We start from the raw sequence: 115,343 nt of genomic DNA on the forward strand, positions 1-115,343 counted from the left end.
TCGTCGTCCAGGAACTCGTCCGGAGCACGGTCAGCGGCAGCGCGAGGGGCCGGGCGTTGTTGCTCGCGGGCCGGGGTGCCTTCGCGTGGCTTGTGTTCACGGGCCGGGCGCTCGCCACGGCCAGCAGCAGGTTTTTCCTTGCCGCCCTTGTCCTTGCCTTTGTCTTTACGACCGCCGCCGCCACCGCTGCCGTTCGGGCCGTCGCCGCGTGGGCCACGTGGGTTGCGCGGGTTACGCACATCCGGACGCTCGCGAACTTCCGGTTTCTCGGCTTCCACAGCGCTGGAGTCGAAGCCCATCAGGTCGCCGTCGGCGATTTTCTGCTTGGTCATGCGCTCGATGCTTTTCAGCAGTTTTTCTTCGTCTGGAGCGACCAGCGAGATCGCCTCGCCCGAACGACCGGCACGGCCGGTACGACCGATACGGTGCACGTAATCTTCGTCGACGTTTGGCAGCTCGAAGTTGACCACATGGGGCAACTGGTCGATGTCGAGGCCGCGCGCGGCGATGTCGGTGGCGACCAGGATGCGCACTTCACCGGCCTTGAAGTCGGCCAGGGCTTTGGTGCGGGCGTTCTGGCTCTTGTTGCCGTGGATCGCGACGGCGGTGAGACCGTGTTTGTCCAGGTACTCGGCCAGGCGGTTGGCGCCGTGCTTGGTGCGGGTGAATACCAGCACCTGTTCCCAGGCGCCGGCGGTGATCAGGTGCGCCAGCAACGAACGCTTGTGGCTGGCGGCCAGACGGAATACGCGTTGTTCGATCCGCTCGACCGTGGTGTTCGGTGGCGTGACTTCGATGCGTTCCGGGTTGTGCAGCAGCTTGCCGGCGAGGTCGGTGATGTCTTTGGAGAACGTCGCCGAGAACAACAGGTTCTGCCGTTTGGCCGGGAGGCGGGCGAGGACCTTTTTCACGTCATGGACAAAGCCCATGTCGAGCATGCGGTCGGCTTCATCCAGTACGAGGATTTCCACGTGGGACAAATCGACACTGCCTTGGCCGGCGAGGTCGAGCAGGCGACCGGGGCAGGCCACCAACACGTCGACACCACGGGACATGGCTTGAACCTGCGGGTTCATGCCGACGCCACCGAAAATGCAGGCGCTGACGAACTTCAGGTCACGGGCATAGACCTTGAAGCTCTCGTGCACCTGAGCCGCGAGTTCGCGGGTTGGGGTCAGGACCAGTACGCGTGGTTGGCGCGGGCCGTGACGCTGGGATTTGTCCGGGTGACCGTTGGGAAACAACCGCTCCAGAATCGGAAGGGCGAAGCCGCCGGTTTTACCAGTACCTGTCTGAGCCGCAACCATCAGGTCGCGACCTTGCAACACGGCGGGAATGGCCCGCTGTTGCACCGGAGTAGGCTCGGTATAGCCCGCTGCCTCGATGGCGCGGACTAAAGCCTCGGAGAGACCGAGGGAAGCAAAGGACATGAGTAATCCTGTTTTAGTTAGGGCTTGGCCCAATGGGAGTCTTGCCTGGCGCGAATGGCGTTTAAGAGGACGCAATCCCGTCCGGTCCTGCTGGGCCTCGAAGGCTCGTCTGGAGCGCTCGCGCGGGCCGGTAAAGCTGCGCTGTAGCGGGATCGAGATGCCTTGAACAAGTCCGAGCGTCCGGGCGTGAGCCTGGCGGGAAGGCCGGAGTATAACAGAGCAATCACTGTGCGCCGCTTTCCTGCTGCTCAACGGTTTTTCCGCCGGTTGCGGTGGCGTTGGCGGCCCGTGCTTCGGTGGCCAGGCCGGCACCATAGCGGGCGCTCAGTTCGGCGTAGGCGGGCTCACGCTTGAAGCGCTTGAGTTCGGCCCCGAACCGCTGCACCAGCAAATCCATCCCGGCATTGCGGCGTACCGCCAGATACTGGCTCTGCTGGCTGATGACGGTCGGGTTCTCGGTGATCTTGTCGCGGATGTCCAGTTGATCGAGCAAGTACTGGCCGACCCGGCGATCGGTGATCAGCAGGTCGATTCGCCCGCGCACCAGTTTGCCGAAGTTGGCTTCATGGGTGGGGGCCGGTTCCCGGGTGAACAGCGTCGATTCGCTGAAGTCCTTGCTGTACAGGTAGCCCGGCGAGGTGCCGATGGTCAGGCCTTTCAGGTCGTCCAGGGTGCGAAATGGAAATGGCCGTTCATTGGCGTAGAACATCACGAATTCGACTTGCGAGAGCGGTTCGCTGGGGTAGAGCAGGGTCGCTTCGCGTTCATCGCTGTGGAAAATATCCAGCACGCCGTCCGCCTGGCCTTGCTCGAGCATCGACAGGCAGCGCTTCCACGGCAGGAACTGCCATTCCACGTCGATCCCGAGACGTTTGAAGACAATGGCCGTGGTTTCGTAGTCAAGACCCAGCGACGTGCCGTTTTCTTCATACACGTAAGGCGCCCAGGGTTCGGTGACAATGCGCAACTTCTCGCCCCAAGCGGTGAAGCTCAGGCAAGTGAACAGAAGGACGGTCAGTAACTGAGTGATCAGGGGCATGGCTTGAGATTACGACGAGAAATCATAAAGAGCCAGAAACTGGATCCAGAGGCTCTGGATCGGACGTTAAAAGCAAAAGATCGCAGCCTTCGGCAGCCCCTGCAGAGGTACGTAATCCCCTGGAGGCGCTGCTGAAGGCTGCGATCTTTTGAGCTTGCGTTAACGGCTATTAGCGCGGCAACTTCAGGTTATTCCACACTGCCAGGCTCGGTTCAGCCTGGTTTAGCGTGTAGAAGTGCAGCCCTGGTGCGCCACCTTGCAACAGGCGTTCGCACATCTCGGTGATGACTTGCTCGCCAAAGCTTTGAATGCTCTGGGTGTCGTCGCCGTAGGCTTCCAGTTGCTTGCGGATCCAACGCGGGATTTCCGCACCGCAAGCGTCGGAGAAGCGCGCCAGCTTGCTGTAATTGGTGATCGGCATGATCCCCGGCACGATCGGGATGTTCACACCCTTGGCCCGTACACGCTCGACGAAGTAGAAATAGCTGTCGGCGTTGAAGAAGTACTGAGTGATCGCACTGTTGGCACCGGCGTTGGCCTTGCGTACGAAGTTGTTGAGATCGTCTTCGAAGTTGCGCGCCTGCGGATGCATTTCCGGGTAAGCGGCGACTTCGATGTGGAAATGATCGCCAGTCTCTTCACGAATGAATTCAACCAGGTCATTGGCGTGACGCATCTCGCCGCTGGCCATGCCCATGCCCGAGGGCAGGTCACCGCGAAGCGCAACGATTCGCTGGATGCCGGCGGCCTTGTACTGGGTCAGCAGGCCGCGCAGGTCGTCCTTGCTGTCGCCCACGCAAGACAGATGCGGTGCGGCAGGAACTTTGACTTCACTTTCCAGTTGCAACACGGTGTTGAGGGTGCGATCACGAGTCGAACCGCCAGCGCCGTAGGTGCAGGAGAAGAAGTCGGGATTGTAGGTCGCCAGCTGGCGGGCAGTGGCGATCAGTTTTTCATGCCCAGCATCGGTTTTCGTCGGGAAGAATTCGAAGCTGTAGCGACGGTCTTGGGACATGGTCATATCCTTGGAAGCGTATAAGCCTTGCAGGACGCTACGTTCTTTGTAGGAGCGAAGCTTGCTCGCGAATCAGGCGCCGCGGTGTTTCAGAAGCACCGTGGTGAAGCGTTCGCGAGCAAGCTTCGCTCCTACAGAGCGCGCGTGGTTTCTGCATAAGTCCGCTCCCTTTGAGGAAGCGGACAGCAGGACCGATCAGTAGCGGTAAGCGTGCGGCTTGAACGGGCCTTCGACGGTGACGCCGATGTAGTCAGCCTGTTGCTTGGTCAGTTGAGTGACCACGCCGCCGAAACCGCGGACCATTTCCAGGGCCACTTCTTCGTCGAGTTTCTTCGGCAGTACTTCAACGGTCAGGCGCTCGGCTTTCTGGGCTGGCGACAGGTCGGCGTACTTCTGGCCGAACAGGAAGATCTGCGCCAGAACCTGGTTGGCGAACGAGCCGTCCATGATGCGGCTTGGGTGGCCAGTGGCGTTGCCCAAGTTAACCAGACGGCCTTCGGCCAGCAGGATCAGGTAGTCGTCGTTCTGGGCGTCGAAAGCGCCTGGACCGGTACGGTGAACCTTGTGAACCTGCGGCTTCACTTCTTCCCATGCCCAGTTCTTGCGCATGAAAGCGGTGTCGATTTCGTTGTCGAAGTGACCGATGTTGCAGACAACAGCGCGTTTCTTCAGGGCTTTGAGCATGTTTGCGTCACAGACATTGACGTTACCGGTGGTGGTCACGATCAGGTCGATCTTGCCCAGCAGCGCTTTGTCGATGCTTGCTTCGGTACCGTTGTTGATACCGTCGATGAACGGCGAAACCAGTTCGAAACCGTCCATGCAGGCTTGCATGGCGCAGATCGGGTCGACTTCGGAGACTTTAACGATCATGCCTTCCTGACGCAGGGACTGGGCCGAGCCCTTGCCCACGTCACCGTAACCGATGACCAGCGCTTGCTTGCCGGACAGCAGGTGGTCGGTGCCGCGCTTGATCGCGTCGTTGAGGCTGTGACGGCAGCCGTACTTGTTGTCGTTCTTGCTCTTGGTCACCGAGTCGTTGACGTTGATGGCCGGGATTTTCAACTCGCCCTTGGCCAGCATGTCCAGCAGGCGGTGAACGCCGGTGGTGGTTTCTTCGGTGACGCCGTGAACGCGATCCAGTACTTGTGGGTACTTTTTGTGCAGCAGCTCGGTCAGGTCACCGCCGTCGTCGAGGATCATGTTGGCATCCCAAGGCTGGCCATCCTTGAGGATGGTTTGCTCCAGGCACCACTCGTACTCTTCTTCGGTCTCGCCTTTCCAGGCGAACACCGGGATACCGGCAGCGGCGATGGAGGCGGCGGCCTGATCCTGAGTCGAGAAAATGTTGCAGGACGACCAGCGTACTTCGGCACCCAGGGCAACCAGGGTTTCGATCAGCACGGCAGTCTGAATGGTCATGTGGATGCAGCCGAGAATCTTCGCGCCCTTGAGCGGTTGCTCGACGGAGTACTTGCGGCGCAGACCCATCAGGGCCGGCATTTCGGATTCGGCGATGATGGTTTCGCGACGGCCCCAGGCAGCCAGGGACATGTCGGCGACTTTGTAATCGTTAAAATCTGCAGGCGTGATAACAGCGCTCATGAAGAGCCTCCATTCGTAATGTATGCGAATGGGCGCCGTTGTGCGTTTAGTGTCTGGCCGTGGCCAGTCAACGCCCCATCCGAGCCTGACAGGTCGAACCTGCTGCAGCGCCCCTCGGACAGGTGGCGGGAAAACGGTATCAATCAAAGATGACCGTTTTGAAACGGGGGCGATTATAGCGGGCTATGCTGATCTTCCAAAGCGTTTCTGTTGGTCAATGTCCGAACGGTAATCGAGATCATAGTCGATGCTTAATAGAGCTCTAGTCCGGGCTCTGCCATGATGGCCGGCATTAATCGGCAAGACGGTCAGGAGTGAGTATGAATTTCCACACCCGAAAATGGGTAAAACCCGAAGACCTCAACCCCAATGGCACGCTGTTTGGTGGCAGCTTGCTGCGCTGGATCGACGAAGAGGCGGCGATCTACGCCATCGTCCAGCTGGGTAATCAGCGTGTGGTCACCAAGTACATTTCCGAAATCAACTTCGTCAGCGCCTCGCGCCAGGGCGACATCATCGAGCTGGGCATCACCGCCACCGAGTTCGGTCGCACTTCGATCACCCTGACCTGTGAAGTGCGCAACAAGATCACTCGCAAGAGCATTTTGACGGTAGAGAAGATGGTGTTCGTGAACCTTGGCGAAGACGGCCTGCCCATGCCGCACGGCCGGACCGAGATCAGGTACGTCAAAGACCAGTTCAAGGATGATGACATTGGCGAATAATTGCCGCTTCTGTGGCGAGGGAGCTTGTCGGATCGCCGCACCGTCCCGCTCGGCTGCGAAGCAGTCGTAATCCGGCAATGAAGTCTGTCTGAGGAACCCGGTGAAAGGTTTTAGGGCCGCTTCGCGCCCCAGCGGGAGCAAGCTCCCTCGCCACAGGGTTTGCTGTGTTCCCCCGGGTAGTGAACAGCTCCGATCCCCGCGTGTCGTACCTAGACACGCCACCGGTTCAGGAACGCTATGGACACGCCCAAAGACGGCAAGACCCCGGACCTCTCGGCACAGGAACAGCGCGAGGTCGACAAAAACCAGCCCCCGCGTGCGGCGGTGCTGCACGAAATCATTCGCACCCAAGGCGATCAGGAACTCGAGCGTAGCGTTGCGGCGCTGTGGTGGTCGGCCCTGGCTGCCGGCCTGACCATGGGTCTGTCGCTGATGGGCATGGGGCTGCTCAACTCGCGCCTGCCGGACGGCGAAGGCTTCAAGGTGATCGCCAGCTTCGGTTATTGCGCAGGTTTTCTCGCGGTGATCCTCGCCCGTCAGCAACTCTTCACCGAAAACACCCTGACTGCCGTGCTGCCGATCATGAGCAAGCCAACGCTGGGTAATTTCGGTCGATTGTTGCGGCTGTGGACGGTGGTGCTGGTGGGCAACCTCTGTGGCACCTTGTTGGTGGCGTATGTGATGCTGCACCTGCCGATTTTCGACAGCAAGACCGATCTGGCCTTCCTTGAGATCGGGCGCAAGGTCATGGAGAACGATGCCAGCAAGATGTTCGCCAAAGGCATCATCTCCGGCTGGATGATCGCCACCATGGTCTGGATGATCCCGTCCATGGAAAGCGCCAAGATGTGGATCATCATCCTCATCACCTATTTCATGGCGCTGGGCGATTTCACCCACATCGTGGTCGGATCGGTCGAGGTCTCGTACCTGGTGTTCGCCGGCGAGTTGCCGTGGAAGGATTTCTGGCTGGTGTTCGCCGCTCCCACGTTGGCGGGGAACATTATTGGCGGCAGTTTTATCTTCGCGCTGATCAGTCACGCGCAGATTCGCAGTGAAAGCGGGCCGCCGAAGACCTCTGCGGAGCGGGCTCAGGAATCCGAACCGCAGAAGATCAAAAAATGATCAATGTCAGCTAGAGGCATTAACCGCGGCAGCACTGCGGCGTTGCAGGTAGATGAAGAACAGCGCCGTCAGCACCGTGAACACGCTGACCAGTGCGCCGGTCCACGGCAAGTCCGCCAGGTCCGCGCCGCTGGCCACGACCAGCCCGCCAATCCACGCCCCGGCTGCGTTGCCGAGATTGAATGCGCTTTGATTCAACGTCGACCCGAGGTTTGGCGCCTCATGGGCTTGATCGATGATCAGCAATTGCAGGATCGGGCACAGCGCGAAGGCGAAGATCCCCCACAACACCAGTGTGATCGCCGCCGGGATCACCGAATGGCTGGTCTGGCTGAAGGCGGCCAGCACGACGGCCACAGCCAATGTCATCCCCACCAGCGAAGGCAGCAAACGACTGTCCGCCAATCGGCCGCCGAGCATGCTGCCCCCGGTCAAGCCGACCCCGAACAACAGCAACATGATGGTTACGCCATGCGGACTGACGCCGGTAATGTCTTGCAGGATCGGCGCAATGTAAGTGAACACGCTGAACAGGCTGGTGGACGCCAGCACGCTCATGCCCAGCGCCAGCAGCACATTGACCTTGCCCAGCACTTTGAACTCGCTGGCCAGGTTGGCCTTGTCCATGGGAATTTCCTTGGGCAGCCAGACCCACTGCGCAATCGCTGCAATTACGCCAATCACCGACACCGCCCAGAAGGTCGAACGCCAGCCGGCGTATTGCCCCAGCGCAGTGCCCAATGGCACGCCCAGCACGTTGGCCAGGGTCAGGCCGGTGAACATCATGGCAATCGCCTGGGCTCGTTTGTTCGGTGCCACCAGACTGGCAGCGACCACTGAGCCGATACCGAAAAACGCACCATGGCACAAAGCAGTAATCACCCGTGCAGCCATCAATGTGGCGTAGTTCGGCGCAAGGGCGCAGAGGGTGTTGCCGAGAATGAACATCATCGTCATGCCCAACAGCGTGGCTTTACGCGGCATGTTGGCGGTGCCGACCGCGAGGATCGGCGCACCGAACACCACGCCCAGGGCGTAACCGGTGATGAGCAGGCCGGCGTGAGGAATGCTCACGGCGAGGTCGCGAGCGACATCGGGCAGCAAACCCATGATGACGAACTCAGTGGTGCCGATGCCGAAAGCGGCAACGGCCAGTGCAAGCAAGGCGAGTGGCATGCGCAAGGTCTCTGTCGGTAGTCTTGACGCTTTGATCAGGCATACGCAGGCCGACAACCGTTCTCGATGAGAACGGGCAGAGGCAGGAATTATTGGAATTAGTCCGTGCGCAACTGAGTGCGGCGTGGTCGCTTGCAGTATAAACAGCTGCGGACATATGGCGAATCAAATCTCTGCCCTACGGGGGAGGGTGGGGGCAACATAAGGAGTGTGCCGTGCTTGCGACGATTCTGGTGTTGGTGGCGGCGCTGTTGCATGCGGCGTGGAATACCCTGATCAAATTCAGCGCGGAGCGGCTGTTGGTGGTGGCCTGCATGGACAGCGTGGCGTTGCTGTTTGTCGCGTTGATGCTGCCATTCGTGGCGCTGCCGCCACTGGAGATGTGGCCGTGGATTCTTGCGTCGGCGGCATTCGAGTTGCTCTATCGCTACCTGTTGATCCAGGCCTATCGGGTCGGCGATCTCGGGCTGGTCTATCCGTTGATGCGTGGCCTGTCACCCTTGGTGGTGCTGGCGCTGACGCTGATCTTCGCCGGCGAAGTGCTCACGGCTCAGCAGATCTTCGGGATTTTGCTCATTCCGTTCGGCATGTTGTGCCTGCTCTGGCAGGGCGGCGGCGGGGTGCGCCTGCCGTGGTCGATGCTGCCGGTGGTGGCGCTGATCGGGTTGTGCATCGGTTGCTACACCTTCATCGATGGCCAGGCCTTGCGGCGTTGGTCCCATCCGCTGGACTACCTTGTGTGGGTCACCTTGTTCAGTGCCTGGCCGTTTCCGCTGTTGGCGCTGGTGAGCAAACGCCCCGCGTTCATGCTGTTCTGGCGCGAGCAGTGGCGGTTGGGCTTGGCGGTCGGGTTTTGCGTACTGTTCAGTTACGCTCTGGTGCTGTGGGCCATGCAACTCGGCTCGATTGCCGAAGCGGCGGCGCTGCGCGAAATCAGTGTGATTCTGGTGGTGCTGTTCGGGATGCGCTATCTGAAAGAACCTTTCGGCAAGCCCCGGCTCTTAGCCTGTGGGTTGGTGCTGATCGGCATGTTGGTGATGAAGTTTTAGTCACCCCTGATGGAATTCGATTCTCTATAACTTGAAAAGGGACTGCGTTATGACGGTTGCTCTGTGGTGCATTTTGATTGCGATCGGCTTGCCTTATTTGTGCATAGGCATCGCCAAGGTCAGTGGCGGGTTCAGGCTTAGGCACAACCATGATCCTCGGGGCTTTCTCGATTCCCTGGAAGGCTTGGGCAAGCGGGCGCATGCGGCGCAACTGAACAGTTTTGAAGTGACCCCGGCGTTTGCGGCGGCGGTGATCGTGGCTCACTTGGCCGGCAATGCCGAACTGGTGACGATCAATGTGCTGTCGGTGCTGTTCATCACCAGTCGACTGCTCTTCATCATTTGCTACTTGGCGGACTGGGCATTGCTCCGGTCGCTGGTGTGGTTTGTGGGGATGGGGTTGATCGTCAGTTTCTTTGTGGTGTCTGTTTAAAGACAAGATCAAAAGATCGCAGCCTTAGGCAGCTCTACAGGGGGCGATGTTCATCCGCGACATTGGACGAACGCGGTCAATGTAGGCGCTGGCGAAGCCTGCGATCTTTTGCTTTTAAAGTGTGTCAGCCACCTGCGGCACTTGTGGCAACGCCGCCCCTTTAGGCCAAAGCATCCAGATCTGTCCTTGCTGTTTCATGTCGCCGGCCAGTTGCCCGGCTGCCTCGCCCGTGCCCCAGAACAGGTCTGCGCGGACCTCGCCGGCAATCGCGCCGCCGGTGTCTTGTGCAGCCACCGGACGTACCAATGCGCTGCCGTCCGGGCGTGTGGTCGATAACCACAACAGACTGCCGAGCGGAATCACCTTGCGGTCCACTGCCGCGCTATAACCTGCGGTCAGCGGTACATTCAGCGAACCACGCGGCCCTTCGTTGCTGTCCGGGTTGCGATTGAAGAACACGTAGCTGGGGTTGCTGCCGAGCAGTTCGGGAATGCGCGTCGGATTGGCCTTGGCCCAGTTATCGATGGCGCTCATGGTCACCTCTTCTTTCTTCAGCTCACCCTGATCCACCAGCCAGCGACCGATGGGGCGGTAAGGGTGGCCGTTCTGGTCGGCATAACCGATGCGCAATTGACGGCCATCATCGAGCTGAATGCGCCCCGAACCCTGGATTTGCAGAAACTGCAGGTTCATCGGGTCGGTCAGCCAGGCAATCACCGGCGCCTTCACGCCTTTGGTTTCAATGGTTGCCGCATCGTCATAGGGCTTGAGTACGCGACCTTCGAGCCGTCCACGCAAGCGTTTGCCCTTGAGCTCCGGGTAGATACTGTCCAGCGAGACGATGATCATGTCCTCGGGCACGCCGTACACCGGGATGTTCGCTCGCTCGGTCTGAGTCAGGCTGCCGGGGTACACCGGTTCGTAGTAACCGGTGATCAGGCCGTTGGGGTTGTCATTGGCGGCGCGCAAGCCGTAAACATCGAGGTTCTGCTTGAGGAAGCCGCGGATGTCGCTGGCGGTCGGCTGCACGTTGGCGGAAGCGGCACAGGTGCCACCCCAGACCGGGTCGGCCTTGAGTCGGGTGCAGGCGCTGCGCCACGAGCTGAAACCGGCGATGAGGTCGTTGTCGGACACCGCTGGAAGGGCTTCCCAGGTAGCGCTGGAGTAGGTCGCCAGTGCGTGGGTTTTCGGTTTGCTGCTGTCGCCACCGGTGCAGCCCGCAAGTACGGCCACCATCGGAAGGGTCCAGGCCAGGTTGTGACGCCACGCCTTGAAACGGCTGTTCATGGAGTAATTCCTTTGCCGGTTGCCTGAGTGCTCCATGCACTCAAACAACCCGTATTGATAATAGGGCTATTGGTCTTTACCGGTGACGCGAGGATACTGGTTGCCGATTCCAGTGACCTGTAGCCACCATGACTCTTAAAAGACTTTCTGTTGTATTGCTGGCCTGCCTGACCTTGTCCGCCTGCGGCGGTGTCGACCCGAATTCGCCATTGGGCCAACGCAAGGCGATCTTCAAGCAAATGCTCAAGACCGGTGAAGACCTGGGTGGCATGTTGCGTGGGCGTATTCCGTTCGATGGTCCGAAATTCGCCGACGGTGCCGTGAAGCTTGACGCGTTGTCCCATGAGCCGTGGAAACATTTCCCGCAGGTGCGCGAAGAAGATCACACCAGCGCCAAGGACGATGTCTGGCAGAAACAGGCGCGTTTCCAGGAAATGGCCCGCACCCTTGAAGGCGCCACCGGTGAGCTGGTGATTGCCAGCCAGATGCAACCCTACAAGGCCAGTAACCTGGGGCCGGCGGTGCAGAAAGTAGAAGACGCCTGTAGTGCCTGCCATAAAGAGTTTCGGGATCATTGAAGCGGCGTATTCCTGTGACGAGGGGGCAAGCCCCCTCGCCACAACAAGCCTTGTGCTCAAACTGGACTACTTATCCAGCTCGTCGAGCGCGTCCTGCAAATCCTTGCGCGATTGAGCCAGTTTGTCTTTGCGCTTGTTGATCTTCTCGGCGTCGCCTTTTTTCATCGCTTTGTCGAGGTCGGCCTGACGCCTGCTGACTTCATGCTTGGCGTCGAGCACCTTGTTTTCCCGTTCCTTCTTCAAGGACGCGTCGGTGCAATGGGCGGTGACTTCGCTCAGGGCGGTTTCCAGGCCAGCTTGTTGATCGGCGTTGCCGTGAGACTTGGCCAGTTCGATCTGGTTGATGATGCCTTGTTTTTTGGCGGCGCAGCCGGACAGGCCCGGGGCGTCTTCGGTAGCCATTAATGGAGCGGCCATCACGCTGCACAGGGTCAACAAGGCAAGCGGTGAAAGAAGTTTCATAAAAGCTCCAAGTGAAAAGTTCGATGTAGCGATGGGCTGTTTGAGCGCATCGGCACCTATGGGTTCCCAGGCTGGCGGGCGTCGCCGGCTGCTAAAAACCGTCAATCCCGGCAACGCGTAATGTCTCGCTCAAGGCCAGGACCTGCGGGTCGCGGAAAAATGCGCTCAATTGCGCCGCGCGTCCCGGGCCGATGCCGGTTTCAGCCTGCCATTGTTCGGTGTTTCGTTGCGCCAGCACCTGCCATGAGTCGGCTAGGCGTGCCTGGCCGGTCGGCGGCAAGCCCAGGGCTTTGAGCCAGCGAGCGAACGGTCGTTGTCGGGCGCTGTTGAAACTGTTCAAAAGACGAGCACTGCTGCGCTCGCCGAAGCCGTCAATGTTAGCAAGCTCTTGCTCATCGAGGGTTAACCAATCGAGCAGGCTGCCAAGGCGTTCAGCCTTGAGCAGTTTCTCCCAGGTGCCCGGCCCGACATGAGGCAAGGCCAGCCCCTGTTTGCCGCTGAGCCAGGCCAGGCGTGCGAGGAACTGGCTTTCGCATCCGGGTGTCGGCTGCCAGCAACTTAACGGATGAAAATCTGCTGCCAGCGGTACGTTTAATTCAGGGCGTTCGGTGCTGCGCAATACGACACCGTCGAGTCTGGGGATGGTCAGCCCCGCCAGGCTGATGGCGACCTGATCGCCGGGACGAATGTCCAGTGCCTTCCAGCGCTGAAGGGAGCTGACACTGACGCGCTTGATCTGCCGGTCATCGAGCATCACCGAGGCCAGATCCAGGACCGGTGTGATCCGGCCGGTCCGTCCAATCTTGAAGTGGACCTTGCGCACCTCGGCCAGCGCCTGGGCGAAGGGGTACTTCCAGGCGATGCTCCAGTAAGGCGTTTTCGCCTGCCAGCGCTCGGCCGCTGGGCGCTGGTTCTGTCGTAAAACGACGCCATCGCTGGCAAAGGGCAAGGGCGAGCGATACCAGTGATCGCGCCAGCGCTCGGCATCGGCAAGTGCCTCGATCGGCTGGCTGTAGGGCGCGGTGCTCGGGAACCCCAGCTCATCCAGAGCCGCCACCCGGGCGGGCAGGCTTTTCGGGCCTTGTGGCCAGTCCCAGACGAACAGGCCGATACCGGCGGCTTGCTCAGCGCTCAGGGCCTTGCGCGCCATCAATCCGGCCACCGTGGCGCGGGCATTGAGGCTGCCGGCCTCGGCTTGTATGTGGTCGGTGAGGCGCCAATAGAGTTCGCCTTGCAGCAGCAGGTCCAGCGGTTGCGCAAGTTTTTGAGGGATGGCGGCGATCTGGCGCGCTGAGGCAGTCCAGTCGTGGCCGGTTATCCCGTCACCACGACTGATCGCCTGGTGCAGCCAGCCGTTGCGATAGATCAACGTCACTGCCACGCCGTCGACTTTGGGCTGAATCCACACATCCCCGCGATCTTTTAGCCAGGCTTCGACGGCGCGCCCATCGCGCAGTTTTTCCAGGCCTGTGTGGGCGATGGGGTGGGCAACCGTGCCGCCGGCCGTACGCAGCGGTTCGGCTGAAGGGCCTGAGTCAAAACACTCGCGCCATTCCGTCAGTCGCGCGCGGGATTGATCGTAGAGTTCATCGGCGATCAGCGATCGGCCTTCACGGTGGTAGCTGTCGTCCCAACGATCGATTTGCTGCTGCAGGGTGGTGATTTCATCCTGCGCACGGGCAGGTGGCCAGTCGGGGCACTCGGAAGCATTGGCGGTCAGGCAGGTGAGGGTCAGCAGGAAACCGAAAAACAGGCACAGATTGGGCAGCATCGAGAGCGTCCTTGCTCGTTGGGATGCTTTCAAGGCTAGTCAGTTTTCGGGTGTAGGGTGCGGGGGTGTAATTCTGCGTGTTTCGAGGCCACATGAAAAAGCCCCGCACGGCGAACCGTGCGGGGCTTTGGGTTCAACCGGGGAGGTCTTACAGGCCGGCAGCAGTACGCAGAGCGTCGGCGCGGTCGGTTTTTTCCCAGGTGAACGTGGTGAACGTATCGTTGCCCACGGTTTTGGTTTCCGGGGTGCGACCGAAGTGGCCGTACGCAGCGGTGTCCTGGTACATCGGGTGCAGCAGGTCGAGCATGGTGGTGATCGCGTATGGACGCAGGTCGAACACTTCACGAACCAGTTTGACGATCTTGTCGTCGCTGATCTTGCCGGTGCCGAAGGTGTTCAACGAAATCGAAGTCGGTTGAGCGACGCCGATTGCGTAGGAAACCTGGATCTCGCAACGCTCGGCCAGGCCGGCAGCCACGATGTTCTTGGCCACGTAGCGACCGGCGTAGGCCGCCGAACGGTCAACCTTCGATGGATCTTTACCGGAGAACGCGCCGCCGCCGTGACGGGCCATGCCGCCGTAGCTGTCAACGATGATCTTGCGACCGGTCAGACCGCAGTCGCCCACCGGGCCACCGATGATGAACTGGCCAGTCGGGTTGATGTGGAACTGGGTGTCTTTGCTCAGCAGTTCGGCAGGCAGTACATGCTTGACGATCAGCTCCATCACGCCTTCGCGCAGGTCTTTGTAGGACACGTCAGGGTTGTGCTGGGTCGACAGTACAACGGCGTCGATACCGACAACCTTGCCGTTTTCGTAGCGGCAGGTGACTTGCGACTTGGCATCCGGGCGCAGCCAAGGCAGCAGGCCGGACTTGCGGGCTTCGGCCTGGCGCTGAACCAGTTGGTGCGAGAAGGTGATCGGTGCTGGCATCAGCACGTCGGTTTCGTTGCTGGCGTAGCCAAACATCAGGCCCTGGTCGCCGGCGCCCTGATCTTCAGGCTTGGCACGGTCAACACCCTGGTTGATGTCGGGGGACTGCTTGCCGATGATGTTCATCACGCCGCAGGTCGCGCCGTCGAAGCCGACATTGGAGCTGTTGTAGCCGATGTCGAGAATCACGTTACGGACGATGTCTTCCAGATCGACCCAGGCCGACGTGGTGACTTCACCTGCGATGATTGCCACGCCGGTTTTCACCAGAGTCTCGCACGCCACGCGGGCGAACTTGTCTTCAGCAATGATGGCGTCCAGCACCGCATCGGAAATCTGGTCGGCGATTTTGTCCGGATGCCCTTCAGACACGGACTCGGAGGTGAAGAGGGAGTATTCGCTCATCTCGATTGTTTCCTGAATTTACCGATGGTGAGTGTCGCCAGCCGGTCGCTGAAAATGGCGGACCTGAATCTGGAAACCATTACGTAAGCCTACATAGAGGCTTTCCCCGGGAACGAGTCCCGCAGCGGTGGCCCAACGGGCCAGATCGTCCTGTTCAAACCCCAACCAGAGATCACCGCAGGCCTCCCTGGCCCAACTCTGGTTGTGGCTACATAACTCTGTCACTAACAGGCTACCGCCTGGTTGCAGCAAGGCGGCCATGTGCTTGAGTGCTTCGGCCGGTGCAGCAAAATGGTGCAGCACCATGTTCAGTACAACGCAATCGGCCTGAAGGCTTACACCGTTCAATGCATCGGCCAATTGCAGGCTGACGTTAGCCAGCGTTTCACGTTCGCAGACCTGACGGGCCAGTTCGAGCATCGCCGGGCTATTGTCCAGCGCGGTGACTTGAGTGAAGCGCCGCGCCAGTTCCGGCAGAAAACCGCCATCGCCGGGGCCCACTTCGATGGCCGTGGCACCAGCGCCGAAGCCCAGTTTGTCGAGCAATGCCACCACGCTTTCGCGGTATTGCGGCAGGCCGGCGATCAAGTCTTGCTGGGCGCGAAACTTCTCCGCCACCCGTGAGAAAAAGTCCTGGCTGGCCGCAGCTCGTTGCCCATGGACCTGAGCGATCCGCGCCTGAACATCAGGCGGCAGGGTCAGGTTGTCCACTTCTTCCATCAGCGCGGCATGCAGCTTGCCGCCCAACAGGTCGGTATGGGGCAGGGCGCGGCGGTAGAAAATCGCATTGCCTTCACGGCGGGTCGCCACCAATCCGGCCTGGGCCAGTACCTTGAGGTGATGACTCATGCCGGACTGGCCGATGCCGAAAATCTGCGCCAGTTCCAAAACGCCGAACGAATCGTTGGCCAGCGCGCGCAATACATTCAGCCGCAAAGGATCGCCGCCGGCCTTGCACAGGGCCGCCAGCTCATCGCAATCGTCATGTTGAATGGAAGGCACGCGCAAATTCATAAGGCCAGCAGTCTAGTGACGGTCAGAAAACACCGCAAGGGCAATATCAAAAAGTTTTGATATTGCTCGATAGATGGCACTTCTTAACGTTAGCTTCAGTCAACAAACCGACAGCGGAAAGGATTCATCGGCCGAATACGTCGTTATCCATTGGAAAAACGCCTTCAGATCACGATCTGTCATTGCCCCGAGGCCGGTGGGTGAGGGAAAATGCTCGCCTTTTTTCCGTTTCGTTTTATTCACTCTCGATTCAATATCCGCAGGAGATCAGCGATGCCCAGCCGTCGTGAGCGTGCCAACGCCATTCGTGCCCTCAGCATGGATGCCGTGCAAAAAGCCAACAGCGGCCATCCCGGTGCCCCTATGGGCATGGCGGATATCGCCGAAGTACTTTGGCGTGACTACCTGAAGCACAACCCGAGCAATCCATCGTTCGCCGACCGTGACCGTTTCGTACTGTCCAACGGCCACGGCTCGATGTTGATCTACTCGCTGCTGCACCTGACTGGCTACGACCTGTCGATCGATGACCTGAAAAACTTCCGCCAGCTGCACAGCCGCACTCCGGGTCACCCGGAATACGGCTACACCCCAGGTGTTGAAACCACCACCGGTCCACTGGGCCAAGGCCTGGCCAACGCGGTCGGTTTCGCCCTGGCGGAAAAAGTCCTGGCGGCGCAGTTCAACCGTCCTGGCCATAACGTCGTCGATCACCACACCTATGTGTTCCTGGGTGATGGCTGCATGATGGAAGGCATTTCCCACGAAGTCAGCTCCCTGGCCGGTACGTTGGGCCTGGGCAAACTGATCGCCTTCTACGATGACAACGGCATCTCCATCGACGGCGAAGTCGAAGGCTGGTTCACCGACGACACGCCGAAGCGCTTCGAATCCTACAACTGGCAAGTGATCCGCAACGTCGATGGTCACGACCCGGAAGAAATCAAGATCGCCATCGAAACCGCGCGCAAAAGCGCACAACCGACGCTGATCTGCTGCAAGACCACCATCGGCTTCGGTTCGCCGAACAAGCAAGGCAAGGAAGATTGCCACGGCGCCCCGTTGGGTGACGCGGAAATCGCCCTGACCCGTGAAGCGCTGAAGTGGAACTACGGCCCGTTCGAAATCCCGGCCAACATCTACGCCGAGTGGGACGCCAAGGAAGCCGGCCGCGCTGCCGAAGCCGAGTGGGATCAGCGTTTCGCCGCTTACTCCGCCGAGTTCCCTGAGCTGGCCAACGAACTGGTTCGTCGTCTGAGCGGCGACCTGCCGACCGATTTCGCCGAGAAGGCCCAAGCCTACATCGCTGAAGTTGCGGCCAAGGGCGAATCTATCGCCAGCCGTAAAGCCAGCCAGAACGCCCTGAACGCGTTTGGCCCGCTGCTGCCGGAACTGCTCGGCGGTTCGGCTGACCTGGCCGGTTCCAACCTGACCCTGTGGAAAGGCTGCAAAGGCGTCACTGCCGAAGACGCCAGCGGCAACTACATGTACTACGGCGTTCGCGAGTTCGGCATGAGCGCGATCATGAACGGCGTGGCCCTGCACGGCGGCCTGGTGCCTTACGGCGCGACCTTCCTGATGTTCATGGAATACGCCCGCAACGCGGTACGCATGTCGGCGCTGATGAAGAAACGCATCGTCTATGTGTTCACCCACGACTCCATCGGTCTGGGCGAAGACGGCCCGACTCACCAGCCGATCGAGCAACTGGCCAGCCTGCGCTGCACGCCGAACCTCGACACCTGGCGTCCGGCTGACGCCGTTGAATCGGCGGTGGCCTGGAAGTTCGCCCTGGAGCGTGACGACGGCCCTTCGGCGCTGATCTTCTCCCGTCAGAACCTGCAGCACCAAACCCGCAATGCGATCCAGATCGAAGAGATCGCCCGTGGCGGTTACGTGTTGAAGGACTGCGCAGGCGAGCCTGAGCTGATCCTGATCGCTACCGGTTCGGAAGTCGGCCTGGCCGTTCAAGCCTTCGACAAACTGACCGAGCAAGGCCGCAAGGTGCGTGTGGTTTCGATGCCGTGCACCAGCGTCTTCGAAGCCCAGGACGCCGGCTACAAGCAATCGGTTCTGCCGTTGCAGGTCAGCGCGCGTATCGCCATCGAAGCTGCTCACGCAGACTACTGGTACAAGTACGTGGGCCTGGAAGGCCGCGTGATCGGCATGACCACCTACGGTGAGTCGGCGCCTGCGGCGGCCTTGTTCGAAGAGTTCGGCTTCACCCTGGAAAACATCCTGGGTCAGGCTGAAGAGTTGCTGGAAGACTGATCCAGAAAATGCGTCGTCTGATCTGACGCTATCGCGAGCAGGCTCGCTCCCACAGGGATCTACCCCGTCCATGTGGGAGCGAGCCTGCTCGCGATGACGATGGAACATTCAACACAACACTGACGCATTCACCCAGGGAATCGAGAACCTCATGCCTCAACCGCGTCCTTACAAAGTTGCACTCAACGGCTACGGCCGGATTGGTCGTTGCGTCTTGCGTGCGTTGTTTGAGCGAGGCTCGGCGGCTGGGTTTGAAATTGTCGCGATCAACGATCTGGCCGACATGGCCAGCGTCGAATACCTGACACGCTTCGACTCCACTCACGGGCGGTTTCCCGGTGAAGTAAGGGTTGAGGGCGATTGTCTACATATTAATGGCGACTGCGTGAAGGTCCTGCGCAGTGCCACCCCCGAAGGCATCGATTGGGCGTCGCTGGGCGTCGATCTGGTACTGGAATGCTCCGGCGCTTACCACACCCGTCAGGATGGCCAGCGTTTTCTCGACGCCGGTGCGCCAAGGGTGCTGTTTTCCCAGCCGATGGCCAGTGAGGCGGATGTCGACGCCACTGTCGTCTACGGCGTGAACCAGGATTGCCTGACCGGCGACGAACTGCTGGTGTCCAACGCGTCCTGCACCACCAACTGCGGCGTACCGCTGTTGCGCCTGCTGGATCAGGCCATTGGTCTGGAATACGTGTCGATCACCACCATCCACTCGGCGATGAACGATCAGCCGGTGATCGACGCCTATCACCACGAAGACCTGCGCCGCACCCGTTCGGCGTTCCAGTCGGTGATTCCGGTGTCCACTGGTCTGGCGCGAGGCATTGAACGCCTGCTGCCGGAACTTGCCGGGCGAATTCAGGCCAAAGCCGTGCGGGTGCCGACGGTTAACGTGTCTTGCCTCGACATTACGATGCAGACCGTAAGTGATACCGACGCCACCGAGGTCAACCGGATTCTGCGCGAGGCCGCCTCCCATGGCCCGCTCAAAGGCCTTCTGGCCTACACCGAGTTGCCTCACGCCAGTTGTGATTTCAATCATGACCCACATTCGGCCATCGTCGATGCCAGTCAGACCCGCGTTTCCGGCCCAAGGCTGGTGAACATCCTGGCCTGGTTCGACAACGAATGGGGTTTTGCCAACCGAATGCTGGACGTTGCAGAACACTATTTGCAAACAGCTGCACCACAACCACAACCTGCTCTCTAAAACAGCTATCCAGGAAATGCGACCCATGACCGTGTTGAAGATGACCGACCTCGATCTGCAAGGTAAGCGCGTACTGATCCGCGAAGACCTCAACGTCCCAGTCAAGGATGGTGTTGTCACCAGCGATGCGCGAATCCTGGCTTCGCTGCCGACCATCAAGCTGGCCCTGGAAAAAGGCGCGGCCGTGATGGTCTGCTCGCACCTTGGCCGTCCGACCGAAGGCGAATTCTCGGCCGAGAACAGCCTCAAGCCAGTGGCTGACTACCTGAGCAAGGCGCTGGGCCGCGAAGTGCCGCTGGTGTCCGATTACTTGGGCGGCGTCGACGTGAAAGCCGGCGACATCGTGTTGTTCGAAAACGTGCGCTTCAACAAGGGCGAGAAAAAGAACGCCGACGAACTGGCCAAGCAATACGCCGCCCTGTGCGACGTGTTCGTGATGGACGCCTTCGGCACCGCTCACCGCGCCGAGGGCTCGACCCACGGCGTGGCCAAATTCGCCAAAGTCGCCGCCGCTGGCCCATTGTTGGCCGCCGAACTGGACGCGCTGGGCAAGGCTCTGGGCTCCCCGGCTCAGCCAATGGCCGCCATTGTTGCCGGCTCCAAAGTGTCGACCAAACTCGACGTGCTCAACAGCCTGAGCCAGATCTGTAACCAGCTGATCGTCGGTGGCGGCATCGCCAACACCTTCCTCGCCGCTGCCGGTCACCCGGTTGGCAAATCGCTGTACGAGCCGGACCTGCTGGACACCGCCCGTGAAATCGCGGCGAAAGTCAGCGTGCCACTGCCAGTGGACGTGGTGGTCGCCAAGGAATTCGCTGAAAGCGCGACCGCGACTGTCAAACTGATCGCCGACGTGGCTGCAGACGACATGATCCTGGACATCGGCCCACAGACCGCGGCGAATTTCGCCGAGCTGCTGAAGTCGTCCAAGACCATCCTGTGGAACGGCCCGGTAGGCGTGTTCGAATTCGACCAGTTCGGCAACGGCACCAAAGTGCTGGCCCAAGCCATCGCTGAAAGCTCGGCATTCTCTATTGCCGGCGGTGGCGACACTTTGGCGGCTATCGATAAATATGGCGTTGCCGATCAAATCTCCTACATTTCTACCGGCGGTGGCGCGTTCCTCGAATTCGTCGAAGGCAAAGTGCTGCCGGCCGTTGAAGTCCTGGAAAGCCGGGCCAAGGCCTGAGGTCGCCGATTTGACCAGGCAAAGGAGTGTTCACATGGTCAGGACATTAATGCTGTTGATCGCCGCGGGCATGCTGGCGGCTTGCGGGAGTAACCCGAAAGCCACGCCGGAACCCGCGCCTTCCGCGACGGATAAAGGCTGCTATCAGGCCGACTGGCAAGCGGAAACCAACCCGGTGATCAACAAGCGTTCCGGGCCCGACGGCCTGGACAAATACGAGACACAGACCCCGGCCAAGGAACATGGCTGCCCTTGACGGGTCTGACTCTTTAACTCGAGGCTGGCGGCGTGTGCTGTCAGTCGAGGAGCACGGATGAAACGCTTTATTGCCGTTGCGGCACTGGCATTGTTGGCGGGTTGTTCAAATTTCGACCTGTTCAAGCCTGCCCAATCAACGGACAGCTGGATCACCTGGACGTGCGACAGCCAGGCCAAAGTGCTCTGGCGCTACACTGATGTGAGCCGCAAGGAAGTCGATGTTCGTTTGGGCGGCGCCGATCAGGTCTACCGCCTGAAGCTTGAACCGGGCGCTGAAGGTTCGCTGTACGGCAACGACATGCTGGCGTTTCACGTAAAAGGTGAGGAAGGCCTGGTGTACTGGGTCGCCACCAATGATTTGATTGGCCGCGGTTGTAAAGCACAGTAATTGACACACCACGGACCTAATGTGGGAGCGAGCCTGCTCGCGATAGCAGTCTGACAGTCGCTGCACTGTTGACTGCAAGACCGCTATCGCGAGCAGGCTCGCTCCCACAGAGTTCTGTGTAGTTCTTGAGATTTAGGCATCACCGAATCCGCAGCCCGGGCCAACCCCCGATCTGCAATAACTTGAATAGCCGCCGCCGCTACGGCAGGCTGGCACGATTAACGACCCTCAACCGGGAGAGACACACACAATGGCACTTATCAGCATGCGCCAGATGCTGGACCACGCAGCCGAGTTCGGCTACGGCGTTCCAGCCTTCAACGTCAACAACCTTGAGCAGATGCGCGCCATCATGGAAGCCGCTGACAAGACTGACTCCCCGGTGATCGTCCAGGCTTCGGCCGGTGCTCGCAAATACGCAGGCGCCCCGTTCCTGCGTCACCTGATCCTGGCGGCCATCGAAGAATTCCCGCACATTCCGGTGTGCATGCACCAAGACCACGGCACCAGCCCTGACGTCTGCCAGCGCTCCATTCAACTGGGCTTCAGCTCGGTGATGATGGACGGTTCCCTGGGCGAAGACGGTAAGACCCCGACCGACTACGACTACAACGTGCGCGTTACCCAACAAACCGTAGCCATGGCTCACGCCTGCGGCGTATCGGTAGAAGGCGAACTGGGCTGCCTGGGCTCGCTGGAAACCGGCATGGCCGGTGAAGAAGACGGCATCGGCGCCGAAGGCGTTCTGGATCACAGCCAAATGCTGACCGACCCGGAAGAAGCCGCGGACTTCGTCAAACGCACCCAAGTCGACGCCCTGGCCATCGCCATTGGCACCAGCCACGGCGCGTACAAGTTCACCAAGCCGCCTACCGGCGACGTGCTGGCCATCGACCGCATCAAAGAAATCCACAAACGCATCCCGAACACCCACCTGGTGATGCATGGTTCGTCTTCGGTTCCGCAAGAGTGGCTGGCGATCATCAACCAGTACGGCGGCGACATCAAAGAAACCTACGGTGTACCGGTTGAAGAAATCGTCGAAGGCATCAAGCACGGCGTGCGCAAGGTCAACATCGATACTGACCTGCGTCTGGCGTCCACCGGTGCGATGCGTCGGTTGATGGCGACCAACCCGAGCGAGTTTGATCCGCGTAAGTTCTTTGGCGCGACTGTGACGGCGATGCGTGATGTGTGTATCGCTCGTTATGAAGCGTTTGGTACTGCCGGTAATGCTTCGAAGATCAAGCCGATCTCGTTGGAAGCGATGTTCCAGCGTTACCTGAAAGGCGAGTTGAACGCTAAGGTGAACTAAGCCTTAGAATTTGACCCGTGTTGTGAAGAACCCGCCGAGAGGCGGGTTTTTTCTGGGCAGGGATTTTTGCGCACAATAACTACCCAAAAGTCAGAGAAAATGGCGCTGCCACTTGCTCAATGGCACTGACCACATGAGGCGCCTGTTCCCGATACTCAGGATAGCGTTCAAGTACTGCTTCAACCGAGGCAAGCAATTGCTGAATGCGCTCCTGAGGTCGCTCGATCTCACAGGTGCGCGCAAACTCAAGCAGTCCTTGCCGCGAGGCAAACATTGACTTGTTGCCCGCCAGATCCAAAGCCAAAACATCTTCCGGAATATAGGCCGTGGTGTTAACGATGTCGTAGGCCGGCGCCAGGCGTGCATCGCGTTGCGTAGGATCGGAATAGAGCAATCCGAAGTTTTTCAAATGAGCGTCGCCATTCCCGACAATACAGCTCAGGGCAACGCTATCGAAGAGTTGATCAAGGGAGGTGCGTAAATGCTTAGTCGGGCAGAACACACGAATAGCCTTGGCGATTGCCGCATAGCTTTTGCTGTACTTCTGGTTAGCCGATAGCCCCATCAACACCGCCATGTCTTCAAATCCAATTGGGTTGAGCTGGTCGTCGCGATCAAAGCGACGCATGACAAACAGCTTGGCATTATCGGAAAGGTAAAACGGCGGAACGGGAATACCGGCCTCCTTCGCAATGGACATGCAAAGGAACTCGTTGATTGCCAGACCGGGAAATTCGTCTCGGCCACTTTTGATAATCAGGTCCGAGGTTTTCGATGTCACCCGTGGCAATCCGGTTTCCAGGCGTTCCGGTACCAACACTTTGGGTTGAACGCCAGAAATGCCGGCACGCAGGATGTAGCGATCAAGAATGTCAGCGAAGATATCTTCCGTGCCGTCCCATGTCAGAATCTCTTCGAGTTTCTCCCCCGGAAATTGTTGCTCCTCCAGCAAGGCGTCAACCGTTTCAGACCGCAGTTGCACCCTGCCAATGGGCGAAGTGCTGCCGGAAAGCGCCAGCAAAAGCATCGGATCGACATTCACGGTCTTAGCCAATCGATTGCGCAGTTGCTCCAATACATAGCCTTCCGGCAGATTCATCTGAAAAACAGGATGGAGTTCGCGCCGACGAAACTCGTCATGCCTTACTGGCATCGACAAGCTGATAGCCATTTCTGGCGATGCATCTTCGTGATAACGGAATGTGAAGTCTTCGGCATCGCTGAAAAGCCTGCCGCTACGCCCCTCAGGCGTGCTGACTTTGAGAGAGGACATCTTCATTCGAATAAATCCCCAAGCTCTTCAAGGGTCGGCATAGCAGCTGGAACGACAGCAAGCTCACAATCCAGAGCGCCAAGGACGCGCGCATAGGCGATCATGCCGACAGACAGAGTACCTTTCTCTACTGCGATGACTTTGTATCGTGTCAGTCCCGCGAGGTCGGCAAGCTGTGCTTGCGTCAGACCGCGATTTATACGTTTTTCGCGTATTTGGTTGCCGAGACGGCTGATCAACAGAAAATAATCCATGTTCCGCTTCCGTAACACTCATAGCTGAATGTAGCGTATACGCAACATGTTATCAACGTCGTATCTAAGTCCACGGCCATCGGCGACACGGGATCGTAGAGCGTCAAAACCCACCAACGCATCCCGACACCGACGAAAGGAAACACCCATTAGCCGGTCTCGAGTCAGGTTAATGGGCGTCCTTTTGTTTGTTCTTTGGTATTTGAAAGGCGAGTTGAACGCTAAGGTGAACTGAGCCTGAGCGTTAAGCTGCGTTGATAAAAACCCGCCGAGAGGCGGGTTTTTTATTGGGGGCAAGTTTGCTTGCCTCGCACCAGTCGAGCCGCGATTACTCTTTCGGTTCGACGTGATCCAGCGCCTGATTCACCGCCAGTTCACCGAGCATGACCACTTGCGCAATGCCCAGTAGGGTCTTGCGATGTGAGGTTTCCAGCAGCGCGGCGAAATTGTTGAGCATGAGGGTGGCCGACCCGAGTGTTTCGCTGGCGTTGGCCAGCAGGGCTTCGGTGTTGTACTTCGGATTGGCCAAGTACATGGGCTCGGGTTCGTGGGTGGTGGCCATGATCTGGGCGGCCGGGTTGAGGTAATGGTCGAGGGCGCGCTCGGCGGCTTCGTAGAATTTTTTTGAATCGGGGGATTCGTAGGGGGATGCCGGGTCTGTGACCGGCGGATTTGGAGTTGGTTTGAACATTGGAATGGTATACCTCTCAGTAGAGCCGCAACCAATCTCGCTACTAAACGAAATGGGTGGCAGCTGTGCGCAAGTTAGTAGACCGGACACCAATCCAAAATCCGGCGCACCCTAGGGCGCCATGCGCACAGCCACCATCAAGCGCAGGCGTAAGCCTGACTGAATGGCACTTGTGCAGCCATTGAGGAAAGGTAGAGCGGGCTACTAAACCCGATCACTGCGAATCAGTGACACGAATCAAGTTACCGATGGCCTCCCAGACGCACAAGTCGGCGGATTCTGGCGTACCTGTAGGCGGTGACGCAAGCCGTTGTAGGCCTCATGAAGTAACGCTGAGTGTCTTTAAACGTTGGCGTTTAAGTGGGGGCTGTGGCGAGGGGGCTTGCCCCCGTTCGGCGGCGTGGCCGCCGTAAACTGGGTGGCGCGGTGCATCAGCAGGAATGGGGTGGCAGGGTTTGGGGCTGCTATCGCAGCCCAACGGGGGCAAGCCCCCTCACCACAATGGGTGGATTCCTACGAGGCTATGGAGGATCGTCGCCTTAGATATCGTGATCGATATCCAGCTTGCTGAACGTCACTTCCCCGCCTTCAGTGGTGTACCCGGTGTTGTCCTGCACATAAACCCCAGCCTTGAAGTACAACAGTTTGTCACGCCACATCGTGCTGATGTCGGTGTCCCACTGGTAGCCCGCCGCGCTGATGCCCAATGCACCACCCGGGCTGAGGTGGATGAGGTAGGAGAATTCCTGATTGAGTTTCACGCCGGTGGCGATGGTGATGACCCGGGCGGTGTCGTCGTCGGGGTGCATGCGGACTTTGGCGACGATGTTGCCGGTCGCGCTGTAGTCCTTGTATTGATACTCGACCTTCACCATGGGCTTCTGGCTGTTGAAGGCGTGGATCTGGCCAATGACGATCTTGCCCGAGCTGGGCACCTGGCTGACCGAGAGGGTGGCACGCAGGGAGTTGTCTGCGTCAGGGTAGTACCAGTTTTTCAGCGTGCCGTTGCTGTAGGTTTCGCGCAGTTCGGTGCGCGGGTAGATCGCGTTTTCGGTTTTGGAGCCGGTTACCGGGGACCAGAAAAACAAGGTGCCGGTGTCGGAGTGGAAGTATTGATCCTTGAAACCGTCTACCAGCTTGGCTGTTTCGACGGTGTACGGCGGACTGCCGACAGGAACGCTGAGGTTCCAGGTTGCGAGATCGATCATAATTCAAGCTTCCACATTTTTTACTGCACGTGCGTGCCAGAAGCTCTAGCTCGCGCCTTCTAGGCGGTCTTTATAAGCGCTGAAAGCCTGTTTGTTAATGCCCGTCCGGCAGTTGGTTGGCGTCAACATCCTGTCGAAATGCCATCCTTCCCGGTTTATAAGGCTTGTAGGACTTACCGTTAGTCGGCTATATGAAACTTTACCGAAGTGATAGCAAACCAGCGGCTTCTGCTTTCCTGGATCCGGGTCTAGAGTGAAGTCGCATATGTGACCGGTTTTAACAAAAGGCCGGCCTGACGTCCCGAACAAGAGATGCAGCATGGAATGCGCACAACCTACGCCAGCTGAAGGCAACTCAATCCTGTTAATTGTCGATGATTACCCTGAAAACCTGATCAGCATGCGTGCGTTGCTACAACGCCAGGACTGGCAGGTCATGACCGCGGCTTCCGGTTTTGAAGCCCTTGGCCTGTTACTCGAACACGATGTCGACCTGGTGCTGCTGGATGTGCAGATGCCGGGCATGGACGGTTTCGAAGTGGCGCGCTTGATGCGTGGCAGCCAGCGAACCCGTCTCACGCCAATCATTTTTCTTACCGCCAACGAACAATCCCAGGATGCCGTGATCAAGGGCTACGCCAGTGGCGCGGTGGACTACCTGTTCAAACCGTTCGACCCGCAAATTCTCAAACTCAAAGTCCAGGCCCTGCTCGAGCACCAGCGTAATCGCCGCGCGTTGCAGCGGTTGAGCCATGATCTGGAAGTGGCCCGAGCCTTCAATGCCTCGGTGCTGGACAATGCGGCCGAAGGCATTCTGGTGGTGAGTGAGGACGGGCTGATTCGCTTCGCCAACCCGGCGATGTCTCGCTTGCTCAATGCCACGGTGAACGACCTGCAAGGCAAAGAGTTTCTGGATTTCCTGCAAAAACCGCACATCCCGATCTGGGCCGATTCCGAGTTGTTTGCCGGTTACAAACGCGGTGAAACCCTGCGCCTGCACGATGCGCTGCTGCGCACCGCGCCCGGTCAGCAAGTGCCGGTGGCGTTGTCTTGCGCGCCGTTACCCGCCGAACAACATGCGATGGTGGTGACGGTGCTGGATATGTCGGTGGTGCACCATCTGCATCAGCAGCTTGAGTTTCAGGCAGTGACCGATCCTCTGACCGGGCTGCTCAATCGGCGGGGGTTCTACCAGACTGTTGAAAATCTGCTGCTGCGCGGTGAACGGTCCGACAGCACCTGGGTGCTGTTGTACCTGGACCTCGACGGTTTCAAACGGGTCAATGATTCTCTCGGCCACGATGCCGGTGACCGGGTGCTGCGCTGGGTGTCCGAGCAGTTGAAGGCTTGTCTGCGGCCCTTCGATATTCTGGCGCGGATGGGCGGCGATGAGTTCACTGCGCTGCTGGATCTTGAACTTCCCGAGCAGGCGGCAAAGATTGCCGAGAAACTCATCGAGCGGGTGTCGATCTGTCAGCAGATCGAAGGCATGGACATCGCCTTGGGCGCCAGTATCGGCATCGCCACTTATCCCGATTGCGGGGCTAATCTGGACGGGCTGATGCGCGCTTCCGACATTGCCATGTACGAAGCCAAACGCGCCGGGCGTCAGCAATATCGCTTCTACGATCACGAAATGAACGGTCGGGCGCGCTCGCGGCTGATGCTTGAAGAAAGCGTGCGCACGGCCATCGAGAACCGCGATTTCAACCTGGTGTATCAACCCCAGGTAGCGATTGCCGATGGCCAGATCCGCGGGTTCGAAGCGTTGCTGCGCTGGCAGCACCCAAGTGTCGGCGATGTGCCGCCAGGGCTGTTTTTGCCGTTGCTGGAAGAGGCGCGGTTGATCAGTCGCCTGGGAAGCTGGATTTACCATCGCGGGGCCAAACAGCGAAAAGCCTGGGAAACCTTGTTTGCCGAAGACCTGGTGCTGGGCGTCAGTTTGAGCAATACGCAATTCGGTTTGCCCAATCTGGTCACCGAGCTGCGTCAGGTGCTGGAACGCCATGGCCTGAAGCCGCAGCAGCTGGAAGTCGAGGTCACGGAAGAGGCCTTGATGTCTAACCCCGACGAGACCCGCAAACAACTGCGTTTGCTGCGCAATCTGGGGGTGCGGGTGGCGCTGGATGACTTCGGCTCCGGGGCTTGTTCGCTGGCGCATTTGCGCGACCTGGAACTGGACACGCTAAAGCTCGACCGGCATTTGATCGCCCGGTTGCCGGGCTCCGAACGGGATGCGGCGCTGGCACGCAGTGTCATCGATTTGTGCAAACGGTTAGGTCTGCTGGTGATCGCCGAAGGGGTTGAAACGGTGGCGCAATATGAGTGGTTGCAAGCCAACGGTTGCCAATATGTGCAGGGCTTTCTGGTGGCGCGGCCGTTGATGGCCGAGGACACCGGTCACTTTGTCGAGCCGTTCGACTGGGGCGCGCTGACGAGTTGAATTCGCTACACTGGCGACCTCTTCGTGACGCGTGTTGCCGCTCCAATGACTGTGTTGAAATACCTCCAGGCCTATCCCGCCGCGTTGCAGGACCAGGTGCGTCAGCTGATCGCCGAAGGTCGGCTGGGCGATTACCTGAGCCAGCGCTATCCGGAAAAACACGGGGTGCAGAGCGACAAGGCGCTATACGCCTATGCCCTGGACCTCAAGCAGGAATACCTGCGTAACGCCCCGGCCATCGACAAGGTGTTGTTCGACAACCGCCTGGACCTGACCCACCGCGCGCTCGGTCTGCACACCGCGATCTCACGGGTGCAGGGTGGCAAGCTCAAGGCCAAGAAAGAAATTCGCATCGCCTCGCTGTTCAAGGACGCGGCGCCGCAGTTTCTGAAAATGATCGTGGTGCACGAGCTGGCGCACTTCAAAGAGTCGGATCACAACAAGGCGTTCTACAAGCTGTGCGAGCACATGTTGCCGGGGTATCACCAGGTGGAGTTCGATTTGCGGGTGTACCTGACGTGGCGGGATATGCACTGAACAAATCTGCTAATTAATCGGGAGCGCATGGATGGACGTGAGCAAGACCAAGAGCAGCTTCTACCGCCGATTGTACGTGGCGTACCTGATCGACAGCGGGCTGGCCAGCAGCGTCCCGGCGTTGACCGAGGTGACCGGCATGCCTCGGCGCACGGCCCAGGACACCATCGCGGCGTTGGCGGATCTGGATATCATTTGTGAATTCGAGCAGGAAGAAGGCGCGCGCAACCATGCGGGACGCTATCGGATTCGCGAGTGGGGGGCGATTGATCGGGGGTGGATCGAGCGTAATCTGCGGCAGATTAAAGCGGTGCTGGAGTATCCCTGAGGTTTTGCGGTGTTGCAGATGACGCCTTCGCGGGCAAGCCTCGCTCCTACAGGGGGTTCACTGTTCCTGTGGGAGCGGGCTTGCCCGCGATGAGGCCCTCAAGGACGACGCATCCCGATATGCGGAATCTCATCCTCCAGGTATTCCTCACCCACCACCACAAACCCGTACCGCCCGTAGTACCCCTGCAAATGCGCCTGTGCCGAGAGGTAGATAGGCACCTCGGGCCAGTGCTTCTCGGCCTGTTTCAACGCCTGGTTCATCAACTCATGCCCAAGCCCGGCACCGCGTGCCTGGGGTGCAATGATCACTCGGCCAATCACCACGTCGCCGCCTTGTAATTCCGGGTCGAGCAAGCGTAGGTAGGCCATCAGCCGATCCCCGTCCCAACCCATCAAATGGCAGGTGTCACCTTCCAGGTCCTGACCATCGACGTCTTGATAAGCGCATTTTTGCTCGACGATGAACACCTCGGCGCGCAACTGCAAAATGGCGTACAGCTGCTCTTTGCCCAGATCGCTGTGGTGTTTGCAGACCCAATCGATTGTCATCTTCACATTCCTTGAACAACGTAGCTTCGATACTAAGCGCCCTGAGACGGGATGTCTTTATGGCAGAAGAATCTGTGATGAGGGCCAAAATGCCATCATTCATTTCTCGCGAAATTGTCTTCTTTGTGTAATCTGCAATGAAGCGCTGTGCAATGGCCTCAATGAGCTAATGTTAGGACCTGGGTTCGCCGATAGAGGGGCCTTGGAGTTTTGGCTGAAAAACACGTTGGGCAGCTCGCCCGCTAAGGATTTCTGGCATGCCGCGATTGCGTCGAGCGTTTGCTTTGATCGGATTGCTGTTGCTGACACAGACCGCGGCCGCGGAAAAGCTGCGTCTGGTAGCCGATGCCTGGCCACCCTTTACCGATGCCACGCTGGTTAATGGCGGGGTGGCTACGGACATCGTCAGCACCGCGCTGGCCCGGGCCGGTTACGCCAGCGATTTCGAACAGGTGCCGTGGGCGCGAGCCTTGCTTGGGGTCGGCGAGGGACGTTACGACGTACTGATCAACACCTGGTACACCGACGAGCGCACGAAGCTGGGGCAATTTTCCGGTGAGTACCTGCTCAACCGCGTGCGCTTTCTCAAGCGCAAAGACACGCCAATCGAATTCAGCAACCTGCAACAACTGCACACCTACCCGATAGCGGTGGTACGCGGTTATGCCTATTCGCACGAATTTGACGACGATGTGTCGTTGCAGAAAGTCCCGGTGCATAACTTCGCCATGGCCGTGCGCATGGTTGCGGCCGATCGGGTCAAGCTGACCCTGGAAGACGAGTTCGTCGCCCGGTATTACCTCGCGCGGGAATCACCCAAAGTGCGCAATGCCGTGGAGTTTCTGCCCAAGCCGTTGAGCGAGAACAGCCTGCATATTCTGGTGAGCCTGAAAAATCCGCAGCATGAACAGATCGTCGCCGGTTTCGACCGCGAGATTGCGGCGATGAAGGCTGATGGGAGTTATGAGAAGTTGCTCAGGCAGCATGGGATGTAATGGGTTTGATCCGGTGTTTGTGTTGAAGCTGCTGGCCTCATCGCGGGCAAGCCCGGCTCCCACAGGATTTGCACAAAGCTGTGGGAGCGTGGCTTGCCCGCGATGACGTCAGGCCAGTCGCCACGGCGCTCAAGTCTCGCTGGTGTCCTTGATGAGATGCGCCGCCAGCGTCCGCAACGGCCCCAGTTGCCGGCAGATCAACGCCAGTTGCGTCTGCACCAGGCGCTGCCCTTCATCGATTTCATCCGGCATCTGCTCAAGCTCATTGGCCAGCGCTTCTTCCTCATCACTCTGAATTGCAATCGGCTGTTTGCTCGCCAGACCCTGGGCGATTGCGTCGAGGCTGGCGGCCAGGCTCACACCGGCGCCGTCGATCAAGTGCTCTCGCACATCCGACGGCAGTTGGGTTTCACGGTGTGCCCCCAGGCCCGACAAATAGCTGAGCAAGGTGTGTGACAACACCAGGAAACGGAACCCGACATCCGCTTCCTTACGGAAGTGCCCCGGCTCCATCAGCATGTTGGCCAGCGTCGTCGACAACGCCGCGTCGGCGTTGTGCGCGTTGCGTCGGGCCAGGCGGTAAGCCAGGTCATCGCTTTTACCGGCGGCGTATTGCTGCATGATCTGGTGCAGGTAAATGCTGTTGCAGGTCAGGGTATTGGCCAGCACTTTGTTCAGGCGTCGCCCCTGCCAGTCCGGCAGAAACAGGAACACCGCCAGCCCCGCGATCAGGCTGCCGAGCAAGGTATCGAACAGTCGTGGCAGGAGCAGCCCGTAACCGTCGCCCACCTGGTTGAAGCAGAACAGCACCATGATCGTAATGGCGGCAGTCGCCAGGGTGTAGCGGGTGGTGCGGTTGGTAAAGAACACCACCCCGGCAACGATGGCGAAGCTCGACTGGATCAACGGGTTCGGGAACAGATCGAACAGCGCCCAGGCCACGGTCAGGCCGATGGCGGTGCCGATGATCCGCTGGCCCAGTTTGCGGCGGGTGGCGCCGTAGTTCGGCTGACAGACAAACAGCGTGGTGAGGATGATCCAGTAACCTTGCGAGGGGTGGATCAAATGCACCATCGCGTAGCCGATGCTCAATGCCAGGGGCAGGCGCAGGGCGTGGCGGAACAACAAGGACGTCGGCGTCAGCTGTGTGCGCAAGCGAATCCACACATCCTTGAGGCTGCGTGGCGAACGGTCGAGCAGGCTGCTGTCGGTGGCGTCTGCGAGCGCATCGGGGTTGCTGGCGTCGCTGAGCAAACGGTCGAGGGTGCCGAGGTTGGCGGCCAATGCCCGCAACGACCGCAGCAGACCGCGCCACGCCGGGTTGCTCTGGATGCGCAGGTGTTCGAGGGAGGCGTGCAGGTCGCTCAGGGCTTCGGCGAAGCTGGCGTCATAAGTGAACGGCTGGCGCATCTGGATCGATTCTGCCAATGCGCGGCACGCCTTGCCTTGCTGGCGCAGCAGGCGCTGACAGCGGAACAGCACGTCACTGTGGAAGAACGCCTCGGCCAGCGCGTTGTAAGGGTAGTGCGAGGAGCTGGCGCGCTCGTGGATGTCCTGGGCGAGGAAGTACAGTTTCAGGTAGCGGCTGACTTTCGCGCCCGGTCGGCCATCGCCGACCCGGTGCAGAATGATTTCCTTGGCGGCGTTCAGGGCCGCCACCACCCGACCGTTCTGCTGGGCCAGTTCCAGGCGGCGCGCTTCCACGTCCAACTGCCGGATCGGTTCGAACAGCGATGATTTCAGTTTCAGGTAATAACCCAGTTCACGGAACAACCGCGCCAGGCTCTGTTGCACCGGCTGGTTGGAAAACAGCGCCTGCCACAGCACCGAAAGCAAGCCATACCACGCCGCACCGGCCACCAGCAGTACCGGCTCGTGCCAGAAATCAGTGACCGCGCCGCCGCGCTGGTCCACGCCGATCATGGTGTAGACCGACAGAATCAGCGTCGCTGATGCAATCGCGCCATAACGTTCGCCCAGCGCGCCGAGCATGGTCAGGCAGAAACTGGCCAGGGCAAAGGCGATGATAAAGAGGATGGGGTAGGGGAAAAGCAGTTCGACGGACAGGGCCGCGACCATGAAACACACCAGCGTCACGGCCAGCGCATTGAGGCGGCCCTGCCAACTGTCGTCGGTTTCGGCCAGGGCGCTGGCGATGATCCCCAGGAACAGCGGGATCAGCAGCCCCATTTGATCCTGATACCAACACAGCGCCATGGTGCCGGTCAGGGCGATGAATACCCGAACGCTGTAACTGAATTTATCCAGCGCCCAGAGGCGACGCAGAGACTGCCGAAATGTGGTCGATGACATGAAGTGCGAAGGCCTTCCGAGGCAATGACGCTAAATTGAGCCACTAATGACGCCGACGCAATGGCGCCGATCACATCAGATAGCAAAATCTGTTCCTTCAAGCTCAACACATAACCAATGTGGGAGCGAGCCTGCTCGCGATGAGGCCGGCACATTCAACATTGATGTCGACGGTCAGACCGCTATCGCGAGCAGGCTCGCTCCCACAGATTATTGGTTGAGTCAGACGTACTGCGCCGCCGCGTAACCGGAGGCCCAGGCCCACTGAAAGTTGAAACCGCCCAGATGCCCGGTGACGTCGAGCACTTCGCCGATGAAATACAGGCCAGGGCTTTTCAGCGATTCCATGGTCTTGGACGATACCTCGCGCGTGTCGACGCCACCCAGGGTCACTTCGGCCGTGCGGTAGCCTTCAGTGCCGGCGGGCACCACTTTCCAGCTCGCCAGTTTTTCGGCGATGTCGGCAATTTCCGCGTGGGTGTACTGCTTCATCGGTTTGGAGACGAACCAGTTGTCCGCCAGCAGGTTGGCCATCTTCTTGGTGAAGATTTCACCGAGCAGGGTTTTCAATTCGCTGTTCGGGCGCTCGACTTGCTGTTGTTGCAGCCAGCTCGGTACGTCGTGATCCGGCATCAGGTTGATCTCTACCGTGTCGCCGGATTCCCAGAACGAAGAAATCTGCAAAATCGCCGGGCCGCTGAGGCCGCGGTGGGTGAACAGGATGTTCTCGCGGAAACTCTGGTCGTTGCAGCTCACCAGGCAATCCACCGACGTACCGGACAGCTCGGTGCAAAGCTCCTTGAGCTGATCGGTGATGGTGAATGGCACGAGGCCGGCGCGGGTTGGCAGCAGGTCGTGGCCGAACTGTTTGGCCACCTGATAGCCGAAACCGGTGGCGCCGAGGGTCGGAATCGACAGGCCGCCGGTGGCGATCACCAGGGATTGGCAAGTGATCTGGCCTAGCGTGGTATCCAGCAGATAACCGCTTTCGAGCTTCTCGATGGTCTGGATCGAGGTGTCCAGGTGCAAGCTGACGCCAACCTGATTGCACTCGTCGAGCAGCATGTCGAGGATGTCGCTGGATTTGTTATCGCAGAACAACTGGCCGAGTTTTTTCTCGTGGTACGGCACACCGTGTTTGGCCACCAGACCGATGAAGTCCCACTGGGTATAACGCGCCAACGCAGATTTGCAGAAATGGGCGTTCTGCGAGAGGAAATTGCCCGGTTCGGTGTACATGTTGGTGAAGTTGCAGCGGCCACCGCCCGACATGAGGATTTTCTTGCCGGCCTTGTTCGCGTGGTCGAGCAATAGCACCTTGCGCCCGCGCCCGGCGGCGGTCAGCGCGCACATCAATCCTGCGGCGCCAGCGCCAATGATCACGACTTCGGTAGAGCGCAAAACGGTGTCCTCACACAAATTTTAAATTCACCGGCAAACCAATGTGGAAGCGGCGGTGCGACGATTCGACTTGCCCGCGATGGCGGACTGACAGACAACATTGATGTTGAATGTGCTGGCCTCATCGCGGGCAAGCCCGCTCCCACAGGGAAGTGCGCTGTTCTTACAGGATGCGAACGCGCAGCGAACGGCCTTTGATTTTACCGTCGTTCAGGCGCTGCAAGGCTTGCTTGGCGATGCCGCGTTCCACGGCCACATAGGCCTGGAAGTCGAAAATCGCGATCTTGCCGACCTGGGCGCCGGGAATGCCCGCCTCACCGGTCAGTGCGCCGAGAATGTCGCCCGGACGCACTTTGTCTTTACGGCCCGCACCAATGCACAGTGTGCTCATCACTGGCAGCAGCGGCCCGGCGCCCTGGGACGTGAGGTTATCCACCTGATCCCAATTCAACGGCGACTTCTGCAGTTGCTCGATGGCCTGGGCGCGGTGGGCTTCGGACGGTGCAACCAGACTGATCGCAATGCCTTTCTCACCGGCGCGACCGGTACGGCCGACACGGTGAATGTGGATTTCCGAGTCACGGGCCAGTTCGACGTTGATCACCATGTCCAGCGCATCGATGTCCAGGCCACGTGCGGCAACGTCGGTGGCGACCAGTACCGACGTACTGCGGTTGGCGAACATCGCCAACACCTGGTCGCGGTCACGCTGTTCCAGATCGCCGTGCAGGCCGACGGCGGAGATGCCTTTGGACGTCAGGTGATCGACGGTTTCCTGAACCTGCTGCTTGGTGAAGCAGAAGGCCACGCAGGACGCCGGACGGAAGTGGCCGAGCACCTTGGTCACCGCGCTCATGCGCTCTTCCGGGGAAATCTCGTAGAAACGCTGCTCGATCTGCGTGTCGTCGTGGAACGCCTCGGCCTTCACTTGCTGCGGATTGCGCATGAACTTCGACGCCAGCTGCTTGATGCCCACCGGGTACGTGGCGGAGAACAGCAGGGTCTGGCGACGTTCCGGGCACTGGGCGATGATTTCTTCGATGGAATCGTAGAAACCCATGTCGAGCATGCGGTCGGCTTCGTCGAGGATCAGCGTGTTCAGGCCGTGAAGCACCAGCGAACCCTTGCGCAGGTGTTGCTGGATGCGCCCCGGAGTGCCGACGATGATGTGCGCGCCGTGCTCCAGCGAGCCGATCTGGGGGCCGAAAGACGCCCCGCCGCACAGGGTCAGGACCTTGATGTTGTCTTCGGAACGGGCCAGGCGACGGATTTCCTTGGCGACCTGGTCGGCCAGCTCACGGGTCGGGCAGATGACCAGTGCCTGACAACCGAAGAAGCGTGGATTGATCGGGTTCAGCAGGCCGATACCGAAGGCCGCGGTCTTGCCGCTGCCGGTCTTGGCCTGGGCGATCAGGTCCATCCCCTTGAGGATCACCGGCAAGCTTTGCGCCTGGATCGGCGTCATCTGGGCATAACCGAGGGAGTCGAGGTTAGCCAGCATGGCGGCGGACAGCGGCAAAGTATTAAAAGCGGTGGCGATGGTGGTCACGGGACTGGCCTGCAAAACAAAATGTCGCGCAGTGTATCAGTCCCATGGCCATTCGCCCGTAGTTTCCAGACGAGAAGTCGCCGAGCGAAGGCCAGGCAAGGCGAAAACAGGCGAGAAAGCGGAGTTGGCTTTAGTCAATGAGCATTTCGAGTCTGTTTTCAAGGCTGCATGGTCGAGCGCAGGCACTTATCGTCTGGAAACTAAGGCTCTATGTGTTCTTCCGGATGCTCGCGCCGTCCGTCCGTTCTGGACAGTTGCGAGAAGATCGTTGCAGCCAGCATCGCCATGATTCCTACCGTCACAAAAGTCAGCTGGAACGCGCCCAGCACCGTGTCCACGCCGTCGTTGCCCATCTCCGCCGTGAAGCCGCCGAGCAGCGCACCGGCGCACGCCACGCCCAGGCTCAAGGACAATTGCGCTACCACCGACAGCAAGCTGTTGCCGCTGCTGGCGCTGGCGTCGTCGAGGTCGATCAGTGTCACGGTATTCATCGCGGTGAACTGCAAGGAGTTGATCGCCCCCAGAATCGCCAACTGGCCCAGCAGCAGCCAATACGGCGTCTGCTCGCTGACCAGGCCCATGCTCGCCAGCATGATCCCCAGCGCCAGGGTGTTGCCGGTCAGCACGATGCGGTAGCCGAAACGTTCGATCAGCGGCCGCGCCACCGATTTGGCGACCATTGCCGCAGCGGCCAGGGGCAGCATGCTCATCCCGGCCTGTGACGGTGAATAACCCAGCGCCACTTGCAACAGCAACGGCACCAGGAACGGCAATGCGCCGCTGCCCAACCGGGCGAACAGATTGCCGAGGATGCCCACGGCAAACGTCCGGGTCTTGAACAGCGATGGCGCAAACAACGGATTGTCGGTGTGCCCGGCCCGCAGCCAATACGCCGCCAGACAGGCCATGCCGGCAAACAACAGCAACATCACCCGCAAGTGCGGTAAATGCAGTTCGCCGAGGCCTTCCATGGCGATGGTGATCAGCACCATCGCTGCGCCGAACAGCAAAAAGCCCAGGCTATCGAAGCGGGTGCGTTCACTGCCGCGCAGGTCGGGAATGAATTTCCACACCGCATAGCAGCCGATCACACCCACCGGCAGGTTAATCAGGAAGATCCAGTGCCAGGTCAGGTATTGCACCATCCAGCCGCCCATGGTCGGGCCGATCAGCGGGCCGAGCAGGCCGGGAATGGTGATGAACCCCATGATCCGCACGAGATCCGAGCGCGGATACGCGCGCAGCACCACCAATCGTCCGACCGGCAGCATCAAGGCGCCGCCCAGGCCCTGGATCACCCGGGCGCCGATCAGCATGCTCAGAGTGCTCGACAGGGCGCAGAGCAATGAGCCGATGCTGAACAACAGGATGGCGCCGAAGAAGATTTTCTTGGTGCCGAAACGGTCGGCGATCCAGCCAGAGGCGGGGATCAACAAGGCGACGGTGAGCATGTAGGCGATGATCACACCCTGCATGCGCAGCGGGTCTTCGGCCAGGTCCCGGGCCATGGCGGGGAGGGCGGTGTTGAGGATCGTCCCGTCGAGGGACTGCATGAAAAAGGCAATGGCCACGACCCACGGCAACCAGCGGGCGGTGACAGCGTCGAGGGGTTGGCGGTTGGGCATGGGGCCTCTTTGTCAGGTAGTGCTCGGTCCCTGTGGCGAGGGGGCTTGCCCCCGTTGGGCTGCGAAGCGGCCCCAGACCGGCAAACGCGCTCCGTCAGACAGACCGCACTCACCGGATTTACGACTGCTACGCAGTCGAACGGGGGCAAGCCCCCTCGCCACAAGGTTTTGTGTTTACAGGGTCAAGGTCAATCGGCTGACGAGCGCTCCCGGCAGCAATGCCGAAGACGTGTTGCGCTGACTGTAGGTGCTGGCCGACAACATCAGCTCGCGTTCCTCGGTCAACGCTTCCAGCTGCGAGCCGAGCAGGCTGTAGGCGCTGTCATCGAAACGCATGGTGCTGACCGGCGCCTGAATCTCGCCGTTCTCGACCCAGAAGGTCGCGAACCGTGTCATGCCGGTCAGGCGCGCCGCCGGTTGATCCGAGTAGTTCAGGTACCACAGGTTGCTGATGTACAAACCGGTGCCCAGTTGCTTGAGAATCTCGTCGTCAGGCAAAGAGCCGGCTGCCATGTTCAATGCACTTGGCGCTTCACCGCCGCCGGCGCCGTTGGCGGTCAGGCCGTATTCGGCGGCGCTGCGTGAACCGACCAGTTGCTCGCCCGCCTTGCCATCAACAATCAGCCGCAGATCGCTGCGCTGATAACCTTCACCGGAGAACGCCGGGCTCAGGGAACCGCTGACTTTTTCATCCAGAGACACCAACGGACTGAACGAACTGTCACCACCGTAGAGTTTTTGCAACGGACTGCTCTTGCTGGCAATCGACTGCGCCGAGAACCCGCCCCAGCTGAGCATGCCCATGATTTCTTCCAGGGCCGCCGGCGCGAGGTAGGCGCGGTACTGACCCGGCGCCAGTGTGCGCAATGGCCGACCCAGAAACGCCAACTGCTCACGGGCCTGCTGGAAGCGCCGGGCAAAGCCATCGCTGTTCCAGTCGTGCCCGGCGTAGCTGGCTTTCACCGCCTGACCGTTTTCATGGAACAGGCTGAAGTCGAAGTTGAAGCTGTTGGCCTGATGCCAGCCGAACGCGCCCGAGGAGCTGGCGAAGCCGCGACTGATCGGCCCGGCGGCATAGAAGCCGACCAGATCGAGCCCCTCGGCGGCTTGAGTGATTTCAGCGACCACCTGCTCGGTGTCCGGCAGCGGATGTTCCTGCACGTTATTGCTCTGCCAGTCGTCATGGTTGAGCAGCAGGTAGGGGTCCTGGGGCAGCAACGGCAGGGTTTCGCGCAACTGCTGCAGCCCCTCGGCCAGACGCTGAAGGTCGACTTCTGCATCGCCCGACAACGTGATATCGAGGTCGGCGTGGCGCCCATCGTTGATCAGTTTGAAGCCGATGCCCGCCTGCTGCACCTGCCCGGCCTGACGCACCTTGGCGTGGTTGAACCGCACGAAGGCCGACGATTCGGCGGCGTAGCTGAGGGTGAATTGCTCAGGTTCGCGAATCGCTTCGCGCAACCAGTTGACCAATGTTTTAAACGATTCGGCCTGACCTTTGAATGTGCTCATCAGGCATCTCCCCCAAACACATCAACGTTGCTGAACACACAGGCCGGCGACGCATGGCCGACGCGGATCACCTGGTTCGGTTCGCCTTTGCCGCAGTTCGGCGTGCCCAACACCTTGAAGGTGCTGGCGTCACCGACGGCGCGCAGACTCTTCCAGAATTGCGCGGAAATCGCCCGGTAATTCGGGTTCTTCACCACGCCTTTGAGTTCGCCGTTTTCGATCAACTGGCCCCATTCGCAACCGAACTGGAATTTGTTGCGCGCATCATCGATGGACCACGAACGGTTGGTGCTCATCAAAATGCCGTGCTCAATGTTGCCGATCAGTTGTTCAAGCGGCTGATCGCCGGGTTCGATGTTGAGGTTGGCCATGCGGTCGATCGGTGGACGGTTCCAGCCGCAGGCGCGGCTGTTGGCCACGCCGTCAAGGTCGGCCCGGAACTGCGAGAGTGCGCCGCCCAATGGCCGCAGCAGCAAACCTTGCTTGATCAGGAATTGCTTGCTGGCGGCGGTGCCGTCGTCGTCATGGCCATAGCTGGCGAGTTGTTCGGGGATGTCCGGGTCGAAGGTCACATTGAGCAGTGCGGAGCCGTATTGCAGGCGGCCGAAGTCTTCTGCCTTGACGAAACTGGTACCGGCGTAATTGCGTTCGTCGCCGAGGATACGGTCCAGCTCCAACGGGTGACCGATGGACTCATGAATCTGCAGCATCATCTGGTCGGGCATCAGCAACAGGTCGCGCGGGCCTTGCGGGGTGTTCGGTGCCAGCAGCAATTGCAACGCCTGGTCGGCGACTTTCGGGCCGGAGCCGATCAGGCCGCAACGGCTGATCACATCAAAGCCGCCCTGCTGACCGAAATTCTCGCGGCCCAGGGTGCGGGTCTGGCTGTCGCTGCCGTCGTAGGCGGTGACGTCCATGCTCGGGTAGACGAAGCGCTGGGCCTGGCGCAGTTCGGCGCCGGCGCTGTTGAGGTAGATCTGCTCGACGTGGGTGATACCGATGCTCGCCTGCCAGTTCACCAGGCGTTCGTCCTTGGGCACGGCGGCGGATTCGGCGCCGAGCAGTTGGTAGCAATCGCTGAGAGACGGGAAGGGCTGGTCGAGGCTCGGCGAAAAATAGTCGGCGCGGTCGCTGGAAACCGCTTGCTCACGCAAGTCGAGGAGCGCGTGGGGCTTGAGTCGACGGGCTTGTTGCTCGGCTTTCTCCAGCGCGGCTTGCAGCCCGGACTGGGACAAGTCGTTGGTCGCGGCATAGGCTTCGACGCCGTTGACCCGAACGGTTAGCATCGCACCTTCGTCCCGGCTCAGGCTCGGCGGTTTGGCGACGTTCTTGCGCACCGACAGGTACTGGCCGGACTCGCGTACATATCGCAGCGAAAAGAATTCAGCGCCCGTGCGCAACGCAGCGAAGCGCTGCTTGAGCTGGGGGTGGAAATCGAACATTCGGGAACCTCCTTGGTATGGAGCGGCGGCGAATCGATGTTGCGAGGGGGAGGGTGAAACGTTTGCGCGGGGACTAGATTAGGCCTGCGTGGGGGGTAGGATCAAGGGCGGAGCGGTGTAGGAAGGGTTTACCTGGCCTGCGGCGTCTGGTCGGACCCCATCGCGGGCAAGCCCGCTCCCACAGTGGGCTTGGGTGGATCACAAATTGCGAATCCACCCCGGAACCTGTGGGAGCGGGCTTGCCCGCGATGGGCCGCGATGCGGTGTTACGGCTTACTGCGCGGCAGGGCTCACATCCCGCAACGGCTTGCCCTTCACCGGTGCATCACCGGCCACGTAGTATTTGGCCTTGCTGCGTGGCAGTGGCTTGCGACCGCGGATCTTGTCGGCGATTTTCTCGGCCATCATGATCGTTGGCGCGTTCAGGTTGCCGGTGGTGATGATCGGCATGATCGAGGCATCGACCACGCGCAGGGCTTGCATGCCGTGCACACGACCTTCGCTATCGACCACCGCCATCTCGTCGGTGCCCATCTTGCACGAGCAGGATGGGTGGAACGCGGTTTCGGCGTGTTCGCGGATGAACTTGTCCAGCTGCTCATCGGTTTGCACGTCGATGCCCGGGCTGATTTCGCGACCACGGAAGGCATCCAGTGCAGGCTGTTGCATGATTTCACGGGTCAGGCGGATGCCATCGCGAAATTCCTGCCAGTCCTGCTCGGTGGCCATGTAGTTGAACAGGATGCTCGGGTATTCGCGCGGATCCTTGGACTTGGCCTGGATGCGGCCGCGGCTTGGCGAACGCATGGAGCCCATGTGCGCCTGGAAGCCGTGCTCTTTCACACCGTTGCTGCCGTTGTAGTTAATCGCTACCGGCAGGAAGTGATACTGGATGTTCGGCCATTCGAATTCCGGACGGGTACGAATGAAACCGCCGGCTTCGAACTGGTTGCTGGCGCCGATGCCGGTGCCGTTGAACAGCCACTCGGCACCGATGGCCGGTTGGTTGTGCAGGAGCAGCGACGGGTACAGCGAGACCGGTTGAGTGCAGGCGTATTGCAGGTACAACTCGAGGTGATCCTGCAGGTTTTCGCCAACACCTGGCAGGTCGTGGACCACCGGAATATCGAGCTTTTTCAACAGTTCGGCCGGGCCGACACCGGAGCGTTGCAGGATCTGCGGTGACGCGATGGCGCCGGAGCACAGCAGCACTTCTTTACGGGCGCGGGCTTCAACGCGTTCTTCGGCGGCGCCGATCAGGTAACGCACGCCGATCGCACGCTTGCCTTCGAACAGAATCTTGTCGGTCAGGGCGTGGGTGACGATGGTCAGGGTCGAACGCTTTTTGGCGATGTCCAGGTAACCGCGAGCGGTGCTGGCGCGACGGCCGTTCGGCGTCACGGTACGGTCCATCGGGCCGAAGCCTTCCTGCTGGTAACCGTTCAAGTCTTCGGTACGCGGATAACCGGCTTGTACGCCTGCTTCAACCATCGCGTGGAACAGCGGGTTGTTGCCGGCTTTGGGCGTGGTCACGCTGACCGGGCCGTCGCCACCGTGGTAGTCGTTCGGGCCGATGTCACGGGTTTCCGCCTTGCGGAAATACGGCAGGCAGTCGAGGTAGGTCCAGTCTTCCAGGCCTGGCAGTTTCGCCCAGTTGTCGTAGTCCATGGCGTTGCCGCGGATGTAGCACATGCCGTTGATCAGCGAAGAACCACCCAGGCCCTTGCCGCGACCGCATTCCATCCGGCGACCGTCCATGTGTGGCTCTGGATCGGTTTCGTAGGCCCAGTTGTAACGACGACCTTGCAGCGGGAACGCCAGGGCGGCCGGCATTTGCGTGCGGAAATCCAGACGGTAATCCGGGCCGCCCGCTTCGAGCAGCAGGACGGTGACGCCTTCGTCTTCAGTCAGACGGGTCGCCAGGGTATTACCGGCGGAGCCGGCACCGATGATGATGTAATCGAATACTTGGGACATTGAATGCACCCTCTTTGAAGTTGGTCAGGTCAGGCGAGTGCTCCGCACTCGATCGCGGGCAAGCCACGCTCCCACAGGGCGGGGCTGCCACAGATTTGGCGAACGACGCAAAACCTGTGGGAGCTGGCTTGCCTGCGATAGCGATCTCGCAGGCGAAGCAAATGCCGCTTTAGAACACCGAGGCGTAATCGCCCAGTTCGACCTGTACCGATTTGATGCGGGTGAAGTTGTTCAGCGAGCTGATGCCGTTCTCACGGCCCACGCCCGACTGCTTGTAGCCGCCGACCGGCATCTTGGCGTCGGACTCGCCCCAGGCGTTGATCCAGCAGATACCGGCTTCCAGCTGATGAATCACGCGGTGAGCGCGGTTCAGGTCTTTGGTGACCACGCCAGCCGCCAGGCCGAAGTCGGTGTCGTTGGCACGACGGATCACTTCTTCTTCGGTTTCGTAACTCAGGATGCTCATCACCGGGCCGAAGATTTCTTCGCGAACGATGGTCATCTCGTCGGTGCAGTCGGTGAACACGGTTGGTGCCACGAACGCGCCTTTGGCGAATTCGCCGTCGGTCAGACGAGCGCCGCCGCACAGCAGGCGAGCACCTTCTTCCTTACCTTTGGCGATGTAACCCAGCACGCTTTCCATGTGGGCAAAACTCACCAACGGGCCGAAGTTGGTGTTTTCGTCTTCCGGATTGCCGACGCGAATACGCGCAACGCGCTCAACGATCTTGGCTTCGAACGCGGCTTTCAGGTGGCTCGGCACGAACACGCGAGTGCCGTTGGTGCAGACCTGACCGGAGCTGTAGAAGTTGGCCATCATGGCGGTGTCGGCGGCGCGATCGAGATCGGCGTCATCGAAAATGATCAGCGGGGATTTGCCGCCCAATTCCATGGTCACGTCTTTGAGCGTGGAGCCGGAAGCGCTGGCCATGACCTTCTTGCCGGTGTCGGTGCCGCCGGTGAAGGAGACTTTTTCGATGCGTGGGTGCTCGGTCAGCCAGGTGCCGACTTCACGGCCACTGCCGGTCAACACGTTGAACACGCCAGCCGGAACGCCGGCTTCGGTATAGATCTCGGCCAGTTTCAGGGTGGTCAGCGAGGTGACTTCGCTTGGCTTGAAGATCATCGCGTTACCGGCCGCCAGGGCTGGCGCGGATTTCCACAGGGCGATCTGGATCGGGTAGTTCCACGCGCCGATGCCTGCGACGATGCCCAGAGGCTCGCGACGGGTGTAGACGAAAGAGGTGGTGCGCAGCGGAATCTGTTCGCCTTCGATGGCCGGTACCAGACCTGCGTAGTATTCCAGCACGTCAGCGCCGGTGACGATGTCGACGTAACGGGTTTCGGAGTATGCCTTGCCGGTGTCCAGGGTTTCCAGGGCGGCCAGTTCATCGTTGCGCTCGCGCAGGATGTCCACGGCACGACGCAGGATGCGCGAACGCTCCATGGCGGTCATCGCGGCCCAGATTTTCTGGCCCTTTTCGGCGCTGACCACTGCACGCTCGACGTCTTCCTTGGTCGCACGCTGTACGGTTGCGAGGACTTCACCGTTAGCCGGGTTGATGGCTTCGAAGGTGGCGTCGCTGCTGGCGTCGGAGTAACCGCCGTCGATGTAGAGTTTTTGCAGTTCGAAACGGGCCATAGTGTCCTCGCAAGTGCATTAAGTGGTTGGCGTTGACCACCGGGCGTGCCGTACGGCATTGGCGTCGCGGTCGGTAGCGGTTCAGGGGTTGAGCGATTATGTGTGCTCTAACTCACCTGCTTGGCCAATTGGAAATCCATGTATTCGTAAGCGATCTGGTGCGCCTGCTCAGTGTCGAAAGCATCTCCCGACAGCGCGCCGCGCAACCACAAACCGTCAATGAGGGCTGCCAGGCCACGGGCGGCGCTGCGCGCTTGATCAAGCGGCAACACACGGCGGAACTGGCAGCACAGGTTGGAATACAGACGGTGATCGTTGATCCGCTGCAACCTGTGCAAAGACGGGTGGTGCATGCTGGTGGCCCAGAAGGCCAGCCAGGTTTTCATTGCCGGGCCATTGACCTGGCTGGCGTCGAAGTTGCCTTCGATAATCACCTGGAGGTGAGCCCGTGGGCTGTTGTCCTCCAGCGCCAGACGGCGCGCGGTGACGTTCTCGCTGAGGACACTCATCAGGTACTGCGCGGTGGCCGCGATCAGGCCGTTCTTGTCCTGAAAGTAGTGACTGATGATGCCATTCGAGACACCGGCCAAACGGGCGATCAGCGCAATGCTGGCGTCCCCCATTCCGACCTGATCGACGGCCTGCAATGTGGCTTCGATCAATTGCTGGCGGCGAATGGGTTGCATACCGACCTTGGGCATCTTGCACATCTCCTTAGGCCTTCCGGTGGACGAAATACGGCTACCGGATTGAGGGCCAGTCTATTTTGTTTTGATTGAACGTTCAATCAACAAAGAATAAGATCTGCGACAATTCGTCGCTGCCTACGGGTTTTTCCTACATGTAGTTGGCGGAAAAACGACATCCGAAAGTGCTCGAAACCTAAGCAGGGCATGCTGCGAACCGATGGAGATGGACGTGTTGAATGGGCAAGACGCTCAGGGTCATGCGATGCGTCATGTACGCGCGCGCGATCTTCGAGGTCGGTTTTCAACGCTGCTGCTGCGGTCTCGGGCTTTTTTCGGGGTGTCTTTATATCACCCGCCGGTCGGCTGCCAACTAATCGATTGGTCGGGTATCGCGTTGCCTTGTGTTCTTCTCTCGCACTGCCCGGAGCATCTGTGCCATGAGTTCTGCCTCTCTAATAAAGACCCCACCCGAGAAGGTGACGGTCAACGGTTGGGTGTTCTACACCTCTACCGCGCTGATCCTGCTGTTGACCGCTATTCTGATCATCGCCCCGCAAGAGGCCGGCAGAATGCTCGGCATCGCCCAGGCCTGGTTGTCCCGCAGCTTCGGCTGGTACTACATGGTGGTGATCGCCGCCTACCTGGTTTTTGTCGTCGGCCTGGCGTTTTCGTCTTACGGCAAGCTCAAGCTGGGCAGCAAGGACGATACCCCGGATTTCAGCTACGGCGCCTGGGCGGGGATGCTGTTCTCGTCGGGTATCGGCATCTCGTTGTTGTACTTCGGTGCGTCCGAGCCGCTGGACCACTACTTCAATCCGCCGGAAGGCGCGGCCGGCAGCAACCTTGCCGCGCGTCAGGCGGTGCAGCTGACGTTCCTGCATTGGGGCCTGCATGGCTGGGCGATCTACGCCTTGGTCGGCCTGGCCGTGGCGTACTTTGCTTACCGTCATAACCAGCCGCTGGCGTTGCGCTCGGCGCTGTATCCGCTGGTCGGCGAGCGTTGGGTCAAAGGCGCGGCCGGCCATGCGGTGGACGGCTTCGGTATGTTCGTGACCTTGCTGGGGCTGGTGACGAACCTGGGGATCGGTTCGCTGCAAGTGTCGTCGGGGCTGGAAAACCTGTTCGGCATGGCGCACAGCAACACCAACCTGCTGATCGTGATCATCGTGATGAGCACCGTGGCGACCATCGCGGCCGTGTCCGGGGTGGAAAATGGCATTCGCCGTCTGTCCAACCTGAACATCGTGCTGTTCAGCGGTCTGCTGATTTTCGTGCTGTTGTTCGGTCCGACCCTGCACCTGCTCAACGGCTTTGTGCAGAACATCGGCGACTACCTGAATGGCGTGGTGCTGAAGACCTTCGACCTCTACGTGTACGAAGGCGACAGTGAGAAGTCCGACCGCTGGCTGGGTCTGTGGACCCTGTTCTATTGGGCCTGGTGGATTTCCTGGGCGCCATTTGTCGGCATGTTCATCGCGCGTATTTCCCGTGGTCGCACGGTGCGTGAACTGGTCGCCGGTGTGCTGCTGATCCCGCTGGGTTTCACCTTGGCATGGCTGTCGATCTTCGGTAACTCGGCCCTGGACCTGGTGATGAACCATGGGGCGGTGGAACTCGGGAAGACGGCGCTGGAGCAACCGTCGATGGCGATCTACCAGCTGCTTGAGCATTACCCGGCGTCGAAGGTGGTCATCGGCGTGTCGATTTTTGTCGGCTTCGTGCTGTTCCTGACCCCGGCGGACTCCGGCGCGGTGATGATGGCCAACCTTTCGTGCAAGGGCGGCAACGTCGACGAAGACGCGCCGCACTGGCTGCGGATTTTCTGGTCGGTGGTGATCACCCTGGTGACCATCGGTTTGCTGTTCGCCGGTAACTTCGAAGCCATGCAAACCATGGTGGTGCTGGCGGGGCTGCCGTTCTCAGTGGTGCTGGTGTTCTTCATGTTCGGCTTGCACAAGGCTATGCGCCAGGACGTGCAGATCGAGCAGGAGCAAGCGGAACTGGCGGCGCGTGGTCGTCGTGGTTTCAGCGAGCGTCTGACTCAACTGGATCTGCAACCGAATCAGTCGATCGTTCAGCGCTTCATGGACAAGCAAGTCAGCCCGGCGCTGGAAGAGGCCGTGGTTCAACTGCGTGGCAAGGGCCTGGACGTGCAAACGTTGCTGGGTAAAGCCAAGCGTTGCATGGGCTTGCGGATTGAGATGGAAGAGGGCAACCCGTTTGTCTACGAAGTGAGCCTGGACGGTTATCTGGCGGCGGCGAGTGAAACGGTGTCGGCCGAAAGTGCCAATGAGCCGCGCGCACGTTACTACCGCGCCGAGGTATACCTGCACAACGGCAGCCAGGACTATGACTTGATGGGCTTCACTCAGGATCAGATCACACGTGACGTGCTCGATCAGTTTGAAAGCCATCGGCAGCTGCTTGGGCGGGTTTATAGCTGAGTTGTAAGAGATGCGGTGTTTCTGTCTGAAGCACCGTGTCGCATTCATCGCGGGCAAGCCCGCTCCCACAGGATCAAGGTTGTGACACAAATATTGGTCACGACATCGACCCCTGTGGGAGCGGGCTTGCCCGCGAAGGGGCCATCACTGGCAAAGCTGATTGACCCGATACCCCATAAACAAAAACGCCGCGATCATCTCGCGGCGTTTTTTTGTCTGCTGTCTTGCTTACCCCAGGTTCTTGCCGAGCAGCGCGTGGTACAGCTCGCTGTCGCCGAGGATCCCGACCACTTTGTTGTTGTCGTGCAGCACCAGCTTGTTGCCGGTTTGGTAACGAATCTGCAGGGCATCGCGCATGCCGATGTTGGAGTCCACCAGTGTTGGTCGACGACCCAGGCCTTCAACCGCTTGGCCCGGTATCCAGTTCTGCAGGTCCAGGCTCGAGCCGTTCTGGCGTGCACCTTTGATGGTGTTGCCTTCGGCCAGGTCCAGCCACGAATCGCCGCCCGGATCCAGGCATACCGAACCGTTGATGCGTTTGCAGTTGTCCAGGGTGCGCATCAGGCTGCGACCACACAAGACGTTCAGCGGATTGGTGTGGGCGACGAAGGTGCGCACGTAATCGTCCGCAGGGTTCAGGACGATTTCTTCCGGCACGCTGTACTGGATGATCCGGCCGTCTTTCATAATCGCGATACGGCTGCCGAGCTTCAGGGCTTCATCGAGGTCGTGGCTCACGAAGACGATGGTCTTGCTCAACTTGTTTTGCAGTTCCAGCAGTTCGTCTTGCAGACCTTGGCGGATCAGCGGGTCGAGAGCCGAAAACGGTTCGTCCATCAGCAGAATGTCGGCGTCCATCGCCAGTGCGCGGGCCAGGCCGACACGCTGCTGCATGCCGCCGGAGAGTTCGTCGGGTTTCTTGTTGCGCCACTGGGTCAGGCCCACCAGCTCAAGCTTCTCGTCCACCAGTTTGCGGCGTTCTTTCTCGGGGCGACCCTGCATTTCCAGACCGAAACTGATGTTTTCGCGCACCGTCAACCAAGGCATCAGGGCGAACTTCTGGAACACCATCGCGATGCGCTTGGTGCGCATCATCTTCAGTTCCGCCGGGGTACAGGATGCGATATCGATCTGCCTGCCTTCATGCTCGACGAACAACTTGCCGCGGCTAACGGTGTTGAGGCCGTTGATGCAGCGCAACAGGCTGGATTTGCCGGAGCCGGACAATCCCATCAGTACGCAGATTTCACCTTTCTCGATGTCCAGGCTGGCCTTTTCGACACCGACGATTTGCCCGGTCTTTTTCAGGATCTCGTTGCGGGTCATGCCCTGGTCGAGGAGTTTCAGGGCCTCGCGTGGATCCTTGGAGAAGATCACGTCCACGTCTTCGAAGCGAATAATGCTCATGCGTCACCCCCTACTTTGGCTTCGGGTTGTTTGCAGATACGGTCGAGCATGATCGCCAGCAGTACGATCGCCAGGCCTGCTTCGAAGCCCAGTGCGATATCAGCAGTGTTCAGTGCGTTGACCACGGGTTTGCCCAGGCCGTCGGCGCCCACCAGTGCCGCGATCACCACCATCGACAACGACAGCATGATGCACTGGGTGATACCGGCCGCGATGCTTGGCATGGCGTGGGGCAGTTCGATTCGCGAGAGCAGCTGACGGCGTGAGCAGCCAAAGGCCTTGCCGGCGTCCATCAGTTCTTGCGGCACATCGCGGATGCCCAGGTAGGTCAGGCGGATAGGCGCGGCAATCGCGAACACTACCGTCGAGATCAGACCTGGGACCACACCCAGACCGAAGAGGGTCAGGGTAGGAATGAGGTACACGAAGGTCGGTACGGTCTGCATCAGATCGAGTACCGGGCGCATCAGTGTGTAGAACATCGGTTTGTGCGCGGCGACGATGCCCAACGGCACGCCGATGACCACGCAGACCAGGGTCGCGAACAGCACCTGGGCGAGGGTTTCCATGGTTTCCTGCCAGTACCCCAGATTGAGGATCAGCAGAAAGGAGGCAATGACGAAGACGGTCAGGCCCCATTTGCGTTGAATGAAATGTGCCAGTAGCGCGATGAGGCCGATCAATGCCAGCGGGTTGAACCAGGTCAGCGCAAAAGTCACGCCGTGGATCATCGTTTCCAGTGACACGGCGATGGCGTCGAAGGTGCTGGCGCCGTGTTGCGTCAACCATTCGACGAAGCCCGCGATGTACTGGCCTAAGGGTATTTTCTGATCAATCAGCATGGTAGTGAACGTCCGCATGCAAGGAAATAAACAGCCCGGGCGAGCTGGCTCGCCCGGCGTAAGCGATGCTTCCTAATTCAAGGCTGCGCGAGCTTGGCTTTCACGGCCTCCAGGCCTGGTTTACCGTCAATGGTGGTCACGCCAGCGAGCCAGGTATCGAGCACCTGTGGGTTCTTTTTCAGCCAGGCCTTGGCAGCCGCTTCAGGCTTCATCTTGTCGTCCAGGATGTTGCCCATCAGCGTACTTTCCATGTCGACGGTGAACTCCAGGTTTTTCAGCAGTTGGCCGACGTTGCTGCACTCTTGGGTATACCCCTTGCGAGTGTTGGTCGCAACGGTGGCAGCACCGAAATCCGGGCCGAAGTAGTCATCACCACCGGTCAGGTATTGAATCTTGAAGCGCTTGTTCATCGGGTGCGGTGCCCAGCCGAGGAACACCACGGCGGTATCGCGTTTTTGCGCACGGTCGACTTGCGACAGCATGCCCGCTTCGCTGGACTCGACGACTTTGAAACCGGCGGTTTTCAGACCGAAGGCGTCTTTGTCGATCATGCTCTGGATCAGACGGTTGCCGTCGTTGCCTGGCTCGATACCGTAGATCTTGCCGTCGAGTTCTTTCTTGAATTTGGCGATGTCGGCAAAGTCATGCAGCCCTTTGTCGTACAGCGCTTGTGGAACGGCGAGGGTGTATTTGGCGCCTTTGAGGTTGGTGCGCACGGTTTCCACGGTGCCAGCATCCCGATAGGCCTTGATGTCGTTTTCCATGGTCGGCATCCAGTTACCCAGGAACACGTCCATGTTCTTGCCGTCGGCCAGGGACTTGTAGGTCACCGGCACGGAAATCATCGTGGTTTTGGTCTTGTAGCCGAGAGCGTTGAGCACAACGCTGGTGGTCGCGGTGGTGGCGGTAATGTCCGTCCAGCCGACATCGGAGAAGTTTACGGTGCTGCACTGGGCCGGTTCTGCGGCTTGAGCCAGGAACGGCAGACTCAGCATGGCGGCCAACAACAACGACGGGGAACCTTTCATAGGGGAGACTCCTGAGTGTTTTTTTATGGCAGTGTTCCGACTGGACCACCGCACTTATCTGTTGCGGTTGGATGGCGTTTTGTAGACAGCTCTACCACGGCGCCTTGCAATCGAGTCGATACGATCATGTACCAGTGAAAATCTGACGCCTACAGGGTGCGTCGTAACCAGTACAGGGATGGTCGCATCCAGTGTCGGTGACGTCGTTTACAGCTTTTTTCAGCCCAGTTTGTCCCTCTGATCCGCAAAAAAACGGCGAAAACATTGCGTAAGAGACCTGCGGCGCTAGTGGGCATGAGTGCGTCGGTGTGAGACGTTGAACGACATGGTAAAAGCCTGATGATGCGGCCATCTCGACGGATTGCAGCTTGAGCGTAGCAGCTCCGTCACTGGGCGCTTTTGCGCCTGGAGCAGGCACATCCAGGAGTTCAGCAGTAATGGCTATCAGCGTTTTCGACCTGTTCAAAATCGGCATCGGCCCTTCCAGTTCGCACACCGTGGGGCCTATGCGCGCCGCGGCGCTGTTCGTGCAAAATTTGCGCGAGCGGGGACTTCTGGAGCAGGTGTGTCGCGTCGAAGTTCAGCTTTATGGATCGCTCTCGGCTACCGGCATCGGCCACGGCAGCGACAACGCAGTGATCATGGGGCTGATGGGCGAGTGGCCCGACGCGATCGATCCGTCGCAAATCGGCATCCGTATAGAAGCCCTGCGTGAAACCCAAACGCTATTGCTCGACGGCCGCTTGTCGGTCCCGTTCATCTGGTCCCGGGACATGCGCCTGATCGACGAGAACCTGCCGTTCCATCCGAACGCCATGACCCTGGTTGCCGAAGGCGATCACGGCGAGCTGCATCGCGACACCTACTATTCCATCGGTGGCGGTTTTGTCGTCGATGAGGCGCAGGCTTCCAGCGGCGTGGTGGATCTGGATCGCACCGTGCTGCCTTATGACTTTTCCAGTGCCGTCGAATTGCTCAGCCTGTGCAAGCAGCACAACCTGCGCGTGGCCGAATTGATGATGGCTAACGAGAAGGTCTGGCGCAGCGAAGAGGAAATCCGCAGCGGCTTGATGAAGCTCTGGCGTGCCATGCAGGATTGTGTGGAGCAAGGCCTTAAGCACGAAGGCATCCTGCCCGGCGGCCTCAATGTGCGCCGTCGTGCGGCCAAGCTGCACCGCAGCTTGCAGGAGCTGAACAAACCCAACGTGATCGGCTCGACCTTGAGCGCGATGGAGTGGGTCAACCTGTTCGCGTTGGCGGTCAACGAAGAAAACGCTGCCGGCGGGCGCATGGTCACGGCACCGACCAATGGTGCGGCGGGGATCATTCCGGCGGTGTTGCACTACTTCATGAAATTCAGCGAGGCAGTGACCGACGCCAACGTGGTCGATTACTTCCTCAGTGCCGCGGCGGTGGGCATCTTGTGCAAGAAAAACGCCTCGATCTCCGGTGCCGAAGTCGGTTGCCAGGGGGAAGTCGGTTCGGCCTGCGCCATGGCGGCAGCCGGGTTGGCGGAGATTCTCGGTGCCACGCCGGAGCAGTTGTGCAACGCGGCGGAAATCGGTCTGGAGCACAACCTCGGTCTGACCTGCGATCCCGTGGGCGGGTTGGTGCAGGTGCCGTGCATCGAGCGCAATGCGATTGCTGCGGTGAAAGCGATCAACGCCGCGCAGATGGCCCTGCGTGGTGACGGCCAGCACTTTATCTCGCTGGACCGGGTAATCCGCACCATGCGTGATACCGGTGCCGACATGCACGACAAATATAAAGAGACGTCGCGGGGTGGGTTGGCGGTTAGCGCGGTGGAGTGCTGAGACCGAGTTGACCCCATCGCGGGCAAGCCCGCTCCCACAGGATTTGTTGTGTAATCGAGAAATGAGGCACACCACAAATTCTTGTGGGAGCGGGCTTGCCCGCGATAGCGTCAGAGCAGTCAAAACTGCGCACTAAGTGAACACCCGCTTCAAAACGCGCCACGTTTTGGCGCGTCGCTTACAGATAAGCCGTTTCACCCAGATCCAGGATCCAAACAAGCTGACCGTCCGTCACCTGTGCTTGCGGTGACACTCTCTCCCGGCCCACCGCAGCCTTGTTCCCACAAGTGCTACCGATTTGCTCACACGCAACGGGGGCGCGGGTTTGGGGCCGTTGATGGCACTTTTAACCGCTTATCTCTGCGCGCCATATCTAGACGCATCGCGACGTCGTTTTCAGGAGTTATTGAACGCGCATTCAATTTAGGCATGGCAATTGCTCTGTCATTACAAAGCCCGTCTCCCACGCGAGAACGATGGCAATAAAAAGAGCCTCCGCCTGAGGCCATCACCCGCTTTGTGTGAGGAGATACCGCGATGACGACGTTCAACTCCGGGGCCCAACCCCAGAACCGTGCGCCTCAATCCATCGGCTTTTTGCTGCTGGACAATTTCACGCTGATTTCTCTGGCCTCCGCAGTAGAACCGCTGCGCATGGCCAACCAATTGTCCGGCCGCGAGCTATACCGCTGGACCACGCTCACCGTCGATGGCGGTCAGGTCTGGGCCAGTGACGGTCTGCAGATCACCCCCGACGCCTCCATGCACAAAGCACCACCTATGGACACCGTCATTGTCTGCGGCGGTATCGGCATTCAGCGCACCGTAACCCGTGAGCATGTGTCGTGGCTGCAGAGCCAGGCGCGTCAGTCCCGTCGTCTCGGCGCGGTCTGCACCGGCAGTTGGGCCCTGGCGTGCGCCGGTCTGCTGGATGGCTTCGATTGCAGTGTGCACTGGGAGTGTCTGGCCGCTATGCAGGAAGCTTTCCCGCGAGTGGCCATGAGCACCCGGCTGTTCACCCTCGACCGTAACCGGTTCACCAGCTCCGGTGGCACCGCGCCGCTGGACATGATGCTGCACCTGATCAGTCGCGATCACGGTCGTGAACTGTCGGCGGCGATTTCGGAGATGTTCGTCTACGAGCGCATCCGCAACGAGCAGGATCACCAGCGCGTGCCGCTCAAGCACATGCTCGGCACCAACCAGCCGAAGTTGCAGGAAATCGTCGCGCTGATGGAGGCCAACCTCGAAGAGCCGATTGACCTCGACGAACTGGCGGTGTACGTCGCTGTTTCGCGTCGTCAGCTGGAGCGGCTGTTCCAGAAATACCTGCATTGCTCGCCGTCGCGTTACTACCTGAAACTGCGCCTGATCCGCGCCCGGCAATTGCTCAAGCAAACGCCGATGTCGATCATCGAAGTGGCGTCGGTGTGCGGGTTCGTGTCCACGCCGCACTTCTCCAAGTGCTACCGCGAATACTTCGGCATTCCGCCGCGTGACGAACGCGTAGGCTCCAACACCACGCAACAAGTGGCGATGATGCCGCTGCCGCAAGCACTGGTGCTGTCGCCGTTGTCCGGGCCGCTGTCGGCGTTGAGCCAGGCGCGTAATGAGTCGACTTTCGCTAGCGTAAGGCTCTAAACCGCGCGGGCTATTGTGGCGAGGGGGCTTGCCCCCGTTGGGTCGCGCAGCGGCCCCAAGATTTTACGACTGCTGCGCAGCCGAACGGGGCGATGCGGCGTTCCGACAAGCCCCCTCGCCACAGGTCAGGCGCTACGGCTTTGCTGATACTCCGCCAACGCGGGCAGCAATTGCTTGTCGATCGCCTGGCGCACGGCCGGCAGGATGGTCGCGCTGCTGGTGTACATCTGCTTGACCATCGTACGCAGCGTCATCGCCCGTTCATCGTTCAAGCCTCGCACTGCGCACTCGCAAGCCTGCTCGGCCGTGGCGCCGTTCGGCACTTGAAAACCCAATGACTTCAGCTGGCCCAACAGGTCTTCCTGGTCTATCAAATCGGCGTGCATCATGACGCAATCCTTCTTCAGGGAACGGTGTCGTGGCTCGATTCTGGTAGGGGCTGGGGATGGCGGCAAGGACGATTTGTCGCAATGGCCGCAATACCTATGAACAGGTCGTTTTCGGCTAACTTGCAAGAGAGGAGAGTGGGCACACTGGATTCAGCTGGCTACACGAAGGTTTGGTCACCCTCGCGCAACAGCTCCTCAACAGTACCCTCCTCAGCTCCGATCCTGTCACGGCTTGATCGGGGTTTTTTTTGCCTGTGAATCCAGAAATTTTGTGTTGCCTGTGCGGACGCCATCGCGGGCAAGCCACGCTCCCACAGGATCGGGGTTACCGTAGATTTGGCGAGCGCCACCAAACCTGTGGGAGCGGGCTTGCCCGCGATGAACGATGACGCGGTTTAACGTTGTAAAACGAGAATGCGCGACAGCAATTCATCCCGGTCGACGTAGCAACCCTGGAAATGCCGGGCACCGGTGGCGGGGTCGAAAGCGTTTCGGGCGTGGAGGGTGCGGCGGTTGTCGAAGCACCACAACTCACCGGGGTTGAGCCGCGTCATCACCCGGAAACGCGCCTCGCGGGTCATCGCAATGAAGCGCCGGTAAGCGCGATACAGCCTGGGCATTTGCTCCACCGATGTATCGAATGGCCCACGCAGAAAGTTCGCCATGCGGATTTCCGACACTTGCCCGAACGCATCCAGCGCGATGATCGGTGCCAGGCAGCGGTAGTCGCTGTGGCGGTCCTTGTTGCGAAACTCCACGGGGATTTCACACAAGGCTTGAAACGCCTCGGGATCTTCCTGGCTCAAGGCTTCGGCGATGGCAAAACCGTCGACGAAAATACTCTCGCCGCCGTCGGCGTCATTCACCAGGCAATGCAGAAATTGCAGCCCCGGTTGCAACTCCCGGGTCGGCAAATCGCTGTGCAGTGGCAGGTTGAAGGCGGTGTAGGCATTGCTGTCGGCATCGGTCTTGGATTGCACGTTGAACAGCACGCCGAAATTGCTCTCGCGGATGAACGAAATCCGCTGGGCGATCAGCTTCAATGAACCCCGCTCGGTGGGTACGCCGCGCACTTGAGTCAGGCCGGTATCGCGCACGGCCAGCAGCCATTGCAGCAAGGCGTCGTTGTTCTCCATCAGGGCCTGGTATTCGAATACTGGTAGTTGCAAATCGCTGTGCCAAAGCCTGGCTTTCGGTTTGCCGGCCTGGCGTTCAGCGCGGGACTCATCGTCATAGGCGTGAGCCCGTAACCAGCCCGGATCGAAGCGGCTGAGGTGGCCGTCCTGCCAATCGACGCACAGGCAACCTTGGGCATCGACCGTGGCGTTTTCAGGCCTCAGGTGCTCTGCGACATCGACGATTTCCAGCACTTGCTCACGGGTCACCGTGTAGACGCACAGTGGGCACGGGCAGTTGTCCCGCAGCCATTGATGATGAAAAGGGCTGACCCGACCGTCCGCCCACTTCACTTGAAGGCGGTCCGCCAGGGTGTGCACGGCGGTCAACGCGCTGATCAACGGATAGGTGCGGAAATCGGCAAAAGCGGCGGCGGTGTTCATGGTGGGCTCCTTGTTATTTTTCGGGGGGCAATGCAATCACTCGGCCGATCCAGGCGGGTGCGGGCAAGTCGGTTTGTTCGGCGACAATGACCTGCAGCTTGCTCAAGGTTTCTTCGCTGAACGGCGCGGATCGCCGCCCGGCGAGGTCGACGTGCAACAGCATTTGTTCATTACCCGCCAGCTCCTTGTCACCGCCCACCAGATGCAGGCTGTGATAGAGGTGCAGGCGCTTGCGGTCGTGGCCGATGATCTGCGTGTGGACTTCGACCTCGGCATCGAGCTTCACTTCGTGCAGGTAGTTGAGGTGCAGTTCGAGGGTGAACAGCGAGTGGCCGCTGGCTTCGCGGTTGTTGCTGTCGAGCCCTAACCGATCCATCAGCGCGTCGGTGGCGTAGCTGAAAATCAGCAGGTAGAAGGCATCGCGCAGATGGCCGTTGTAGTCGACCCAGTCGGGGATGATTTTGGTTTGGTAGGTGGTGAGGGTGGGCATGATGAGTGATCCAGGAATGTATGGTGACTGTGCTGCCGCTATCGCGGGCAAGCCCGCGATGAGGCCAGACCTGCTGGCCCCTGACTTGGGTTACTCGCTAAACGCCATCCCATGCTTCTCTTTGGTGGTCTTCACCGCCTCCAACACCGCCAGCAAGCAATCGTCACGGTAGCGCTCCAGCGCCGAGATGCTGTGTTTGCCCAACTGATCGCGGGTGCCATCCACCACATCGTCAATCAATTTGTCGGTCAGCTCCGGTGCCGGCAGGTACGTCCAGGGCAACTGCAACGCCGGCCCGAACTGCGCCATGAAGTGCCGCATCCCGGCATCGCCGCCCGCCAGGGTGTAAGTCAGGAAGGTGCCCATGAACGACCAGCGCAAACCCGCGCCAAAGCGAATCGCATCGTCGATTTCACCCGTGGTCGCCACGCCGTCGTTGACCAGGTGCAGCGCCTCACGCCACAACGCTTCGAGCAAACGATCGGCGATAAATCCCGGCACTTCCTTGCGCACATGCAGCGGTCGCATGCCTAAGGATTCATAGACTTTCATCGCCGCTTGCACGGCTTCGGGGGCGGTGTTCCTGCCACCGACCACTTCCACCAGCGGCAGCAGATAAACCGGGTTGAACGGGTGCCCGACCACGCAACGTTCCGGGTGGGTCGAGCTCTCATAGAACTCACTCGGCAACAGTCCCGAGGTGCTGGAACCGATCAACGCATTGGGCTTGGCTGCCGCGCTGATTTTGCTGTGCAGTTCCAGTTTCAGCTCCAGTCGTTCTGGAGCACTTTCCTGAATGAAATCCGCGTCGCGAACGCATTCTTCGATGGTGGCGACAAAGCGCAGCCGATCCTGAGACGCGCCGGGGGCCAGGCCTTGTTTCTCCAGCGCGCCCCAGGCATTGGCGACGCGTTTGCGCAGGGCCGCTTCGGCCCCGGGCGCCGGGTCCCAGGCCACCACGTCAAGGCCGTGGGCGAGGGCGCGGGACACCCAGCCGCTGCCGATGACACCGCTGCCCAGTGCTGCGAAAGTTTTGATATCAGTGATAAAGCTCATGAATGCTGTCCTGAAGATTGGTCGAGAAACCTGTGGGAGTTGGGGTCAGCCGCGCTTGGTCAGGCCCATTTTTGCCCGGCCTTCTGCCGGGGTCAGAACGCGGGCGCCGAGGCGGCTGAGGATTTGCGAGGCGCGTTCGACCAGTTGGCCGTTGGTCGCCAGTACGCCCTTGTCCAGCCACAGGTTGTCTTCCAGACCGACCCGCACGTTGCCACCGAGCAGCACGGCCTGTGCGGCCATTGGCATCTGCATGCGACCGATGCCGAACGCGGCCCAGACCGCGCCGGCCGGCAGGTTGTCGACCATGGCTTTCATGGTGGTGGTATCGGCCGGCGCGCCCCACGGGATGCCCAGACACAGCTGGAACAACGGGTTATCCAGCAGACCTTCCTTGATCATCTGCTTGGCGAACCACAGGTGACCGGTGTCGAAGATTTCCAGCTCAGGCTTAACGCCCAGCTCTTGAATGCGTTTGGCGCCAGCGCGCAGCTGGGCAGGGGTGGACACGTAAATGGTGTCGCCGTCGCCGAAGTTCAGGGTGCCGCAATCCAGGGTGCAGATTTCCGGCAGCAATTCTTCAACGTGAGCCAGACGGGTTAGCGGGCCGACCAGATCGGTGTTCGGGCCGAACTCCATCGGGTTCTCGCCTGCGCCGATCTCCAGGTCGCCGCCCATGCCGGCGGTGAGGTTGACGATGATGTCGACGTCCGCCTCGCGGATGCGCTCCATCACTTCGCGGTACAGCGCCACGTCACGGCTGAACTTGCCGGTTTGTGGGTCGCGAACGTGGCAGTGGACCACGGTAGCGCCCGCCTTGGCGGCCTCCACGGCGGCCGCGGCAATTTGTTTCGGGGTGACCGGCACGTGTGGGCTCTTGGCGGTCGTGTCGCCAGCACCGGTGAGTGCGCAGGTGATGATGACGTCGTGGTTCATTTGGCGGTTCCTTACAGGCGTGATTAGTCTGTTCGCAGCCCATGCAGGGCTGCGAATCGGTGGTTCATTTCGGTTCTATTTACTGGTCAGTTTCAGGTTTTCGGCGGCTGGTTTGCCATCGAAGGTGGTCACGCCTTCGAGCCAGCGTTGCTTGTCTTGCGGGTGATCCTTGAGCCATTGTTTGGCCGATTCGAAGGCGTCCTTGTGATCCAGCAGCGGTTGCATCATCCGGCTCTCGTCTTCGGCGGTGAACGTCAGGTTGCTCAGCAAGCGACCGACGTTCGGGCACTGTTCAGCGTATTTCGGCGCGGTGACGGTCCAGACCGTGGCCATGCCTTCGTTCGGGCCGAGGGCGTCGTCGCTGCCGGTGAGGTAGGTCATTTTCACGTTGACGTTCATCGGGTGTGGGGCCCAGCCGAAGAACACCACGGCTTCCTTGCGGCGTACCGCGCGATCCACTGCCGCCAGCATGCCGGCTTCACTGGACTCGACCAGCTGGAACTTGCCGAGGCCGAACTGGTTCTTGGCGATCATTGCCTTGATCTGGGTGTTGGCGCCGGAACCCGGCTCGATGCCGTAGATCTTGCCGCCCAGTTCTTTTTCAAACTTGGCGATGTCGGCGAAGGTTTTCAGTCCCTTGTCGGCGAGGTAAGTCGGAACGGCGAGGGTGGCGCGGGCGTCCTTGAGGCTTGGCGCTTCAAGCACTTTGACCTGCTTGGCATCGACGAACGGCGTGATGGTCTGGGTCATCAGCGGGTTCCAGTAGCCCAGGAACAAATCCAGGCGCTGGTCGCGAATGCCGGCAAAGACGATTTGCTGGGAGGCGCTGGTTTGTTTGGTGCTGTAGCCGAGGCCGTCGAGCAGGACCTGGGTCATGGCACTGGTGGCGATCACGTCGGTCCAGTTCACTACGCCCATGCGCACGTTCTGGCACGACGCGGGTTCGGCCGCCATGACACTGGCGCTCAAGAAAGCGGTACCGCTGAGTGCAAGAACACAGCTGCTGATCAGTCGTTTCATGTCGGGGTTCCTCGGCAGGTCGTTATTGTGGGTTCCGGAGTCTGATGCTCCGGTGATGCCCAAGTTACGCAGCAAAGCCCCCGTGAAAACGCACTACGGCGACCAGCTCTTGCACTGCGGCGACCTGCGCGCTTGAATGCTGCTGGCAAGTGGCGTATCAACGTCCACACGCTTCCCGCCCTCTCGTTACCTGCCAGTCGAGTGCGCTCCATGTCCCAGGATTTCTACTTCTTGTTGATGCCGGGTTTTTCGGCGATCGGTTTTATCTCGGCCATCGAGCCGTTGCGGGTCGCCAATCGCTTTCGTGGCGAGCTGTATCGCTGGCATGTGTTGAGCGCCGATGGCGGGGCGGTTCTGGCCAGTAACGGCATGTCGGTCAACGCCGATGCAGCGCTGGAGCCGCTGAAGAAAGGAACGACTTTGCTGGTGGTCGCCGGTTTCGAGCCGCTGAAGTTCGCCACCCCGGCCCTGGAGCATTGGCTACGTCGCCTGGACAACGAAGGCGTGACGCTCGGCGCCATCGACACCGGCAGCTTCATCCTCGCCGAAGCCGGCCTGCTCGACGGCCATCGCCTGACCCTGCACTGGGAAGCTATCGACGCCTTCAAGGAATCTTATCCACAGCTGAGCGTCACCCAGGAACTGTTCGAGATCGACCGTCGGCGTATCACTTCCGCTGGCGGCACCGCCTCTATTGATCTGATGCTCGACCTCATCGGTCAGGCTCATGGCCCGGAACTGGCGATTCAGGTCAGCGAACAATTCGTACTCGGACGCATCCGCCCGCGCAAAGATCACCAGCGCATGGAAGTCGCCACGCGGTATGGCATCAGCAACAAGAAACTGGTGCAGGTGATCGGCGAGATGGAGCAGCACAGCGAACCGCCGCTCAGCACCCTGGAACTGGCGGAATCGATCAAAGTGACCCGGCGTCAGCTAGAGCGCCTGTTTCGCCTGCACCTGAACGACACACCGAGCAATTTCTATCTGCGCTTGCGGCTGGAAAAAGCCCGGCAGTTGCTACGCCAGACGAACATGAGTGTGCTGGAAGTGAGCATTGCGTGCGGGTTTGAATCACCGTCGTATTTCACCCGCAGTTATCGGGCACGGTTTGAGCGGTGCCCGCGTGAAGACCGCCGTACGGCTAAAGCGTAATTCTGACGACACCCGAGAAACCTGTAGGAGCGGGCTTGCCCGCGATGAGGCCGGTACATTCAATGTTGATGTTGACGGACCCACCGCCATCGCGGGCAAGCCCGCTCCCACAATGATCTGTGTTGATGAGAGAAAACGTTACTTCTTCATCAGCGCCGAGCAGGCTGCTTTGTATGCCTCGTGCTGATACTTGTTCAGCGTGGCCGGCAGCTCAAAGTCGAACTTCTTGTTCTGTGCATTGATGGTTTGCGGCGACAGCAGCGTCACCTCGCAATTTTCCAGCAACTGGAAAACCCCTTCGATCTTGAACGTGGTCGGCCCACCGGCGAACTCACCTTTCTTGCTGCGCTTCTTGATCGCGATCCGGTCGATGGAATTCTCACGAACAAACGACGCGACCTGAGCGGCAAAGATTTTGACGTTGGCGGCTTCGTCGTCATCGTCGAGGGCGATTTTCTTGGTGGTCAGGGCAACATGGCTCAAGGCCTGATCGTCGAGGGAGGCCACAGCGATGATCGCTTCGCTGCCTTTGATTTCGATGCCGCAGATTTTCATTTCAATCCCTTTTCTTGATGCTGGCGTTCAGCTTACAGCTCTAGTTGGTTGGCGGTGATGCCAAAAGCCGCGGCGATTTTCTCACGGGTGGCCTTGCGGGGCTTGGCGACCGTCTCCTGCTGGGCGAAGGCCGGTTGGGAGATGCCCATGCGTTTGGCCACTTCATCCTGCGTAAGGTTCAGGTGTTCGCGCCAGGCGCGAATTGGCGTCGCGCCGTCAACGATGCGACTGACTACTTCGTGGGGGATCAGATCGGGCTCGATCTTCTGCGCCATGTACTGCGCGTACGGAATGACCACGAATGCCGGTTTTCCCTCCGCGTCGTTGATGATTTGAATGTCAGTAGGTGCGTTCATCGCGTTTTTTGACCTCTTGAATACTGACCACTTTGATCGCGCCATCCCAGTCGAACATGACCCGATAACTACCGACTCGCAGTCGATAGGCATAGTCATGGCCAACCAGTGCTTTGATGTTGCCTACATCAGGCATGCCTGCTAGCGCCGTGATGGCATCACGAACCTGGATCTGATGAACGGAATGCAATTTCAAGAGCTGCTTAACGGCCTTTCGAGTCCAGTGAATGCTGCTCATGGAAGAATATAAGTCTTTTATAAGATTTGCGAATCTTTGCTTATATTTTCAGGTGGCCAACAAATGAAATTTGTCAGCATGTTGCTCGAAAAAACGACGTTAAGCCTTACTGGTGGAGAGTTGTAGGCTTGCTCAGTGTGGCTTATGGGAAAGGTCTTTATTCGAGGGTAAAGCTGGTAGGGCTACCAGCTTTCAACGGACGATTCAGGATCACTCCTGCCCAATCGACTCCAAAAACTCCGACCGCTCGTCACTCATCCGCGCCACGCAATCATTTTGCGCAATAGTGAATGCCTTGCTACCGCTCGTCGCCGGAAATGCTTCCACCGCGCAATCGGCGTCACGGGTTTTCAGCCACTGTTGTTGCGCGGTCTTGATTTTGGCGGTGATGTCGGCCAGTTGCGCCTTGTTACTGCCGTAGCGCGTTTGCATGCGCTCGCTCAGGTTTTGGTAGTTGTCGCTTAGCAGTTGTTCTGCGGTATTCCTGCTGTAAGCCGAGCATTCCAGAGTCTGGACTTCGTTTGCGACGGCGTCGCAGGGGTTGTCGTCGGCTTCTTCGGCCGCCTGTACGCCGGTCGCTATCAGTGCCAAAGCCAGGAAGATGGATTTCATTGCGTCGCCGCCCTTAATTCAGTGAAACATCCAGTGATGCGGCGAATTCTGGCCCATGCGGACGGGCTTGAACAGGTGGGTAATCACGTCGGTTGGCGACCCTTTGTCGCGGATTGACGCTTTCGGCAAACCCCCTGTCGTTTTTGCACCCGGCTGCCCCGTCCCTCAGGCATATGCTGGCCCCAAAGCGCCGGCAGACGATTCGGCGCATGAATCGCTAATAGGGGACAGCCTGATGAGCCCAGCCGAATTGCACGCCGACAGCATCGTTATCGACGGGCTGATTATTGCCAAGTGGAACCGTGAACTGTTCGAAGACATGCGCAAGGGCGGTCTGACTGCGGCCAACTGCACCGTGTCGGTGTGGGAGGGCTTCCAGGCCACTGTCAACAACATCGCCGCCAGCCAGAAGCTGATCCGCGAGAACAGCGACCTGGTGATTCCGGTACGCACCACCGCCGATATCCGCAAGGCCAAGGAGCAGGGCAAGACCGGCATCCTGTTCGGCTTCCAGAATGCTCACGCCTTCGAAGACCAGATCGGCTACGTCGAGGTGTTCAAGCAGCTGGGCGTGGGTATTGTGCAGATGTGCTACAACACCCAGAACCTGGTCGGCACCGGTTGCTACGAGCGCGATGGCGGCCTGTCGGGTTTCGGTCGCGAAATCGTTGCCGAGATGAACCGCGTCGGTGTCATGTGCGACCTGTCCCACGTCGGCTCGAAGACCTCCGAAGAAGTCATCCTCGAATCCAAGAAGCCGGTCTGCTACTCCCATTGCCTGCCGTCGGGTCTGAAAATCCACCCGCGCAACAAGTCCGATGAAGAACTGAAGTTCATCGCCGATCACGGCGGTTTCGTCGGCGTGACCATGTTCGCGCCGTTCCTGGCCAAAGGCATCGATTCGACCATCGACGACTACGCCGAAGCCATCGAATACACCATGAACATCGTCGGCGAAGACGCCATCGGCATCGGCACCGACTTCACCCAGGGCCATGGCCAGGACTTCTTCGAATACCTGACCCATGACAAGGGCTACGCCCGCCGTCTGACCAGCTTCGGCAAGATCATCAACCCGCTGGGCATCCGCACCGTGGGCGAGTTCCCGAACCTGACCGAGACCCTGCTCAAGCGCGGCCATTCCGAGCGCGTGGTGCGCAAGATCATGGGCGAGAACTGGGTCAACGTCCTCAAAGACGTTTGGGGCGAATAAGCCGCCGCATCTGAAGAATCCTTCCCCCCAGCCGTCCGTGCCGGGGGCAACACAACGAATTTTCTGGAGTTAAGTTTCCATGGCCAAGATCGCCCCGCAATTGCCAATCGAAGTTGACAGCGAAACCGGTGTCTGGACCTCCGACGCCCTGCCAATGCTGTACGTGCCGCGTCACTTCTTCGTCAACAACCACATGGGCATCGAGGAAGTGCTGGGCGCCGACGCCTACGCCGAAATCCTCTACAAGGCCGGCTACAAATCTGCCTGGCACTGGTGTGAAAAAGAAGCCGAATGCCACGGCCTGGAAGGCGTCGCGGTGTTCGAACACTACATGAAGCGCCTGTCGCAGCGCGGCTGGGGTCTGTTCAAGATCCAGGACATCGACCTCTACAAAGGCACCGCCAGCGTCAAGCTCGAACACTCCGCATTCGTCTACGTGTACGGCAAGGTAGGGCGCAAGGTCGACTACATGTTTACTGGCTGGTTCGCCGGCGCCATGGACCAGATCCTGGCTGCTCGCGGCAGCAAGATCCGCACCGTCGCCGAACAAGTCTACGGTGGCTCCGAAGAAGGCCACGACGACGGTTTGTTCACCGTCAAGCCGTTGTAAGTCGAGGAACCCGCCATGGCTTTCGAAGCAATGTTCCAGCCGATCCAGATCGGCAAACTGACCATCCGCAACCGCGTGCTCAGCACCGCGCACGCCGAGGTCTACGCCACCGACGGCGGCATGACCACCGACCGGTACGTCAAGTATTACGAAGAGAAAGCCAAGGGCGGGATCGGCTTGGCGATTTGCGGCGGTTCCTCCAGCGTGGCCATCGACAGCCCGCAAGGCTGGTGGAAGTCGGTCAACCTGGCCGACGACCGGATCATCCCGCACTTCCAGAACCTGGCTGATGCCATGCACAAGCATGGCGCCAAGATCATGATCCAGATTACCCACATGGGCCGTCGCTCGCGCTGGGATGGCGAGCATTGGCCAACCCTGCTGTCGCCGTCGGGCATCCGTGAACCGGTGCACCGCGCGACCTGCAAAACCATCGAGCCGGAAGAAATCTGGCGGGTGATCGGCAACTACGCAAGCGCAGCCGCGCGGGCCAAGGCCGGTGGCCTGGATGGCGTCGAACTGTCTGCCGTGCACCAGCACATGATCGACCAGTTCTGGAGCCCACGGGTCAACAAGCGTACCGACGAATGGGGCGGCAGCTTCGAGAACCGCATGCGTTTCGGTCTGGAAGTGATCAAGGCTGTGCGCAAGGAAGTCGGCCCGGATTTCTGCGTCGGCATCCGTATCTGTGGTGACGAATTCCACCCTGATGGCTTGAGCCATGAGGACATGAAGCAGATCGCCAAGTACTACGACGACACCGGCATGATCGACTTCATCGGCGTCGTGGGCTCGGGTTGCGACACCCACAACACCCTGGCCAACGTTATTCCGAACATGAGTTATCCACCGGAGCCGTTCCTGCACCTGGCCGCCGGTATCAAGGAAGTGGTGAAGGCCCCTGTGCTGCACGCGCAGAACATCAAGGACCCGAACCAGGCGACCCGTATTCTGGAAGGCGGTTACGTCGACATGGTCGGCATGACCCGCGCGCACATCGCCGACCCGCACCTGATCGCCAAGATCAAGATGGGCCAGGTCGACCAGATCAAACAGTGCGTGGGCGCCAACTACTGCATCGACCGTCAGTACCAGGGCCTGGACGTCTTGTGCATCCAGAACGCCGCGACCTCCCGTGAATACATGGGCGTGCCGCACATCATCGAGAAATCCACCGGGCCGAAGCGCAAAGTCGTGATCGTCGGTGCTGGCCCTGCCGGGATGGAAGCCGCTCGTGTATCCGCCGAACGCGGCCACGACGTGACCCTGTTCGAGAAGAAAGAGTTCATCGGTGGGCAGATCACCACCGCTTCGAAAGCCCCGCAACGGGACCAGATTGCTGGTATCACCCGTTGGTTCCAGCTGGAACTGGCGCGTTTGAAAGTCGACCTGCGCCTGGGCGTGGCGGCGGATGCGGCGACCATTCTCGACCTGCGTCCGGACGTGGTGGTGCTCGCGGTCGGCGGTCACCCGTTCCTGGAGCAGAACGAGCATTGGGGCGCGGCTGAAGGCCTGGTGGTCAGCAGCTGGGACATCCTCGACGGCAAAGTTCTGCCTGGCAAGAACGTACTGGTCTACGACACCATTTGCGAGTTCACCGGGATGTCGACCGCCGACTTCCTCGCCGACAAGGGCAGCCAGGTCGAGATCGTCACTGACGACATCAAGCCGGGCGTGGCCATCGGCGGTACGTCGTTCCCGACTTACTACCGCAGCATGTACCCGAAAGAAGTGATCATGACCGGCGACATGATGCTGGAAAAGGTCTATCGCGAAGGCGACAAGCTGGTGGCGGTACTGGAAAACGAATACACCGGCGCCAAAGAGGAGCGGGTGGTGGACCAGGTGGTCGTCGAGAACGGCGTGCGTCCGGACGAAGAAATCTACTACGCCATGAAGGAAGGCTCGCGCAACAAAGGCCAGATGGACATCGAAGCTTTGTTCGCGATCAAGCCACAACCTTCGCTGAGCCAGGCGGGCGACGGCTACTTGCTGTTCCGCATCGGCGACTGCGTGGCCCAGCGCAACACCCACGCGGCGATCTATGACGCGTTGCGGTTGTGCAAGGATTTCTAACGGCATCACCACCATCACCTGTGGCGAGGGGGCTTGCCCCCGTTGGGCTGCGAAGCGGCCCCAACGTCAGTCAATGCGCTCTGTCAGGAAAAATGCATTGGCCGGATTTACGACTGCTTCGCAGCCGAACGGGGGCAAGCCCCCTCGCCACAAGTAGGTGCATCGCCTTCACGGGCACGCACATGAATCCTTGCAAGACCCTGCGGTCTTTGGGAGCTCCACATGTTGAACACCCTTCTTCCAATCCTGTTGTTCGCTGCCCTGGGCCTGGCTGTCCTGGGCGCGTTACGGCGGGTGGCTATGTGGCGTCAGGGCCGGGCTTCGAAAGTCGACCTGATCGGCGGTCTGTTCGCCATGCCCAAGCGTTACATGGTCGATTTGCACCACGTCGTCGCGCGGGACAAATACATCGCCAACACTCACGTCGCCACGGCCGGTGGTGCGGTGGCGTCCATTGTCCTGGCGATTCTGGTTCACGGTTTCGGCCTGCATAACCGCATCCTTGGTTATGCGCTGCTGTTGATGACGGCAGTGATGTTCGTCGGCGCGATCTTTGTGTTCCTGCGTCGGCGCAACCCACCGGCCCGGTTGTCCAAAGGTCCGTGGATGCGCCTGCCGAAAAGCCTGCTGGCATTCTCGGCGTCGTTCTTCCTGTTGACCCTGCCGGTGGCGGGCATCCTGCCGGAAAATTTCGGTGGCTGGGTGCTGGCGGCGATTCTCGGCGTCGGTGTGCTGTGGGGCGTGTCGGAACTGTTCTTCGGCATGACTTGGGGCGGGCCGATGAAACACGCCTTCGCCGGTGCCCTGCACCTGGCCTGGCACCGTCGCTCCGAACGTTTTGGTGGCGGTCGTTCCACCGGTTTGAAACCGCTGGACCTCAACGATCCGACCGCGCCACTGGGCGTGGAAAAACCCAAGGATTTCACCTGGAACCAACTGCTCGGCTTCGACGCCTGCGTGCAGTGCGGTAAATGCGAAGCCGCGTGCCCGGCGTTCGCCGCCGGCCAGCCGCTGAACCCGAAAAAACTGATTCAGGACATGGTCGTTGGCCTGGCCGGTGGCACCGATGCCAAGTTTGCCGGCAGCCCTTACCCAGGCAAGCCGATCGGCGAGCATGCAGGCAACCCGCATCAACCGATCGTCAACGGTCTGGTGGACGCTGAAACCCTATGGTCCTGCACCACCTGCCGTGCTTGCGTCGAGGAATGCCCGATGATGATCGAGCACGTCGACGCCATCGTCGACATGCGTCGCCATCTGACCCTGGAAAAAGGCGCGACCCCGAACAAGGGCGCCGAAGTCCTGGAAAACCTGATCGCCACCGACAACCCGGGCGGCTTCGCGCCGGGCGGGCGGATGAACTGGGCGGCGGATTTGAACCTGAACCTGCTCAGCGAGAAGAAATCCACCGACGTGCTGTTCTGGGTCGGCGACGGTGCCTTCGACATGCGCAACCAGCGCACCTTGCGCGCCTTCGTCAAAGTGCTGAAAGCGGCGAAGGTCGACTTCGCGGTGTTGGGTCTTGAAGAACGCGACAGCGGTGACGTGGCCCGGCGTCTGGGCGACGAGGCGACTTTCCAACTGTTGGCCAAACGCAACATCCAGACCCTGGCCAAATACCGCTTCAACCGCATCGTCACCTGCGACCCGCACAGCTTCCATGTGCTGAAAAACGAGTACGGCGCCTTCGATGGTAACTACCTCGTGCAGCACCACAGCACTTACATGGCCGAGATCATAGGCGCTGGCGCTCTGAACCTCGGCCAGCACAAAGGCAGCAGCGTGACTTATCACGACCCGTGCTACCTCGGCCGCTACAACGGCGAATACGAGGCGCCGCGCGAAGTGCTGCGCGCCCTGGGTATCGAGGTCAAGGAAATGCAACGTTCCGGTTTCCGTTCGCGCTGCTGCGGCGGTGGTGGCGGTGCGCCGATCACCGACATTCCGGGCAAGCAACGGATCCCAGACATGCGCATGGAAGACATCCGCGAAACCGGTGCCGAACTGGTGGCCGTGGGTTGTCCACAGTGCACCGCGATGCTTGAGGGCGTGGTCGAACCACGGCCGTTGATCAAGGACATCGCCGAACTGGTGGCTGATGCGCTGCTCGAAGACGCCGCGCCGGGAAAGCCTTCGGCCCCGGCCAAACGTGAACCTGCGGAGGTGCATTGATGAGCGACATTATCCGCCGCGACCCTCGCGCTGAATGGATCGCCCGCAACCGTCTGCACCCGCTGCACGCGGCCATGCAGCCGGCGCAACACAGCTGGATGGGGCCTAACGGCGTCATCCGCAAGAATCCCCACGGGATCGGTTTTATCGGTCCCAACGGGATCAAACGGATTGATCGCAGTGGCGCTCAACAGGGCGGGGCGACGAAACGCTCGGCCGCAGTTGAAGTGCAATTGCCGCTGCATCAAGTGGCTGCACCCGCGTTTTACATCAGCGTGGTGCCGGACATGGTCGGCGGCCGCTTGAGCAGCCACGACCGCGATTTGCTCGGCCTGGCCCATCAGTTGGCCGGCAAGGACGGCGCGGTATTGGCGGTGGTCTTCGGTGAGCACAAGGAAAACGCCTTCGCCACGGCGGGCGTCGACCGCTTGCTGGTACTGGAAGGCGACGAGTTCAGCGGTTATGCACCGGAGCAACGTGTCCAGGGCTTGCGGGCTGTGGATAACCAGTTCAGCCCGCGTCACTGGTTGCTGCCGGACAGCCGCAGCGGTGGCGGCGAGCTGGGTCGACGCTTTGCCGCCGCACTGGGCGAACGCCCGGCCACACGGGTCTGGCAGGTCAAGGATCAGGAATGCATCGGCCGTGCCGGTGCCGGTTTGCAGGACCTTGCGCGGCCGGTGGCACGCTTGATTCTGGCGGCTGCCGAATGCGCCGAACCGGTCAGCGAAACCCGTCACGAAGCGTTGCCGGTGGAGTTATCCACAGCGGTCGCCCGCAGCCTGTCGCGGATCGAAGACCTGGGCGCGGTGGCGGTGGACCCGGCAGCGATTCCGATGGCCGAAGCCGAGTTCATCTTCTCCGGCGGCAACGGGGTCAAGGACTGGGGACTTTTCCACAGGACGGCCGAAGCGTTGGGCGCGACCGAAGGTGCGTCGCGGGTGGCGGTGGACGATGGTTTCATGGCGCGCGACCGTCAGGTCGGTGCGTCCGGCACCTGGGTCACCGCACGGGTTTACGTGGCGGTGGGGATTTCCGGGGCGATCCAGCATCTGCAGGGCATCGGTGCCTGCGACAAAGTGGTGGCGATCAACCTCGATCCGGGGTGCGACATGATCAAACGGGCCGACTTGTCGGTGATCGGCGAGAGCGCCGAGATTCTTCAAGCCTTGATCGATGCGGTAGCGGCTTACCGCAACGACGCCAAGCGCGATGCGGCTTAAGGGAAGGAAAGGGTTATGAGCACGAAAATCATCAGCCTGGTGTCCATCGGCGCCCACCCGACCTCCGGCCGGCCACGCCGCGCCGAGCAGGACGCGCGGGCCGTTGAGCTGGGTCTGCAACTGGCTGGGGATAACCTGCAAGTGCTGCACGCCGGCGACGTCGCGGAACCGGCGCTGCGTGCCTATCTGGGCATGGGCCTGGAACAGTTGCATGTGCTGGAACAACCGGCCGGCGCGGATGCGCTGCCGGCATTGACCGCTTATTTGCGTGACGCCGGGGCACAGGTGGTGTTGACCGGCAGCCAGGCGGAAACCGGTGAAGGCTCGGGCATGTTGCCGTTCCTGCTGGCCGAAAGCCTCGGTTGGCCGCTGGTGGTGGGTTTGGCGCAAGTCGAATCCATCGACGGCGGTTCGGCGCTGGTGCTGCAGGCCTTGCCTCGCGGGCAGCGTCGTCGTCTGAAAGTGCGCCTGCCGTTTCTGGCGACTGTGGATAACGCGGCGCCCAAGCCTCGGCAGAGCGCCTACGGTCCGGCGCGACGCGGAGTATTGCAGGCAGATGAAGTTGAAGTGGTCGACGATGAACTGCTGGCAGTGGCCACGCTGCAACCGGCCAAGCCACGACCCAAACGCTTGAAAGTGATCAAGGCCAAGAGCGGTGCAGACCGCATGAAGGCCGCGACGGCCAAGGCCAGTGGCGGTGGCGGGCAAGTGCTCAAGGGCGTGAGCGCGCAAGCGGGCGCTGAAGCCATCCTCAAGTTGTTGATTGAAGAAGGCGTGGTCCGCTGAGAAGTAGTCACCATGGATTCAATGTGGAAGCGAGCTTTTGTGGCGAGGGGGCTTGTCGGAACGCCGCATCGCCCCGTTTGAGTGCGTAGCACTCACACGATTTTTGGTGCATCAGCGATTTTAGGACTGCTGCGCAGCCCAACGGGGGCAAGCCCCCTCGCCACAGAGGTTCGCCCCCACAGCGTGCTCGTGCTCATGCTGGAAACGCAGAGCCTGAAAATCATCTCACCAAAGTTTATGGGGAAAAAATGGAAGTTGAATTTCGTCCCGCATTGCGCACGGATGCGCGCGAGATTGCTCGTTTGTTCCAGATTTCGTCAGAGGGGGCTTCGGATTACATCTGGAGTCAGCTGGCGGAGCCCGGGCAGGATCTGCTGGAAGTGGGGGCCATTCGTTACGCCCGTGAAGATGTTGATTTCTCCTATCAGAACTGCCTTATCGCGCAGGCCGAGGGGAAGGTCATCGGCATGCTGCACAGCTACGTGATGCGCCACGATCCTCAGGCCGCTCCCGTGACCGATCCGGTCCTGGCGCCGTATGCCACGATGGAAATCCCCGACACCCTTTATATTTCGAGCCTGGCCCTGCATGAGGGCTGGCGCAATCAGGGTTTGGGCCAACAATTCCTCGCCTATGCCTACGACCGTGCCAACCAGTTGGGGCTCAACGGCTTGAGCCTGATCGACTACGCGGTGAACACCGGCGCCCGGCGGTTTTATGAGCGGCATGGCTTCCGGATCGTCGATACCTGCACGATCACGCCTCACCCAATGATTCGGGTCACGGGGGAAGCCTATTTGATGTATCGGCCTTAAGGCATGAACCCGCTCCCACACGGGTTCGATGTCGATCACAGATTGTGTGTACAGCAACAATCCACCGTGGTTACCCACAATCCCTGTTAGCGCTTCTGTGGATAACATGTTCGCCCCTCGCTACACCTCACGCCAATCAAGCCCTCCAGCCCTCCGTACAAAAAACAACCAGCCTAAGTTGCGGTTTTTTCGGGCTTTTTCCACAGATTAACCTCGCTCACTGGCCCACACTTGCCCCCAATCTCTGTTGGCGCTTCTGTGGATAAGATGTTCGCTGTCCGCTACAGACCTTACAAATCGTGGCTTTCAGTGGGTTGATCAAATATTGTTCAATTTGACGTTTCCCCTCGTTAATCCTCCCGAAAACCCCGAATTCTCGTGGGTTTAAGCGGTTTTCCACAGAACCCGCAAAGTTGCCCCCAAAGTCTGTTGGTGCTTCTGTGGATAAGGTGTTCGCCATCCCCTGCACGTCATGTAAAACGTGGCCTTCAAGCTTATGATTAAAAAATAACCAATACCGGGCCAAAACCCTGCTTCTGGATAAGTCACGGTTTTTCTTCGGTTTTTGTGCGGAAGTTTCACCTGTCATCCACAGTTGTCCCCATTAGCTGTGGGTGGAGATGTGGATAACTTGTTCGCTGAACCCTGCACGCCACGGCCCGCATAGGCTGGAACGCGATAGATCAGATTTCATACAGTTCTAAGGCACTTCCTTGACTTCGATCTGTCACCTGTCTTCACTCTCATGGCACACGGACAGCCATCGCTTATCCACATCTGGTTCAGGGAGAACGCGTGATGGATAGCCAGCCAAATCGCTCGCAGCCACATTCGCACCCTAGCCCCTGCGTGACCTGTGTTCCGACACCCGCCACCTTGTTGCACAAGCGGACTTACCGCCGCGCCGCCAATCAGCGCGCTCGTCTATAGCGCCTGACCCCCATTCCCCTGCCATAACGCAGCTGCCATTGAGGCCCGACCGTGCCCGGTGACCAGGCGTTTGTTCGTCTATCGATTGCAGGCAACCGCAGAGTTGCTCCATCTGCCTGAGAGGAAATGACCCATGACACGGATCGCCACGCCCATCAGCGATATCAAGGAACATTACGACGTGATCGTCATTGGCTCCGGCTACGGCGGCGGGATCGCGGCGTCGCGCCTGTCCCGGGCTGGCAGGCGGGTATGCCTGCTGGAGCGAGGCCGGGAAATCCAGCCCGGTGAATACCCCAATACGATGCTGGCGGCCACCGAAGAGCTGCAAGTGCATGACCCGGACGGGCACATCGGTTCGCGCACCGGGTTGTTCGACCTGCACGTCAACGCCCAGCAGAACGTAGTGGTCGGTTGCGGCCTGGGCGGCACCTCACTGATCAATGCCAACGTCGCGCTGGAACCGGAGCCCGGTGTGTTCGACGACCCGCGCTGGCCGCTGGCGGTGCGTGAACATCGCGACACACTGCTCAAGGACGGTTACGCCCGGGCTCGGGAGATGCTCAAGCCCAATCCCTATCCGAAAACTGCTCCGACCCTGCCCAAACTCGAGGCTAACCAGAAGTCCGCCGACTACCTCAAGCAAGGCGCGCACTTCTACAAGCCGCCGATCAATGTGACCTTCGACAAACTGCCGAACAACCTCAACCACGTCGGCGTCGAGCAGTTGCCGTGCAACCACTGCGGCGACTGCGTTTCGGGCTGTAACAACAAGGCCAAGAACACCACGTTGATGAATTACCTGCCGGATGCCAGCAACCACGGCGCAGAAATTTTCTGCCAGGCCGAGGTCCGGCATCTGGAGCGCGACGGCGATGGCTGGATCGTGCACTTCCAATACCTGGACAGCGGTCGCGAGAAATTCTCCGCGCCGACCCTGTTCGTCAAGGCGGACATCGTGGTGGTGTCGGCCGGCACTCTGGGCTCCACCGAAATCCTCCTGCGCTCTCGGGACAAAGGCCTGTCGACGTCCAATCAGCTCGGCGAAAACATGAGCGGCAACGGCGACATCCTCGGTTTTGGCCACAACTGCGATGAAACGATCAACGGCATCGGTTTCGGCGCCCATCCGGCCAAGGAAATGAAACCGGTCGGCCCGTGCATCACCTCAATCATCGACATGCGCACCGAAGGCGACTGGCGCAGCCGCATGGTCATCGAAGAAGGCTCGATCCCCGGCGCGCTGGGCCGGCCCATGGTGCCGAGCATGGCCACATTCGCCGGGTTGATCGGCAAACCCACCGATGACAGCTTCACCGGCAAGCTCAAGTACGCCGAGCGCGAAACCGAAAGCTTCCTGCGCGGCCCGTATCACGGCGCCCTGCACAACATGCAGACCTACCTGATCATGAGCCACGACGATGGCAAGGGCCGCATGGTGCTCGACAGCAAGGATCAGTTGCGCATCGACTGGCCGGGCGTTGGCGAGCAGGAAAACGTCAAGATCGGCAACGAGCGCCTGCACCAGAGCACCAAGGCCTTGGGCGGGATCTGGGTCGAAAACCCGATCTGGACCGAGTTGCTCAAGCACAGCATCGTTTCCGTGCACCCATTGGGCGGTTGTGTGATGGGCGAGGATGCGACGCAAGGGGTGGTCAACCACAAGGGCCAGGTGTTCAGCGGCGCCAGTGGCACCGATGTCTATGCCGGATTGTACGTCGCCGACGGCGCGGTGATCCCGACCTCCCTGGCGGTCAATCCGTTGCTGACCATCTCCGCCGTGAGCGAGCGCAACATGGGCCTGCTGGCCGCCGATCGCGGGTGGCACATCGACTACACGCTGCCCTCGGCACCGCGTAAACCGGTGGCGGCGCCGACCCTCGGCGTGCAGTTCACCGAAACCATGAAGGGCTATTTCTCCAAAGAATTCACCCAGCCGCAGGGCACCGATCTCAAACTTTACGAAGCGGCGGCCAAACGCGGCAAGTCGGATAACTCGCCGATCGAGTTCACCCTGACCATCACCGCCAACGACCTCAACCGCATGATCAAGGAGCCGGAACATGCCGCAACGCTGGTCGGTACTCTGGATGCGCCAGGCCTGTCGCCAGAGCCGCTGACCGCCAGCAATGGCGTGTTCAATCTGTTCGAGGAGTATCAGGAACAGGTTGGCGTGCGGCACATGAATTACGACATGAAACTGACTGCCGAGGACGGCAGCGATTATTACTTCAGCGCATTCAAGACTGTGCCCGAAGACAACGGCGTGCTGAACGTCTGGCACGACACCAGTACGCTCTACGTGACGCTGTATCGGGGACCGGACAAGACGGGCGAGGTGATTGGTTCGGGGGTGATGCACATCCAGCCGGCCGATTTTGCCAAGCAGATGACCACCATGAAGGTGCTCAATGCGCGCAACGAACGCGAGCGTATTGAAGGGCTGGCGCGGTTCGGCAAGTTCTTCGCTGGCATCTTGTGGGAGAGCTACGGCGGGGTATTCGCGGGCGACATCTACTTCAACCCCGATGCGCCGCCCCGGCAGAAACGTCCGTTGGACGCGCCGACGCCGAGTGTGCAGTTCTTCCAGACCGAAGACAGTGTCCAGCTACGCCTGACCCGCTATCAGGGCGGCAGCAAGGGGCCGGTGATGCTGGTGCATGGTTTGGGGGTGGGCTCGAATATTTTCTCCACCGACACCATCCAGACCAACCTGTTGGAGTACCTGTGCAAGCACGAGTACGACGTCTGGCTGCTGGATTTCCGGGTCAGCATCCTGCTGCCGGCCAGCAAGCACGAATGGAACGGCGACCAGATTGCCCAGTACGACTTCAAGGCCGCCATCGAGCATATCCAGCAGGCAACCCTCGCCGCTGACGTGCAGTGCGTGGTGCATTGCTATGGCGCGACGACTTTCTTCATGTCGCTGCTGGCGGGGTTGCAGGGCGTGCGTTCGGTGGTGTGTTCGCAGATTGCTGCGGACACGGTGGTCGCCACGGCAACGGGACTCAAGGCCGGTTTGCATTTGCCGGGGATGCTCGACGCCATCGGCATCAAATCCCTCACCGCGTATGCCGACAATAAGGAGAGCTGGTTCAACAAACTCTACGACAAGGCCCTCAACGTCTACGCCCGCATTGAGGCTCAAGGTTACTGCACCAACCCGGTGTGCCACCGCATCACCTTCATGTACGCGTCGCTGTACCGTCACGACACGCTCAACGAAACCCTGCACGACAACCTGCACGAGCTATTCGGTGAGTCGAACATACAGACCTTCGAACACCTGGCGCTGATCCTGCGCAAAGGCCATCTGGTGGACTTCAAGGGCCAGGACGTCTACATGCCGCACTTCGACCGGCTGACCATGCCGATCTGTTTCATCAGCGGCGAAGACAACCAGTGCTACTTGCCCGAAAGCACGCTCAGGACCTATGAGCGCGTGTGCAAAGTCCATGGACCGGAGCGCTACAGCCGGCATGTGGTGCCGGGATACGGGCATATCGACTGCATGTTCGGCAAGAACGCGGTGGTCGATGTGTACCCGATCATCCTGCAGCACCTGGAGAAAACCGCCCTCGGCTAGCACTGCTCACCTGTGGCCTGGAGCTTGTTGTGGCGAGGGGGCTTGTCGGACCGCCGCACCGCCCCGTTCGGCTGCGAAGCAGTCGTGAAACCTGCAATCGCGGTTTTCCTGAATAACCGCATTTGCCGATTTGGGGCCGCTTCGCAGCCCAACGGGGGCAAGCCCCTCGCCACAGGTATATGTGGCACAAAAGGAAATGGATGCCATGGACAGTTACATCCGCTGGTTTCAACGCTTCATCTGGATAGGCATCGCAATGAACATGGTCTTCGCGATTCCGGCGCTGTTCGCGCCGTCGTTGCTGACCTCGATGCTCGGGATGCCACCGCAGCTCTCCGATCCTTGGCTGGAGAACGCCGGCATGTTGCTGGTGGGGATCAGCCTTTTTTACATGCCGTCAGGCTTCAACGCACCCAAATACGTCGTGCATTCGTGGCTGTGCGTGTTGTCGCGGTTGGTCGCCGTGGCGTTCTGGATCTACCTGATCAACACCAGCAACCAGCCCCAGGTGTTTGTGCCGATGCTGCTGGGCGATCTGGGCATGTTCCTGATCCTGGGAATTCTGCTGTACCTGGGCAGCGCGCCGGCCAATCGACCTTTCGCGCTGCTTCGCGATGGCTGGCGTGAGTGGTGCGCAGCGTGGGCGCGCCGCTGGCAGCGGCACAGCTTCAAGGTCGCCACGCTGGTCGTGGTGCTGGCGCTGGGGTTTATCGGTTACGAAACCTGGTACCAGATGCTGCGGGTGGTGCCGGCCGAGCAGTACGCCTCCGACGAAGACCATTACAAATACGCTGCTATCGGCTTGGGCATCGAAGCACGGATTCCCTATTACCTGTTCGCCGTGTTGCCGCAGATGTGCCCGGAAAAACTGCCGAAACCCGGCGGGTATGAAGTGTTCGGTTTTCTCTATGAAAACGGCAAGGACCTGCCGATCGGCATGGCCAAGCGGCAGATCGGCTACCCGACCGTGGAGCCCAACTGTGCCCTGTGCCACACCGGCTCCTATCGTGCCAATGCCAGCGACGTTGCTACCCCGGTGGCCTCTGCGCCGGCCAATACCCTGCAGCTGCAGGCCTTCCAGTGGTTCGCCTACGATTGCGCCAGCGACCCGAAATTCACTCCCGACGCGGTGATGGCCGCAATCAACAGCAAGTTTCAGCTTGGGTTCTTCGAGCGCCTGTACAACCGCTACCTGATCATTCCGATGGCTACGAGTGCGCTGATCAAACAGAAACAGGCCTATGCCTGGCAGAAGCTGCGCGCACCGCAAGGGCCGGGGCGCACCGATACCTTCAACCCGACGAAAATGGTGGTGTTCGGCTTCCCGGATGACTCGACTATCGGCACTGTCGACTTGCCGCAAGTCTGGAACCAGAAACCCCGGGAGTCGCTGTACCTGCACTGGGACGGCAATAACAACGACATCCATGAGCGCAACTACGCGGCGGCTATGGCGGTGGGCGCGACGCCGGAATCGGTGCTGCCGGACAGTTTCAACCGGGTGACCAATTGGTTGCTGGGCCACAAGGCACCGGCCTGGCCGTTCGCGCTGGATCAGGCCAAGGTCGCCCGGGGCAAGCCGGTCTGGGAAAAAAATTGCGCCGGCTGCCATGACTTCGGCCGCACCGACACCGGTCAGGTCACCACCACTATTGATGAACTGGGCACTGATCCCCATCGGCTGAATTCGTTCACCACGGGACTGGTGACGGCTTTCCACGGCTTCAAGAAACCGCCGTTCGACTTTGCTGCCTACCGCAAGACCCAGAGCTACAGCAACACGCCCACCGACGGCATCTGGTTGCGCGCGCCGTACTTGCACAACGGTTCGGTGCCGACCCTGTGGGATTTGCTGCAACCACCGGAGCTGCGGCCGCCGGTGTTCTTCACCGGCTCCGACATTTACGACAAGGACAAGGTCGGCTTCGTCACCAGTGGCGAGCAGGTGAAAGCCTCGGCGGACTTCAAATACGACACGCGTCTGGAGGGCAACCACAACGGTGGCCACCTGTACGGCACGCAGTTGTCGGAACTCGATAAGCGGGCGCTTATCGAGTTCATGAAAACCCTGTGATCCCACTACGGATGGAGGAAGTCGATATGTCATTGGTCAGTCATTGGGAACATGAATACGACAAGGTGAAGGTGCGCCTGCACGGGCTGTTCACGCGGCTGGAAATGGCTTGGAAGAAGCTCGTCAGCGAGCTTGAGCCTGAGGAGTACCAGGCCATCGTCGCGTTGCTGCAACGGGGGCATGATCAGGCGCAATACGTGCTCAAGCACGGCGACTTGTCGGACGATCAACCGAGTGTGCCGTGGGAGTTGTCACACGGCTTGTCGATCCTGCACATCGGTAACGCCAGCCCCTTGCCGCAATCGGTAGACGAACTGCAGACCCGAGTGCTCAAGGACGGCAGCCTGCTCGGTTGTCGCAAATGGGAGCTGCTGGATCTGTTGTGGAGCGAAGCGCTACTGAAGTGGATCGAGAATCTGCGGCATCACGCGCCGTTCGCCACCAACCCGGCGCTGATGCGCATGGACAGCGACGTGACCCTGGCCATCGCCGGCGACTGGGGCACCGGGCCGTTCGACAGCCATGCCCCGGCAGTGGCGGTGGCCAATCAGATGCAACTGGCCCAGGCCGACTTCACCATCCATTTGGGGGATGTGTATTACGCTGGCACTCGCTCCCAGGAAGACGTCGACATGGTCGGCTGGCCGATGGGCAAGCAGGGCTCGTTCACCCTCAACTCCAACCACGAGATGTACAGCGGCGCCCATGGCTACTTCAAGGAACTGGCCAAGCGTTTCCCGGCGCAACAGGGCACCAGCTATTTTGCGTTGTACAACGATGACTGGCTGGTGATTGGGCTCGACACGGCTTATGCCTCGGACCCGATTAACCTGTACATGGACGGTTCGTTGAACAAACAGCAGATCGACTGGATGAAAGACTTGCCCAGACGCAAGAAGGTCATGGTGCTCAGTCATCACCAGGGCTTCGACATTACCGGGCATACCAAGACGTCGTTGTATCAGCCGGTGTGTGATGCCTTGGGTCGCGAGCCGGATTACTGGTACTGGGGGCATTTGCACAACGGTATCTGCTATGCCACTCAAGGTGGCTTGCATGCGCGCTGCGCCGGGCACGGGGCGATTCCTTACGGCAATGCCAGCGAGTTGAACGGGCATTCGCGGGTGCTGTGGTCGGAAACGCAAAATGCGCGGGATGAGGCGTACCCGGATCGGGTGTTGAACGGTTATGTGAAGGTGCGGCTGGTGGGGGAAAACATTGAAGAGACGTTTATCGGCGAGGATGGGTCGGTGCGGTGGTCTTCGTCAGCCCATTGATTTGTGGTGACGGGTAAGCCGTCATCGCGAGCAGGCTCGCTCCCACAAGGGATCTTCAGTGCATATAGATCCAGTGTGGAAGCGAGCCTGCTCGCGATGCTTTTGCTCTTAGCCTTGAACCGGCACGCCTTTGAGGTACGGCGCAGGCTCGGCCCCCAGGTTGTTCAACAGACGCTCGCTGTACCAGTCCACAAAGTTCACCACACCAAACTCATAGGTCTTGGAGTAAGGCCCTGGCTGGTACGCGGTGGAGTTGATCCCGCGCTGGTTCTCTTCGGCCAGGCGACGGTCCTGGTCGTTGGTGGCATCCCAGACCTGGCGCATGCGCTCCACGTCGTAGTCCACGCCTTCGACCGCGTCCTTGTGCACGATCCACTTGGTGGTGACCATGGTTTCCTGAGCGCTGATCGGCCACACGGTGAACACGATGATGTGGTCGCCCATGCAGTGGTTCCACGAGTGCGGCAGGTGCAGGATGCGCATCGAGCCCAGGTCCGGGTTCTTGATTCGACCCATCAGTTTGGCGCAGCCCTGTTTGCCGTCCATGGTCATCGACACGGTGCCCTTGAGCAGCGGCATGCGCACGATACGGTTACGCAGGCCGAAACTGGCGTGGGCGTAAGGGATCTTCTCGGCTTCCCAGGCAGCGGCGGAAGCGGCTACGTGGTCCTTGAAGGCCTGATCGGCACGCGGGTCGGTGACGTCGTCCCATTCCAGCAGGGTTTTCAGCAGCTCCGGGTGCGACGCGTTGCAGTGATAGCACTCGCGGTTGTTTTCCAGCACCAGTTTCCAGTTGGCTTTTTCCATCAAGGTGGTTTGCACCGCCACCTTGGTGTTCTCCATGTCGTACGGTTCCATGTAATGGCTGAGCGTCGACAGGAAGTCATCGATGGCTGGCGGGTTTTCCGCCAGGCTGATGAAGATGTAACCGCCAGCGGTCTTCACGTTCACCGGCTTGAGGCCGTACTGCTTCATGTCGAAGTCGGCGCCCATTTCGGTGCCGGCGAACAGCAGGCGACCGTCCAGTTCGTACGTCCACTGGTGGTAGTGGCAGACCAGTTTGGCGACCTTGCCTTTTTCACTGGTGCACAGGCGTGAACCACGGTGGCGGCAGACGTTGTGGAACGCATGGACCACGCCGTCGGCGCCGCGAATCACGATGATCGGGTTCTTGCCGACTTGCAGGGTCAGGTAGTTGCCCTTGGTCGGGATCTCGCAGGTCATGCCGGCGATCAACCACTCTTTCTGGAAAATTTCCTGCATGTCGATATCAAACAGCCGCTCGTCAGAGTAAAACGGCTGCGGCAGCGAGAAAGTGCGCTCGCGTTCTTGCAGCATCTGCGCGGTGGCCTTGCGTGCGGGTTCCAGTGGATCGCCCAGGCTCAGGGTGGTGGTGACGTCCATCATGTGTTTCCTCAAGGCCATCTGCGTGGCCGCGAAAGTGGCTGATCAGGTTTGCTACGCAAGGTGTAACGGTTGTGTCTTGGTATGGGGCGAGTGTGGGGCCGGCGCGCACCAGAACCTTATCCATGGGCGACATGGCCCAATCTGTTCCCGACGCGCAACCCCCGGTAATTGGGGGCTGGTCGCGATAAGTATGTGAATGTCGCAGATAGGTAAATGGCGGGGCTGCGCTATACGCAGAATCGCCAACATAAAGGCCGGTAGTCGGCCGTGGAGATCAGCATGTCCAACAGCTTCCTGAACCCGGTAACCACCCAGACCTGGGCCAATGGTCGACACATTGTCCGTTGTGTCAAAGTCATCCAGGAAACCTGGGATGTGCGCACCTTCTGCTTTATGGCCGACCAGCCGATCCTGTTCTTCTTCAAGCCCGGGCAATTCGTCACCCTGGAGCTGGAAATCGACGGCGTGCCGATCATGCGCTCCTACACCATTTCCAGTTCGCCGTCGGTGCCGTACAGCTTTTCGGTGACCATCAAGCGCGTGCCGGGGGGCAAGGTGTCCAACTGGCTGCACGACACCCTGCATGAAGGCCAGGAACTGGCGGTGCACGGGCCGGTCGGGCTGTTCAACGCCATGGACTTCCCCGCTCCGAAAGTACTCTACCTGAGCGGCGGCGTCGGCATCACGCCGTGCATGTCCATGGCGCGCTGGTTCTATGACACCAACGGCAATGTCGACATGGTGTTTATCCACAGCGCCCGTTCGCCCAAAGACATCATTTACCACCGCGAGCTGGAGCACATGGCATCGCGGATCGATAACTTCAGCCTGCACCTGATCTGCGAGAAGCATGGTCTGGGCGAGCCGTGGGCCGGTTATCGCGGTTACCTGAATCACAAGATGCTCGAACTGATGGCGCCGGACTTCCTTGAGCGTGAAGTCTTCTGCTGCGGCCCGACCCCGTACATGAACGCGGTCAAGCGCATGCTCGAGGCGGCGGGTTTCGACATGAAGCGTTATCACGAAGAGTCCTTCGGCGCGACGCCGCCGGAAGCTCGTGCCGACGCGGTGGAGCAAGCCGAGCAAGCAGCGGACGCGCCGGAAATCGACGCGGCGGATCTGCACCAGGTGGAATTCACCGCCTCTGGCAAGAGCATCCGCGTGGCTCCGGGCGAAACCGTCCACGCCGCTGCCGCCAAACTTGGCCTGATGATCCCCAAGGCCTGCGGGATGGGCATCTGCGGGACGTGCAAGGTGATGAAGCTGGGCGGCGAAGTGGAGATGGACCACAACGGCGGGATCACCGAGGAGGATGAAGCCGAAGGGTTCATTCTGTCGTGCTGCAGCGTGCCGAAGGGGGATGTGCGGATCGAGTTTTAAAATCCATCAAATGAGTGACCTGAGCCAGGTCACTCATTTGTTTAGTAAAACATTCATTAGTGTTATGCAGAGGCTGAGTCGATAGGGTTGGTATTATGCTGGTATGTTGGGTTTGACGAATATGCCCAGCAGGGTTAGTTCTTTAAGGTCGTAACTAATACTAAATTTTTTGCGCAGTACGGTGAAACTCTCACTGAAGCTGGTGCTAATAGCTTCGGGATTGGCGAACGATAGCATCTGTTCATAACTGACAGGGTCTTTTGATTTGTCGGGAGCGTTCCAGAAGTCACCATCATTGTTGTCTGACCCGTCAAGACCTAACGTCCAGATGGAGTATTTACCGCCCTCCAATTTAAAGTACTTGTATCTGACCGAGGTAGCTACACTGCTGCCTTCGTCTACGACAATGTCGCCTGATTTAATTGCTAGAAACTCTTTGGTTGAGGGGATATTTGATAAACGTTGATCATCATCAAACTTTTGGTCTTGATTTTTCATTTTATTATCCTTTGGTTATAGGGCGCCGATGATGCAAACACTCATGGGGAATATCTGCCCACTGAGTAAGCGTGAATTTAACGGACGCGCATTAACTCGACTAGCTGTCAGGTTTTACAGTAGACAAGTCTGCAGAAGTGTGGTTGTTGGGGCTGGAAGTTGTGAACTTCTGACAGGAAAATTTTTAAGCGAAGCGGCGCAAAAAGTCCAACCGATTGATCGACAATATTGCGCCTTTTTTAAATTGACGTTGAAAACTCAATCCACGAACAGATCGAGCATCAACGTAGTTTCGCTGTCCGGTTCATAGCGATAGTGGGAAAACTCGGTCGTTCCGTGTTCGCGCAAGATCTCTTCATCAATCAGCAACCGCCCGGTAATGCTGCGGCCGCTGCTGTCCAGGATGACGTGCGCCGCATCCGCCATGATCGCTGGCGTGCGCGCATGCTTGAACGACTCCCGAGAGCCCAGCTGAAACTCGATGGCGGCCGTGGCAATCATGGTCTGCGGCCACAGGGAGTTGACGCTGATGCCGTAGGCGACGAATTCCTCGCTCATGCCCAGGGTGAGCATGCTCATGCCGTATTTGGTGATCGTGTAGGGGCTGTACTGGGCGAACCATTTGGTGGCCAGGTTCAGCGGTGGTGACAGGTTGAGGATGTGCCCGCCGTTTTTTTTCAGATAGGGCAGGGCGGCCTGACTGCACAGCAGCACGGCGCGAGTGTTGATCTGGTGCATCAAGTCGAAGCGCTTGAGTTCGATGTGCTGCACCCCGGTCAGTTTGATCGCCCCGGCATTGTTGATCAGCGCGTCGATGCCGCCGAAATGCTCGCTGGCGTCGATCATGGCCTGCTGCACGATGGTTTCATCGCGCACATCCACTTCCAGGGCTAGCGCCTTGCCGCCCGCGGCTTCGACTTCCGCCGCCACGCTGAAAATAGTGCCGGGCAGTTTGGGGTGAGGGGCGGCGCTTTTCGCGGCAATCACGATGTTGGCCCCATCCTTTGCTGCCCGCAGCGCGATTTCGCGGCCGATCCCGCGACTGGCGCCGGTGATGAACAGGGTTTTGCCTTGTAGTGACATGCGGACGCTCCCGATGGGTGTGATCCGAGCGGATCGAAAGGGCTCGCAGTCAATGTAGACCAACTCGTGTAGAGCTGTGATCGTTCCCACGCTCTGCGTGGGAACGATCACAGCGGGTAAGGCGTCAGGCCGTCATCACTTCCCGGATATCTGCCGCCAGTTCCCGCACGCGTTCTTCTTCGGTGTCCCACGAGCACATGAACCGCGCGCCGCCGTTGCCGATGAAGGTGTAGAAGCGCCAGCTCTTGGCGGTCAGCGCGGCGATGGCCGGTTCCGACAGTTGCAGGAACACGCCGTTGGCCTGCACCGGGAACATCAGCTCTACGCCAGGAATGTCGCTCACTAGTTCCGCCAGCAACTGCGCGCAGTGGTTGGCGTGGCGGGCGTATTTGAGCCAAGCGTCGTTTTCCAGAATCCCGACCCAAGGGGCCGAGAGGAAGCGCATCTTCGACGCCAGTTGCCCTGCCTGTTTGCAGCGGTAGTCGAAGTCTTCGGCCAGTTTGTGGTTGAAGAACAGAATCGCTTCGCCCACCGCCATGCCGTTTTTCGTACCGCCAAAGCACAGCACGTCGACGCCGGCCTTCCAGGTCAGGTCGGCTGGCGAGCAACCCAGGTATGCGCAGGCGTTGGAGAAACGGGCACCGTCCATGTGCAGGTTCAGGCCCAGTTCTTTACAGGTGACGCTGATGGCGCGGATTTCTTCCGGGGTGTACACGCTGCCGACTTCAGTGGCCTGGGTCAGGGTCACGACGCGCGGTTTCGGGTAGTGGATGTCCTGGCGCTTGAGGGCGATTTCGCGGATCGATTCCGGGGTCAGCTTGCCGTTTTCGGTGCGGGCGATGAGCAGCTTGGAACCGTTGGAGAAAAACTCCGGCGCGCCGCATTCGTCGGTTTCGACGTGGGCGGTTTCCGAGCAGATCACGCTGTGGTAACTCTGGCACAGCGACGACAGGGCCAACGAGTTGGCTGCGGTGCCGTTGAAAGCGAAGAACACTTCGCAGTCGGTTTCGAACAGCTTACGGAATTGATCGGACGCACGTGCGGTCCACTCATCGTCGCCGTAAGCGCGTTGGTGGCCGTGGTTGGCCTGTTCCATGGCAGCCCAGGCTTCAGGGCAGATACCGGAGTAGTTGTCGCTGGCGAATTGTTGGCTCTTGTCGGTCATGGCCGGCTTCCGTGATCGAGGCGCTTGTGGCGCTTCGTTGGTCAATGATGATGTGCACTTTACCGAAGATCGTCCGGGGAGCACACGGGATGAGTCTGTCAGAAAAATACAAATGCCTTGGGCAATTATGCACATGACGCCGAGGGACGGTGCGCTGGATCTGCTCAAGTGGCTGGCGCTGCTGAGCATGGTGCTCGATCACCTGCGATATATCGGTTATTCATTCGATCTGCTGTATGTGCCGGGCAGATTGGCATTTCCATGGTTCTGTCTGGCGATGGCGGCGAACTTGTCGCGTGTCCGTGAAGTGGCGACCGGCGGCCAGTGGCGCTACCTCGGTTGGTTATTGCTGTTTAGTGCCCTGAGCGAAATTCCCTACCGGATGTACATCCCCGATCCCGACCCCTTGAACGTGTTGCCCACGCTGGCCTTGGGGTTGTTGGTGGCGCGCGGCTGGCAGCACAGGACGCTGCAATCGCGACTGTTGGCGGCGGTTGCCTTGTTGCTGGCGGCACTGTTCCCGGAGCGCCTGATGTTCGGTTTCTTCGGCGTGCTGTTGCCGCTGGCGATGTTGCTGGTGATCCAGCGGCCCTGGTATTTCAGTCTGCTGCCGGGGTTGGTGTGTCTGGCGGCTAATCAATGGCAAGTGCTGTATTGCGCTGCCTGGTTCGGCAGTGGTGCGGCGATCCTCGGTATTGTCGCTTGTCTGATTGCGCCATTGTTGGGGCTGTTCTTGTTGCGACACGCCCAAGGCATCCGGCCACCGCCAATGCGTCGTTGGGCCTACGCCCTCTATCCCGCGCATTTCCTCGCGCTTCTGGCCTTGCGCCAACTCATCGCTTGACCCCCTGACCTTCTACAGGGGCGCGCAAAACCTTTGTGGGAGCGGGCTTGCCCGCGATGGCGGCATCACCTCCAGCATTGATGTCAGCTGACCCACCGCTGTCGCGGGCAAGCCCGCTCCCACAGGGGATCCTTTCTGATTTGAAGAGTGTGTCCGGTCAGGCTTTTCGGTCCATGTCGTAAACGCACCTTTGCGTGGCGTCCATAGGCATTTGACCTGTCTGCGCCGGTCATACCATCGCATCCAAAGGGCACTGCCGTAACGCCAGTGCCTTACCGAGACGAATGGCGCATAGATGCCGCTGGGAGAGACGCGATGTTCAGCAAGCAAGACCAGATCCAGGGTTACGACGATGCACTGCTGGCGGCGATGAATGCCGAGGAGCAACGCCAGGAAGATCACATCGAGCTGATCGCGTCAGAGAACTACACCAGCAAACGCGTGATGGAAGCGCAAGGCAGTGGCCTGACCAACAAATACGCCGAAGGCTATCCGGGCAAGCGCTACTACGGTGGCTGCGAACACGTCGACAAGGTTGAAGCCCTGGCCATCGAACGTGCCAAGCAACTGTTCGGCGCCGACTACGCCAACGTGCAGCCGCACTCCGGCTCTTCGGCCAACAGCGCTGTGTATCTGGCTCTGATTCATCCAGGCGATACCATCCTGGGCATGAGCCTGGCCCACGGTGGTCACCTGACCCACGGCGCCAAAGTGTCGTCGTCGGGCAAGCTGTACAACGCCGTGCAGTACGGCATCGACACCAAAACCGGGCTGATCGACTACGACGAGGTCGAGCGTCTGGCCGTCGAATGCAAGCCGAAGATGATCGTTGCCGGCTTCTCGGCTTATTCCAAGACCCTCGATTTCCCACGCTTCCGCCAGATCGCTGACAAGGTCGGTGCTCTGCTGTTCGTCGACATGGCTCACGTCGCCGGTCTGGTCGCTGCTGGTCTGTACCCGAACCCGCTGCCTTACGCCGACGTAGTGACCACCACCACCCACAAGACCCTGCGCGGTCCACGTGGTGGCCTGATCCTGGCCAAGGCCAACGAAGAAATCGAGAAGAAGCTCAACGCCGCGGTTTTCCCGGGTGCCCAGGGCGGCCCGCTGATGCACGTCATCGCCGGTAAGGCAGTGTGCTTCAAGGAAGCGCTGGAGCCAGGCTTCAAAGCCTACCAGCGACAAGTGATCGACAACGCCCAGGCCATGGCCGGCGTATTTATCAAACGCGGCTACGATGTAGTGTCCGGCGGTACCGATAACCACCTGTTCCTGGTCAGCCTGATCCGTCAAGGCCTCACCGGCAAAGACGCGGATGCAGCACTCGGTCGCGCCCACATCACCGTGAACAAGAACGCTGTCCCGAACGACCCGCAGTCGCCGTTCGTGACCTCCGGCCTGCGCATCGGCACCCCGGCGGTGACCACTCGTGGCTTCAAGGTCGCTCAATGCACCGAGCTGGCTGGCTGGATCTGCGACATCCTCGACAACCTCGGCGATGCCGATGTCGAGGCCAACGTCGCCAAGCATGTGGCAGCCCTGTGCGCGGACTTCCCGGTTTATCGCTGAGTGCGGTTTTGGAGTAAATGACTATGCAACGCTACTCGGGCTTCGGCCTCTTCAAACACTCTCTCAGCCACCACGAAAACTGGCAGCGGATGTGGCGCACGCCGACCCCGAAAAAGGTCTACGACGTGGTCATCGTCGGCGGTGGCGGGCATGGTCTGGCGACCGCCTACTACCTGGCCAAGGAACACGGCATCACCAACGTGGCCGTGGTTGAAAAAGGCTGGCTGGGCGGCGGTAACACCGCGCGCAACACCACCATCGTGCGTTCCAACTACCTGTGGGACGAGTCGGCGCACCTGTACGAACACGCGATGAAATTGTGGGAAGGCCTGTCCCAGGACCTGAACTACAACGTGATGTTCTCCCAGCGTGGCGTCTACAACCTGTGCCACACCCTGCAGGACATTCGTGATTCCGAGCGTCGGGTCAGCGCCAACCGCCTCAACGGCGTGGACGGCGAACTGCTCGATGCCAAGCAAGTGGCGGACGAGATCCCGTACCTCGACTGCTCCAAGAACACCCGCTACCCGGTGATGGGCGCTACCGTCCAGCGTCGCGGTGGCGTGGCCCGTCACGATGCCGTGGCGTGGGGCTTTGCCCGTGCTGCCGACGCCTTGGGCGTGGACCTGATCCAGCAGACCGAAGTGATCGGTTTCCGCAAGGAAAACGGTGTGTGCATCGGTGTTGAAACCAACAAGGGCTTCATCGGTGCCAAGCGCGTCGGTGTGGTGACTGCCGGTAACTCCGGGCACATGGCCAAACTCGCCGGTTTCCGTCTGCCGATCGAATCGCACCCGCTGCAAGCGCTGGTGTCCGAGCCGATCAAGCCGATTATCGACAGCGTGATCATGTCCAACGCCGTACACGGTTACATCAGCCAGTCCGACAAGGGCGACCTGGTGATCGGCGCCGGTATCGACGGCTACAACGGCTACGGCCAGCGTGGTTCGTACCCGGTGATCGAGCACACCATCCAGGCCATCGTCGAGATGTTCCCGGTGCTGTCGCGCGTACGCATGAACCGTCAGTGGGGCGGCATCGTCGACACCACGCCGGATGCCTGCCCGATCATCTCGAAGACTCCGGTACCGAACATGTTCTTCAACTGCGGTTGGGGCACCGGTGGCTTCAAGGCAACACCTGGCTCGGGCAACGTGTTTGCCGCCAGCCTGGCCAAGGGTGAAATGCACCCATTGGCTGCACCTTTCTCCATCGACCGCTTCCACAGCGGTGCGTTGATCGACGAACACGGCGCTGCAGCAGTCGCCCACTAACAGGAGAAATCCCTATGTTGCATATCTTCTGTCCTCACTGTGGCGAACTGCGCTCCGAAGAGGAATTCCATGCATCCGGCCAGGCGCACATCCCGCGTCCACTGGATCCGAACAGCTGCACCGACGAGGAGTGGGGCGACTACATGTTCTTCCGCGATAACCCTCGCGGTCTGCACCACGAACTGTGGGATCACGTCGCCGGTTGCCGTCAGTACTTCAACGTGACCCGGGACACCGTGACCTACGAGATTCTCGAAACCTACAAGATCGGCACCAAGCCGCAGTTCACCGACAAGACCGACAGCCCGAAAGCGGCCGCCACGGCTCTGGGAGAGAAGGTATGAGCCAGATCAATCGCCTGTCCAACGGCGGACGCATCGACCGCAACAAAGTGCTGAGCTTCACCTTCAACGGCCAGGTCTACAAAGGCTTTGAAGGCGACTCCCTGGCCGCCGCCTTGCTGGCCAACGGTGTCGACATCATCGGTCGCAGCTTCAAGTACTCCCGTCCGCGCGGCATCTTCGCCGCCGGTGCCGAAGAGCCGAACGCCGTGTTGCAGATCGGTGCGACTGAAGCCACGCAGATCCCCAACGTACGCGCCACGCAACAAGCGCTGTATCAAGGCCTGGTCGCCACCAGCACCAACGGCTGGCCAAGCGTGAACAACGACATGATGGGGATTCTCGGCAAGGTCGGCGGCAAGCTGATGCCGCCGGGCTTCTACTACAAAACCTTCATGTACCCGCAATCGTTCTGGATGACTTACGAGAAGTACATTCGTAAGGCCGCCGGCCTTGGCCGTTCGCCGACCGAGAACGATCCGGACACCTACGACTACATGAACCAGCACTGCGACGTGCTGATCGTCGGCGCTGGCCCTGCGGGTCTGGCGGCTGCACTGGCGGCTGCCCGCAGCGGTGCCCGTGTGATCCTGGCCGATGAGCAGGAAGAGTTCGGCGGCAGCCTGCTCGATTCCCGCGAAAGCCTCGACGGCAAACCGGCTACCGAGTGGGTCGCCAGCGTCATCGCCGAGCTGAAAAACACCCCTGACGTGCTGCTGTTGCCGCGCGCCACGGTCAACGGGTACCACGACCATAATTTCCTGACCATTCACGAGCGCCTCACCGATCACCTCGGCGACCGCGCTCCGATCGGCCAGGTGCGTCAGCGCATCCACCGGGTTCGCGCCAAGCGTGTGGTGCTGGCGACCGGCGCTCACGAGCGTCCACTGGTTTACGGCAACAACGACGTGCCGGGCAACATGCTCGCCGGCGCTGTGTCGACTTATGTTCGTCGCTACGGCGTGGCACCGGGCAAGAAACTGGTGCTGTCGACCAACAACGACCACGCCTACCGCGTTGCCCTGGACTGGCTCGACGCCAGCCTGCAAGTGGTGGCCATCGCCGACGCCCGCAGCAACCCTCGCGGTGCGCTGGTGGAAGAAGCGCGCGCCAAAGGCATTCGCATCCTGACCGGCAGCGCCGTGATCGAGGCCCGTGGCAGCAAGCACGTGACCGCTGCTCGCGTTGCAGCGATTGATGTAAAAGCACACACCGTGACCAGCCCGGGCGAATGGCTCGATTGCGACCTGGTCGCCAGTTCCGGCGGCTACAGCCCGGTGGTTCACCTGGCTTCGCACTTGGGCGGCAAGCCGATCTGGCGTGAAGACATCCTCGGTTTCGTACCGGGCGAAGCACCGCAGAAACGCGTGTGCGTCGGTGGCATCAATGGCGTCTACAGCCTCGGCGATTCGTTGGCCGATGGTTTTGAAGGCGGTGCTCGCGCTGCCAGCGAAGCCGGTTTCGGCAAGGTCGAGGGCGTACTGCCCAAAGCCCTGAGCCGACTGGAAGAGCCAACGCTGGCGTTGTTCCAGGTGCCTCACGAAAAAGCCACTGCCCGTGCGCCGAAGCAATTCGTCGACCTGCAGAACGACGTCACCGCGGCCGCCATCGAACTGGCGACCCGCGAAGGCTTCGAATCGGTCGAGCACGTCAAACGCTACACCGCACTGGGCTTCGGCACCGATCAGGGCAAGCTCGGCAACGTCAACGGCCTGGCCATTGCCGCCCGTTCGCTGAACGTGACCATCCCGCAGATGGGCACCACCATGTTCCGTCCGAACTACACCCCGGTGACTTTCGGCGCCGTGGCCGGTCGTCACTGTGGGCACATCTTCGAGCCGGTTCGCTTCACCGCGCTGCATCACTGGCACGTGAAGAATGGCGCCGAGTTCGAAGACGTCGGTCAGTGGAAACGTCCTTGGTACTTCCCGAAAAACGGTGAAGACCTGCATGCCGCGGTCAAACGCGAATGCAAAGCCGTGCGCGACAGCGTCGGCCTGCTGGACGCTTCGACCCTGGGCAAGATCGACATCCAGGGCCCGGATTCGCGTGAGTTCCTCAACCGCATCTACACCAACGCCTGGACCAAGCTCGACGTGGGCAAGGCCCGTTACGGCCTGATGTGCAAAGAAGACGGCATGGTGTTCGACGACGGCGTGACGGCATGCCTGGCCGACAACCATTTCGTGATGACCACCACCACCGGTGGCGCTGCACGCGTGCTGCAATGGCTGGAAATCTACCACCAGACCGAATGGCCAGAGCTGAAGGTGTACTTCACTTCCGTGACGGATCATTGGGCAACCATGACCCTGTCCGGGCCGAACAGCCGCAAGCTGCTCAGCGAAGTCACCGACGCCGATCTGAGCAACGAAGCCTTCCCGTTCATGACCTGGAAAGAAGCGCTGGTCGGTGGCGTGCCGGCACGGATATTCCGGATTTCGTTTACCGGTGAGCTGTCGTACGAAGTCAACGTGCAGGCCGACTACGCCATGGGCGTGCTCGAGAAAATCGTCGAGGCCGGCAAGAAGTACAACTTGACCCCGTATGGCACTGAAACCATGCACGTACTGCGGGCCGAGAAGGGCTTCATCATCGTCGGTCAGGACACTGACAGCTCGATGACCCCGGACGACCTGAACATGGGCTGGTGTGTCGGTCGCACCAAACCGTTCTCGTGGATCGGCTGGCGTGGCATGAACCGCGAAGACTGTGTGCGTGATCAGCGCAAACAGCTGGTTGGCCTGAAGCCGATCGATCCGACCAAATGGCTGCCGGAAGGTGCGCAACTGGTGTTCAACACCAAGCAAGCCATCCCGATGACCATGGTTGGCCACGTGACTTCCAGTTACCTGCACAACTCCCTGGGCTATTCGTTTGCCATGGGCGTGGTGAAAGGCGGCTTGAAGCGCATGGGTGAGCGGGTGTTCGCACCGCTGGCCGACGGCAGCGTGATCGAGGCGGAAATCGTTTCTTCGGTGTTCTTCGATCCGAAAGGCGATCGCCAGAACGTCTAACACCACAGTACCTGTGGGAGCGTGGCTTGCCCGCGATGAACGATAACGCGGTGCCTCAGGCAGACCGAGTTGCTCCCATCGCGGGCAAGCCCGCTCCCGCAGGGATACGAATACAGGAAAGGTGCTTTATGACCGCAGCCAATGTTTACCAACAACGCCCAACCACTGGGGCCAAGGCCGAGTCGTCGCTGCATCATGCCGACCTCGCCAGCCTGGTGGGCAAGGGTCGCAAGAACGCCGGCGTGATCGTGCGTGAGAAAAAACTCCTCGGTCACCTGACCATTCGTGGCGATGGTCACGATGCCGCGTTCGCCGCCGGCGTGCACAAGGCCCTTGGCATCGAATTGCCAGGTGCGTTGACCGTGATCATCAAAGGCGAAACCAGCCTGCAATGGATGGGGCCGGATGAATGGCTGCTGATCGTGCCGACCGGTGAAGAGTTCGCCGCCGAGAAAAAACTCCGTGAAGCGCTGGGCGACCTGCACATCCAGATCGTCAACGTCAGCGGTGGCCAGCAGATCCTCGAACTCAGCGGCCCGAACGTGCGTCAGGTGCTGATGAAGTCCACCAGCTACGACGTGCACCCCAACAACTTCCCGGTGGGCAAGGCTGTTGGCACGGTGTTCGCCAAGTCGCAACTGGTGATCCGCCATACTGCCGAAGATACCTGGGAATTGCTGATTCGCCGCAGCTTCTCGGATTACTGGTGGTTGTGGTTGCAGGATGCGGCTGCTGAGTACGGGCTTAGCGTCCAGGCGTAATGATCGTTCCCGCCTGTTGCGAGGGAGCTTTTGTGGCGAGGGGGCTTGCCCCCGTTGGGTCGCGCAGCGGCCCCAAATCCTGAAAGCGCGTTCCGTCTGACACACTGCGTTTGCCGGTTTTACGACTGCTTCGCAGCCGAACGGGGCAAGCCCCCTCGCCACAAGGTCCGCGACAAACTTTGCAGTCGCGCAGGTATTTTCGAACAGGAGTCACCGCACTATGAGCCGCGCCCCCGACACATGGATTCTGACCGCCGACTGCCCCAGCGTCCTCGGCACCGTGGATGCGGTGACCCGCTTTTTGTTCGAGCAGGGCTGCTACGTCACCGAGCACCATTCCTTCGATGACCGGCTCTCGGGTCGTTTCTTCATTCGCGTGGAATTTCGGCAACCCGACGGTTTCGACGAACAAGCCTTCCGCGCAGGCCTGGCGGAGCGTGGTGCAGCCTTCGGGATGGTCTTCGAGCTGACCCCGCCGAACTACCGGCCAAAAGTGGTGATCATGGTTTCCAAGGCCGATCACTGCCTCAATGACTTGCTCTACCGCCAGCGTATCGGCCAGTTGTCGATGGACGTGGTCGCCGTGGTCTCCAACCACCCGGACCTCAAGCCGTTGGCCGATTGGCATCAGATTCCGTACTACCATTTTCCGCTGGACCCGAACGACAAGCCGTCGCAAGAGCGCCAGGTCTGGCAGGTGATTGAAGAGGCCGGCGCCGAACTGGTGATCCTTGCCCGCTACATGCAGGTCTTGTCGCCAGAGCTGTGCCGCAAACTCGACGGCAAGGCGATCAACATTCACCACTCTCTACTGCCGGGCTTCAAGGGCGCCAAGCCGTACCACCAGGCCTACAACAAAGGCGTGAAACTGGTCGGCGCCACGGCGCACTACATCAACAACGATCTGGACGAAGGCCCGATCATCGCCCAGGGCGTGGAAGCCGTGGATCACAGCCACTATCCCGAAGACTTGATCGCCAAGGGGCGGGATATCGAAGGGCTGACCCTGGCACGGGCTGTTGGATATCACATTGAACGAAGGGTTTTTCTGAACGCCAATCGCACCGTCGTTCTTTAAATTGCCATCGCGGGCTTGCCCGCGATGGCGGCATAACAGACAACACAAGACACACAGGCAATAACCCGAGCAATCAACGCGCCGCCGCTTCCTGGCGACGCGACCGCTACATAAAAACAACAGCGAGGTGAAAGCATGTCTGGTAATCGTGGTGTGGTGTATCTCGGCGCTGGCAAGGTCGAAGTACAGAAAATCGACTATCCCAAAATGCAGGACCCGCGCGGCAGGAAGATCGAGCACGGTGTCATCCTGCGCGTAGTTTCCACCAACATTTGTGGTTCCGATCAGCACATGGTGCGTGGTCGCACTACGGCTCAGACCGGTCTGGTGCTGGGCCACGAGATCACCGGTGAAGTGATCGAGAAGGGCAGCGGTGTCGAGAACCTGCAGATCGGCGACTTGGTGTCGGTTCCTTTCAACGTTGCCTGTGGCCGTTGCCGTTCGTGCAAAGAGCAACATACTGGCGTCTGCCTGAGCGTTAACCCGGCGCGTCCGGGCGGTGCCTATGGTTACGTCGACATGGGTGACTGGACCGGTGGCCAAGCCGAATACGCGTTTGTGCCGTATGCCGACTTCAACCTGCTGAAACTTCCAGATCGCGACCGGGCCATGGAAAAAATCCGTGACCTGACCTGTCTCTCCGACATCCTGCCCACCGGTTACCACGGCGCAGTGACTGCCGGCGTTGGCCCTGGCAGCACCGTGTACATCGCCGGCGCCGGCCCGGTTGGCCTGGCAGCTGCCGCTTCCGCTCGCCTGCTGGGTGCTGCGGTGGTGATCATCGGTGACGTCAACCCGATCCGCCTGGCCCATGCCAAGGCTCAGGGTTTCGAAATCGCCGACCTGTCGACAGACACCCCACTGCACGAACAAATCGCTGCACTGTTGGGCGAACCGGAAGTGGACTGCGCCGTCGATGCCGTAGGCTTCGAAGCTCGCGGTCACGGCCATGCCGGCGTGAAGCACGAGGCTCCGGCCACCGTACTCAACTCGCTGATGGGCGTGGTTCGCGTCGCTGGCAAAATCGGTATTCCTGGCCTGTACGTCACCGAAGATCCGGGTGCAGTGGACGCCGCCGCGAAAATGGGCAGCCTGAGCATTCGCTTCGGCCTGGGCTGGGCCAAATCCCACAGCTTCCACACCGGCCAGACGCCAGTGATGAAGTACAACCGCCAGCTGATGCAGGCGATCATGTGGGACCGCATCCATATTGCCGACATCGTCGGCGTGGAAGTCATCAGCCTGGATGACGCGCCACGGGGTTACGGCGAGTTCGATGCGGGCGTGCCGAAGAAGTTTGTGATCGATCCGCACAAGTTGTTTAGTGCGGCGTAAGACCTGGAGCAAGACGGAAAAAAGGGCGACAGTGATGTCGCCCTTTTTTATGGCGAGTGGAACGTAATTGCTCAGAGGAAGTGAGCAATTATCAATGGACCTCGAACAGAGATCTGATTTGTTCCATGCCGTAGACGTCGCTTTCCAGTTGACCACATTGTCCAGAGCCAAGGCGCTGCCGGTTCGGTCATACCGTTCATCGGTTGCGACCCAGGGAGCACGTTTTCATAGACGCCACCTGGGGAAAATGCCCATGCAGACAAGGAACATGCTGGCGTACATCCGGTCCAATCAGCAGTTTTGCCGCCCCCCGTTATCGAGCGGTTTTTCATGGCACAAGAGGATGTCTGGATGAACGTTTCACGCTGTTTTGCACTGGCATCGCTCATGGCTGTCGCTTCGTTGACGACGCTGGCCGCCAGCCCGGCCTTTGCACAGTTAAGCCTCAGCGATGCGGTCAAGGCGGTGTCATCGATGCAGGACGACGAGGATGTCGAGGGTGTCGAGGCCGATGATGTCGATGGCATCGTGGCGGCGGCGCCCAAGGCGGCCGGTTTGCTCAATACCCTGGGCTCGCAGCTCGACATTACCCCGGAGCAGGCCATCGGCGGCGCCGGTGCGATGCTGGGGCTGGCGAGGAATCAGCTCAGCGGCCAGGACTTCTCCGAGCTGAGCAAAAATGTGCCTGGTCTCGCTCAGATCGCCGGCAACAGCGCCATGGGTGGCCTGGCTGGATTGGGTGGGCTGCTTGGCGCCGGTTCAGACAAGAATGCGTTGCTCGATGGCTTGCTGGGTAACGTCAAGGACACCAAGGACCTGAACAACGCCTTCAGCGCCTTGGGCATGGATACCGGGATGGTTGGAATGTTTGCTCCGGTGATCCTGCAGTATCTCGGTCAGCAAGGCGTTGCCGGTTCGCTGCTGCAAAACCTCGGCGGGATCTGGGGCACCGGTACCGGTAGCTGAGTCAGCCCTCGGCGCGTAGCTCCTTGATGCGCTGGTCCTTTTCGATCCAGAGCTGGTTGACCCAGTTCTGGATCGTTTCGCGAAACACCGGATCGTTTTCGTAATCGCCTTGCCACAGTGCCGGGTCCAGCTCGCGTGTGTGGATGTCGATGATCACCTTGGGCACGTTGCCGCTGAGCAAATCCCAGAACCCCGGAATCTTCTGCTGCGGATACACCACCGTCACATCGAGAATGGCGTCCAGCTGTTCGCCCATCGCCGCCAGCACAAACGCCACACCGCCGGCCTTGGGCTTGAGCAGGTGGGTGAACGGCGACTGTTGCTGGGCGCTTTTCGCTGCTGTGTAGCGGGTGCCTTCCAAGTAGTTGACCACCGTCACCGCCTGGCGCTTGTACAACTCGCAGGCTTGTTTGGTGATCTCCAGGTCCTTGCCGGCCAGCTCCGGGTTCTTCGCCAGAAACGTCTTGCTGTAGCGCTTCATGAACGGATAGTCCAGCGCCCACCAGGCCAGGCCCAGGAACGGCACCCAGATCAGTTCTTTCTTGAGGAAGAATTTGAAGAACGGCGTGCGTCGGTTAAGTGCCTGGATCAGCGCCGGGATATCGACCCAGGACTGATGGTTACCGATCACCAGATATGAGGTGTCTGCGCGCAGCTCATCGCCGCCGCGAATGTCCCATTGAGTGGGAATGCACAGACGAAAGATCAGCTTATCGATTTCAGCCCAGGTTTCGGCAACCCACATCACCGCCGCCGAGGCGTAATCGCGAAAGCGCCCGGGCAGGAGCAGTTTGAGCAGCGCGAACACCATCAGAGGCCCGAACAGGACCAGGGTGTTGAGCAATAGCAGCAAGGTAACGAAACAGCCGGTGAGCAGGCGGCGCATAGGTAACTCTTGAAAGCGTTGGGGCGCGCCATGATAAGCAGCTTAGGGTGACAGGCCAAATCGGTGGTGACGAATGTTTCACCTATTCGGCAGTATGCTTTAGCGAATTCGAACCCGTCAGGCTGTTGTAGTGATTGATCTGGCCTATTCGCGGGCTTGCCCGCGAAGCGATTTCAAGAACGAACGAATTCAAAGGCAGCAGTTCTAAAATTCCGCTGCCCACTCTCCAAGGAAGCCCCTTACGTGAAATCTATCCTTGCACTGCTTGCCCTCGTGACCCTGCCGGTTCTGGCCGCTGAGCCGACTCTTTATGGGCGTTACGAATACATCGCGCTGCCGGAAATCGGCGGTGAAGTCCTCAAGGCCAAAATGGACACCGGCGCCCTGACCGCATCGCTGTCGGCCAAAGATATCGAAACCTTCACCCGCGACGGTGACGAGTGGGTACGTTTCCGTCTCGCCACCAAAGGCGCGAGCAACAAAGTCTACGAACACAAGGTCGCGCGCATCAGCAAGATCAAGAACCGTGCCGATGAAGAAGATGACGACAAGGTCGTGAGCGAAGTGACCAAGCGTCCGGTGGTCGATCTGGAACTGTGCCTGGGCAACGTCAAGCGCACCGTCGAGGTCAACCTCACCGACCGCAGCAGCTTCAACTACCCGCTGCTGATCGGCGCCAAAGCCCTGCGCGAGTTTGGCGCGGCGGTGAACCCGGCACGTCGCTTTACTGCCGACAAACCCGACTGCTGATTGACGGCGAATCAGCCTTGGGGCACCGTTCGCCCACTTAACTAGCGGGCTCGGACGCCATGCCTCATATCCTGATTGTCGAAGACGAAGCGGCGATTGCCGACACCCTGATTTTCGCCTTGCAGGGCGAGGGCTTCACCACCACCTGGTTGAGCCTTGGCGCGGCGGCGCTCGAGCATCAGCGCGCGACGCCGGCCGACCTGATCATTCTCGATATCGGCCTGCCGGACATCAGCGGCTTCGAGACCTGCAAGCAGTTGCGGCGTTTCAGCGACGTGCCGGTGATTTTCCTCAGTGCCCGTGACGCCGAGATCGACCGCGTGGTGGGCCTGGAAATCGGCGCCGACGACTACGTGGTCAAGCCGTTCAGCCCTCGGGAAGTGGCGGCGCGGGTCCGAGCGATTCTCAAGCGCATGGCGCCACGATCCGTGGCGGAGGTGGCGTCAGCGCTGTTTCGCATCGACGGCGAACGGGTGCAGATCAGCTATCGCAACCAGCCGCTGAGCCTGACTCGCCATGAGTTTCGTTTACTGCAATGCCTGCTGGAACAACCTGAGCGAGTCTTCAGTCGCGAGCAATTGCTCGATGCGGTGGGCGTGGCCGCCGATGCTGGTTACGAGCGCAGCATCGACAGCCACATCAAGAGCGTGCGCGCCAAATTGCGCCTGGTGAAGGCCGACGCCGAGCCGATCCAGACTCATCGTGGCCTCGGTTACAGCTACAGCCCGGGGCACAGCTGATGTCACTGGGGATCCGGATTTTTCTGGTCTACGTGCTGTTCATCGGCCTGGCCGGTTACTTTGTGCTCAACACTGTGATGGAAGAAATCCGCCCCGGAGTGCGCCAGTCCACCGAAGAAACCCTGGTGGACACCGCCAACCTGATGGCCGAGATCCTGCGTGACGACTTCAAGGCCGGCACCCTCAGCCAGAACCGCTGGCCCGAGTTGCTCAAGGCGTACGGGGAACGGCAACCGAAGGCGAGTATCTGGGGCCTGTCGAAGAATCAGGTCAACCACCGCATTTACGTCACCGATGCCAAGGGCATCGTGGTGCTGGATTCCAGCGGGATTGCGGTGGGCCAGGACTACTCGCGCTGGAACGACGTCTATCTGACCCTGCATGGAGAGTACGGCGCGCGTTCGACGCGCAGCGACCCGGACGATTCGAACTCGTCGGTGATGCACGTCGGGGCACCGATTCGCGACAACGGCCAGATCATCGGCGTGGTGACGGTGGCTAAACCCAACAGCTCGCTGCAGCCTTACGTCGATCGCACCGAACGGCGATTGCTGACTTATGGCGCCGGATTGATTGGCCTCGGTTTGCTGTTTGGTGCGCTGTTGTCGTGGTGGCTGAGCGCGGCGCTGCGAAGGTTGACGGCTTATGCCCAGGCCGTCAGTGAAGGCCGACGGGTCGAGGTACCGCATTACCGTGGCGGCGAGCTGGAGCAACTGGCCACGGCGCTGGAACACATGCGCACCCAGCTCGAAGGCAAGGCTTACGTCGAGCGTTATGTGCACACCCTGACCCATGAATTGAAAAGCCCGCTGGCGGCGATTCGTGGCGCGGCGGAGCTGCTGCAAGGCGACATGCCGCCGGCCCAGCAGCAGCGTTTCGTCAGTAACATCGACAGCGAAAGTGCGCGCATGCAGCAGTTGATCGAGCGACTGTTGAACCTGGCGCAGGTTGAACAACGCCAAGGATTGGAGGAGCGGGTGGCGGTGCCGTTGGCGGCCTTGGTGGACGAACTGTTGAGCGCGCAGGCTGCGCGAATCGAAGGCAAGCAGTTGCGTGTGGAGCGGCAAATTACAGCGGATCTGAACCTGCTCGGCGAGCCGTTTCTGTTGCGCCAGGCGCTGGGCAATCTGCTGGAGAATGCCTTGGACTTCACCCCGGCGCACGGCGTGCTGCGATTTTGCGCCGAACGGGTCGACGAGCAGATTGAGTTCAGGCTGTTCAACCAGGCCGAGGCGATTCCCGACTATGCGTTGCCACGCTTGAGCGAGCGTTTCTACTCACTGCCGCGTCCGGACAGTGGGCGCAAGAGCACCGGGTTGGGGCTTAACTTCGTTGAAGAAGTGGTCAAGCTGCATGGCGGTGCGATGAGTATCGGTAATGTCGAGGGCGGGGTTGAAGTTAAATTGAGCCTGCCTTAGGACCGAGTCGCAGCCATCGCGAGCAGGCTCGCTCCCACATGGGATTTGAGGCGAACGCAAAAGATAAGAACCACGCAATTCCATTGTGGGAGCGAGCCTGCTCGCGATGAGGCCGGCCCATTCTCCACAAAGTCTCCATATTTCCCCCACAAACCCCCCACACACCCAATCCAGACTCTCCCCATCCAAACAGGGAGAGTCCCCATGAACCGAAGCTTGACCCTAAAACTCGGGGCGATTGCCCTGCTGATTCTATTGCTGCTGATCCCGCTGCTGATGATCAACGGGGTGATCCAGGACCGCCAGCAACTGCGCGACGGTGTGCTCGAAGACATCGCCCGCAGTTCCAGCTACAGCCAGCAATTGAGCGGCCCGCTGATGGTGGTGCCTTATCGCAAAACGGTGCGCACCTGGAAAACCAACGAAAAAACCAACGAGCGTTATCAGGATGTCGGCGAGGAGCGTGGGCGTTTGTATTTCCTGCCGGAGCGCTTTGAACTCGACGGCCAGGTCCAGACCGAATTGCGCGCCCGGGGTATCTACGAGGCGCGGCTATTCCATGCCGATAACCGCATCAGCGGGCATTTCTCGGTCCCGGCGCAACTGGGCATCAAGGAAGACTTCGCCGATTACCGCTTCGATCAGCCGTTCCTGGCTGTCGGCATCAGCGATATTCGCGGCATCGAGAACGCCTTGAAACTCGAACTCAATGGCCAGAAGCTGGATTTTGTACCGGGCAGCCAAGTGGGCTGGTTGGGCGAGGGTGTGCACGTGACACTACCGGTGCTGGACACCCAACAGGCTACGGAACTGGCCTTCGGTTTCGACTTGCGTCTGCAAGGCACCGGCCAGTTGCAGGTTCTCCCGGTGGGCAAGACCAGCAAGGTGTCACTGGCTGCGAATTGGCCTCACCCCAGCTTCATCGGCAATTACCTGCCGGCGCAGCGGGAAATCACCGATCAGGGCTTTACGGCCAATTGGCAGACCTCGTTTTTCTCCACCAACCTGCAAGAAGCGTTGAACAGTTGCGTGTCGGGCGGTCATTGCGAGGCGTTCAGCGGTCGCAGTTTCGGTGTGAGTTTCATCGACCCGGTGGACCAGTACCTGAAAAGCGACCGGGCAATCAAATACGCATTGCTGTTCATCGTCCTGACCTTCGCCGGTTTCTTCCTCTTCGAAGTGCTGAAAAGCCTGGCGGTGCACCCGGTGCAGTACGCGTTGGTGGGTGTAGCGCTGGCGTTCTTCTACCTGTTGCTGCTGTCGCTATCCGAACACATCGGCTTTGCCCTGGCGTATCTGCTGTCGGCGAGTGGCTGTGTGGCGTTGATCGGTTTCTATGTCTGTCATGTGCTGCGTAGCGTGCGTCACGGCCTGAGTTTTTCGGCGGGGTTGGCGGCGTTGTACGGGCTGCTTTACGGCTTGTTGAGCGCCGAGGATTACGCGCTATTGATGGGCTCGCTGCTGCTGTTCGGTCTGCTGGGTGTGTTCATGGTGCTGACCCGCAAGCTGGACTGGTACGGGATCGGGCAAAAGTCCGCCAAGCCGCTGGCGTTTGATATGGGGACGGTGGAATGAGCAGGTCGTTGGGGTTGCGCGAGGATCAGCGGATGGGCGAGGCGTTGGCGACGCGGATTTGCCAGTTATTTCCGTCAGATCCGGTCTGGTGCCATCGCGAGCAGGCTCGCTCCCACAAAAGATCTCCAGTGAATACAAAGGTTATGCACGCCAAAGATCAAATAATGTGGGAGAGAGCCTGCTCGCGATGAGGCCGGTACAGTCAGCGAGAATCTAGAGCTTGGGCATCGTCGCAATCATCGAAGGCCGCTGACTCACTTCGAAATACCACTCTGCCAACTTTGGATTCGCTTTGCGCCATTCCAGATCCGGATGGCGCAAATCCAGATAACCCAAGGCACAGGCCACACTGATCGCCGCCACATCGAAATGGCTGGTCAGCTCGGCAATCGCGTCGGCCTCCAGCAGCGCCAGGGCGCGACGAATCTTGTCGCGCTGACTGTCGAGCCAGGCGTCCCAATGTTTTTCCGGCGAGCGCAGGGCCACTTCATAGCGAATCATCACGGCGGCATCCATGATCCCGTCCGCCAGAGAAGCCAGAGTCAAGCGCCGCCAGCGCGCGGAGCCTTCACGAGGAATCAGCGGATTACCGACGTGCTGGTGATCGAGGTAATCGAGGATCACCCGGCTGTCGTACAGCACATTACCGTCGGCCAGGCGCAGCGCCGGAATCTTGCCCAGCGGGTTGTCTTTGTTGAGAGCCGGATCCGGGCTGACCGGCGTGAGCTGGCTGGCTTGCAGCACCACGCGGTTCGTTTGACCGGTCTCGTGCAGCAGCACCATGACTTTGCGAACAAAGGGCGAGGCGGGGTTGTGAAACAAGGTCATGCTGGGGGCGGACATGGCGGCATCTCGATCATGGGCAGTGTCGGGAGCATAGCGCTTTGGTGTTTGAGCTCAAGCTCGTTTCCACAGGTTTTGTACCGTTCGCCGATGCCGTAAACGACACAAAACCTGAGCGAGGCTTGCCCGCGAAGGCGTCAGAACAGGCGCCATAAAACTTAAAAAGACGGAGCCTGCCGCCGCCGCTTCCACTGACTCAGCCGCTGCTGCAGGTTCAACGGGCTATGAATCTGTTGCTGCCGCGCCCGGCTGAATAAAATCAGCATCAGTTCCGCCGTTGCCAAGGCATCGGCGCTGGCGTTATGCCGTTCGAAGACCTCCAGTTTGAACCAGTCGATCCACTCATCCAGCCCGGCCTCGCGAAAGTGTGCCTGGGGACAAAGCAGCGGGGCGATGTCTGCCACATCCAGAAAGGGATGCTGCAGCTTGTAACCCAGATGTTCTTTCAGCGCGCGCCCGAGCATGTGCTGGTCGAACGGCGCATGAAAGGCCAGCACCGGACTGTCGCCGACAAACTCCATGAACTCGAGCAAGGCTTGCGCCGGGTCGCTGCCCGCAGCAATGGCGCTGGGTCCCAGGCCATGAATCAACACGCTGGGGCCGAGTTTGAGTTCGGTGCATTGCAGCGTGCGCTCGAACTGCTGGCTGAAGTCGATCGCGCCGTCCTCGATCACCACGGCTCCGATGGACAGCAGACGATCCTTGTTCAGATTCAGCCCGGTGGTTTCCAGATCGAGCACCACCCAGCGTTGCTCTCTCAGGCTGCAATTGCTCAGCTCGGCTACGGCCGGCAAGCGCTGCAGACGTTGTTGCAGTTCGCCGGACAAAACGGGACTGGCCGGGCGCAGCCATGAAAACAGGCTCATAACTGATACCGCAGGGTCAGGCTGCTTTGCAGGCGTTGGGCCTGGCGCAGGGATTCACGCAGGATGCGTCGGTCCAGATGATTGAGGCTGTCGGGATCGACGCGGTTGGAGTAGGGCAAGTTCTCTCGGGTCTGTAGCTGATGTTGCTGCATGCGGGTTTGCTGGATGAAGTGATACGCCTCTTCATAGGCAGCGCCATCCAGCTGTTCGATGACCTCTTTCTCCACCAATTGGCGAAAGCGTTCCAGGGTATTGTTGGCGCCGATGCCGTGGGCCAGGGCCAGCACTCGCGCACCGTCGACGAATGGCGTCAGGCCCTGGAGTTTCAGGTCGAGGGTGGCTTTTTCGCCATTCTTGCGCGCCAGCACGAACTCGCGGAACCGCCCCACGGGCGGACGATTGCGCAGGGCATTCTCAGCCATCATGCGCTGGAACAACCGGTTGTCGCCGACCTGATCGAGAATGCCCCGGCGCAATTGCTCGCAGCCTCGCTCATCGCCCCAGACCACACGCAGGTCGAAGTAGATGCTCGACCCCAGCAGGTTTTCCGGCGTCGCCTCGCGGATAAACGCCGCAAAGCGTCGCGCCCATTCGACCCGGGACAAACACAGCTCGGGGTTGCCAGCCATGATGTTGCCCTTGCACAGGGTGAAGCCGCACAGCGCCAGGCTCTGATTGACCTGCTGGGCGATGGGCAGCAACTTGCCGCGTATTTCGGCGGCGTGGGCCGCATCGCGGGCCTCGAACAGAATGCCGTTGTCCTGATCGGTGTGCAGCGTCTGCTCGCGGCGGCCTTCGCTGCCGAAGCACAGCCAACTGAACGGCACACCGGGGTCGCCTTTCTCCGCCAGGGCCAGTTCGATCACCCTGCACACAGTGTGGTCGTTAAGCAGGGTGATGATATGGGTGATTTGCGTCGAGGACGCGCCGTGGGCCAGCATCCGTTCGACCAGTTGGCCAATCTCGCCGCGGATCGCCACCAGATTCTCCACCCGTTGGGCACTGCGAATGGTCCGCGCCAGGTGCACCAGATCGACCCTTTGCAGGGAAAACAGATCGCGCTCTGAAACCACGCCGCACAGGCGCTGATCCTTGACCAGGCAGACGTGGGCGATGTGTCGCTCGGTCATGGCGATCGCTGCGTCGAAGGCGCTGTGATCCGGCGTCAGGTAAAACGGCGCCGGGGTCATGTGCCGTTCTATGGATTCATTGAAATCGCTGGTGCCGTTGGCCACCACATGCCGCAAGTCGCGCAGGGTGAAAATGCCCAGCGGCGCCCTCTGCTCATCGACCACCACAATGCTGCCGACTTGCTGATCGTGCATCAGCGTCACCGCTTCACGCAGAGGGGTGATCGGGCTGCAGGTCACCGGATGCCGCATGGCCAGTTCGCCCAATCGGGTATTGAGCGAGTACTGGGTGCCGAGGGTTTCCACGGCTTTTTGCTGGACTTGCTGATTGACCTGATCCAGCAAACTGCTGACACCGCGTAGGGCAAAGTCGCGGAACGGGTTGGACAGTGCGAACAGTTTGATGAACGCGAGCTTATTCAGCTGTAGGCAAAAGGTATCTTCGGCCGCCAGATGTTCGGTGCGGGTGGCACGCTCGCCCAGCAGGGCGGCGAGGGGAAAGCACTCGCCGGTGGTGATTTCGAAGGTGGTTTCGGTGCCGCCCTTGGCCGTGTGCGGTCGCTCGCCGACAACCCTGCCTTGTTTGACGATGTAGAAATGCTCAATCGGGCCATCGGCGGGTTTGATGATGCTCTCGCCGGGGGCATAAAACCGCAGTTGGCATTGCTCCACCAGATAGGCCAGGTGGGCATGTTCCATTTGATTGAACGGCGGGAAGCGCTGCAGGAATTGCAAAGTGCCCTGGATGTTCTGCAACACCGCGGTTTTCCCTGCCTGGGTGAAGGCGTCCGCTTTACTCATAACCATTACCGCAGTCTTTTTCTGATTGTTGTGTCGGATCGTTGTGTCAGATCGTTCCAGGCATGGTCGACCCCTGCGGGCAGGGTGCCCATTGGACGTAAGTCTAGGTAGGCAGTGCAGCGGCCGGAATATGGGAAATGTCTGACACAACGGTGGGAAAAACCTCCTACATTGTCTATTGGAAAAGTTTCCGACGAAGTGCACATTGAAGTCTGCTGAGCGATGTCTGACACCCTGTATCAGGGATCGCATCGAAAACGTTGAGAACGCCATGTCCGACCACGATATTTTGAGTGATGCCGAGCGCGAAGCGCTCAGCGCCATCATGCTGGAACCAGACTTGCCGCCGCAGCGGGTGCTGATCGTCGATGACGATAAGGATGCCCGCGAATTGCTGTCGGAAATTCTGGAGTTCGATGGCATTCACTGCATGACGGCGGCCAGTGGCGAAACGGCGCTCAAAATGCTGGAAGAGAAGCCTTCGATCGGTCTGGTGATTACCGACCTGCGGACGGGGCACGTCGATGGCCTGGAACTGATCCGCCGGGTGCGGGAATCGCCACGTGCGGCGTTGCCGATCATCATCGTTTCCGGCGACGCCGACGTGAAGGATGCGATCGAAGCCATGCATTTGCACGTCGTGGACTTTTTGCTCAAGCCCATCGATAGCGAAAAATTGCTTGAGTTGGTCAAGCATGAGCTGGGGATGGATGTGTAGCGCGGACTTCCAGGTTGGCAGCTTTTGTGGCGAGGGGGCTTGCCCCTGTTCGGCTGCGCAGCAGTCGTAAACTCTATGTATGCGGTGCATCAGGTACATTGGGAGCGCTGGTTTTGGGGCTGCTTCGCAACCCAACGGGGGCAAGCCCCCTCGCCACAGGAATTGCACAAATAAAAAAGCCCTGATCTCTCGATCAGGGCTTTTTTACGTCCAGCGTCAGCGTTTACTCAAAGGCCGTTGGCAGCCTTGAACTCACGACGACGACGGTGCAGAACCGGCTCGGTGTAGCCGTTCGGCTGTTTAGTGCCTTCGACCACCAACTCGACCGCCGCCTGGAAGGCGATGTTGCTGTCGAAGTTCGGTGCCAGCGGGCGGTACAGCGGATCGTTGGCGTTCTGGCGGTCAACCACCGGCGCCATGCGCTTGAGGCTTTCCATGACTTGGTCTTGGGTGACGATGCCATGGCGCAGCCAGTTGGCGATGTGCTGGCTGGAAATACGCAGCGTCGCACGGTCTTCCATCAGGCCGACGTCGTTGATGTCCGGCACTTTCGAGCAACCTACGCCCTGGTCGATCCAGCGCACCACGTAACCGAGAATGCCCTGGGCGTTGTTGTCCAGTTCGTTCTTGATCTGTTCCGCAGTCCAGCTCGGATTCACAGCCAGCGGGATAGTCAGGATGTCGTCCACCGAAGCACGCGCACGTTTGGCCAGTTCGGCCTGACGGGCGAACACGTCGACCTTGTGGTAGTGCAACGCGTGCAGCGCAGCAGCGGTCGGCGATGGAACCCAGGCGGTGTTGGCACCGGCCAATGGGTGAGCGATTTTCTGTTCCAGCATCGCGGCCATCAGGTCGGGCATGGCCCACATGCCTTTACCGATCTGGGCGCGACCTTGCAGGCCAGTGCTCAAGCCGATGTCGACGTTCCAGTTCTCGTAGGCGCTGATCCACTTCTCGGCTTTCATGTCGGCCTTGCGCACCATCGGGCCGGCTTCCATGGAGGTGTGGATTTCATCGCCCGTGCGGTCCAGGAAACCGGTGTTGATGAACACCACGCGCTCACTGGCGGCCTTGATGCAGGCCTTGAGGTTGACCGTGGTACGGCGCTCCTCGTCCATGATCCCGACTTTGAGGGTGTTGCGCGGCAGGCCGAGGACGTCCTCGATACGACCGAACAGCTCGTTGGTGAACGCGGCTTCTTCCGGGCCGTGCATCTTCGGCTTCACGATGTAGACCGAGCCGGTACGGCTGTTCTTGCGCGAGCTGTTGCCATTGAGGCTGTGGATTGCCGCGAGGCAAGTCACCAAACCGTCGAGAATGCCTTCCGGCACTTCGTTGCCGTCTTTATCGAGGATCGCGTCGATGGTCATCAGGTGGCCGACGTTACGCACGAACAACAGCGACCGACCGTGCAGGCTCAGTTCGCTGTCATCGAGGGCGGTGTAAGTGCGGTCGGCGTTCATGGTGCGGGTAAAGGTCTGACCGCCCTTGGAGACTTCTTCCGACAGATCGCCCTTCATCAGGCCTAGCCAATTGCGGTAGATCACCACTTTGTCTTCGGCATCGACGGCGGCGACCGAGTCTTCGCAGTCCATGATGGTGGTTAGCGCGGCTTCCATCAGGATGTCTTTGACACCGGCAGCATCGGTCTGGCCGACCGGGGTGCTGGCATCGATCTGGATTTCGAAGTGCAGGCCATTGTTCTTCAGCAGGATCGCGGTCGGTGCGGCTGCATCGCCGTGGAAGCCGATCAGTTGGGCATCGTTGCGCAGGCCTGAGCTCTTCAAAACCGAGTTGCTGCCGCCTTTGAGCGCGATAACCAGTTTGCCGTCAATGATCTTGTAGCCGGTGGAGTCGACGTGGGAGCCGGCCGCCAATGGCGCGGCTTCGTCGAGGAAGGCGCGGGCGAAGGCAATGACCTTGTCGCCACGCACCTTGTTGTAGCCTTTGCCCTTTTCCGCGCCGTCCGCTTCGCTGATGGCGTCGGTGCCGTAGAGCGCGTCATACAGCGAACCCCAGCGGGCGTTCGAGGCGTTGAGCGCGAAACGGGCGTTCATGACCGGCACCACCAACTGTGGGCCGGCCATGCGGGCGATTTCATCATCGACGTTTTGTGTCGTTGCCTGGAAATCGGCCGCTTCTGGCAGCAGATAACCGATGTCTTGCAGGAAGGCTTTGTAGGCCACCGCATCGTGCGCAACACCTGCACGAGCCTGGTGCCAGGCATCGATGCGAGCCTGGAAATCATCGCGTTTGGCGAGTAGGGCTTTGTTCTTCGGTGCCAGGTCATGGATGACCTTGTCGGCACCGGCCCAGAACGTGTCGGCGGTGAGGCCGGTACCGGGAATGGCTTCGTTGTTCACGAAGTCGAACAGGACTTTGGCGACCTGCAGGCCACCGACTTGAACGTGTTCAGTCATTGCTTGCCTCACTCTGCTCAGCTATTTCGCTTTTCAGCTCTTCAATTAAACAATGAAGCCTCTGGCCATTTAAACCACAAACCCTTCTACCAGTACATGCCATTGCTGGCGGCTGGGTTCGGTCCGATCAACGGCGTTGCGGCCTTGCTGACGGGGCTTTCCGGGTTGCGAGTGTGCCTGCGGCAGACATCGATCCAACGTTATGTAGTGCGCGCTGCGGCATACTACATGATGAATTGCGCTTGTGAAAATTAGACTAATTACGTCGTTCTGCGACCCCGTGACGCATTGCAGTCACGTCGGGGGATGGGATGTTCTCAAAAAACTATTGGATTGTTCCAGATAAATCTAAAAGCTTGTACACATAATCTTCGATGCCCTGCTATGGAGATGGGGCTTTTGTGGCGAGGGGGCTTGCGCCCGTTCGGCTGCGAAGCAGTCGTAGATCGCCTGATGCGAACACGCTGGAGAAACTCAAGGGGCCGCTTCGCGACCCAACGGGGGCAAGCCCCCTCGCCACAACCAGCCCCTTGCCTATACTTGCCTTTCCATAACAAAAGTCATGACAAGAGGGCTACGCCATGGACCACCTCGTACTCACGGTATTCGCCCCGGATAAGCCCGGGCAGGTCGAGCGCATTGCCCAATGCATTGCCGAGCACGGCGGCAACTGGTTGGAAAGCCGCATGTCGCGCATGGCCGGGCAGTTTGCCGGGATTCTTCGGGTGGGTGTGCCAGCGGAGGCTTACGATGAACTGGTAGACGCCCTACAGGGACTGTCGACCCAGGGCATCCGCGTGATGATCGCCGAAAGCAGCATCGAACAATCCTGCACCTGGAAGCCGATTGCCATGGAACTGGTGGGCAATGATCGTCCGGGCATTGTGCGAGACATTACGCGTCTGCTGAGTGAGCAAGGGGTGAGCCTGGAGCGGCTGGTGACCGAAGTGCGTCCGGCGCCGATGAGCAGCGAGCCGTTGTTCCATGCCGAAGCAATTCTCGCGGTGCCCCTGACCTTGTCGCTGGAGGTGCTGCAATCGCGCCTGGAAACCCTGGCCGACGATCTGATGGTCGAATTGGTGCTGCGCAGCGAACCTTGAGCAGGTTATCCAAGTTATACGTGCACCTGCCTGTGGATAACCTGTAGAGACACTCCGCCAGCCCACGCTGGCCGGGGCTTTTCAGGATCTGATCAAAAAACCAGCAGTTTCAGTGACTTGCGCACAAACGCCGGGGATCACGCTGTGGATAACCTTGGGAAGGATGAATGCAGGCCACGGAAGACGTGGCCTGTAGAGATTTGTACGTTTTCTGATCATCTGCGGCGGCGCAGACTTATCCACGCGTCGACGCTGTAAACCGCCAGACCGGCCCAGATAAAGATGAACGCCACCAGCGTGCTGGATGACAAGTGCTCGCCAAACAGCAGAACGGCTTGCAACAACACCAGCGTCGGCGCCAGGTACTGGAGAAATCCGAGAGTGGTGTAGGGCAAGTGCCGGGCGGCGGCGTTGAAACATACCAGCGGCACCAGCGTCACCGGACCGGCGGCTACCAGCCACCAGGCTTCGGAGCTGGTCCAGAATGCGGCTTGCGCGCTGGTCGCCGTCGGGTTGAAAAGCAGCCAGGCGACCGCAATCGGCACCAACATCCAGGTTTCCACCACCAGCCCCGGCAGCGCCTTGACCGGTGCCTGCTTGCGGATCAGGCCGTAGAAGCCGAAGGTCAATGCCAACACCAGCGACACCCACGGCAGACTGCCGACCTGCCACACTTGCTGTGCGACACCGACCGCTGCCAGGCCAACCGCAATCCACTGCATGCGCCTTAGCCGCTCGCCGAGGATCAGCATCCCCAGCAACACGTTTACCAGCGGGTTGATGTAGTAGCCGAGGCTGGCCTCAAGCATGCGCCCGTTGTTCACCGACCAGACGTAAGTCAGCCAGTTGGCCGCAATCAGCGTGCCGCTCAGCGCCAGGATCGCCAGCCGTCGCGGATTCTCACGCAGCTCGCGCCACCAGCCAGGATGTTTCCAGACGAGCAGCAGCAAAGCGCCGAACAGCGCGGACCAGAGCACGCGGTGGATGATGATTTCCACGGCGGGCACGCTGGCGATGGCTTTGAAGTAGAGCGGGAACAATCCCCAGATGATGTAGGCACTCAGGCCCAGAATGTACCCGCGACGCGGGTTGGCGGCTTGCATGAGAATCCTTGCTTAGGCAGCTAACAAAGAGGGGATTGTATAGATGTGTCATGTTTTTTGTAGGAGCGAGCGGTGCGGCGATCCGACTTGCCCGCGAAGAAGATGACGCGGTTGGCCAGATAGAACGGATCGATCCTTTCGCGGGCAAGCCTCGCTCCTTGGGGTCTGGTGTGTTTAGAAGAGCTTCAATGGCTCTTCATTGAGCGCTGCCAATTGCTCACGCAACGCCAGTACCTGATCACCCCAATAGCGCTCTGTACCAAACCACGGAAAGCTGCGGGGGAAGGCCGGGTCGTCCCAGCGACGGGCGAGCCAGGCGCTGTAATGCATCAACCGCAAGGCGCGCAGCGGTTCGATCAGTGCCAGTTCCCGCGGGTCGAAGTCGTGGAATTCGCTGTAGCCGTCCATCAGTTCCGACAGTTGCCCCAGACATTCCTGACGGTCACCCGCCAGCATCATCCAGATATCCTGCACCGCCGGGCCCATGCGGCAGTCGTCGAGGTCGACGATGTGGAACATCTCGTCGCGGCACATCATGTTGCCGGGGTGGCAATCGCCATGTATGCGGATGTTCTGGTGTGGCGTGGCCTGGTAGACCTCTTCCACGCGCTTGAGCAAGTCGCGGGCGACGGACTCGTAGGCCGGCAGCAGACTGCGCGGTACGAAATTGCCTTCGAGCAAGGTGGCCAGTGAGTCGTGACCGAAGTTTTTCACCCCAAGCACTTCACGGTGTTCGAACGGTTTTGTAGCGCCGACCGCATGCAGACGACCCAGCAGTTGGCCCAGGCGATACAGCTGATCAAGGTTGCCCGGCTCTGGTGCGCGACCACCCCGGCGCGGGAACAGGGTGAAACGGAATCCAGCATGTTCGTGCAGGCTTTCATCGTTGTGGATCAGCGGCGCGACCACCGGTATATCGCACTCGGCGAGTTCGAAGGTGAATTGGTGTTCTTCGAGAATCGCTTCGTTGGTCCAGCGCTGCGGACGGTAAAACTTGGCGATCAGCGGTTCGGAGTCTTCGATGCCAACCTGATAGACACGGTTCTCGTAGCTGTTGAGCGCCAGAATACGGGCGTCGCTGAGAAAGCCGATGCTTTCGACGGCATCGAGCACGAGGTCTGGGGTGAGGGTTTCAAACGGGTGGGCCATGCTGACTCCTGCGCGCGGCAGGCTGCCGCGTCCGGCCAAGCATGGTAGCGCAGACGAGGCCTCTTTAGGGGGTGGGGTTGAGATGAGTGGTGTTTGGGATGACGCCATCGCGAGCAGGCTCGCTCCCACAGGAGATCTGCTTTGTGTCACGGACAGTGTGCACAACGTAGATCCATTGTGGCAGCGAGCCTGCTCGCGATATAGCGCCTATCAGGCGCCGACGATCCCGCCATCCTCGCGGGTAATCGCCATCACCGAAGACCGTGGCTTGCCATTGGGCAGATGCTCAGGGAATGTCGACCCGCCGTTTTCCCCCGGATGCTGAATCCCGACAAACAAGGTCTTCTGATCCGGCGAGAAGCTGATTCCCGTCACCTCACAACCTATCGGCCCGACCATGAAGCGGCGGATCTCGCCGGTCACCGGGTCGGCGCACAGCATCTGGTTATTGCCCATGCCCGCGAAATCGCCCGTGTTGCTCGAGTCGCCATCGGTCAGAATCCACAAGCGCCCGGCTTTGTCGAAGCCCAGGCCGTCCGGGCTGTTGAACATGTTCTGCGGGGTAATGTTGGACGAACCGCCCTTCGGCGTTCCGGCATGGACGCCCGGGTTGCCGGCGACCACAAACAGGTCCCAGGCAAAGCTATTGGAGCCGTGATCGTCGCGGTCAGTGCGCCAGCGCAGGATCTGCCCGTAGACGTTCTTCTCGCGCGGATTCGGGCCGCCCACCGGTTGGCCTTCTTCGCCGCGTTTGGCGTTGTTGGTCAGGGTGCAATAAACCTGGCCGTCCTTGGGGCTGACGACGATCCATTCCGGGCGGTCCATGCGCGTGGCGGTTACCACACTGGCTGCGAGGCGTGCATGAATCAGCACCTCGGCTTGATCGGCAAAACCACTGCTGGCGTCGATGCCGTTCTTGCCGTGGGTCAGTTCGATCCACTGGCCCTGGCCTTTCGGATGATCGGCGTTACCGTCGCCCGTGTCGAAACGCGCCACGTACAAGGTGCCGTGATCCAGCAGGTCGCGGTTGGCCTTGGGGTTTTTGTGGTTGATCTTGTCGCGGCTGACAAATTTATAGATGAACTCGCCACGTTCGTCGTCGCCCATGTACACCACGGCGCGACCGTCATTGGTTTCGGCCAGGGCAGCGTTTTCATGTTTGAAGCGGCCCAGCGCGGTGCGTTTGACCGGCGTCGACTGCGGATCGAACGGATCGATTTCCACCACCCAACCGTGGCGGTTGAGCTCGTTGGGGTTCTTCGCCAGGTCAAAGCGCTCATCGTGCTGGTGCCAGTTGATCTCTTTACTGGCCGCCACTGCGCCATAGCGCTTCTGCGCGGCGTCGAATTTTTGCTCGGCATTGCTGCTGCCGAAGCAGTCGGTGAAGTTCTCTTCGCAGGTCAGATAAGTGCCCCACGGCGTCTTGCCGTTGGCGCAGTTCTGGAAGGTGCCGAGGACGTTCTTGCCGTGTTTGTCGGCACTGGTTTTCATCAGCGCGTGACCGGCGGCCGGGCCGCTCAAGCTGATCGGCGCGTTACCGTGAATGCGTCGGTTGTAGCGCGAGCCCTGGACGAATTGCCATTGGCCGTTCTGGCGCTGCACTTCGATCACCGACACGCCTTCGCAGGCCAGGGCTTTGCGCACCTCTTCAGCCGATTGCGGCATGCCGCCGTGGGGATAGAGGTAGCGGTAGTTGGTGTATTCGTTGTTGATCGCCATCAGCGCCCGGTCTTTGTCACCGGGGAATTCGAACAGGCTCATGCCGTCGTTGTTATCGCCGAACTGGACTTCCTGGTGCTCAGCCGTGCCGTTGCCGCTCGGGTCGAACGTCGGGCCATTCTTCTGCAGAGGCTGGCCCCAGCTGATCAACACCGAGGATTTGTAGCCTGGCGGCAGGGTGATGGTATCGGTGGTGGCGGCGGCGATGCTGTCGAAACCCAACAATTTGCTGGAGCCGGCGCTGACACTGGCGGCCAGCACACTGCGACTCAGCAGGTTGCCACCGAGAAACATCGCCGCACCGCAGAGAGCACCGGCGCTGATGAAGCCACGACGGCTGAGGCCGACCATTTTTTCGAGATCGGTGGGTTGGTTGTCTTCTAATAGGCTCACATCAGGCTCCCTGCGGGTTTTTGCAGCCACCTTAAGGGCGGTTGATGAAGCTTTTGTTGCAGCGCCTACAGGCTAGAGCGGTGTACCCAGCAGGATGTTCGATGGCGCGAACTGCACCTGCACCGGTTTACCGGCGGCAAGCCCGAGGTTTTTCAGGTGCAGCGGCTCGGCCAGGGCGCAAAGTGTCTGGCCATTGGGCAGGCCGATGCGCACTTCGCTGGGGCTGTCTTCGGCGTCGAGGATTTCTTCGATGGTGCCCTTCAGGCAATTGTTGCCATGTGTTGCAGCTTGATCGATGCCAAGCAGTTCCAGCCAGCCGGCCTTGATCAGTGCGACCACTTCGGTACCCGTTTCCAGCTCCAGGCGCAGGGTGCTGTCGTGAGTGATCTGCGCGTCAATGAGCAAGCCTTCGGCCAGTTCAAGGCGGATCCGGTCGTTGCGCCCCTGTGCATCGATCGCCACGACCTTGCCGTGCAATTGATTGCGCGCGCTGGTTCTGAGCATCAGCCGACCGAGCAAGTCCAGGTCGCTGGCCTCTTCGGCGGCTTCCAGAACCTGAGCCTGCAACGCTTGCAGCTTTTGATACAGGCGCAACACGCGCTCGCCTTCGCTGGACAATTTGGCGCCACCGCCGCCCTTGCCACCAACGCTGCGCTCCACCAGTGGTTTCTGCGCGAGGTTGTTCAGCTCGTCGATGGCGTCCCACGCAGCCTTGTAACTCAAACCCGCGCTTTTTGCGGCGCGGGTGATCGAACCCTGTTCGGCGATGTGTTGCAGCAACGCAATGCGTTGCGGACGACGGACAATGTGCTGGGACAACAACGTAGGCAAGGACATGGCAAGGCGCTTTGGGCTGTGGCGATGGATGGGACGTTGGCGGCTTGGCGTGCGGGAGTCAAGTCAGGCCCCATCGCCAGGTTTGGGGGTACGGGCCAGGCAGTAGACGTCGACCCGCGTCGCACCCGCATCCATCAATAAGCGAGCGAGGGCTTGGGCGGTGGCGCCGGTAGTCAGTACATCGTCCACCAGTGCGAAGTGGCGGCCCTTGATCGAGGCCGTGGGCGCCAGGGCAAAGGCGTTGCGCAGGTTCTTCTTGCGTGCTTCGGCGTTCAGGTCTTGTTGCGCGCTGGTGTCCTGAATCCTCAGCAACAGCGTTTCATCGCAAGGAATGCCGAGGCCAGTGCTGAGCCAGCGAGCGAGCATCGCCGCCTGGTTGAAACCCCGCTGGCGCAAACGCTTGGAGGCTAGCGGTACCGGTATCAGTGCATCGGGCCGATCCAGATCTTCATCGAAGCGATGTTGCAGATATTGAGCAAGAAGTTCGGCGAGCAGGCGGCCAAACGGCCATTTTGCGCTGTGTTTGAAACGGGTAATCAAACTGTCGACGGGAAAGCTGTAAGTCCAGGGTGCGGCAACTCGCTCGAAGGCTGGCGGCTGGTTCAGGCATTGGCCGCACGTCAGGCCCGTGGCGGGTAAGGGCAGGGCGCAGGTCTGGCAGTGATCGCCCAGCCAGGGCAGCTCGGTTTCGCAGGCCATGCAGATTGGTAGGGTGTCGTCCGCGGCTTCTGAGCAGAGCAAACAGAATTGTTTGTTTTTTAACCAGA

Annotated in this window: 97 protein-coding genes and 1 riboswitch (2 of these 98 running past the window's edge); of the genes, 45 read left to right on the forward strand and 52 right to left on the reverse strand. The window is 60.0% G+C overall.

Features of this window, described 5'->3' with window-relative positions; genetic code table 11:
• From J3D54_RS10420 to ahcY, 4 genes are all read right to left on the reverse strand, one after another.
• A protein-coding gene (locus J3D54_RS10420; RefSeq protein WP_253417872.1) for a DEAD/DEAH box helicase crosses the window boundary here: on the reverse strand, positions 1–1,430 show its 5' portion. Its footprint begins 427 nt before the window's first position; 1,430 of the gene's 1,857 nt are visible here — the first part of the coding sequence; it begins with the start codon at positions 1,428–1,430; the stop codon falls past the left edge of the window.
• A 223-nt stretch (positions 1,431–1,653) separates the two neighbouring features.
• Positions 1,654–2,469, reverse strand: a complete 816-nt coding sequence (locus tag J3D54_RS10425) for an ABC transporter substrate-binding protein (RefSeq protein ID WP_253417873.1) — start codon at positions 2,467–2,469, stop codon at positions 1,654–1,656.
• 169 nt (positions 2,470–2,638) lie between these two features.
• Complete coding sequence (gene metF, locus J3D54_RS10430) at positions 2,639–3,484, reverse strand: methylenetetrahydrofolate reductase [NAD(P)H] (RefSeq protein ID WP_253417874.1); 846 nt, start codon at positions 3,482–3,484, stop codon at positions 2,639–2,641.
• 195 nt (positions 3,485–3,679) lie between these two features.
• Complete coding sequence (gene ahcY, locus J3D54_RS10435; protein ID WP_018928740.1) at positions 3,680–5,089, reverse strand: adenosylhomocysteinase; 1,410 nt, start codon at positions 5,087–5,089, stop codon at positions 3,680–3,682.
• A gap of 23 nt (positions 5,090–5,112) precedes the next feature.
• A riboswitch (S-adenosyl-L-homocysteine riboswitch) is annotated at positions 5,113–5,211 on the reverse strand.
• A 198-nt stretch (positions 5,212–5,409) separates the two neighbouring features.
• Here ahcY and J3D54_RS10440 point away from each other — a divergent pair.
• On the forward strand, positions 5,410–5,814 hold the full coding sequence (locus J3D54_RS10440; RefSeq protein ID WP_064620913.1) for an acyl-CoA thioesterase: 405 nt from the start codon (positions 5,410–5,412) through the stop codon (positions 5,812–5,814).
• A gap of 237 nt (positions 5,815–6,051) precedes the next feature.
• Positions 6,052–6,939, forward strand: a complete 888-nt coding sequence (locus tag J3D54_RS10445; RefSeq protein ID WP_253417875.1) for a formate/nitrite transporter family protein — start codon at positions 6,052–6,054, stop codon at positions 6,937–6,939.
• A gap of 6 nt (positions 6,940–6,945) precedes the next feature.
• Here J3D54_RS10445 and J3D54_RS10450 read toward each other — a convergent pair whose 3' ends face one another.
• Positions 6,946–8,115, reverse strand: a complete 1,170-nt coding sequence (locus tag J3D54_RS10450; RefSeq protein WP_253417876.1) for an MFS transporter — start codon at positions 8,113–8,115, stop codon at positions 6,946–6,948.
• 215 nt (positions 8,116–8,330) lie between these two features.
• Here J3D54_RS10450 and J3D54_RS10455 point away from each other — a divergent pair, with 215 nt between their 5' ends.
• Positions 8,331–9,164 (forward strand): EamA family transporter, encoded by an 834-nt coding sequence (locus J3D54_RS10455; protein ID WP_253417878.1) that lies wholly within the window; start codon positions 8,331–8,333, stop codon positions 9,162–9,164.
• A gap of 49 nt (positions 9,165–9,213) precedes the next feature.
• On the forward strand, positions 9,214–9,597 hold the full coding sequence (locus J3D54_RS10460; protein WP_253417880.1) for an MAPEG family protein: 384 nt from the start codon (positions 9,214–9,216) through the stop codon (positions 9,595–9,597).
• Positions 9,598–9,711: 114 nt separating this feature from the next.
• Here J3D54_RS10460 and J3D54_RS10465 read toward each other — a convergent pair whose 3' ends face one another.
• Entirely contained in the window at positions 9,712–10,884 is a 1,173-nt protein-coding gene (locus J3D54_RS10465) for a murein transglycosylase A (protein ID WP_253417882.1), read from the reverse strand.
• Between the two features lie 128 nt (positions 10,885–11,012).
• On the opposite strand from J3D54_RS10465, the gene J3D54_RS10470 reads away from it, so the two are divergent.
• Positions 11,013–11,462 carry a cytochrome c gene (locus J3D54_RS10470; protein WP_253417883.1) on the forward strand — a complete coding sequence of 150 codons (450 nt, stop codon included), beginning with the start codon at positions 11,013–11,015 and terminating at the stop codon, positions 11,460–11,462.
• A 66-nt stretch (positions 11,463–11,528) separates the two neighbouring features.
• On the opposite strand, the gene J3D54_RS10475 is transcribed toward J3D54_RS10470, so the two are convergent.
• The 4 genes from J3D54_RS10475 to J3D54_RS10490 form a co-directional block, all read right to left on the reverse strand.
• Positions 11,529–11,924, reverse strand: a complete 396-nt coding sequence (locus tag J3D54_RS10475) for a DUF1090 domain-containing protein (RefSeq protein ID WP_253417884.1) — start codon at positions 11,922–11,924, stop codon at positions 11,529–11,531.
• A 91-nt stretch (positions 11,925–12,015) separates the two neighbouring features.
• Complete coding sequence (gene ligB, locus J3D54_RS10480; protein ID WP_253417885.1) at positions 12,016–13,695, reverse strand: NAD-dependent DNA ligase LigB; 1,680 nt, start codon at positions 13,693–13,695, stop codon at positions 12,016–12,018.
• A gap of 148 nt (positions 13,696–13,843) precedes the next feature.
• Positions 13,844–15,034: a methionine adenosyltransferase gene (metK, locus tag J3D54_RS10485; RefSeq protein WP_253417886.1), complete on the reverse strand. Its 1,191-nt coding sequence runs from the start codon at positions 15,032–15,034 to the stop codon at positions 13,844–13,846.
• Between the two features lie 18 nt (positions 15,035–15,052).
• Entirely contained in the window at positions 15,053–16,048 is a 996-nt protein-coding gene (locus J3D54_RS10490) for a metalloregulator ArsR/SmtB family transcription factor (protein WP_253417887.1), read from the reverse strand.
• A 273-nt stretch (positions 16,049–16,321) separates the two neighbouring features.
• On the opposite strand from J3D54_RS10490, the gene tkt reads away from it, so the two are divergent.
• The 6 genes from tkt (at position 16,322) to fba (ending at position 22,682) form a co-directional block, all read left to right on the forward strand.
• Entirely contained in the window at positions 16,322–18,319 is a 1,998-nt protein-coding gene (tkt, locus tag J3D54_RS10495) for a transketolase (protein WP_253417888.1), read from the forward strand.
• Between the two features lie 151 nt (positions 18,320–18,470).
• A complete protein-coding gene (epd, locus tag J3D54_RS10500; RefSeq protein ID WP_253417889.1) occupies positions 18,471–19,532 on the forward strand; it encodes an erythrose-4-phosphate dehydrogenase in 1,062 nt (353 codons plus the stop codon).
• Between the two features lie 25 nt (positions 19,533–19,557).
• Complete coding sequence (locus J3D54_RS10505; protein ID WP_105340859.1) at positions 19,558–20,721, forward strand: phosphoglycerate kinase; 1,164 nt, start codon at positions 19,558–19,560, stop codon at positions 20,719–20,721.
• A gap of 34 nt (positions 20,722–20,755) precedes the next feature.
• A complete protein-coding gene (locus J3D54_RS10510; RefSeq protein WP_105340860.1) occupies positions 20,756–20,977 on the forward strand; it encodes a hypothetical protein in 222 nt (73 codons plus the stop codon).
• A 57-nt stretch (positions 20,978–21,034) separates the two neighbouring features.
• Positions 21,035–21,367, forward strand: coding sequence for an MliC family protein (locus J3D54_RS10515; protein WP_253417891.1), 333 nt, complete (start codon positions 21,035–21,037; stop codon positions 21,365–21,367).
• A 250-nt stretch (positions 21,368–21,617) separates the two neighbouring features.
• Positions 21,618–22,682: a class II fructose-bisphosphate aldolase gene (fba, locus tag J3D54_RS10520; RefSeq protein WP_019694035.1), complete on the forward strand. Its 1,065-nt coding sequence runs from the start codon at positions 21,618–21,620 to the stop codon at positions 22,680–22,682.
• A 79-nt stretch (positions 22,683–22,761) separates the two neighbouring features.
• On the opposite strand, the gene J3D54_RS10525 is transcribed toward fba, so the two are convergent.
• The 4 genes from J3D54_RS10525 to J3D54_RS10540 form a co-directional block, all read right to left on the reverse strand.
• Positions 22,762–23,961, reverse strand: a complete 1,200-nt coding sequence (locus J3D54_RS10525; protein WP_253417893.1) for a type II toxin-antitoxin system HipA family toxin — start codon at positions 23,959–23,961, stop codon at positions 22,762–22,764.
• Complete coding sequence (locus J3D54_RS10530; RefSeq protein ID WP_064620880.1) at positions 23,958–24,209, reverse strand: helix-turn-helix domain-containing protein; 252 nt, start codon at positions 24,207–24,209, stop codon at positions 23,958–23,960. The genes J3D54_RS10525 and J3D54_RS10530 overlap by 4 nt, the downstream gene beginning before the upstream one ends.
• A gap of 328 nt (positions 24,210–24,537) precedes the next feature.
• On the reverse strand, positions 24,538–24,900 hold the full coding sequence (locus J3D54_RS10535; RefSeq protein WP_253417895.1) for a hypothetical protein: 363 nt from the start codon (positions 24,898–24,900) through the stop codon (positions 24,538–24,540).
• A gap of 539 nt (positions 24,901–25,439) precedes the next feature.
• Positions 25,440–26,108, reverse strand: coding sequence for a polysaccharide lyase family 7 protein (locus J3D54_RS10540; RefSeq protein WP_253417896.1), 669 nt, complete (start codon positions 26,106–26,108; stop codon positions 25,440–25,442).
• A 319-nt stretch (positions 26,109–26,427) separates the two neighbouring features.
• On the opposite strand from J3D54_RS10540, the gene J3D54_RS10545 reads away from it, so the two are divergent.
• From J3D54_RS10545 to J3D54_RS10555, 3 genes are read left to right on the forward strand one after another with little or no spacing between them, the layout of a single operon-like run.
• Positions 26,428–28,551 carry a bifunctional diguanylate cyclase/phosphodiesterase gene (locus J3D54_RS10545; RefSeq protein WP_253417898.1) on the forward strand — a complete coding sequence of 708 codons (2,124 nt, stop codon included), beginning with the start codon at positions 26,428–26,430 and terminating at the stop codon, positions 28,549–28,551.
• Positions 28,552–28,596: 45 nt separating this feature from the next.
• Entirely contained in the window at positions 28,597–29,088 is a 492-nt protein-coding gene (locus J3D54_RS10550; protein ID WP_007937938.1) for a M48 family metallopeptidase, read from the forward strand.
• 31 nt (positions 29,089–29,119) lie between these two features.
• On the forward strand, positions 29,120–29,416 hold the full coding sequence (locus tag J3D54_RS10555) for a helix-turn-helix domain-containing protein (RefSeq protein WP_090178776.1): 297 nt from the start codon (positions 29,120–29,122) through the stop codon (positions 29,414–29,416).
• A gap of 98 nt (positions 29,417–29,514) precedes the next feature.
• On the opposite strand, the gene J3D54_RS10560 is transcribed toward J3D54_RS10555, so the two are convergent.
• Positions 29,515–29,967, reverse strand: a complete 453-nt coding sequence (locus tag J3D54_RS10560; protein ID WP_253417899.1) for a GNAT family N-acetyltransferase — start codon at positions 29,965–29,967, stop codon at positions 29,515–29,517.
• A 257-nt stretch (positions 29,968–30,224) separates the two neighbouring features.
• On the opposite strand from J3D54_RS10560, the gene J3D54_RS10565 reads away from it, so the two are divergent.
• Positions 30,225–30,962: an ABC transporter substrate-binding protein gene (locus tag J3D54_RS10565; RefSeq protein WP_253417901.1), complete on the forward strand. Its 738-nt coding sequence runs from the start codon at positions 30,225–30,227 to the stop codon at positions 30,960–30,962.
• A 129-nt stretch (positions 30,963–31,091) separates the two neighbouring features.
• On the opposite strand, the gene yccS is transcribed toward J3D54_RS10565, so the two are convergent.
• From yccS to betI, 9 genes are all read right to left on the reverse strand, one after another.
• Positions 31,092–33,275: a YccS family putative transporter gene (yccS, locus tag J3D54_RS10570; protein ID WP_253417903.1), complete on the reverse strand. Its 2,184-nt coding sequence runs from the start codon at positions 33,273–33,275 to the stop codon at positions 31,092–31,094.
• A gap of 222 nt (positions 33,276–33,497) precedes the next feature.
• Complete coding sequence (locus tag J3D54_RS10575) at positions 33,498–34,676, reverse strand: NAD(P)/FAD-dependent oxidoreductase (RefSeq protein ID WP_253417905.1); 1,179 nt, start codon at positions 34,674–34,676, stop codon at positions 33,498–33,500.
• Between the two features lie 163 nt (positions 34,677–34,839).
• Entirely contained in the window at positions 34,840–36,225 is a 1,386-nt protein-coding gene (gene dbpA, locus J3D54_RS10580; protein ID WP_253417906.1) for an ATP-dependent RNA helicase DbpA, read from the reverse strand.
• 200 nt (positions 36,226–36,425) lie between these two features.
• Positions 36,426–37,850: a multidrug transporter subunit MdtD gene (gene mdtD, locus J3D54_RS10585; protein ID WP_253417907.1), complete on the reverse strand. Its 1,425-nt coding sequence runs from the start codon at positions 37,848–37,850 to the stop codon at positions 36,426–36,428.
• Between the two features lie 174 nt (positions 37,851–38,024).
• Positions 38,025–39,362 (reverse strand): TldD/PmbA family protein, encoded by a 1,338-nt coding sequence (locus J3D54_RS10590; protein WP_253417908.1) that lies wholly within the window; start codon positions 39,360–39,362, stop codon positions 38,025–38,027.
• On the reverse strand, positions 39,362–40,804 hold the full coding sequence (locus J3D54_RS10595) for a TldD/PmbA family protein (protein WP_253417909.1): 1,443 nt from the start codon (positions 40,802–40,804) through the stop codon (positions 39,362–39,364). The genes J3D54_RS10590 and J3D54_RS10595 overlap by 1 nt, the downstream gene beginning before the upstream one ends.
• Before the next feature lie 273 nt (positions 40,805–41,077).
• Positions 41,078–42,781 (reverse strand): choline dehydrogenase, encoded by a 1,704-nt coding sequence (betA, locus tag J3D54_RS10600; RefSeq protein ID WP_253417910.1) that lies wholly within the window; start codon positions 42,779–42,781, stop codon positions 41,078–41,080.
• Positions 42,782–42,950: 169 nt separating this feature from the next.
• On the reverse strand, positions 42,951–44,423 hold the full coding sequence (betB, locus tag J3D54_RS10605) for a betaine-aldehyde dehydrogenase (protein WP_253417911.1): 1,473 nt from the start codon (positions 44,421–44,423) through the stop codon (positions 42,951–42,953).
• Between the two features lie 107 nt (positions 44,424–44,530).
• Positions 44,531–45,124, reverse strand: coding sequence for a transcriptional regulator BetI (gene betI / locus J3D54_RS10610; RefSeq protein WP_253417913.1), 594 nt, complete (start codon positions 45,122–45,124; stop codon positions 44,531–44,533).
• 482 nt (positions 45,125–45,606) lie between these two features.
• Here betI and J3D54_RS10615 point away from each other — a divergent pair, with 482 nt between their 5' ends.
• Complete coding sequence (locus tag J3D54_RS10615) at positions 45,607–47,556, forward strand: BCCT family transporter (protein WP_253426578.1); 1,950 nt, start codon at positions 45,607–45,609, stop codon at positions 47,554–47,556.
• A 228-nt stretch (positions 47,557–47,784) separates the two neighbouring features.
• On the opposite strand, the gene choV is transcribed toward J3D54_RS10615, so the two are convergent.
• The 3 genes from choV to J3D54_RS10630 all read right to left on the reverse strand — a co-directional run bounded on the left by choV (position 47,785) and on the right by J3D54_RS10630 (position 50,833).
• Positions 47,785–48,963 carry a choline ABC transporter ATP-binding protein gene (gene choV, locus J3D54_RS10620; protein WP_253417915.1) on the reverse strand — a complete coding sequence of 393 codons (1,179 nt, stop codon included), beginning with the start codon at positions 48,961–48,963 and terminating at the stop codon, positions 47,785–47,787.
• Entirely contained in the window at positions 48,960–49,805 is an 846-nt protein-coding gene (choW, locus tag J3D54_RS10625) for a choline ABC transporter permease subunit (protein ID WP_129440472.1), read from the reverse strand. The genes choV and choW overlap by 4 nt, the downstream gene beginning before the upstream one ends.
• A gap of 77 nt (positions 49,806–49,882) precedes the next feature.
• Positions 49,883–50,833, reverse strand: coding sequence for a choline ABC transporter substrate-binding protein (locus J3D54_RS10630; protein ID WP_253417916.1), 951 nt, complete (start codon positions 50,831–50,833; stop codon positions 49,883–49,885).
• 437 nt (positions 50,834–51,270) lie between these two features.
• Here J3D54_RS10630 and J3D54_RS10635 point away from each other — a divergent pair, with 437 nt between their 5' ends.
• The gene (locus tag J3D54_RS10635; RefSeq protein ID WP_253417917.1) at positions 51,271–52,647 is read left to right on the forward strand and encodes an L-serine ammonia-lyase; all 1,377 of its coding nucleotides are present in this window, start codon (positions 51,271–51,273) and stop codon (positions 52,645–52,647) included.
• 537 nt (positions 52,648–53,184) lie between these two features.
• Positions 53,185–54,288, forward strand: a complete 1,104-nt coding sequence (locus tag J3D54_RS10640) for a GlxA family transcriptional regulator (RefSeq protein ID WP_007975492.1) — start codon at positions 53,185–53,187, stop codon at positions 54,286–54,288.
• 125 nt (positions 54,289–54,413) lie between these two features.
• On the opposite strand, the gene J3D54_RS10645 is transcribed toward J3D54_RS10640, so the two are convergent.
• The 6 genes from J3D54_RS10645 to J3D54_RS10670 form a co-directional block, all read right to left on the reverse strand.
• Positions 54,414–54,677 carry a hypothetical protein gene (locus J3D54_RS10645; protein WP_253417918.1) on the reverse strand — a complete coding sequence of 88 codons (264 nt, stop codon included), beginning with the start codon at positions 54,675–54,677 and terminating at the stop codon, positions 54,414–54,416.
• A 395-nt stretch (positions 54,678–55,072) separates the two neighbouring features.
• Entirely contained in the window at positions 55,073–56,236 is a 1,164-nt protein-coding gene (locus J3D54_RS10650; protein WP_253417919.1) for a gamma-butyrobetaine dioxygenase, read from the reverse strand.
• Positions 56,237–56,249: 13 nt separating this feature from the next.
• Complete coding sequence (locus J3D54_RS10655) at positions 56,250–56,726, reverse strand: thioesterase family protein (RefSeq protein WP_253417920.1); 477 nt, start codon at positions 56,724–56,726, stop codon at positions 56,250–56,252.
• A gap of 90 nt (positions 56,727–56,816) precedes the next feature.
• Complete coding sequence (locus J3D54_RS10660; protein ID WP_253417921.1) at positions 56,817–57,782, reverse strand: L-carnitine dehydrogenase; 966 nt, start codon at positions 57,780–57,782, stop codon at positions 56,817–56,819.
• Positions 57,783–57,827: 45 nt separating this feature from the next.
• On the reverse strand, positions 57,828–58,715 hold the full coding sequence (locus J3D54_RS10665) for a 3-keto-5-aminohexanoate cleavage protein (protein WP_253417923.1): 888 nt from the start codon (positions 58,713–58,715) through the stop codon (positions 57,828–57,830).
• Between the two features lie 75 nt (positions 58,716–58,790).
• Positions 58,791–59,735: a choline ABC transporter substrate-binding protein gene (locus J3D54_RS10670; protein WP_253417925.1), complete on the reverse strand. Its 945-nt coding sequence runs from the start codon at positions 59,733–59,735 to the stop codon at positions 58,791–58,793.
• A gap of 210 nt (positions 59,736–59,945) precedes the next feature.
• Here J3D54_RS10670 and J3D54_RS10675 point away from each other — a divergent pair, with 210 nt between their 5' ends.
• Positions 59,946–60,890, forward strand: coding sequence for a GlxA family transcriptional regulator (locus tag J3D54_RS10675; RefSeq protein ID WP_253417927.1), 945 nt, complete (start codon positions 59,946–59,948; stop codon positions 60,888–60,890).
• Between the two features lie 138 nt (positions 60,891–61,028).
• On the opposite strand, the gene J3D54_RS10680 is transcribed toward J3D54_RS10675, so the two are convergent.
• The 4 genes from J3D54_RS10680 to J3D54_RS10695 all read right to left on the reverse strand — a co-directional run bounded on the left by J3D54_RS10680 (position 61,029) and on the right by J3D54_RS10695 (position 62,651).
• Entirely contained in the window at positions 61,029–61,445 is a 417-nt protein-coding gene (locus J3D54_RS10680) for a DUF3010 family protein (RefSeq protein WP_253417928.1), read from the reverse strand.
• A gap of 32 nt (positions 61,446–61,477) precedes the next feature.
• The gene (locus J3D54_RS10685; protein WP_253417930.1) at positions 61,478–61,801 is read right to left on the reverse strand and encodes a helix-turn-helix domain-containing protein; all 324 of its coding nucleotides are present in this window, start codon (positions 61,799–61,801) and stop codon (positions 61,478–61,480) included.
• Entirely contained in the window at positions 61,785–62,039 is a 255-nt protein-coding gene (locus J3D54_RS10690) for a type II toxin-antitoxin system RelE/ParE family toxin (RefSeq protein WP_253417932.1), read from the reverse strand. The genes J3D54_RS10685 and J3D54_RS10690 overlap by 17 nt, the downstream gene beginning before the upstream one ends.
• Before the next feature lie 210 nt (positions 62,040–62,249).
• Positions 62,250–62,651, reverse strand: a complete 402-nt coding sequence (locus J3D54_RS10695) for a lysozyme inhibitor LprI family protein (protein ID WP_253417934.1) — start codon at positions 62,649–62,651, stop codon at positions 62,250–62,252.
• A 235-nt stretch (positions 62,652–62,886) separates the two neighbouring features.
• Between J3D54_RS10695 and J3D54_RS10700 the strand changes: the two genes are divergently transcribed.
• From J3D54_RS10700 to J3D54_RS10730, 7 genes are all read left to right on the forward strand, one after another.
• Complete coding sequence (locus tag J3D54_RS10700) at positions 62,887–63,864, forward strand: dipeptidase (RefSeq protein ID WP_008033250.1); 978 nt, start codon at positions 62,887–62,889, stop codon at positions 63,862–63,864.
• 79 nt (positions 63,865–63,943) lie between these two features.
• The gene (locus J3D54_RS10705; protein WP_253417936.1) at positions 63,944–64,474 is read left to right on the forward strand and encodes a DUF5943 domain-containing protein; all 531 of its coding nucleotides are present in this window, start codon (positions 63,944–63,946) and stop codon (positions 64,472–64,474) included.
• A 15-nt stretch (positions 64,475–64,489) separates the two neighbouring features.
• Entirely contained in the window at positions 64,490–66,550 is a 2,061-nt protein-coding gene (gene dgcA / locus J3D54_RS10710) for a dimethylglycine demethylation protein DgcA (RefSeq protein ID WP_253417938.1), read from the forward strand.
• A 222-nt stretch (positions 66,551–66,772) separates the two neighbouring features.
• The gene (dgcB, locus tag J3D54_RS10715) at positions 66,773–68,722 is read left to right on the forward strand and encodes a dimethylglycine demethylation protein DgcB (protein WP_253417940.1); all 1,950 of its coding nucleotides are present in this window, start codon (positions 66,773–66,775) and stop codon (positions 68,720–68,722) included.
• The gene (locus tag J3D54_RS10720) at positions 68,722–69,942 is read left to right on the forward strand and encodes an electron transfer flavoprotein subunit alpha/FixB family protein (protein ID WP_253417941.1); all 1,221 of its coding nucleotides are present in this window, start codon (positions 68,722–68,724) and stop codon (positions 69,940–69,942) included. Before dgcB ends, J3D54_RS10720 begins: the two co-directional genes overlap by 1 nt.
• Positions 69,943–69,957: 15 nt before the next feature.
• Positions 69,958–70,728 carry an electron transfer flavoprotein subunit beta gene (locus J3D54_RS10725; protein WP_253417942.1) on the forward strand — a complete coding sequence of 257 codons (771 nt, stop codon included), beginning with the start codon at positions 69,958–69,960 and terminating at the stop codon, positions 70,726–70,728.
• A 248-nt stretch (positions 70,729–70,976) separates the two neighbouring features.
• A complete protein-coding gene (locus J3D54_RS10730) occupies positions 70,977–71,543 on the forward strand; it encodes a GNAT family N-acetyltransferase (RefSeq protein WP_253417943.1) in 567 nt (188 codons plus the stop codon).
• A gap of 217 nt (positions 71,544–71,760) precedes the next feature.
• Here J3D54_RS10730 and J3D54_RS10735 read toward each other — a convergent pair whose 3' ends face one another.
• Entirely contained in the window at positions 71,761–72,132 is a 372-nt protein-coding gene (locus J3D54_RS10735; RefSeq protein WP_253417944.1) for a hypothetical protein, read from the reverse strand.
• Between the two features lie 474 nt (positions 72,133–72,606).
• On the opposite strand from J3D54_RS10735, the gene J3D54_RS10740 reads away from it, so the two are divergent.
• The 3 genes from J3D54_RS10740 (at position 72,607) to J3D54_RS10750 (ending at position 79,410) form a co-directional block, all read left to right on the forward strand.
• A complete protein-coding gene (locus J3D54_RS10740; protein WP_253417945.1) occupies positions 72,607–76,059 on the forward strand; it encodes a GMC oxidoreductase in 3,453 nt (1,150 codons plus the stop codon).
• A gap of 205 nt (positions 76,060–76,264) precedes the next feature.
• Positions 76,265–78,133 carry a hypothetical protein gene (locus J3D54_RS10745; RefSeq protein WP_253417947.1) on the forward strand — a complete coding sequence of 623 codons (1,869 nt, stop codon included), beginning with the start codon at positions 76,265–76,267 and terminating at the stop codon, positions 78,131–78,133.
• Between the two features lie 26 nt (positions 78,134–78,159).
• Positions 78,160–79,410: a metallophosphoesterase gene (locus tag J3D54_RS10750; protein WP_253417949.1), complete on the forward strand. Its 1,251-nt coding sequence runs from the start codon at positions 78,160–78,162 to the stop codon at positions 79,408–79,410.
• 108 nt (positions 79,411–79,518) lie between these two features.
• Here the strand turns inward: J3D54_RS10750 and gbcA are convergent, their stop codons facing one another.
• Complete coding sequence (gbcA, locus tag J3D54_RS10755; RefSeq protein WP_096479443.1) at positions 79,519–80,814, reverse strand: glycine-betaine demethylase subunit GbcA; 1,296 nt, start codon at positions 80,812–80,814, stop codon at positions 79,519–79,521.
• A 282-nt stretch (positions 80,815–81,096) separates the two neighbouring features.
• Here gbcA and gbcB point away from each other — a divergent pair, with 282 nt between their 5' ends.
• Positions 81,097–82,197, forward strand: a complete 1,101-nt coding sequence (gene gbcB / locus J3D54_RS10760) for a glycine-betaine demethylase subunit GbcB (protein ID WP_253417951.1) — start codon at positions 81,097–81,099, stop codon at positions 82,195–82,197.
• A gap of 93 nt (positions 82,198–82,290) precedes the next feature.
• On the opposite strand, the gene J3D54_RS10765 is transcribed toward gbcB, so the two are convergent.
• The 3 genes from J3D54_RS10765 to J3D54_RS10775 form a co-directional block, all read right to left on the reverse strand.
• Positions 82,291–82,695: a hypothetical protein gene (locus J3D54_RS10765; RefSeq protein ID WP_253417953.1), complete on the reverse strand. Its 405-nt coding sequence runs from the start codon at positions 82,693–82,695 to the stop codon at positions 82,291–82,293.
• A gap of 258 nt (positions 82,696–82,953) precedes the next feature.
• Positions 82,954–83,778: an NAD(P)-dependent oxidoreductase gene (locus J3D54_RS10770; protein ID WP_253417954.1), complete on the reverse strand. Its 825-nt coding sequence runs from the start codon at positions 83,776–83,778 to the stop codon at positions 82,954–82,956.
• 124 nt (positions 83,779–83,902) lie between these two features.
• Positions 83,903–84,943, reverse strand: a complete 1,041-nt coding sequence (locus J3D54_RS10775) for a low specificity L-threonine aldolase (protein WP_253417956.1) — start codon at positions 84,941–84,943, stop codon at positions 83,903–83,905.
• Between the two features lie 127 nt (positions 84,944–85,070).
• Here J3D54_RS10775 and J3D54_RS10780 point away from each other — a divergent pair, with 127 nt between their 5' ends.
• The 9 genes from J3D54_RS10780 to J3D54_RS10820 all read left to right on the forward strand — a co-directional run bounded on the left by J3D54_RS10780 (position 85,071) and on the right by J3D54_RS10820 (position 96,128).
• Positions 85,071–85,787, forward strand: coding sequence for a TraX family protein (locus tag J3D54_RS10780; RefSeq protein WP_253426581.1), 717 nt, complete (start codon positions 85,071–85,073; stop codon positions 85,785–85,787).
• A 315-nt stretch (positions 85,788–86,102) separates the two neighbouring features.
• Complete coding sequence (gene glyA / locus J3D54_RS10785; protein WP_253417957.1) at positions 86,103–87,356, forward strand: serine hydroxymethyltransferase; 1,254 nt, start codon at positions 86,103–86,105, stop codon at positions 87,354–87,356.
• A 23-nt stretch (positions 87,357–87,379) separates the two neighbouring features.
• Positions 87,380–88,630 carry a sarcosine oxidase subunit beta gene (locus tag J3D54_RS10790; protein ID WP_007936415.1) on the forward strand — a complete coding sequence of 417 codons (1,251 nt, stop codon included), beginning with the start codon at positions 87,380–87,382 and terminating at the stop codon, positions 88,628–88,630.
• Between the two features lie 14 nt (positions 88,631–88,644).
• Positions 88,645–88,974, forward strand: a complete 330-nt coding sequence (locus J3D54_RS10795; protein ID WP_007907563.1) for a sarcosine oxidase subunit delta — start codon at positions 88,645–88,647, stop codon at positions 88,972–88,974.
• Complete coding sequence (locus tag J3D54_RS10800) at positions 88,971–91,988, forward strand: sarcosine oxidase subunit alpha (protein ID WP_253417958.1); 3,018 nt, start codon at positions 88,971–88,973, stop codon at positions 91,986–91,988. Before J3D54_RS10795 ends, J3D54_RS10800 begins: the two co-directional genes overlap by 4 nt.
• A 128-nt stretch (positions 91,989–92,116) precedes the next feature.
• Positions 92,117–92,749: a sarcosine oxidase subunit gamma gene (locus J3D54_RS10805; RefSeq protein ID WP_253417959.1), complete on the forward strand. Its 633-nt coding sequence runs from the start codon at positions 92,117–92,119 to the stop codon at positions 92,747–92,749.
• 220 nt (positions 92,750–92,969) lie between these two features.
• Entirely contained in the window at positions 92,970–93,827 is an 858-nt protein-coding gene (purU, locus tag J3D54_RS10810; RefSeq protein WP_253417960.1) for a formyltetrahydrofolate deformylase, read from the forward strand.
• 135 nt (positions 93,828–93,962) lie between these two features.
• The gene (gene fdhA, locus J3D54_RS10815) at positions 93,963–95,162 is read left to right on the forward strand and encodes a formaldehyde dehydrogenase, glutathione-independent (RefSeq protein WP_253417961.1); all 1,200 of its coding nucleotides are present in this window, start codon (positions 93,963–93,965) and stop codon (positions 95,160–95,162) included.
• 351 nt (positions 95,163–95,513) lie between these two features.
• Complete coding sequence (locus tag J3D54_RS10820) at positions 95,514–96,128, forward strand: DUF2780 domain-containing protein (RefSeq protein ID WP_253417963.1); 615 nt, start codon at positions 95,514–95,516, stop codon at positions 96,126–96,128.
• A gap of 1 nt (position 96,129) precedes the next feature.
• On the opposite strand, the gene J3D54_RS10825 is transcribed toward J3D54_RS10820, so the two are convergent.
• Complete coding sequence (locus J3D54_RS10825) at positions 96,130–97,014, reverse strand: acyltransferase (RefSeq protein ID WP_253417965.1); 885 nt, start codon at positions 97,012–97,014, stop codon at positions 96,130–96,132.
• 243 nt (positions 97,015–97,257) lie between these two features.
• Here J3D54_RS10825 and J3D54_RS10830 point away from each other — a divergent pair, with 243 nt between their 5' ends.
• The 4 genes from J3D54_RS10830 (at position 97,258) to creD (ending at position 101,497) form a co-directional block, all read left to right on the forward strand.
• Positions 97,258–97,764, forward strand: a complete 507-nt coding sequence (locus J3D54_RS10830; RefSeq protein WP_253417967.1) for an ATP-dependent zinc protease — start codon at positions 97,258–97,260, stop codon at positions 97,762–97,764.
• 59 nt (positions 97,765–97,823) lie between these two features.
• Complete coding sequence (gene creB / locus J3D54_RS10835) at positions 97,824–98,504, forward strand: two-component system response regulator CreB (RefSeq protein ID WP_253417969.1); 681 nt, start codon at positions 97,824–97,826, stop codon at positions 98,502–98,504.
• On the forward strand, positions 98,504–99,922 hold the full coding sequence (gene creC / locus J3D54_RS10840) for a two-component system sensor histidine kinase CreC (protein ID WP_253417971.1): 1,419 nt from the start codon (positions 98,504–98,506) through the stop codon (positions 99,920–99,922). Before creB ends, creC begins: the two co-directional genes overlap by 1 nt.
• 204 nt (positions 99,923–100,126) lie before the next feature.
• Positions 100,127–101,497, forward strand: a complete 1,371-nt coding sequence (creD, locus tag J3D54_RS10845; RefSeq protein ID WP_253417972.1) for a cell envelope integrity protein CreD — start codon at positions 100,127–100,129, stop codon at positions 101,495–101,497.
• 213 nt (positions 101,498–101,710) lie between these two features.
• On the opposite strand, the gene J3D54_RS10850 is transcribed toward creD, so the two are convergent.
• The 3 genes from J3D54_RS10850 to J3D54_RS10860 form a co-directional block, all read right to left on the reverse strand.
• On the reverse strand, positions 101,711–102,340 hold the full coding sequence (locus tag J3D54_RS10850; protein WP_253417973.1) for a glutathione S-transferase: 630 nt from the start codon (positions 102,338–102,340) through the stop codon (positions 101,711–101,713).
• A gap of 158 nt (positions 102,341–102,498) precedes the next feature.
• On the reverse strand, positions 102,499–103,206 hold the full coding sequence (locus tag J3D54_RS10855; protein WP_253417974.1) for a PolC-type DNA polymerase III: 708 nt from the start codon (positions 103,204–103,206) through the stop codon (positions 102,499–102,501).
• Positions 103,203–105,137, reverse strand: a complete 1,935-nt coding sequence (locus J3D54_RS10860; RefSeq protein ID WP_367399609.1) for a putative nucleotidyltransferase substrate binding domain-containing protein — start codon at positions 105,135–105,137, stop codon at positions 103,203–103,205. The genes J3D54_RS10855 and J3D54_RS10860 overlap by 4 nt, the downstream gene beginning before the upstream one ends.
• Positions 105,138–105,408: 271 nt before the next feature.
• On the opposite strand from J3D54_RS10860, the gene J3D54_RS10865 reads away from it, so the two are divergent.
• Positions 105,409–105,855, forward strand: a complete 447-nt coding sequence (locus J3D54_RS10865; protein WP_253417976.1) for a response regulator — start codon at positions 105,409–105,411, stop codon at positions 105,853–105,855.
• A gap of 227 nt (positions 105,856–106,082) precedes the next feature.
• Here J3D54_RS10865 and J3D54_RS10870 read toward each other — a convergent pair whose 3' ends face one another.
• Positions 106,083–108,275 carry a malate synthase G gene (locus J3D54_RS10870; protein ID WP_253417978.1) on the reverse strand — a complete coding sequence of 731 codons (2,193 nt, stop codon included), beginning with the start codon at positions 108,273–108,275 and terminating at the stop codon, positions 106,083–106,085.
• Positions 108,276–108,856: 581 nt separating this feature from the next.
• On the opposite strand from J3D54_RS10870, the gene J3D54_RS10875 reads away from it, so the two are divergent.
• Positions 108,857–109,375: a glycine cleavage system protein R gene (locus J3D54_RS10875; RefSeq protein ID WP_007936467.1), complete on the forward strand. Its 519-nt coding sequence runs from the start codon at positions 108,857–108,859 to the stop codon at positions 109,373–109,375.
• A 215-nt stretch (positions 109,376–109,590) separates the two neighbouring features.
• On the opposite strand, the gene rarD is transcribed toward J3D54_RS10875, so the two are convergent.
• The 5 genes from rarD to J3D54_RS10900 all read right to left on the reverse strand — a co-directional run.
• Complete coding sequence (rarD, locus tag J3D54_RS10880) at positions 109,591–110,478, reverse strand: EamA family transporter RarD (protein WP_253417980.1); 888 nt, start codon at positions 110,476–110,478, stop codon at positions 109,591–109,593.
• A gap of 174 nt (positions 110,479–110,652) precedes the next feature.
• Positions 110,653–111,627: a serine/threonine protein kinase gene (locus J3D54_RS10885; protein ID WP_253417982.1), complete on the reverse strand. Its 975-nt coding sequence runs from the start codon at positions 111,625–111,627 to the stop codon at positions 110,653–110,655.
• Positions 111,628–111,837: 210 nt separating this feature from the next.
• The gene (locus tag J3D54_RS10890; RefSeq protein ID WP_253417984.1) at positions 111,838–113,739 is read right to left on the reverse strand and encodes a PhoX family phosphatase; all 1,902 of its coding nucleotides are present in this window, start codon (positions 113,737–113,739) and stop codon (positions 111,838–111,840) included.
• A 72-nt stretch (positions 113,740–113,811) separates the two neighbouring features.
• The gene (locus J3D54_RS10895) at positions 113,812–114,576 is read right to left on the reverse strand and encodes a TOBE domain-containing protein (protein WP_018928815.1); all 765 of its coding nucleotides are present in this window, start codon (positions 114,574–114,576) and stop codon (positions 113,812–113,814) included.
• Positions 114,577–114,639: 63 nt separating this feature from the next.
• A protein-coding gene (locus tag J3D54_RS10900) for a ComF family protein (RefSeq protein ID WP_253417986.1) crosses the window boundary here: on the reverse strand, positions 114,640–115,343 show its 3' portion. It continues 37 nt past the right edge of the window; only the last 704 of its 741 coding nucleotides appear in the window; the start codon falls outside the window, past its right edge; its stop codon occupies positions 114,640–114,642.

Origin of the sequence: Pseudomonas sp. GGS8 (assembly GCF_024168645.1) — a bacterium.
In the GTDB taxonomy this organism is placed as follows: domain Bacteria; phylum Pseudomonadota; class Gammaproteobacteria; order Pseudomonadales; family Pseudomonadaceae; genus Aquipseudomonas.

Coding starts and splice junctions, on each gene's coding strand:
- J3D54_RS10425 (WP_253417873.1), bottom strand. CDS start 2,469: ATGCCCCTGATCACTCAGTTACTGACCGTCCTTCTGTTCACTTGCCTG.
- metF (WP_253417874.1), bottom strand. CDS start 3,484: ATGTCCCAAGACCGTCGCTACAGCTTCGAATTCTTCCCGACGAAAACC.
- ahcY (WP_018928740.1), bottom strand. CDS start 5,089: ATGAGCGCTGTTATCACGCCTGCAGATTTTAACGATTACAAAGTCGCC.
- J3D54_RS10440 (WP_064620913.1), top strand. CDS start 5,410: ATGAATTTCCACACCCGAAAATGGGTAAAACCCGAAGACCTCAACCCC.
- J3D54_RS10445 (WP_253417875.1), top strand. CDS start 6,052: ATGGACACGCCCAAAGACGGCAAGACCCCGGACCTCTCGGCACAGGAA.
- J3D54_RS10450 (WP_253417876.1), bottom strand. CDS start 8,115: ATGCCACTCGCCTTGCTTGCACTGGCCGTTGCCGCTTTCGGCATCGGC.
- J3D54_RS10460 (WP_253417880.1), top strand. CDS start 9,214: ATGACGGTTGCTCTGTGGTGCATTTTGATTGCGATCGGCTTGCCTTAT.
- J3D54_RS10465 (WP_253417882.1), bottom strand. CDS start 10,884: ATGAACAGCCGTTTCAAGGCGTGGCGTCACAACCTGGCCTGGACCCTT.
- J3D54_RS10470 (WP_253417883.1), top strand. CDS start 11,013: ATGACTCTTAAAAGACTTTCTGTTGTATTGCTGGCCTGCCTGACCTTG.
- J3D54_RS10475 (WP_253417884.1), bottom strand. CDS start 11,924: ATGAAACTTCTTTCACCGCTTGCCTTGTTGACCCTGTGCAGCGTGATG.
- ligB (WP_253417885.1), bottom strand. CDS start 13,695: ATGCTGCCCAATCTGTGCCTGTTTTTCGGTTTCCTGCTGACCCTCACC.
- metK (WP_253417886.1), bottom strand. CDS start 15,034: ATGAGCGAATACTCCCTCTTCACCTCCGAGTCCGTGTCTGAAGGGCAT.
- J3D54_RS10490 (WP_253417887.1), bottom strand. CDS start 16,048: ATGAATTTGCGCGTGCCTTCCATTCAACATGACGATTGCGATGAGCTG.
- tkt (WP_253417888.1), top strand. CDS start 16,322: ATGCCCAGCCGTCGTGAGCGTGCCAACGCCATTCGTGCCCTCAGCATG.
- epd (WP_253417889.1), top strand. CDS start 18,471: ATGCCTCAACCGCGTCCTTACAAAGTTGCACTCAACGGCTACGGCCGG.
- J3D54_RS10505 (WP_105340859.1), top strand. CDS start 19,558: ATGACCGTGTTGAAGATGACCGACCTCGATCTGCAAGGTAAGCGCGTA.
- J3D54_RS10510 (WP_105340860.1), top strand. CDS start 20,756: ATGGTCAGGACATTAATGCTGTTGATCGCCGCGGGCATGCTGGCGGCT.
- J3D54_RS10515 (WP_253417891.1), top strand. CDS start 21,035: ATGAAACGCTTTATTGCCGTTGCGGCACTGGCATTGTTGGCGGGTTGT.
- fba (WP_019694035.1), top strand. CDS start 21,618: ATGGCACTTATCAGCATGCGCCAGATGCTGGACCACGCAGCCGAGTTC.
- J3D54_RS10525 (WP_253417893.1), bottom strand. CDS start 23,961: ATGAAGATGTCCTCTCTCAAAGTCAGCACGCCTGAGGGGCGTAGCGGC.
- J3D54_RS10530 (WP_064620880.1), bottom strand. CDS start 24,209: ATGGATTATTTTCTGTTGATCAGCCGTCTCGGCAACCAAATACGCGAA.
- J3D54_RS10535 (WP_253417895.1), bottom strand. CDS start 24,900: ATGTTCAAACCAACTCCAAATCCGCCGGTCACAGACCCGGCATCCCCC.
- J3D54_RS10540 (WP_253417896.1), bottom strand. CDS start 26,108: ATGATCGATCTCGCAACCTGGAACCTCAGCGTTCCTGTCGGCAGTCCG.
- J3D54_RS10545 (WP_253417898.1), top strand. CDS start 26,428: ATGGAATGCGCACAACCTACGCCAGCTGAAGGCAACTCAATCCTGTTA.
- J3D54_RS10550 (WP_007937938.1), top strand. CDS start 28,597: ATGACTGTGTTGAAATACCTCCAGGCCTATCCCGCCGCGTTGCAGGAC.
- J3D54_RS10555 (WP_090178776.1), top strand. CDS start 29,120: ATGGACGTGAGCAAGACCAAGAGCAGCTTCTACCGCCGATTGTACGTG.
- J3D54_RS10560 (WP_253417899.1), bottom strand. CDS start 29,967: ATGACAATCGATTGGGTCTGCAAACACCACAGCGATCTGGGCAAAGAG.
- J3D54_RS10565 (WP_253417901.1), top strand. CDS start 30,225: ATGCCGCGATTGCGTCGAGCGTTTGCTTTGATCGGATTGCTGTTGCTG.
- yccS (WP_253417903.1), bottom strand. CDS start 33,275: ATGTCATCGACCACATTTCGGCAGTCTCTGCGTCGCCTCTGGGCGCTG.
- mdtD (WP_253417907.1), bottom strand. CDS start 37,850: ATGCCCAACCGCCAACCCCTCGACGCTGTCACCGCCCGCTGGTTGCCG.
- J3D54_RS10590 (WP_253417908.1), bottom strand. CDS start 39,362: ATGAGCACATTCAAAGGTCAGGCCGAATCGTTTAAAACATTGGTCAAC.
- J3D54_RS10595 (WP_253417909.1), bottom strand. CDS start 40,804: ATGTTCGATTTCCACCCCCAGCTCAAGCAGCGCTTCGCTGCGTTGCGC.
- betA (WP_253417910.1), bottom strand. CDS start 42,781: ATGTCCCAAGTATTCGATTACATCATCATCGGTGCCGGCTCCGCCGGT.
- betB (WP_253417911.1), bottom strand. CDS start 44,423: ATGGCCCGTTTCGAACTGCAAAAACTCTACATCGACGGCGGTTACTCC.
- betI (WP_253417913.1), bottom strand. CDS start 45,124: ATGCCCAAGGTCGGTATGCAACCCATTCGCCGCCAGCAATTGATCGAA.
- choV (WP_253417915.1), bottom strand. CDS start 48,963: ATGAGCATTATTCGCTTCGAAGACGTGGACGTGATCTTCTCCAAGGAT.
- choW (WP_129440472.1), bottom strand. CDS start 49,805: ATGCTGATTGATCAGAAAATACCCTTAGGCCAGTACATCGCGGGCTTC.
- J3D54_RS10630 (WP_253417916.1), bottom strand. CDS start 50,833: ATGAAAGGTTCCCCGTCGTTGTTGTTGGCCGCCATGCTGAGTCTGCCG.
- J3D54_RS10635 (WP_253417917.1), top strand. CDS start 51,271: ATGGCTATCAGCGTTTTCGACCTGTTCAAAATCGGCATCGGCCCTTCC.
- J3D54_RS10640 (WP_007975492.1), top strand. CDS start 53,185: ATGACGACGTTCAACTCCGGGGCCCAACCCCAGAACCGTGCGCCTCAA.
- J3D54_RS10645 (WP_253417918.1), bottom strand. CDS start 54,677: ATGATGCACGCCGATTTGATAGACCAGGAAGACCTGTTGGGCCAGCTG.
- J3D54_RS10650 (WP_253417919.1), bottom strand. CDS start 56,236: ATGAACACCGCCGCCGCTTTTGCCGATTTCCGCACCTATCCGTTGATC.
- J3D54_RS10655 (WP_253417920.1), bottom strand. CDS start 56,726: ATGCCCACCCTCACCACCTACCAAACCAAAATCATCCCCGACTGGGTC.
- J3D54_RS10660 (WP_253417921.1), bottom strand. CDS start 57,782: ATGAGCTTTATCACTGATATCAAAACTTTCGCAGCACTGGGCAGCGGT.
- J3D54_RS10665 (WP_253417923.1), bottom strand. CDS start 58,715: ATGAACCACGACGTCATCATCACCTGCGCACTCACCGGTGCTGGCGAC.
- J3D54_RS10670 (WP_253417925.1), bottom strand. CDS start 59,735: ATGAAACGACTGATCAGCAGCTGTGTTCTTGCACTCAGCGGTACCGCT.
- J3D54_RS10675 (WP_253417927.1), top strand. CDS start 59,946: ATGTCCCAGGATTTCTACTTCTTGTTGATGCCGGGTTTTTCGGCGATC.
- J3D54_RS10680 (WP_253417928.1), bottom strand. CDS start 61,445: ATGAAAATCTGCGGCATCGAAATCAAAGGCAGCGAAGCGATCATCGCT.
- J3D54_RS10685 (WP_253417930.1), bottom strand. CDS start 61,801: ATGAACGCACCTACTGACATTCAAATCATCAACGACGCGGAGGGAAAA.
- J3D54_RS10690 (WP_253417932.1), bottom strand. CDS start 62,039: ATGAGCAGCATTCACTGGACTCGAAAGGCCGTTAAGCAGCTCTTGAAA.
- J3D54_RS10695 (WP_253417934.1), bottom strand. CDS start 62,651: ATGAAATCCATCTTCCTGGCTTTGGCACTGATAGCGACCGGCGTACAG.
- J3D54_RS10700 (WP_008033250.1), top strand. CDS start 62,887: ATGAGCCCAGCCGAATTGCACGCCGACAGCATCGTTATCGACGGGCTG.
- J3D54_RS10705 (WP_253417936.1), top strand. CDS start 63,944: ATGGCCAAGATCGCCCCGCAATTGCCAATCGAAGTTGACAGCGAAACC.
- dgcA (WP_253417938.1), top strand. CDS start 64,490: ATGGCTTTCGAAGCAATGTTCCAGCCGATCCAGATCGGCAAACTGACC.
- dgcB (WP_253417940.1), top strand. CDS start 66,773: ATGTTGAACACCCTTCTTCCAATCCTGTTGTTCGCTGCCCTGGGCCTG.
- J3D54_RS10720 (WP_253417941.1), top strand. CDS start 68,722: ATGAGCGACATTATCCGCCGCGACCCTCGCGCTGAATGGATCGCCCGC.
- J3D54_RS10725 (WP_253417942.1), top strand. CDS start 69,958: ATGAGCACGAAAATCATCAGCCTGGTGTCCATCGGCGCCCACCCGACC.
- J3D54_RS10730 (WP_253417943.1), top strand. CDS start 70,977: ATGGAAGTTGAATTTCGTCCCGCATTGCGCACGGATGCGCGCGAGATT.
- J3D54_RS10735 (WP_253417944.1), bottom strand. CDS start 72,132: ATGACAGGTGAAACTTCCGCACAAAAACCGAAGAAAAACCGTGACTTA.
- J3D54_RS10740 (WP_253417945.1), top strand. CDS start 72,607: ATGACACGGATCGCCACGCCCATCAGCGATATCAAGGAACATTACGAC.
- J3D54_RS10745 (WP_253417947.1), top strand. CDS start 76,265: ATGGACAGTTACATCCGCTGGTTTCAACGCTTCATCTGGATAGGCATC.
- J3D54_RS10750 (WP_253417949.1), top strand. CDS start 78,160: ATGTCATTGGTCAGTCATTGGGAACATGAATACGACAAGGTGAAGGTG.
- gbcA (WP_096479443.1), bottom strand. CDS start 80,814: ATGGACGTCACCACCACCCTGAGCCTGGGCGATCCACTGGAACCCGCA.
- gbcB (WP_253417951.1), top strand. CDS start 81,097: ATGTCCAACAGCTTCCTGAACCCGGTAACCACCCAGACCTGGGCCAAT.
- J3D54_RS10765 (WP_253417953.1), bottom strand. CDS start 82,695: ATGAAAAATCAAGACCAAAAGTTTGATGATGATCAACGTTTATCAAAT.
- J3D54_RS10770 (WP_253417954.1), bottom strand. CDS start 83,778: ATGTCACTACAAGGCAAAACCCTGTTCATCACCGGCGCCAGTCGCGGG.
- J3D54_RS10775 (WP_253417956.1), bottom strand. CDS start 84,943: ATGACCGACAAGAGCCAACAATTCGCCAGCGACAACTACTCCGGTATC.
- J3D54_RS10780 (WP_253426581.1), top strand. CDS start 85,071: ATGCACATGACGCCGAGGGACGGTGCGCTGGATCTGCTCAAGTGGCTG.
- glyA (WP_253417957.1), top strand. CDS start 86,103: ATGTTCAGCAAGCAAGACCAGATCCAGGGTTACGACGATGCACTGCTG.
- J3D54_RS10790 (WP_007936415.1), top strand. CDS start 87,380: ATGCAACGCTACTCGGGCTTCGGCCTCTTCAAACACTCTCTCAGCCAC.
- J3D54_RS10795 (WP_007907563.1), top strand. CDS start 88,645: ATGTTGCATATCTTCTGTCCTCACTGTGGCGAACTGCGCTCCGAAGAG.
- J3D54_RS10800 (WP_253417958.1), top strand. CDS start 88,971: ATGAGCCAGATCAATCGCCTGTCCAACGGCGGACGCATCGACCGCAAC.
- J3D54_RS10805 (WP_253417959.1), top strand. CDS start 92,117: ATGACCGCAGCCAATGTTTACCAACAACGCCCAACCACTGGGGCCAAG.
- purU (WP_253417960.1), top strand. CDS start 92,970: ATGAGCCGCGCCCCCGACACATGGATTCTGACCGCCGACTGCCCCAGC.
- fdhA (WP_253417961.1), top strand. CDS start 93,963: ATGTCTGGTAATCGTGGTGTGGTGTATCTCGGCGCTGGCAAGGTCGAA.
- J3D54_RS10820 (WP_253417963.1), top strand. CDS start 95,514: ATGAACGTTTCACGCTGTTTTGCACTGGCATCGCTCATGGCTGTCGCT.
- J3D54_RS10825 (WP_253417965.1), bottom strand. CDS start 97,014: ATGCGCCGCCTGCTCACCGGCTGTTTCGTTACCTTGCTGCTATTGCTC.
- creB (WP_253417969.1), top strand. CDS start 97,824: ATGCCTCATATCCTGATTGTCGAAGACGAAGCGGCGATTGCCGACACC.
- creC (WP_253417971.1), top strand. CDS start 98,504: ATGTCACTGGGGATCCGGATTTTTCTGGTCTACGTGCTGTTCATCGGC.
- creD (WP_253417972.1), top strand. CDS start 100,127: ATGAACCGAAGCTTGACCCTAAAACTCGGGGCGATTGCCCTGCTGATT.
- J3D54_RS10850 (WP_253417973.1), bottom strand. CDS start 102,340: ATGTCCGCCCCCAGCATGACCTTGTTTCACAACCCCGCCTCGCCCTTT.
- J3D54_RS10855 (WP_253417974.1), bottom strand. CDS start 103,206: ATGAGCCTGTTTTCATGGCTGCGCCCGGCCAGTCCCGTTTTGTCCGGC.
- J3D54_RS10860 (WP_367399609.1), bottom strand. CDS start 105,137: ATGAGTAAAGCGGACGCCTTCACCCAGGCAGGGAAAACCGCGGTGTTG.
- J3D54_RS10865 (WP_253417976.1), top strand. CDS start 105,409: ATGTCCGACCACGATATTTTGAGTGATGCCGAGCGCGAAGCGCTCAGC.
- J3D54_RS10870 (WP_253417978.1), bottom strand. CDS start 108,275: ATGACTGAACACGTTCAAGTCGGTGGCCTGCAGGTCGCCAAAGTCCTG.
- J3D54_RS10875 (WP_007936467.1), top strand. CDS start 108,857: ATGGACCACCTCGTACTCACGGTATTCGCCCCGGATAAGCCCGGGCAG.
- rarD (WP_253417980.1), bottom strand. CDS start 110,478: ATGCAAGCCGCCAACCCGCGTCGCGGGTACATTCTGGGCCTGAGTGCC.
- J3D54_RS10885 (WP_253417982.1), bottom strand. CDS start 111,627: ATGGCCCACCCGTTTGAAACCCTCACCCCAGACCTCGTGCTCGATGCC.
- J3D54_RS10895 (WP_018928815.1), bottom strand. CDS start 114,576: ATGTCCTTGCCTACGTTGTTGTCCCAGCACATTGTCCGTCGTCCGCAA.